This is a genomic window from Streptomyces tagetis, from assembly GCF_018069565.1.
In the GTDB taxonomy this organism is placed as follows: domain Bacteria; phylum Actinomycetota; class Actinomycetes; order Streptomycetales; family Streptomycetaceae; genus Streptomyces; species Streptomyces tagetis.
The window spans coordinates 283,502-398,844 of sequence record NZ_JAGPNL010000006.1; the positions used below are offsets into that span (position 1 = coordinate 283,502).

Below are 115,343 nucleotides of genomic sequence, written 5' to 3' on the forward strand. Positions count from 1 at the left end.
GCCGTCGCAGCAGGACGGAGCGGTGCGCTTCCGGTGGCCCGGTGTCGCACGGTGTGCGTCGCGTCACTGACGGTAGATCTAAATTTAGGGACGCGGCAAGTCGATCGCGTAATCTGACGCCGAATGAGTCGCGGCAACAGATCTGTGAAGAGGGCCAGTCGATGGTGAAGAGGCGCGAACCAACGGCACGCCAGGCGCGCTTGGCAACCGAACTGCGCAGACTTCGTGAGGCTGCGGGGCTCAACTCTCGCCAAGCGGCCATTCTGCTCGGTGTGGCCCCTGCTCAGATCACCCACATCGAGTCCGCGCTCGCGGGTGTGAGCGAGCAGCGAGTTCGCCGCCTCGCCTCCCACTACGCGTGCACCGACGAGGAGTTCATCGACGCCCTCGTGACGATGGCCACCGAGCGGACAAATGGCTGGTGGGAGGAGTACCGCGGTTTCCTGCCCACGTCGTTCCTAGATCTGTCAGAGCTGGAGCACCACGCCAGGTTCCTTCGGCACGTGGCGATCCTGTATGTGCCGGGGCTGCTCCAGACCGAGGACTACTCACGTGCTGTCTTCTCTGCCAGGTTGCCGGAACTGACCTCCGAGGAGCTGGAGTTGCGCATCCAGCACCGAGCGGCGCGGCAGAGGTTCACCACCCCCTACGAAGTGGTGATCCACGAGGCGGCACTCCGGATCAGAGTCAGCGACCGTGCCACATCACGGGCGCAACTCGCGCGGCTTCTGGAGCTCTCCGAGGCGGAACGCGTCACCTTGCGCGTCATCCCCTTCGACCTGGATGGATTCGCCGGAGCCTCCAGCACGATGACTTACGTGGGCGGTCCCTTGCCCAGATTGGACACCGTGGTCCGTGACGCGCTGCACGGCTCGGTCTTCATTGATTCCGAGGCTCAGCTCAACACTTACCGAACGAGCTTTCTTAAGGTGGAGGCCGCGTCACTCGACCCGGGACGGTCGCGTGACTTCATCCACAGCCTGGCGAAGGAGTTCTGAGGCCCATGGACACCTGGCGGAAGTCGTCCTACTCGGGTCCGGGCGACGGCAACGAGTGCGTGGAGGTAGCCGCGTCGACCATGCGGGTCGCCGTCCGCGACAGCAAGGCCCCAGTCCGAGCCACCCTCACCTTCCCGTCGGAGGCGTTCGCCTCCTTCCTCGACGCTCTCAAGGAGCGTTCCCGGCGCTGAGGTCGCGGCCACCCTGTCCCACCCCACCGGTACCGTCGGGCGTATGGGCAAGCAGGTGGGGGAATCCCCGGGGGAGCGGCGGCTCGCCGTGCTCGAAGGGGTGCTGGAGCGGATCACGTACGCCAACGAGGAGAACGGGTACACGGTCGCCCGGGTCGACACCGGCCGGGGCGCCGGCGACCTGCTCACCGTCGTCGGCGCGCTGCTCGGCGCCCAGGTGGGCGAGTCGCTGCGGATGGAGGGCCGCTGGGGGTCGCACCCCCAGTACGGGAAGCAGTTCCACGTCGAGAACTACACGACGCTCCTGCCCGCCACCGTCCAGGGCATCCGGCGCTACCTCGGCTCCGGCCTGGTCAAGGGCATCGGACCGGTCTTCGCCGACCGGATCACCCGGCACTTCGGCCTCGACACCCTGACCGTCATCGAGGAGGAGCCCAAGCGGCTGATCGAGGTCCCCGGCCTCGGCCCCAAGCGGACCAGGAAGATCGCCGACGCCTGGGAGGAGCAGAAGGCGATCAAGGAGGTCATGCTCTTCCTCCAGACCGTCGAGGTCTCCACCTCCATCGCCGTGCGCATCTACAAGAAGTACGGCGACGCCTCGATCTCCGTCGTGAAGAACCAGCCCTACCGGCTCGCCGCCGACGTCTGGGGCATCGGCTTCCTCACCGCCGACCGCATCGCCCAGTCGGTCGGCATCCCGCACGACAGCCCGGAGCGGGTCAAGGCGGGCCTCCAGTACGCCCTGTCGCAGGCCACCGACCAGGGCCACTGCTACCTCCCCGAGGAACGGCTCATCGCCGACGCGGTGAAACTGCTCCAGGTCGACACCGGCCTGGTCATCGAGTGCCTGGCCGACCTGGCCGCCGTACCGGAGGAGGGCCAGGACCCCGGCGTGGTCCGGGAGAAGGTCCCCGGCCCGGACGGCGAGGGCCCGGTCACCGCCGTCTACCTGGTCCCCTTCCACCGCGCCGAACTCTCCCTCTCCGCCCAGGTACTGCGCCTGCTGCGCACCGGGGAGGACCGGATGGCCGGCTTCCGGGACGTGGACTGGACGAAGGCGCTCGGATGGCTGAAGGGGCGTACGGGCACCGACCTCGCGCCGGAGCAGGAGGCGGCCGTACGCCTCGCGCTCACCGAGAAGGTCGCCGTGCTCACCGGCGGCCCCGGCTGCGGCAAGTCCTTCACGGTCCGCTCGGTCGTGGAACTGGCCCGCGCCCGCAAGGCGAAGGTCGTCCTGGCCGCCCCGACCGGACGGGCCGCCAAACGGCTCTCCGAGCTGACCGGCGCGGAGGCGTCCACCGTGCACCGGCTGCTGGAGCTGAAGCCCGGCGGTGACGCCGCCTACGACCGGGACCGGCCGCTCGACGCCGACCTCGTGGTGGTCGACGAGGCGTCCATGCTCGATCTGCTCCTCGCCAACAAGCTGGTCAAGGCCGTGCCGCCCGGCGCGCACCTGCTCTTCGTCGGGGACGTCGACCAGTTGCCCAGCGTCGGCGCGGGGGAGGTGCTGCGGGACCTGCTGGCCGAGGGCGGCCCGGTCCCCGCCGTCCGGCTCACCCGCGTCTTCCGCCAGGCCCAGGAGTCCGGCGTGGTGACCAACGCGCACCGCGTCAACGCGGGCCGGCCCCCGCTCACCGACGGCCTGAAGGACTTCTTCCTCTTCGTCGAGGACGACACGGAGGCGGCCGGCCGGCTCACCGTGGACGTCGCCGCCCGCCGCATCCCGGCCCGCTTCGGCCTGGACCCCCGCCGTGACGTGCAGGTCCTCGCTCCCATGCACCGGGGTCCGGCCGGCGCGGGCACGCTCAACGGGCTCCTCCAGCAGGCCGTCACCCCGGGCCGGCCCGACCTGCCGGAGAAGCGGTTCGGCGGCCGGGTGTTCCGCGTCGGCGACAAGGTCACCCAGATCCGCAACAACTACGAGAAGGGCGAGAACGGCGTCTTCAACGGCACCGTCGGCGTCGTCACCGCGCTCGACCCGGTGGACCAGCGCCTCACCGTCCGCACCGACGAGGACGAGGAGGTCGGCTACGACTTCGACGAACTCGACGAACTGGCCCACGCCTACGCCGTGACCATCCACCGCTCCCAGGGCAGCGAGTACCCGGCGGTCGTCATCCCGGTCACCACCGGCGCCTGGATGATGCTCCAGCGCAACCTGCTCTACACGGCGGTCACCCGGGCGAAGAAGCTGGTCGTCCTCGTCGGCTCCCGCAAGGCGATCGGACAGGCGGTGCGCACGGTGTCGGCCGGACGGCGGTGCACGGCGCTCGACTTCCGGCTCACCGGCGCGGGTGCCTGACCGGTCCGGCTCCGGGGACCCGTCCGGAGGGCCGCTGACGGGCGCCTGCCCCGGCCGCGGGAAAAATGATCGATCAAATGAGTCACGAAGGTCACAGAGCCCTTCCCGAAGTGCCGCGGAGGGGGCAGGATGAGAAAGTTGGCGGCACTCAGTGCCGCCGATAGGCCCGATGGTCGACCCCGAGTGCACTCACATGGGCCAAGTGGGGGATGGTAGAGACAGTCAGGGCACCTCGAAGATGAGGCACTACGTCGGTGAGGGAAGACGTGAGCGACAACTCTGTAGTACTGCGGTACGGCGACGGCGAGTACACCTACCCGGTGATCGACAGCACCGTCGGTGACAAGGGCTTCGACATCGGAAAGCTCCGCGCCCAGACCGGTCTGGTGACGCTGGACAGCGGTTACGGGAACACCGCCGCCTATAAATCCGCGATTACGTACCTGGACGGCGAGGGCGGCATCCTCCGGTACCGCGGCTACCCCATCGAACAGCTCGCGGAGGGCTCCACCTTCCTCGAGGTGGCGTACCTGCTCATCAACGGCGAACTGCCGACCGTCGACGAGCTGAGCGCGTTCAAGCACCGCGTCACGCAGCACACGCTGCTCCACGAGGACGTCAAGAACTTCTACACGGGCTTCCCGCGCGACGCCCACCCGATGGCCATGCTCTCCTCGGTGGTCTCGGCGCTGTCCACGTTCTACCAGGACAGCCACAACCCGTTCGACGAGCGCCAGCGCAACCTCTCCACCATCCGGCTGCTCGCCAAGCTCCCGACGATCGCGGCCTACGCCTACAAGAAGTCGATCGGCCACCCGTTCGTCTACCCGCGCAACGACCTCGGCTACGTCGAGAACTTCCTGCGCATGACCTTCTCGGTCCCCGCCCAGGAGTACGAGCCGGACCCGGTCGTCGTCGCGGCCCTGGACAAGCTCCTCATCCTCCACGCCGACCACGAGCAGAACTGCTCGACCTCCACCGTGCGCCTGGTCGGCTCCTCCCAGGCGAACATGTTCGCCTCGATCTCCGCCGGCATCTCGGCCCTGTGGGGTCCGCTGCACGGCGGTGCCAACCAGTCGGTGCTGGAGATGCTGGAGGGCATCCAGGCCGACGGCGGCGACGTCGACTCCTTCATCCGCAAGGTGAAGAACAAGGAGGACGGCGTCCGTCTGATGGGCTTCGGCCACCGGGTCTACAAGAACTTCGACCCGCGCGCGAAGATCATCAAGGCGGCGGCGCACGATGTGCTCTCCGCCCTGGGCAAGTCCGACGAGCTGCTGGACATCGCCCTGAAGCTGGAGGAGCACGCGCTCTCGGACGACTACTTCACCGAGCGCAAGCTCTACCCGAACGTCGACTTCTACACCGGCCTGATCTACCGGGCCATGGGCTTCCCGACCGAGATGTTCACGGTCCTGTTCGCGCTCGGCCGGCTGCCGGGCTGGATCGCCCAGTGGCACGAGATGATCAAGGAGCCGGGCTCCCGCATCGGCCGCCCGCGTCAGATCTACACGGGCGTCGTCGAGCGCGACTTCGTGCCGGTCGAGCAGCGCTGACCCGGCGCCGCGACGAGGCTTCCAGGGCCCCGTGTCCCGCCCCCGGCGGGACACGGGGCCCTGCCTGTGTCTGTGAACCGGGTTGTCACCGTGAGGAGCCCGGACCTCGGTTGTCACCCGCAACGCGCGGCCCCCGGGTCGTCACCCGTGAAGGCCCGAACCCGGGTTGCCAGCCGTGAAGTGCCCCGGACGCCGGAGCGGGCCTTTCCCCGGGAATGGGAGAAGGCGCCCCGGTGCGTCGGTCCCCCCACGGGCCGACGACCAGGGCGCCTTCCCATGTCCCGGTGCGGATTCCCCCCACGGGATCCGGCCGGGCGTCTGTGAGAACAGCGCCTGAATCGCTGTGTGAGCACAACGAGCGAAACTCGCCGTACTCCTGCTGTGTGCGGTCTGCCGGGACGCGCACCCGGGAGGGCCGCTCAAAGCTTCCCGGTGTACGTGTCCCGGCAACGCATCTCTGGGAAAGTCCCCCAAGACATCCCCAGACGTCAGGTCGCGCCCCCCAAGACGCTCCCTGACATCGCCAACTTAGACCTTCGAGCCCCTTCGATGGTTACGTTCACATCACTGTGATCTGCGTCTCCCGAATCTGTCCGTTACGTGGCCGACGGTCCCGATACGCCGAACGAGACCCGACCGTAAGGAAGATGCGCGAGCCTTGTGAAGAGCTTATGTGAGGTGCGTGCCGGACTCCAGAGGCATTTCCCCTTGAACCTCAGTGAAACGCGCGAAGCCTGAGACTGTTGGTCACGACGAAGACCGAGGAGAAGGCCATCGCCGCCCCGGCGATCATCGGGTTGAGCAGCCCCGCCGCGGCCAGCGGCAGCGCGGCCACGTTGTAGCCGAAGGCCCACACCAGGTTCCCCTTGATGGTGGTGAGGGTCCGCCGGGAGAGCCGGATCGCGTCCGCGGCCACCCGCAGGTCCCCGCGGACCAGCGTCAGGTCGCCCGCCTCGATCGCCGCGTCCGCGCCCGTGCCCATGGCGAGCCCCAGGTCGGCGGTGGCGAGCGCGGCGGCGTCGTTGACCCCGTCGCCGACCATGGCGACCGTACGGCCCTCGGCCATCAGCCGCCGGACCACGTCGACCTTCTCCTCGGGCAGCACCTCCGCGATCACCTCGTCGATGCCCACCGAGTCGGCGACGGACTGTGCGACGCGCCGGTTGTCACCGGTCAGCAGCACCGGCGTGAGCCCGAGCCGGCGCAGCTCGGCCACCGCCTCGGCGCTGGTCTCCTTCACCGCGTCGGCCACCGCGACCACCCCGCGCGCCGTGCCGTCCCAGCCCACCACGACGGCCGTGCGCCCGGCGCCCTCGGCCTCGTCCCGGGCGCGGGCCACCTCCGGCGGCAGCGTGTCGTACAGGCGCCCCACGGCCACCTCGCGGCCCTCGACGCGCCCGCGCACGCCCCGGCCCGGCACGTTCACGAACTCCGTCACCGGCGGCAGCGTGCCGACCCGCTCCTCGGCGCCGGCCGCGACGGCGCGGGCCACCGGGTGCTCCGAGGCGTGCTCGACGGCGCCCGCGAGGCGCAGCAGCTCCCCGGGGTCGGTGCCCTCGGCGGCGACGACCTCCTGGAGGCTCATGCGGCCGGTGGTGACGGTGCCGGTCTTGTCCAGGACGACGGTGTCCACGCGCCGGGTGGACTCCAGGACCTCCGGGCCCTTGATGAGGATGCCGAGCTGGGCGCCGCGCCCGGTGCCGACGAGCAGGGCGGTCGGCGTGGCGAGGCCCAGCGCGCACGGGCAGGCGATGATCAGCACGGCGACGGCGGCGGTGAACGCGGCGACGGTGTCGCCGGAGGCGGCCATCCAGCCGCCGAAGGTGGCGGCGGCGATCACCAGGACGACGGGGACGAAGACCGCGGAGACCCGGTCGGCGAGCCGCTGCACCTCGGCCTTGCCGCTCTGCGCGTCCTCCACCAGCTTCGCCATCCGGGCGAGCTGGGTGTCCGAACCGATCCGGGTGGCCTCCACGACCAGCCGGCCCCCGGCGTTGACGGTGGCGCCCGTGACGAAGTCGCCGACGGCCACGTCGACCGGTACCGACTCCCCGGTCAGCAGGGAGGCGTCCACGGCCGAGGTGCCCTCGACGACGGTGCCGTCGGTGGCGATCTTCTCCCCGGGCCGGACCACGAACCGGTCCCCGACGGCGAGCCGGGCCACCGGCACCCGCACCTCGCGCCCGTCGCGGAGCACGGCCACGTCCTTGGCGCCCAGCTCCATCAGGGCGCGCAGCGCGGCCCCGGCGCGGCGCTTGGAGCGGGCCTCCAGCCAGCGGCCGAGGAGCAGGAAGGCGGTGACGCCGGCGGCGGCCTCCAGGTAGATCGCGGAGGCGCCGTCGGCGCGGGAGACGGTCAGGTCGAAGCCGTGCCGCATGCCCGGCATGCCCGCGTCCCCGAAGAACAGCGCCCACAGGGACCAGCCGAACGCCGCCAGCGTGCCCAGCGAGACCAGCGTGTCCATGGTGGCCGCGCCGTGCCGGGCGTTGGACCAGGCGGCGCGGTGGAAGGGGAGCCCGCCCCAGACCACGACGGGCGCGGCGAGGGTGAGCGAGAGCCACTGCCAGTTGTCGAACTGGAGCGCCGGCACCATCGCGAGCAGCACCACGGGGGTGGCCAGGAGCAGCGAGACGAGGAGCCGCTGCCACAGGCCGGCGAGTTCGGGATCGTCCTCGGCGCCGCCCGGCGGGGTCTCGTCGGCGGCCCGTGCCGGGGGCGCGGGCTCCTCGGCGGTGTAGCCGGTCTTGACGACGGTGGCGATGAGGTCGGCGACGCCGATGGAGGCGGGGTGGGTGATCCGCGCCTTGTGCGTCGCGTAGTTCACCGTGGCGGTGACGCCGTCCATGCGGTTGAGCTTCTTCTCGACGCGGGCCGCGCAGGAGGCGCAGGTCATCCCGCCGATGAGCAGCTCGGCCTCGGCGAGGTCCGGTGCGGTGGCGGTGGGCGTTGCCTCGGTGGTGCTGGTCATGGTCCGGTGACTCCAGGGGGTCCGCCGGACCGGGAGCGGCCGGTTGTCGCGAGCCGGTCGCCCCGGCCCGGCCGGAAGGCTGTGGGCGGGGCTGGGCGGGCGGGTCAGGCGGTGCCGGTCAGCTCGAAGCCGGCCTCGTCCACCGCGGCGCGGACGGCCGCCTCGTCGAGCGGGGCGGCGGAGACGACGGTGACCTCGCCGGCGGGGGCGACTGCCTTCACCGAGACGACGCCGGGGATCTCGGAGATCTCGCCGGAGACGGCGCCCTCGCAGTGGCCGCAGCTCATCCCGCTCACCTTGTAGACGGTGGTGACGGAGCCCTGGGTGTCGGTCGGAGAGGTCATGTCGTTACTCCTGGTCGGGAGGCGTGCAGGGTCGAGTACCCGTGATCCGGTGGGGGACCACGTCTCCCACTGTACCCCTAGGGGGTATGCGGGCGCGTGACCCGGCCCCCCGCTGCGGCGGGCGTCGGCGCAGAATGCGGGGGCAGGGTGAGCCGGGACGGGAGAGGGGGCGCGGGATGCGCGCGGTGGTGTTCGAGAGGTTCGGGGAGCCGGCCGGGGTGCGCGAGGTGCCCGACCCGGCGCCGGCGCCGCACGGCGTGGTCGTCCGCGTCGAGGCGACGGGCCTGTGCCGCAGCGACTGGCACGGCTGGCAGGGGCACGATCCGGACATCGTCCTGCCGCACGTGCCCGGCCACGAACTCGCCGGGGTCGTCGAGGCGGTGGGCGGCCGGGTGACCGGATGGCGGCCCGGGGACCGGGTCACCGTGCCCTTCGTGTGCGCCTGCGGGAGCTGCCCGGCGTGCGCGGCGGGCGACCAGCAGGTGTGCGAGCGGCAGACCCAGCCCGGCTTCACCCACTGGGGCTCCTTCGCCGAGTACGTGGCCCTCGACCACGCCGACGTCAACCTGGTCGCCGTCCCCGAGGGCGTGTCGTACGCGACCGCCGCCTCGCTCGGCTGCCGGTTCGCCACCGCGTTCCGGGCGGTGGTGCACCAGGGCGCGGTCAAGGCGGGGGAGTGGGTGGCGGTGCACGGCTGCGGGGGCGTCGGACTGTCGGCCGTGATGATCGCGGCGGCCTCGGGGGCGCGGGTCGTCGCCGTCGACGTCTCGCCCCGGGCGCTGGAGCTGGCCCGGTCCTTCGGCGCGGCGGAGTGCGTGGAGGCGGGGGCGGTGGCGGACACCGCGGCGGCGGTACGGGACCTCACCGGCGGCGGCGCCCACCTCTCCCTGGACGCCCTCGGCTCCCCCGTCACCTGCGCGGCCTCCGTGAACGGCCTGCGCCGCCGGGGCCGGCACGTCCAGGTGGGCCTGCTGCCCTCGGCGGACGGCACCACGCCGGTCCCGATGGCCCGCGCCGTCGCCCTGGAGCTGGAGCTGCTCGGCAGCCACGGCATGGCCGCCCACGCCTACCCGCCGATGCTGGACCTCGTCCGGGCGGGCCTGCTCCGCCCCGACCTGCTGGTGACCTCCGCCATCACCCTGGAGGAGGCCCCGGACGCCCTCGCCGCGATGGGCTCCGCCCCGGGCGCGGGCGTCACCGTCATCGCGCCGTAGGCCCCGGCCCGGCGCCCCCGCCTCCTCGGCGGGACGACCCCGGGTCAGCCCCGGACCAGCCCCGGACCGCGGCTGGACCGACCCCGGATCAGCCTCGGACCGACCCAGAACCGGCCCAGAGTCAGCCCCGGACCAGCCCCGGACCGACCCCGGACCGGCCCACAGCCAGCCCCGGACCGGCCCCAACCCCCGCGCGCCGGCCGCGCGCCACGCCCGGCCCGGGGCCCCGGGCCGGGCGTGGCGCGCGGCCGTGTCAGTCGCGGCGGGTGCGGTTGCCGGGGCGGGAGGCGACCCAGGCCCGGACCGTGTCCGCGTACCAGTACGGCTTGCCGCCCTCCACGTGGTCGGGCTGCGGCAGCAGCCCGTGCTTGCGGTACGACCGCACGGTGTCCGGCTGCACCCGGATGTGAGCCGCGATGTCCTTGTAGGACCAGAGCCTTCGGTCGGTCACGAGTCGCACCTCCCCGCGCGCGCCGCGGCGGCGACCGGGGACGGCCGCCGGGGGGAGCCGGGCGCAGCGCTGGCGATCACCTAGCCTCGCCGGGCCGGCGGCGCCGTGCCCGAGCCGGTCGGCGGCCGTTCCCGGGTGTGACGGAAAACCTGCGTACACGTGACATGTGTGACAGGAAGGGGGCCTTTGTGACAGGAGTGCCGCAAAGCGGCGGACCGGGTCCCGGGCGTGGTGCGTTGACAGCGGGGCTCCGGGGGTCCGGGGGACGCCGAGGGCGGGCCCGCCGGAGTCATTTCGTCCGTATGTCCGGACAAAGGATTGACAGACCTCATCCGCACGGCTAGAAACCCGACAGGACCCAAGGACGGGCTCGAAGGGGACGCGATGGCGCACGACCGGCCGCCGCCGAGGCGCGGCGCGGTGCCGCCGTCGCCGGCATCCCCGCCGACCCCCGTCCCGGGCTCCCGCGACGGACACCGGCGGCCCCGCCGGACCGCGCCGCGCGGGACGCCCGGCCACCGAACGCCTCCGGCGTGGGAGGCCGCTTCGCCCTGGCAGGAGCGAAGTGCGAGCGCCGACTCCCCGCCCGCCCGGCCGCCCCGCGCCGGAGGTCCCCGGTGGTCCCGGTCCGCCCCGCCGTCCGCCGGGGGCGCGGCACGCCCGGACCCCCACACCTGTCTACGCGCGGGCCCGAACCCCCGACACTGTGTCGGGCGCGCACGGGGCGACGGGGCTGCTGGGATGGACCCACGGCCCCGGCCGCGGCCCGACGGCCGCGGAGCACGGCCCCACGGCACGTCTCGACCCGTCGCCGCCATTCTGCGAAGGAGTTCTCGGTCATGACGAAGATCGTCAACCACTGGATCGGCGGCAAGCCCGTCGAAGGCGCCTCGGGCAACCACGGTCCGGTGACGAACCCGGCCACCGGCGAGGTCACCACCCGGGTCGCCTTCGCCTCCGCCGAGGAGGTGGACGCCGCGGTCGCCGCCGCCCGGGAGGCGTTCACGACCTGGGGCCAGTCCTCGCTGGCGCAGCGCACCTCGATCCTCTTCCGCTTCCGCGCCCTGCTGGACGAGCACCGCGACGAGATCGCCGCGCTGATCACCGCCGAGCACGGCAAGGTGCACTCCGACGCCCTCGGCGAGGTCGCCCGCGGCCTGGAGGTCGTCGACCTGGCCTGCGGCATCGCCGTACAGCTCAAGGGCGAGCTGTCGACGCAGGTCGCCACGCGCGTCGACGTGGCCTCCATCCGGCAGCCGCTCGGCGTGGTCGCCGGCATCACGCCGTTCAACTTCCCGGCGATGGTGCCGATGTGGATGTTCCCGCTCGCCATCGCCTGCGGCAACACCTTCGTGCTCAAGCCGAGTGAGAAGGACCCCTCCGCCGCCAACCGGCTCGCCGAACTGCTCGCCGAGGCCGGACTGCCCGACGGCGTCTTCAACGTCGTCCACGGCGACAAGACCGCCGTCGACCGGCTCCTGGAGCACCCGGACGTCAAGGCGGTCTCCTTCGTCGGCTCCACGCCGATCGCCCGCCACATCCACACCACCGCCTCCGCCCACGGCAAGCGCGTCCAGGCGCTCGGCGGCGCCAAGAACCACATGCTGGTGCTGCCCGACGCCGACCTCGACGCGGCGGCCGACGCGGCCGTCTCCGCGGCCTACGGCTCGGCCGGCGAGCGCTGCATGGCGATCTCCGCCGTCGTCGCGGTCGGCGCCGTCGGCGACGCGCTCGTGGAGAAGATCCGCGAGCGCGCCGAGAAGATCGTCATCGGCCCCGGCGACGACCCCGCCTCCGAGATGGGCCCGCTGATCACCAAGGCCCACCGCGACAAGGTCGCCTCCTACGTCTCCGGCGCCGCCGCCGAGGGCGCCGAGGTCGTCCTGGACGGCACCGGCCACACCGTGCCGGGCCACGAGGACGGCCACTGGATCGGCATCTCCCTGCTGGACCGGGTGCCGACCACCGCGAAGGCGTACCAGGACGAGATCTTCGGCCCGGTGCTGTGCGTGCTGCGCGTGGAGACGTACGAGGAGGGCGTGGCGCTCGTCAACGCCTCGCCGTTCGGCAACGGAACCGCGATCTTCACCCGGGACGGCGGCGCCGCCCGCCGCTACCAGTTGGAGGTCGAGGCCGGCATGGTCGGCGTGAACGTGCCGATCCCCGTCCCGGTCGGCTACCACTCCTTCGGCGGCTGGAAGGACTCGCTCTTCGGCGACCACCACATCTACGGCAACGACGGCACGCACTTCTACACCCGAGGCAAGGTCGTCACCACCCGCTGGCCCGACCCGTCCGAGGCCCCGACCGGCGTCGACCTGGGCTTCCCCCGCAACCACTGACGCCCCCCGGCCCGCCCGGCCGCGCCCCCGTCCCGCCCCGGCGGGCGGGGGCGCCCGCGCCTGAGCCGGCGCCGGACGCACCCCGTACGGTGGGCGCATGGATCTTCGACTGCCCGCCCTGCGGCGGCTGTTCGGCCGGCCCCGGCGCACGGCCGCCGCCGCGGCGGCCGTCGTGGTGCTGGCCGGCGCCGGGACCTGGACGGCGCTCGCCGGCGACGACCCGGTCCCGGTGCACCGCGCCGACCGGACCCTCGCCACGGGCGGCGGAGTCCGCCTGGACACCTCGTACTTCACCACCGCGGGGGCCGGCCGCCGCCCGGCCGTCCTGCTCGCGCACGGCTTCGGCGGCAGCAAGGCCGACGTGCGTGCCCAGGCCGAGCGGCTGGCCCGCGACGGGTACGCGGTGCTCACCTGGTCGGCGCGCGGCTTCGGCGCGTCCACCGGCCGGATCGGGCTGAACGCCCCCGACGGCGAGGTCGCCGACGTCTCCCGGCTCCTCGACTGGCTCGCCGAACAGCCCCAGGTCCGCCTCGACGGACCCGGCGACCCCCGCGTCGGCGTGGCCGGCGCCTCCTACGGCGGCGCCGTCGCGCTGCTCTCCGCGGGCCACGACGAGCGGGTCGACGCGATCGCCCCCGCCGTCACCTACTGGGACCTCGCGGACGCCCTCTTCCCCGACGGCGTCTTCAAGAAGCTGTGGGCCGGCGTCTTCGTCGGCTCCGGCGGCGGCTGCGACCGGTTCGAGCCGGAACTGTGCCGCATGTACGAGCGGGTCGCCGCGTCCGGCGTCCCCGACGCGCCCGCCGTGGACACCCTGAGGGAACGCAGCCCGCGCGCCGTCGCCGCCCGCATCGACGTGCCCACCCTGCTGGTGCAGGGCCAGAGCGACTCCCTCTTCCCGCTCGGCCAGGCCGACGCCGCCGCCCGCGCGATCCGCGCCAACGGCGCCCCCGTCGACGTCGACTGGATCGCCGGCGGACACGACGGCGGCGACCAGGAGACCGACCGCGTCCAGGCCCGCGTCACCGCCTTCTTCGACCGCCACCTCAAGGACGACGCCTCCGCCGTCGCCGGCCCCGGCTTCCGCGTCACCCGCACCCTCGGCGCCGACACCCGCGAACCCCGCCTGCACGGCGTGAGCACCGGCACCTACCCCGGCCTGCACAGCGCCCCGCACCCCCTCGACCTGCGCGGCGGCCCCCAGAAGGTCGACAACCCGCCCGGCGGCTCCCCGCCCGCCGTCTCCGCCCTGCCCGGCCTCGGCGGCCTCGCCCGGCTCTCCTCCCTCGGCGTCGGCACCGCCCTCGACATACCCGGCCAGTTCGCCGCGTTCGACTCCGCCCCGCTCGGCCGGGACCTGCGCATCACCGGCTCGCCGACGGTCACCGTCCGCGTCGAGTCCGCCGCCGACGAGGCCGTCCTCTTCGCCAAGGTGTACGACGTCGCCCCCGGCGGCACCCCGCAGGTACTGCCCGCCCAGCTCGTCACCCCCGTCCGGGTCACCGGCGCCAAGGCCGGCCGCGAGGTGCGGATCACCCTGCCGGCCGTCGACCACGAGGTCGCCGCGGGCCACCGGCTGCGCCTGGTCCTGTCCACCACCGACCTCGGCTACGCCACCCCGGCCGCCCCCGCCACCCACACCGTCTCCCTCGCGGGCCCCCTCGCCGTGCCGGTCGTGCCCTTCGGCGACGATCCCGCCGACGCGCTGCCCGCCTGGGTCTGGTGGGCGCCCCTGGCCGGTGCCGCCGTCGCCGCGGCCCTGCTGCTGACGGCCCGCCGCCGCACCGCCGTCCCCGCGCCCGACCCCGCCCTGGCGGACGTGCCGCTGCGCATCACCGGCCTGTCCAAGCGCTACGCGGGCGCCGCGGACCGGTACGCGGTACGCGACCTGTCCTTCCGGGTGGAACGGGGCCAGGTGCTCGGCCTGCTCGGACCCAACGGCGCCGGCAAGACGACGACCCTGCGCATGCTGATGGGCCTCATCACCCCCGACGAGGGCGAGATCCGCGTCTTCGGCCACGCCATCGCGCCCGGCGCCCCCGTCCTCTCCCGCGTCGGCGCCTTCGTCGAGGGCGCCGGCTTCCTGCCGCACCTGTCCGGCCGGGAGAACCTCGACCTGTACTGGCGGGCCACCGGCCGCCCGCCCGGCGACGCCCACCTCGACGAGGCCCTGGAGATCGCCGGCCTCGGCGACGCGCTCTCCCGCGCGGTCCGCACCTACTCGCAGGGCATGCGCCAGCGCCTGGCCCTCGCCCAGGCCATGCTGGGCCTGCCCGACCTGCTGATCCTGGACGAGCCCGCCAACGGACTCGACCCGCCGCAGATCCGCGCCATGCGCGAGGTGACGATCCGCTACGCGGCGGCCGGCCGCACGGTGATCGTCTCCAGCCACCTCCTCGCCGAGGTCGAGCAGAGCTGCACCCACCTCGTGGTGATGGACCGGGGCCGGCTGGTCCGGTCCGGGCCGACGGGCGAGATCACCGGCTCCGGCGACACCCTGCTCGTCGGCACCGCCACGCCGGCCGGGGAGGCCCTGGCCGGGAAGGTCGCCGCCCTGCCCGGGGTGGCCTCCGCCGTCCGCGCCGACGAGGGCCTGCTCGTACGCCTCGACGAGGACGGGAGCGCGCGGGATCTGATCGCCGCCCTCGTCCGCCTGGACGTGCCGGTCACCTCGGTGGGCCCGCACCGACGGCTCGAAGACGCCTTCCTCACCCTGATCGGAGACCGCGCATGAGCACGCCGGCCGACCGCGCGACCCCCGACCGCACCGGCCCCGACCGCACCGGCCTCGGCCCGGAGCGCGCCGAGCCCGCCGCCGCGCCGCCCGCGTCCGCCCCCGCGCCCCGCCGCGCCGCCGACGGCTACCGTCCCGGCCGCACCCTGCCGCTGCGGGTCGAGCTGATCCGCCAGCTCAAGCGGCGCCGCACGCTCGTCATGGGCGCCGTCCTCGTCGCCCTGCCCTTCGTGCTGCTCCTCGCCTTCCGGCTCGGCGGCGGGCCGCGCGGCAACCCCGACCGGGTCAGCCTCATGGACACGGCCACCGTCTCCGGCGCCAACTTCGCCGCCGTCAACCTCTTCGCCGCCGCCGGATTCCTGCTGGTCGTGCCCGTCGCCCTGTTCTGCGGGGACACCGTGGCCTCCGAGGCGAACTGGTCCTCGCTGCGCTACCTGCTCGCCGCGCCGGTGCCCCGGGCCCGCCTGCTGTGGTCCAAGCTGGTCGTCGCGCTCGGCCTGAGCGCCGCCGCCATCGCCCTGCTCCCGCTGACCGCCCTCGCGGTGGGCACCGCCGCCTACGGCTGGGGCCCGCTGCGGCTGCCCACCGGCGGCGCCCTGGCCGCCGACACGGCCGTCGCCCGCCTCGCCCTCGCCGCGGCCTACGTGTTCGTCTCCCAACTCGTCACCGCAGCACTGGCGTTCTGGCTCTCCACCCGTACGGACGCCCCGCTCGGCGCGGTCGGCGGCGCCGTCGGACTGACCATCATCGGCAACGTCCTCGACGAGGTCACCGCCCTCGGCGACTGGCGCGAACTGCTCCCCGCCCACTGGCAGTACGCCTGGCTCGACGCCCTCGCGCCCCGGCTGGAGACGGCCGGCATGCTCCAGGGCGCCTCGCTCTCCCTGTCCTGCGCCCTGGTGCTGACCGCCCTCGCCTTCCGCGGCTTCGCCCGCAAGGACGTCGTGTCCTGACCCCGCGCGGGCCGCGTGGACCCGGACACGCCGGAGGGGCGGGCCGCCGGTGCGTCCGGCCGCCCGCCCCTCCGCCCTGATCAGCCCTGGCCGCTGGCGGACAGGATCGACACGTCCTCCAGGAGGTGGGCCAGCGCACCGTCGCGCTTGGTCTGCGTCGAGTTCTCGGTGCACTGCTGGTTCAGGTCGTCCGACAGCAGCGGGATGTCCTGGATCGGCACCAGGCCCACCACGCTGACCGGGATGTCGCTCACCGCGATGCAGGGCTTGTTGAAGGAGCCCTGGATGAGCGCCATCTGCGGGCTCATGTTGCCGTACGTCGCGGAGTTGCCGAAGTACTGCGAGGCACCGTTCCCGTTGGCGACGAGCGGCCCGCTGTCGTCGCCGAGCGCCATGGCCTGCGGGGCCGCGGCAGCGGAGGCACCCATGACGGAGGCGGCGATCGCCGCGTAGGCAACAACCTTCTTGATCACTGACTCGGTCCTTTCTGAGGAAACCCCGTCCACCGGAGCGCCCTGGTCAACTCCGCGACTGCAAACGGGTTTCTCCCGTTCACTCGGTCGGCCGACAACGGGAAGTGTGTGCGGATACCCGCGACCGCCCCGTATTCCAGCGGGTTCGCGTCCATTTCACCGTTCCACACGGGGCCAACCGGGTGAACGCCCGCAACCAATCATCCCGCGTCCTGTTGATGAGGCCGTAGGACAGTGCGTCGCTACGAGGAAAGGAACGCGAAGTGCTCAAGAAGGCAATGGTCGCCGCGGCGGCCGCCGCTTCTGTGATCGGTATGACGGCGGTTGCGGCTCCCCAGGCGCTTGCCATCGGAGACGACAACGGTCCGGCCGTGGCCAACGGCAACGGTGCCGTGTCGTCGTTCGGCAACTCGGCCACCAAGGGCGACATGAGCCCCCAGCTCTCCCTGGTCCAGGGTTCGCTGAACAAGCCGTGCCTCGGTGTCGAGGACGTCAACGTCGCCGCCCTCAACCTGATCCCGATCCAGGACGTGGCGCTGCTGTCGGACGACCTCAACCAGCAGTGCTCCGACAACTCCACCCAGGCCAAGCGCGACGGTGCCCTGTCGCACATCCTGGAGGACCTGTCGGTCCTGTCGGCGAACGGCCAGAGCTGAGCCGTATCGCGCTAGACCGGAGTGGTCCGCCGTCACACGCGCGGGCCACCCGGTCGGCACACGGGCGGGGATGCCGCCGGGCGAGGGAACACCACCCTTCCGGCGGTACGTCCGCACCGTGTGGTGAGGCTTTCGGGTGACTTTCCCGGGGTTCCACGTTCTGTTGTTTCTCCAGCCGTCAATTCCTCGTTTGCAGGCTGCTGGTCATGGTGCGAGCCGTCCAAGCTGTGCTCGCGCGGTTTCGGCCGTCAATCAGGCATGACCGCAGAGAAGGGAAAGTTCATGAAGAAGAGCGCTGCTGTCGTCGCGGGCGCCATCATGGCCATGGGCATCGCCGCCCCGGCCTTCGCCGACGCCGGTGCCGAAGGTGCCGCCTTCGGTTCCCCGGGCGTCCTGTCCGGCAACGTCATCCAGGTCCCCGTGCACGTCCCCGTCAACGTGTGCGGCAACAGCATCAACGTGATCGGTCTGCTGAACCCGGCGTTCGGCAACGCGTGCGTGAACCACTGACGTCGTTCGGCACCAGTCGACCGGCTGCGTTACGGCCGGCCTTGTCCAACTCGCTTGGTTCAGGGCCGGCTTTTCCCCTTTTACGAGCCAACCGCTCCAGGCAGGAAGACAACTAGAGTGCGACAGACCCTGAGCAGGGGAATGGTCGCGGCCGCAGCCGCGACGAGCGTCCTGTCCCTGTGTGGCAGCCCCGCCTTCGCCGACGCGCAGGCCGACGGGGCAGCCGTCAACTCGCCGGGCGTGCTGTCCGGCAACACCGTCCAGGTGCCGATCGACGTGCCGGTGAACGTCTGCGGCAACAGCATCGACCTCGTCGGGGTGCTGAACCCGACGTTCGGGAACCAGTGCGCCAACGTCAGCGAGCAGCACCACCGGGCCGACGCCCACGAGGACGGCTCGGGCCACGGCTCCGAGGACCGCGGGCAGGGCTCGGACGAGTCCGGGTACGGCTCGGAGGACCGCGGGCACGGCTCGGACGACTCCGGCTACGGCTCCGGCGAATCCGGGTACGGCGGCGACGAGTCCGGGTACGGCGGCGGTGAGTCCGGGTACGGCGGCGGTGAGTCCGGGTACGGCGGCGGTGAGTCCGGCCATGGCGCGGAGGACCGCGGGCACGGCTCGGACGACTCCGGCTACGGCTCCGGCGAATCCGGCTACGGCGACGAGTCGGGCTATGGCGGCGGTGAGTCCGGGTACGGCTCGGAGGACCGCGGGCACGGCTCCGACGACTCCGGCTACGGCTCCGACGACTCCGGCTACGGCAGTGACGAGTCCGGCTACGGCTCGGACGACCGCGGCTACGGCTCCGACGGAGGCTACGGCTCCGGCGGCGGGTACGGCGGCGGCGCCCACGCGGGCGGCGTCACCGAGGGCTCGCCCGGCGTCGGCTCCGGCAACGCCATCCAGGTGCCGGTCGACGTGCCGGTCAACCTCTGCGGGAACACCGTCGACGTGATCTCCGCCCTCAACCCGGTCTTCGGCAACCGCTGCGAGTCCGGGGGCTACGGCGAGGAGGAGACGCCTCCCACCACGCCGCCCACTCCTCCCACCACGCCGCCGACGAAGCCGCCGACGCCTCCCACGAAGCCGCCGACGCCTCCGACCACCCCGCCGACGACGCCCCCCACGACCCCGCGGACGCCTCCGCCGCTGGCCGAGACCGGCGCCACCGGCACCATGGGGTCGGCCGCAGCCGCTGCCGCCCTCATCGCGGGCGGTGCCATCCTCTACCGCAGGGGCCGCACCGCAGCCCAGCGCTGAGCCAGGGTTCCCCACTCCCCCCACCGCGCCGCCCCCGCCGGACACCGCACCGTCCGCCGGGGGCGTTGTCGTGCCCGGGGCGCCGCCCACCGCCCCGGTGCCGGGTCAGCGGCGGGCCGCCCACTCCTCGTCGCCGCGCCCCGCGCGGCCGGGATCGGGAGCGCCCGCCTGCCGCACCACCCGCGCCGAAGCCGGCCCGTCGGACCGCGCCCCGCCCGTACGGGACGCCGGGCGGCGCAGCAGCCGGCCCGCCGCGTGCCGTCCCCACCGCGTCCACAGGGCCCGCCCCGGGGCCCGGTCGTCCCGGGCGTGCCAGGCCAGCTCGCGTCCCTGGGCCGCCGGACGCAGGGCGCTGAGCGGCGCGTAGTTCTCCACCACGAACCTCCGCCCCGGCAGCGGCTCCCCCACGGGCAGCGGGCGGTGGGTCAGGTCCAGGTGCAGGGCGCGCACCACGTCCAGCCCGGCCGAATCGGCGAAGAGCCGGAACTGTGCGCCGGGCCGCGGGTTGAAGTCGAGCAGGTGGTACGCGCCGGTCGTACCGCAGCGGCGGAAGTCGAGGTCGAACACGCCCCGGTAGCCCAGTTCGCGTACGACCCGCCCGGCGAGCGCCGCCACCGGCGGGTTCGGCTCCCAGCGGCCGACCGCCGTCAGACCGGCGCCGCGCGGCCGGGCCCGCGTCTTGCGCCCCGGACCGCCCGCCCGTACCGCGCCCGTACGGTCGGCGTACCCGTGGACGAACCAGTCCCGGTCCGTCCCCGGCTCCAGGAACGCCTGGAGCAGCAGCCGGCTCCCCGCCTCCCCGGCCCGCAGGAACAGCTCCCGGGCCTCCCGCGCCGAGCGCAGCAGCACCGTGCTGCGCAGCCCGCTGCCCGCCGGCACCAGCCACGGCCGGCTCCACTTCGCCACCACCGGCAGCCCCAGCCGCCACGCGGCGCGGGCCGCCTCCTCGGGGCCGTCCGGCACCACCGTCTCCGGGTGCGGCACACCGAGCGCCGCGCACAGCCCGGCCAGCTCCGCCTTGTCGGCGACCCGCGCCGGCAGCTCCCCGGGCAGGTCGGGCAGGAGGAAGGCGGGGGCCAGCTCGGCCCGCGCCCGGCCCACCGCGACCGCGCACGCGTCGTCCATCGGGATCAGTACCGCCGGCCGGGCGATCCGGGCGGCGATCCGGCGCAGGGCCGCCGTGATCTCGGCCGCCGGGGCACCGGGCGGCGGGGGAGTGTGCAGGGCGGTCACGAAGCGGGAGGCGCCGACGGGGCCGCCCGCGCAGTCGGCGACCAGGTGCACGTCCACCCCGGCCCGGCCGAGCGAGCGCACGGCGCCGAGGGTGCCGTGGTGGAACGGATTCCGGTCGGTCCGCAGCACAACGGCGGGGACGCGGGTGTCGAACAGCGGCACGGCGGGGTTCCTTCACAGTCGGTCCGGATCACCGGAGCGGGCGATCGGCGCACTCGAATGCCGTAACGGCGGTGGCGTGAGGGCCTGTCATGTGACTGGGTGTCACTATGTGTCCCCGGCCGTGCACAGAGGGGGACGCGCGACGGAACAGGGAGTGATTGGTGCAGCAGGGCAGCACAGCGCAGGACGCAGAGCCGAGAGAGGAGCCGGTATGACCTCCCATCAGCCACCGCGCCGAAGCCGCGGGCCCGCCCGCGCGGCGGCGGCGGTCGCCGCGGTGGTGGCGGTGACGGCCGTCCTGGCGAGCGGCCCCCAGGCCGCCGCCGAGGACCCGGCCCTGCCCGCCCCCGCCGCCGCCTCCGCCGTCCCGGCCCCGGCCCCTGCCCCCGGCTCCGCCGCGTCCGCCGTCCCCGCCCCGGCCCCCGCCGCGCCCGCGGCGAAGGGCACGCCCGCCTTCGGCGCGTACCTGGACTACGGGCCGGACGGCGTCGCCCGCATGGCCGAACTCGGCGACTGGCTCGGCGGCGCCGACCTGCGCGTCGGCCACACCTACCTGCCCGGCGACCGGTGGAGCAACATCGAGGGCGCCCCCGGATTCCTGACCTCCTGGGCGCGGTGGCGCACCGACCGCCCCGACCGGATGCTCGTCCTCAACGTGCCGATGATGGAGCGCAACGAGGAGGGCGTCGGCGACGCCGAGGTCCGGGCCCTGCTGCGCCAGGGCGCCGCCGGCCGCTTCGACCACCACTACCGGGCCCTCGCCGAGCGGCTGGTCGCCCTCAAGGTGCCCGACACGGTGCTGGTCCTCGGCTGGGAGATGAACGGCATCACCTACACCCACCGCTGCGGCCCCGACCCCGAGGCGTGGAAGGCGTACTGGAACCGGATCGTCACCACCATGCGGTCGGTGCCCGGCCAGGAGTTCCGCTTCGACTTCGCGCCCAGCCGCGGCCGGGACGCCGTGCCGTGGACCGAGTGCTACCCGGGCGACGACACCGTCGACATCATCGGCATGGACTCCTACGACCAGCCGCGCGGCATGCCCTTCGACGAGCAGGTGAGCGAGCCTTACGGCCTCCAGGCGCACATCGACTTCGCCAAGGCCCACGGCAAGCCGGTCTCGTACCCGGAGTGGGGGCTCTTCCGCAACGGCGACAACCCGGAGTACATGCGGCGGATGCTCGCCTGGATGGACGAGCACCGGCCGCTGTACAACACCGTCACCGACTACTGCCCGCACGGCGTGTGGCAGTGCGGCCAGAACCCCGAGTCCACCGCCGTCTACCGGTCCGTCCTCTCCGGCCGCACCGAGGAGCCGGCCGCCGCCCCCACCATCCCGGCGCCGCCGGCCGGCTGCTCGCCGCTGGGACTGGGCGACTGGGTCGAGTCCTGGCTCGGCGGGAGGCTCTGCCTGCGGCTGGAGTGGTGGTCGCGCGACCGGTAGCGGAACGCGCCGGCGGCCGGAACGATCAGCTCCGGCCGCCACCGCGCTCCCTCCGCTCCCGCCACACGCCCAGCGCCTCCTTGCCGCGCCGGCGGGCGGCGGCGTCCGCGAGGGCCGCCGCCAGCAGCGGGGCGGTGCGCCGGCGGGCCAGCAGCAGCCGCCCGTTGGCCACCGGCAGGGGGCGCCAGTGGTGCTTGTACGGCTCGTTGCCGCGCAGCAGGCTCAGCGTGCCGTGCCCGCCGCCGCCCGCGCGCCCGGCGCACGCCTCCAGCAGCATCACCGCCACGTCCGCCTTCAGCTCGCGCAGCCTCGGGTGGGCGCCGTACAGGTAGCCGCCGGCCAGTCGCGGCGAGCGCAGCGTCAGGTCCACCGCCACCACCTCGTCGTCCAGCCGGAACTCGGTGACCACCGCGTCCCCGGCCCGGACCATCGGCCCCGCCGCCCGCACCAGGTGCTCGCGGAACCGGGGCCGCAGGTGCTCGCCGGTCACCTTCCGCCCCTGCCACTGGAGCCGGTGCAGGTCCAGCAGCCGCCCGAGTGCCGCCTCCGTCTCCTCCGGGAGGACGGCGCGGCCCTTGACGCCGAGCGCGTCCAGTCTGCGCAGCTTGGCGCGGACCCGCTGCCGCGCCTTGGCCGAGGGCAGCCGGGCCACCAGGTCGTCCATCGGGGCGGCGGGCAGCTCCAGGCAGAGGGAGTCCGCCAGGCGGTGCCGGGGCCCGCGCCAGCGGTCGTAGACGGCCTCGGCGGCGGCGCCCGGCCGGACCTCGCGCAGGTCGACCAGGGCGGTGCGGGCCGCCCGCGCCAGCGTGCCGGCGAGCGCGTCCGCCGCCCGGGTGCCGTGCCCGTCGTCCAGCAGTACGTCCCCGTAGTCGCAGATCGCCCCGCCCAGCGGCACCAGCGCCGGCACCGGGCGGGCCACCCGCATCAGCGGGGCCGCGCCCACCAGCGCGGCGCCGTCCCGGACGAGGAGAAGCCGCAGCCGGCCGGGGCGCCCGTACGAACGCCACCAGGAGTGCAGCCAGGCGTGGCTCTGGAACGGGGTCGCGGCGGCGCACCGCCGGTACAGCCGCGTCCACTGCGGGCCCAGTTCGGCGAACCGGCGCTCGTCGGTGACGAGTTCACTCGTGTACGTCACAGCAGTCCGCGCGCGTCGCCGGCGGGGGCGCCGGGGGCGGGGACGGCTCTCTCCGCCGGGGTGCGGCGCGGCCGGACCAGCATCGCCAGAGCGCCGAGCAGCCCGCCCGCGCAGGCGCCGACCAGCCCGGTCACGGGGGCGGACGCCGAGGACGCCTCGGCCGGCCTGGTGGCCCGCGCGAACTCCCGCAGCTCGACGTGGGTGTCGCCCCCGGCGGTCTGGGCGTGCCGGGTGAGGGCCTGGGAGACGGCGTTGGCCATGGCCGCGGCCTTGGCGGGGCGGGGGGAGGTGGCCGTGAGGGAGACCATCGGCGCGTCCGGCGAGGTCTCGGCCCGCACGCCGGAGCGCAGGGTGGCGACCGGCACGCCCGCCGTCTTCTGGGCGCCTTCGAGCACCGCGAGCTGCGTGGCGACCCGCCCGTACGCCTGGGCGAAGCCGAGCGCGGCGGCCGGGTCGGACTTCTCGGTGGGGACGGCGACGACATAGCTCGTCGCCGTGTACTGCGGGGTCCGCAGCAGCCCGTAGCCGCCGCCGAGCAGCCCCCCGGCGACGACGCCGGCCGCCAGCAGCGACCAGGCGGGCAGGGACCGGCGCGGCAGGCGCGGGGCGTCCGCGCGCCGGCGCAGGCGCGGCAGGCGTCCCGGGCCGGGCTCCGGCGCGGGCTCGGCGCGCGGCCCGTCGGTGAGGTGCCGGGCGGCGGGCGCGGACTGGACGGTGGACTCGGTCATGCGGAACCAACTCCCTGGAGGGCCGGGTACGGGGGGCGGGTGAGGGCGGTCGCGTACACGTCCATCAGCCGGGCGGCGCTGCGGGTGACGCAGTAGTGGCGGGCGGCCTCGGGCGCGGTGCGCGGACCGGCCGGGGCGGCGCGGGCCTCGGCGAGGGCGCGGGCGAACCCGGCCGGTCCGCCGCCGACGTGCCGGGCGGCGGGCGCGGCCGACGGGGGGAGGTCCTCGATCGCCGGACAGGAGGCGTAGAGCACCGGCAGTCCCGAGGCCAGCGCCTCCACCGCCGCCAGCCCGAACGCCTCCTCCGGCGACGGCGAGGCCAGGACGTCCATCGCCGAGAGCAGGGCGGGCAGGTCCGGCCCGGCCGAGCCGTCGGGCAGGGCGGGCCGCTCCCCGGCCAGCACGACCCGGCCCCCGGCCCCGGCCCGCCGGGCGGCCTCGCGCAGCGCGGGCTCCTCGGGGCCGCCGCCGACCAGCAGCAGCCGGACGTCGCCGGGCAGCCGCGCCAGCGCCCCGACCAGGACGTCGAACCGCTTGCCCGGGACGAGCCGGCCCAGGCCCCCGACGACGTACGCGTCCTCGGGCAGGCCCAGCAGGCGCCGGGCGCGGAGCCGGGCCGCGGGGTCGAAGCGGAAGCGGTCCAGGTCGACGCCGTTGGGGACGACCTCGATGCGGGGCGCGGGCACGCCCCAGCGGCGCAGCCGGGCGGCGACGGTGGGGGAGACGGCGACGGTGGCGCGGCCCAGCTTCTCCCCGGCCAGGTACAGGGCGCGCACGCCCGCGGTGAGCGGACGGCCCTCCATCTGCGTGTCGCCCAGGGAGTGTTCGGTGGCGACGACCGCCCGCACCCCGGCCAGCCGGGCGGCGAGCCGCCCGTAGAGACAGGCGCGGTACAGGTGGGTGTGGACCAGGTCGTAGCGGCCGGCGCGGATGACCCGGGCCAGCCGGGGCAGCGCGGCCAGGTCCCGGTTGCCGCCCATGCCCAGGTGGGTGACGCGCACCCCGTCGGCGGCGAGACCCTCGGCGACCGGACCCGGGTTGGTGAGCGTGACGACCTCGCTGTCCACCGGCAAGTGGCGCAGCAGCAGCCGCAGTTGCTGCTCCGCGCCGCCCACGCCGAGGCCGGTGATGATGTGCAGGACCCTGGCCGGGGCGGGCTCCGCGCGCATCTCACACCCCCTGCGAGGGGCGGCGGCGCAGCCGGTGCAGCCGGGTCTTCAGCAGCATCCGTACGGCCGTGTCCCGCTGCCCGACGTGCACCCGGGGCAGCGCGTACGGGCCGGTCAGCGGGCCGGGGTCGATCGCGCAGGCGTAGGCGTAGCCGGCCTCGCGCACGGCGTCGGCGGCCCGCCGGTCGACGGCGCCGTACGGGTAGCAGAACCCGGCGGGCGCGGTGCCGGTCAGCTCGGTCAGCAGCAGGCGGCTGCCGGCCGTCTCGGAGGTCAGCGCGGTGGCGCCGGCCGTGGTGAGGTCGGCGTGGGTGAGCCCGTGCGAGCCGATCTCGATGCCCTCGGCGGCGGCCTGCCGGATGCCCTCGCTGGTCAGCAGGCGTTTGCGCGGGCCCAGCGGGTCCCAGGCGTTGTCGCCGCCGAGCCGCCCCGGCAGGACGAACAGGGTCGCCCCGCAGCCCCGGCGGCGCAGCACGGGCAGCGCGTGCTCGACGAAGTCGGCGTACCCGTCGTCGAAGGTCAGCCCGACCAGGCCGCGGTCCTCGCCGCGGGCGCGGGCGGCCAGCAGCGCGGCCACCGACACCCCGCGCAGCCCGCGCCGGCGCAGCCAGCCGAGCTGCGCGTCGAGCCGGTCGGGTGTGACCGTGATGCGGTACGGGTCGTCGCTCGCGTCGCCGACGGAGTGGTACATCGCCACCCACGGGACGGTGCGGGCACGCGGGCGGAGTTCAACGGAATCTGCGGAAACGGCCATGCGGAAGCCTTCGTGTGACGGGACGGAGGAGGGTGCGGAACGCCGCGCGGAGGAGGGGCGGGGCGGAGTGCGCGCAGCGGACGGCGGTGGTGGCGCCCTGGACGCCCAGGGCGAGGCCGAGCAGGGCGAAGACGGCGAGGACGGTGACGGCGCCGGCGGCGACTCCCGCCGCCGGGGAGGCGGCCCGGTCCGCGGCGAACGCGCCCGCCGCCGTCGCCACCGCAGCCGCCGGCACCAGCCTGGCCAGCTCGCCCAGCACCCGGCCCGGACGGACCGGCACGCTGCGCGGGCCCATGCCGGCCAGCAGCAGGGCGGCGGTCAGGGTGATCCCGGCGGCGTTGGCGGCGGCGATGCCGGCCACGCCCCAGGGGCCCACGGCGAGCGCGCCGAGAGCCGCGGTCGCCGCGACGCCGGCCGCCATCGCGGCGAACGGGTACCAACTGCCGCGGCCCGCCGAGAAGTAGGAGCGGGCCAGCGCGCCCACCACGGTCTGGCCGAGCAGCCCGAGCGCGTACACGCGCATCACCCCGGCGGTCGCCGCCGTGTCGGCCGCGCCGAAGGCGCCGCGCTCGAAGAGGGCGGCGATGATCCGGGGCGCGCACGCGACGGCCACCGCCGTGCCCAGCAGGACCAGGCAGGCGGCGAACGCCACGTCCCGCTCGACGCGGTCGCGGGCCCGGACCGTGTCACCGTCGGCCAGCGCCCGCGCCACCACCGGGAAGGTGACCGTGCAGAGCATCAGCGACAGCGTCATCGGGATCTGCGCGACCTTCTGCGCGTAGTTGAGGTGCGAGATGGCCCCGGCGGGGAGCCCGGAGGCGAGGAAGCGCTCGATGAGCACCTGGGACTGGCGGCACAGCGCGAAGAGCAGGACGGTGGCGAAGAGGCCGAGCGCGAGGGGCCGCGCGGGCGGCTTGCCGACGGTCCGGCCGGGGGCGGGGGCGGGGGCGGTCCGGGGTGCGGTGACGGGTGCGGCCGTGCGGTCGGGGGTGGGGCCGGTGGCGGGTCGGCTTGTGTGGCCGGATGTGGGGCCGGTGGCGGGTCCGGGCTCGGGGGCGGTCGTGGGTCCGGTCGTGGGCAGGTCCGCGCGGCCGGTCGTGAGCCGGCTCGCTCGGCCGGTCGTCGCTTCGTCCGGGGGGCCGGCCGTGCGTCCGCCGGTGCCCGCCGTGGCCCGTCCCGCGCCCCGGGGCCGCAGCCGGCCCAGCAGCGACGGCGCCTGGGCCGCCACCATCAGCACCCCGCCCACCGCGACCCCCGCCGCCGCCGAACGCACCCCGAGGCGCCCGCCCAGCACGACCATCGCCGCGATGATGCCGGTGTTGTACGCGACGTAGATCGCCGCCGGTGCCAGGAACCGCCCGTGCGCCCGCAGCGCCGCGCTGCAGTACCCGGCCAGCCCGAAGCTGAGCAGGCAGGTCGCGGTGAGCCGGGTGCACTCCACCGCCAGGGCGTGGTCGGCCAGGCCCGGCGCCAGCGCGCGCACCAGCAGCGGGGCACCGGCGGCGACCAGCGCCCCGGCCGCCGCGAAGGCGAGCGCCAGCCGGGGCAGGGTGGCGGCGACCAGCGCCCGCACCGGGTCCCCGGGCACGCCCCGGGCGCGGCGGGCCAGGGCCACGCTGAACATCGGGACCAGCGCGAAGGCCAGCCCGTCCTCGATGAGCAGCGTCGCCGCGAACTCCGGCACCGTCCACGCCACCAGGAAGGCGTCGGTCGCGCTGCCCGCCCCGAAGAGCCGCGCCAGCGCCTGGTCCCGGGCCAGCCCGAGCACCGACCCGGCGACCGACAGGGCGGCCGTGACCAGCGCGGCCCGCGCGAGGAAACCCCGCGAGGAACGGGCCGGACCGGCCGCCTCGCGGACCGGCGCGGGCGCGGGTGCCGGGGCCGTGGCCGGGGCCGGGGCGGCCGGGGGAGGGGTCACCGTCATGGGGCCGGGGCCTCCCGCGCGCCCCACGCCCACCAGGCGGCGAGCCCGAGGCCGAGGGCGGTCAGCACCGTCGAGGGCCCGCCGATGTCGGCGTAGGAGAAGTCGACGAGCTGCCACATCAGCAGCCCGCAGGCGATCAGGGCGCAGTCCGCCTCCGCCCCGCCCCCCGGACGGCGCCGGCCGGCGGCGAGGCGGCGCAGGCCGAGGACGAGCAGCGCCAGCCAGCTCCCCGCCAGCGCCACCAGCCCGATCAGCCCCTGCTCGGCCAGGACGAGCAGGTACATGTTGTGCGGGGAGAGCAGCGGCTGCCGGTAGTAGCCGGAACCGGCGCCCTCGGTCTCGCTGCCGGAGGACAGGGCGAGCGAGGCGTGGCCGTCCCGGTGCTCCGGAAAGCCCTTCAGGCCGACGCCGGTCAGCGGCTGTTCACGCCACATCCCGGCCGCCGCCGCCCACATCGTGTACCGGTCGGTCACCGAACGGTCGGGGGCTTCGGTGACCCGGGTGATGCTGTCGACGCGCTCCTGGAGCATCGCCGTCCCCACCCCGAACCCGGCCACCAGCACCACGCCCGCCGCGACGGCCGCCGCCCCCACCGCCAGCGCCCGCCGCGCCCCGGACAGCAGCAACTGCGCCGCGCAGGTCAGCGCCGTGGCGATCCACGCCCCGCGGCTGAAGGAGAGCGCGAGCGGCAGCAGCAGTGCCAGCGCGCACCCGGCGGCCACCGCCCGCTGCCGCACGGGCCCGCTGCCGAGCGCCAGACCCACCGCGCAGACCAGCCCCAGGGCGACGACGGTCGCCATCCCCATCACGTCCTGCGGCCCGAAGGTGCCCACCGCGCGCACCTGCTCCCCCTGGTAGGAGGCGCCGGTCCCGGTGGCGTACTGGTGCACCCCGACCGCGCCCTGCCACAGCGCGAGCCCCACCGTCGACCAGGCCAGCAGCCGTACGTCCGAGCGGCCCCGCACCAGCAGCAGCACGGCCGCCGGGACCAGCACGAAGAGCTGGAGGTAGCGGCAGAGGCCGACGAGCCCGGCCTCCGGCGAGGACGCGCCCAGCGCGGCGACGGTCAGGCCCACCACCGGCAGCCCCAGCACCACGGCCGCCGTGCGCGGCAGCGGACGCAGCCGCCCGCGCAGCAGACGGACCGCGCAGAACACCACCAGCACCGCCGAGGCCACGTCGGCCGGGTGCGGGCCGCCCTCCCCGTCCGGGGGGACGGGCAGCGCCAGCAGGACGACGACCGCGACCGCGGCCAGTACGGGCGGCAGCCGGCGCACGCGCGCGGCCGGCCACAGGGCAAGGGCCTGGCTCACCGGGTCAGCTCCCCGTGGGACGCAGCAGCGCGACGGCCGTGCGCAGCAGGATGCACACGTCCTGCCACAGCGACCAGTCGTCGATGTACGCGTTGTCGAAGCGGGCCCGGTCCTCGATCGAGGTGTCGCCGCGCAGCCCCTGCACCTGGGCGAGCCCGGTGATGCCGCCCGGCATCCGGTGACGGGCCGCGTAACCGGGGTGGGCGTCGCTGAACTGGGCCACGAAGTACGGGCGTTCGGGGCGCGGGCCGACCAGGCTCATGTCGCCGCGCAGCACGTTCCACAGTTGCAGCAGCTCGTCCAGGGAGGTGCGGCGCAAAAAGCGGCAGAACCACGGCATCCGCCGCTCGTCCGCCACGCTCCACCGGGTCGCCGCCTCGTGCTCGTCGGCCGGGCGGTGGGTGCGGAACTTCAGCAGCGTGAACGGCTTTCCGTACTGGCCGACGCGCTCCTGCCGGAACACCACGCCCGGCCCGCCGGTCAGCCGCAGCGCCGCCGCGCAGACCAGCAGCAGCGGGCTCAGCAGGAGCAGCAGGGCCCCGGAGACGGTCACGTCCAGCACCCGCTTGCCGGCGCCGCCCGGCGCCCGGGGGCCCGGCGCGGGGGCGCGGCAGGGGAAACCGGCGAGCCGGTCGCCGCCCGGGGCGGGCGCGGGCCCGTCCACCTCCAGCTCCCACACCGCGCACCCCGACTCGGTGAGCACCCGCAGCAGGGGACCGGGCCCGGCCCCCGGGGGCGGGCGCACGGCCAGCACATCGCGCACGCCGTTCTGCACGACCGCCCGCCGTACCTCCTCGCCCGTGGTCAGCACCGGCAGCCCGGCGGCGGCGTCCGCCTCCTCGGCGACCACCCCCACCGGCCGCACCCCGCACCGCGGATGCCGCAGCACGGCGGCGGCCACCCGCTGCGCGGCGGCGGCCGGCCCCACGACCAGGGCGGCCCGCGGCCGGTTCAGCAGCGCCGCGCGCCGCCGCCGGTGCAGGGCGCCCCGCCCGGCGCAGACCGCCGCCGTGTGCAGCAGGAAGCCGCCCAGCAGGGTCGCGGCGGACAGCGCGTGCGGCGGGGAGCACGCCGCCACCAGCGCGGCGAGCGTCAGCCACACCACCGCGATCCGGCCGCTGAGCGCGGGCAGTTCGTCCAGTACGCCGGGGAGCCGGCGGCGCGGCCGGGGGCCCGGCAGCAGCGCGGCGCCGGCCAGCAGCCCGGTCAGCAGCGGCCGGTGCGGGACGCCGCCGAGCATCAGGGAGCCCGCCAGCGCCGCCGCGCCGTCCACGACGAGCAGCGGTACGAGGGAGGAGGGGCGGGGCGCCGGCGGCCGGGCGGGCAACGGGACACCGGTGCCGGCGCGCGGCTCCAGTACCGCGACGGAGCCGAGGTCGCCCGGTTGCCCCGCGGGCGTGGGGACGGTGCTTTCCGCGGTCACGAGGAGACGGCCTCCCTGGAGTCGGTGGACACGGACGGCCGGTGCGCGGCCCCGCCGGACGGGACCCGCTCCGTCGGGGCCGGGCCGTCCAGGACCTCGCGGTACACCGCGGCGACGGACCGCGCGGTGTGCCGTACGTCGTGCGTGGCAAGGACGTGCTCCCGTCCCGCGCGGCCCAGCGCGGCGAGCAGCGGGGCGTCCGCGAGCAGCGCGGTCACCGCGCCGGCCAGCGCGGCCGGGTCCCCCGCGGGCACCAGGCCGTACGGGGCGAGGGCGGCGGGCAGGGACTCGCGGGCGCCGTCCACGTCGGTGACGACCACGGGCCGGCCGCAGGCCAGCGCCTCCAGCGGGGCCAGCGCCATCCCCTCCCAGCGCGAGGGCAGGACGACCAGATCGGCGGCCCGGTACCAGGGGAGGGGGTCGGGGGCGTTCCCGGCGAAGAGCACGGAGGCGGGGGCGGCTTCGGCGAGCCGGGCCCGCTCCGGGCCGTCGCCGACCAGCGCCAGCCGGGCCCCGGGCAGCCGGGCGCTCACCCGCCGCCAGGCGGCCAGCAGCACGTCCTGGCCCTTCTGCCGGCACAGCCGTCCCACGCAGACCACCAGCGGGCCGCCCGGCGCGAGGCGGGCCGGGGCGGGGCCGGCCGGGGGCTCGGCGCCGGTGCCGCCGCCGCGGGCGCCGGTCTCGGGGGCGGGGCGGAAGCGGTCGGTGTCGACGCCGTTGGGCACGACCGACCAGGGGCCGCGGACACCCGCCCGTTCGCCGCGCCGCCGCTCCGCCTCGCTCACGCACACCGTCCGCGCCGTCCAGCGCGCCGCCCACCGCTCCCACTCGCGCGCCAGGGCGGCGGTCCGCCCGTCGACCGCCTCGAACGACCAGGCGTGCGGCTGGAACACGGTCGGGACGCGCCCGCGCAGCGCGAGCCGGCCGGCGAGACCGGCCTTGGCGCTGTGCGCGTGGACGAGGTCGGGCCGGGCCTCCCCGACGATCCGGGTGAGCCGGCGCACCTCCCCGGCGAGCGCGGGGCCCAGGGAGCGGGTCGCCGGCCAGGGGTGCACCCGGGCGCCCAGCGACCGGAGTTCGGCGGCGAGGCGGCCCTCGGGGCAGGCCACCTCGACCCGCAGCCCGCGGCCGGCCTGATCGCGCGTCAGGTCCGTCACGACCCGGGCGACCCCGCCGTCCACCGGCTGGGTGACATGGAGAACTCCCGTACCGCGGGCGGGCGGTGACAGGCGCATACGGATGCCCTTTCGGAACGTGCGGAGCGTCCGTGACCTTCGGAGCTGCTGAGGGGTGGGGGAATCAGACGGGGGTGACGCGTGGTGAGGGGGGTCCGGGGCGCGGCCGGGTGCGCGGAGGCTGTGGGTTCATGTGTGCGACAGCGCCCTCGGCCGGTGGCCCGCGGGGGTGCGGGGCCCCGTCGACTGCTGAGGGACTCTATCCGGTATCCGTATGAAACGGTTGAAAGCAGACAAGTGTGTTGGATTCGTGAACGCCGGGTTCCGGCAGATCACTCCTTTGGCGGCAGAACTCGGGGCGCCGCGGCGCGTTGACACCGTGCCGGGCACCCGCCCGGATGTTTGTGTCAACCCCAAGGAGCACCTCTCCATGTCGCGTATCGCGAAGGGCCTGGCCCTGACCTCCGTCGCCGCCGCCGCGGTGGCGGGCACCGCCGGTGTCGCCGCTGCCGACAGCGGCGCGCAGGCCGCCGCCGCCCACTCCCCGGGCGTCCTGTCCGGCAACGTGCTGCAGGTTCCGGTCCACATCCCGGTCAACGTCTGCGGCAACACCATCGACGTCATCGGCCTGCTGAACCCGGCGTTCGGCAACGTGTGCGTGAACGACTGACGTCGCTCGACGCCGTGCGCCGGCCGTCCGTACCGCGGTTCCCCCGCGAACGGGCGGCCGGTTCGCGTGTGCGCGGGGGCGCGCTCTCCCCCTCCCCGCACCCCTCCGGACGACCGGTCGGCCGGGAATCTCATATGTCTTCCGCACCATGGAGTTGCCGCTTCCCGTGGTGATCGTTGACCACGGTGTCAGCATTCCCCGCGGTGACCTGCGCCGCCGAAGAAAGGATCACGCGATGAAGTCCCTGAAGGCCGCCGCCGTCGTTGCCGGTTCCCTCGTCGCCGCCGGAGCCGCCGCGCCCGCGTTCGCCTACGACACCGCCGACCTCGCGCCCACCAGCCTCAACGGCGCCGTGAACTCGCTCACCAAGGGCCCGATCGACGTGATGCCGCTCAAGCACCAGTCGAACGCGCTCGACACCGAGAACGAGGACTCCGTCCTGCACACGGTGAACGGCGCCACCACCGCGCTCAACGCCGGCGGCGGCCTCCTCGGCGGCCTCCCCCTCGGCGGCTGACCCCGAGAAGGGCGGCCCTCCTGCTCCAAGTGGCCCTGCGCGGAGTGACCGTGGGGCCCCACGTCCGGTTGGTGCACCGGAACACCGAACCGGACGAGGAGCAAGCCATGATCGTCAACGCTGAGGGAGCGCCCGACGGCGCACGGCGGGAATCGGCGGAGCCCGCGAGACCCGGCCCCGGGCGCCGCACCCGGCGACACCTGCTCCGGGGCCTGATCGCCCCGGCCGTCGCCGTCACCCTGGCCCCCCTGGTCGCCGCCTCCCGGCCCCCCGGGGAGGCCGGACCCTCCCGGGCCCCGGACCCCACCCGGCCCCCGCGCCCCGCACCGGCGCCGGGCGGACCGGTCGAGGCCGCCGCCTTCGAGGAGACCTACCGGGGGCGCCGTATCCGCGGCGTCCGGACCACCGACGGCCGGGCCCTCGGCGGCGACGACACCTGGCACGTCACCGTCGACGGCAGGCCGCTGCACCTGATGCGCCGTGCCGACGGCACCTGGATGAGCATGGTCGACCACTACGGGTCGTACCCCACCCCGCTCGAAGCGGCGCGCGGCGCGGTCGACGAACTCGGCCCCCGCGAGCACCTGCTCCCGGCCACGCACGGCGACGGCGGCCACGATCTCAGGAGGGGGCGCCATGGCGTACACCCGTAAGGACGTCACCACACTGACCCGCACTGAGAAGCGGCGCTTCGTCGACGCGCTGCTGGAGGTCAAACGGCGCGGCGAGTACGACGAGTTCGTCCGCACCCACATCGAGTACTACGTCGCCGACGGCGAGAAGGGGCTGCGCGCCGCCCACATGGCGCCGTCCTTCCTGCCCTGGCACCGGCGTTTCCTGCTCGACCTGGAGCAGGCGCTGCGCCGTGTCGACCCCTCGGTGACCGTGCCGTACTGGGACTGGACGAAGGACCGCTCCGCCACCGCCTCCCCCTGGACCGCCGACCTCCTCGGCGGCACCGGGCGCGGCGGCGACCACCGGGTGACCGCCGGGCCGTTCGCCTACGACGGCGGCGCGTGGCCGATCCGGGTCAACGTCACCGACATCGCCTACCTCACCCGGGACCTCGGCCGCAGCGCCGACCCGATCACCCTGCCGACCGCGAGCGACCTGAAGTGGGCGCTGGACGACCCGGTGTACGACACCGCGCCGTGGGACTCGACGGTGAGCAAGGGCTTCCGCAACAAGCTGGAGGGATGGGGCCCGGGGCGCGGCGCCGCCTCGTGGCGCAACCACAACCGGGTGCACCGCTGGGTCGGCGGCGCCATGGTGGGCGGTGCCTCGGTCAACGACCCGGTGTTCTGGCTGGTCCACGCCTTCGTCGACCTCCAGTGGTCGCGGTGGCAGGCCCGGCACCGCGACAGCCGCTACCTGCCCGCCGAGCCGCCCGGCCTCGGCAACGCCCAGCGCGGCCGGGTCGTCGCCCGGCACGAGCGGATGCCCCCGTGGGACGTCACGCCGGACCAGCTCGACGACCACAGCGCGATCTACCGGTACGCCTGAGGCTCGTCGGGCGGCGCGGGCGCGCACGGGAAGAGCCCCGGCCGGGCAGGGCGCGGCCGGGGCTCTTCGTGCGTCCGGGGGCTTCAGCCGCCGTAGCCGCCACCGGCGTGGCCGCCGTGACCGCCACCGTCGTTGACGCAGGTGTTGCCGAAGGCCGGGTTCAGCAGGCCGACCACGTCGATGGTGTTGCCGCACAGGTTGACCGGGATGTTGACCGGGACCTGGACGACGTTGCCCGACAGCACGCCCGGCGAGCCCACGGCCGCGCCCTGGGCGCCCGCGTCCGCCATGGCCAGGCCGGTGCCGCTGAGCACCACGGCGCCGGCACCGAGAGCGACACCGGCAGCCTTCGCGATGCGAGACATCACGTTCTCCTTCTGACTCGGGGGAGCGCGACGGCAGGAACGCGCCGCCGCACTGCCGGTTCAACGCGCCAGGTCGAACACGGTCACGGGGGGAATGTGAGGATCACCCTTTTTGAACGACGGCGATGTGGTACGGCCGGGCCGGCGACCGGTGGGGAGGGTGGGGCCGGTGAGGCCGTCGCGGGGCCGGTGGGGCCGTCGCTGGGCCGTGCGGGCGGGGGGTCAGGACAGCCGGGGGCCAGGGCAGCCGAGGGGTCAGGGCAGACGGGCGGTCACGGCAGGCGTCGTACCGGGGAGCCCGCCAGGTACGCCTGGATCGCCTCGACCGCCTGCCCGTAGTACGTGGCGTAGTTGGACCGCGAGACGTAGCCGAGGTGCGGGGTGGCCAGCAGGCGCGGCGCGGTGCGCATCGGGTGGTCCGCGGGCAGCGGCTCGATGTCGAACACGTCCACCCCGGCCCCGGCGATCCGGCCCTCGCGCACCGCGGCGAGCAGCGCCTCCTGGTCGACGATGGCGGCGCGGGAGGTGTTGACGAGGTAGGCGGTCGGCTTGAGCAGGGCCAGTTCGGCGGGGCCGAGCAGACCGCGGGTGCGGTCCCCGAGCACGAGGTGGACGGAGACGAAGTCGGCGGTGGAGAGCAGCTCCTCCTTGGAGGCGGCGAGGCCGACGCCGATCTCGTCGGCGCGCTCCCGGGTGAGGTTCGCGCTCCAGGCGCTGACGCGCATGCCGAAGGCGAGGCCGACCCGGGCCACCTGGGCGCCGATCCGGCCGAGGCCCAGCAGCCCGAGCCGGCGGCCGTGGAGATCGGCGCCCACCGTCTGCTGCCAGGGCCCGCCGGTACGCAGGGCGGTGCTCTCCTCGACGATGCCGCGGGCCAGCCCGAGCAGCAGCGCCCAGGTCAGTTCGGCGGCGGGGGTGACGGCGGAGTCCGTGCCGCAGACGGTGACGCCGTGCGCCTCGGCGGCGGCGTAGTCGATGACGCCGTTGCGCATGCCGGAGGCGACGATCAGCCGCAGCCGCGGCAGACGGGCGATCAGGGAGCCGGGGAACGCGACGCGTTCGCGCAGGGTGACCACGATGTCGACGTCCGCCAGCGCCTCGGCGAGGGCGTCCTCGTCGTCGAGGTGCCGGTCGTACGAGACGACCTCGACGGCCTCGGCCAGCGGCGACCAGTCGGCGCTCTCCCGGGCCACCCGCTGAAAGTCGTCGAGCACCGCACACCGCAGTCGCACACGGACCACTTCCTTCCGCCTCACGTCCGGCCGGCGCCCGGCGGGACCGCGCCCGCGGCCGGGCACCGGGAGGGGCGCACACTCTATCCCGTGGGCTCCGGCGCACCCCGGCGGTGGTCGGGTGCGCCCGCTAGGCGGCCTGCTGGGAGGCGGCGGCGTCGGGGCGCAGGTCGTCGAGGGTGAGGGGGCGGGCCGGCGGATCGGGCAGGACGAGCCGGCGGGTCGGGCGCGGGCCGGGGGCGACGTGGAGCAGTTCGCCCGGCTCCAGGGGGCGCCAGCCCGGGTGGTCGTCCATGCGCTCGCTCGCCACGACGGCCGAGGGCCGGCCGGCCAGGTCCTCGGAGTGGACCCGCATCCGCCCCTCGCTGCCGCTGTGGTCGAGGTGCCGGTCGCCGTGGAGACCGCCCGCCGGACGGTCGAGGACGTACAGCTCGTGGGTGTCCGGATAGCGCAGCGCCCACAGTTCGCCGGGGGTGACGAGGATCAGGTTGAGGGCGTAGACGGGCAGGTGGGCGGCGATCCAGCGGGCGGCCCGGGTGAGGCCGGCGGTGACGTCGCCGCCGGCCTCGCGGGTCTCCCGGGTGACGAGGGCGAAGAACCGCTCCGAGTCGGTGTCGCCCCGGACCAGCGAGCGGTCGGCGCCGAGGTGGTCGTCGAGCGCGGCCAGGTCCTCGACGACCCCGTTGTGCGCGAAGAGCCGCCCCTCCTGCTCGAAGGGGTGGGTGTTGCGGGCCTCCAGCCCGCCGGTCGAGGCGAACCGTACGTGGGCGAGGAAGGTGGCCGACTCGACCTCCCGGGCGTCCTCGGCGAACGCGCGGTCCCGGAAGGCGGCGATGGGCGCCTTCTCGGTGCGCGGGGTGCCGTCCGCGGCGAAGTAGCCGAGGCCGGTGCCGTCGGGGTCGCGGTGGCTCTGCCGGGCGAGGCTGTCGGGGGCGTCCAGCAGCCAGAAGGTGGCGCGGGTGCGCCGGGGCGCGCTGCCGAGTCCGAACAGACGGCACATCGGTCCCTCCACGGGTCGTCGGGGCGTGCCACCGGGTGTCACCGGACATCACCGGGTGCCACCGGGTGCAGGGGGGCGCGGACCCGGTCGCGGGGCGCCGGTCCGGCGGCGGTCCCCGGGTTCCCCGGGGCGGGGGCGCGAACCGGGGGCGGGGGCTCGGGGGTCTGGGGCCAGGCGGGGGTGGGGCCTGGGGGGTCGGGGGCCAACCGGCGGGCCGGTGGGCGGGGGCCTGGGGGCACCGGCGTACTCGGCGGAGTCGGGGCCGGTGCGGGGCCCGAGGCACGACCGGTGGGGCTGCCTGCCCCGGGATACCGGCCTCCTCAGGGCTGGGGCCCGTCCGGTGGGAAGCCCTGGGCACGACCGGTGGGGCTTCCCCGCGATACCGGCCTCCTCAGGGCCGGGGCCCGTCCGGTGGGGGCGCCTCGCCCAGCGCCAGGAGCTGGAGCCGCAGCGCCAGCCGCATGCGCGGGGAGGTGAGGTCGAGCGAGGCGGTCTCCTCCAGCTTGCGCAGCCGGTAGCGGAGCGTGTTGGCGTGGACGCGCAGGTGCCGGGCGGCGGCCTGCGGATCGCCGTAGTGGTCGATCCAGGCGGCGAGGGTGGTGACGTACGGCGTGCCGTGCTCCTCGTCGTGGGCGCGGAGCGCGGCGAGCGGGCCGCCGAGCCGCCAGGTGTCGTTCCCGACGGCCGCCTGGGCGCGCTCCACCACGACGGCGTCCCAGACCTCCTCCATCAGCACGATCCCCGCGCCGGGCGGGAGGGACAGCCGCCCGGCGCCGACCAGCCGGTGCAGTTCGGCGGCCTCCGCGAGGGAGCGCGGCAGTTCCTCGGGGGAGTGGGCGGGCCGGCCGGCCACGGCGTACAGACCGGCCTCGTGCGACCGGGTCTCGGCGAGCACGTGCCGCAGCCAGTCGACGCCGCCCGCCTCGGCCCGGCCCCCGGCGCCCCGCCGCCCGCCCCGCCCCGCGTCGGCGACCACGCCGCACAGCAGCCCGTCGAGGTCGGCCAGGAGCGGCTGGTGCCAGCCGAAGCGGTGGGCGACCGACTCCCACAGGTCCAGTTGCCGGCGTACGTCGTCCGTGCCGCGCGGCGACGCGCCGAAGGCCACCACCCGCAGGGGCCCCTCGGGCAGCGTGATGGTGCCGCCCGGACCCCCGTCGGGGACGGAGCCCTCGCGCAGGGCGGCCCGCAACTGCCCGGCCGACACCCGCCGCGCGATACCGGCCTCGGCGCGCAGCCGCAGCAGGTGCAGGGCGAGGACGGGGGCGACGGCGCTCAGCTCGCGGATGCGGTCCTCGGGGACCGGCGACTTCACCACGGCCCAGATCGAGCCGAGCCACTCGCCGCCCGCCCGCACCGGGATGATCAGCCGGGGCAGGATGCCGTCCGGGCCGGCCGGGGTCCAGATGGGGTCGCTGGAGCGGGCCAGCCGGCGGAAGACACCGGTGGCCCGGAAGTGGGTCAGCGTCTCGGCGGGGACACGGCGGCCCACGATGGTGGAGACCCGCGCCGGGTCGGTGCTGTCCTGCCGGGCCGAGTAGGCGAGGACCCGGGACTGCGCGTCCTCCACCGTCACGGGCGCGTCGATGATCTCGGCCGCGGCGTCGGCCAGGGCGAACAGGTCGCTGTGGGCGCCGGGGGTGCCGAGCGCGCCGGCGGCGGGCGCGGAGGCCCGGTCGATGACCCCCCGGAGCAGCCAGACGACGTGCGCCCAGGAGGTGTGCGGGCGCAGTTCGACGAGGGCGGGGCCGCCCAGGGCGCGTACGGCGCGGGTGACCTGCGGGTCCCGGGCGACCGGCCCCTTGAGGACGAGACCGGCGGCGGGCGCGGTCCGCTCCAGCAGGGCGAGGGCGCCGGCCCGGTCGGCGACGCCGACCCCGAGGACGAGTTCCCCGGGCTGGCCGGTGGTGTCGCCGGGTTCGGCGAGGGCGACGTCGTGCACGCCGGCGTTGCCCGCCGCGACGACCGTCCGCAGCAGGCCGGCGCCGAGCGCGTCCACCAGGTCGGTCACGGTGATCACGGCCGGCCTCCCGGGGCGCGGCGGGCGGTGCGGGTGCTCATGTGTCCAGGGTCCCTGTACTCATGAGCCCATTGTCTCTCCTGTGCATGGTCGCGTCCCCACCATCATCAGTGCGCTGATTGTCCGTACGGCACAAAGACAACGCCGCCGGGCGGCCTCACCATCGTCGGAGGCATCACCGCCCTGGATGAAGAGGTTCCGCATGGCTGCCCACCCCCACTCGCCCACCTCCGCCCCGAGCCGCGTCGCCATCGTCGGCGCGGGCATGGTCGGCCTCTCCACCGCCTGGTTCCTCCAGGAGCGTGGCGTCGAGGTCACCGTCTACGACCGCGACGGGGTCGCCGCCGGGTCGTCGTGGGGCAACGCCGGCTGGCTCACCCCCGGCCTCGCCACGCCGCTGCCCGAGCCCGCCGTCCTCACCTACGGGGTGCGGGCCGTGCTGAGCCCGTCCTCCCCGGTGTACGTCCCGCCGAGCGCCGACCCGAAGCTGCTGCGCTTCCTCGCCGGGTTCGCCCGCCACAGCACCGCGCTCCAGTGGCTGCGGTCGATGCGCTCGCTGGTCCCCATCAACAGCCTGGCGCTGCCCAGCTTCGACCTCCTCGCCGAGGGCGGCGTCGAGGCCCCCACCCTGGACGCGAAGTCCTTCCTCGCGGCCTACCGCACGCCCACCGAGCGCCGGGTGCTGCTGGAGGAGCTGGAGCAGATCCACGCCGCCGGCCAGTCCATGGAGTTCGACGTCCTCGACGGTGACGAGGCCCGGGGCATCGAGCCGTCCCTGTCCGACGAGATCGGCGCCGCCATCCGGCTGCACGGCCAGCGCTACATCGACCCGGGCGCGTACGTGCACTCCCTGGCCGACGCGGTCCGCGCCCGCGGCGGTGTGATCAAGGAGGGCACGGAGATCACCGACGTACGGGACACCGGCACCGGTGTCGTGGTCGTCACCGCCGGCGCGGGCGGCGAGCGGCACGACGCCGTGGTCGTGGCGACGGGCGCCTGGCTCGGCCGCCTGTCCCGCAAGTTCGGCGTCCGCGCCCTGGTGCAGGCGGGCCGCGGCTACAGCTTCAGCGTCCCGGTCGAGAACGTGCCCTCGGGCCCGGTCTACTTCCCCGCCCAGCGCGTCGCCTGCACGCCCCTCGGGGACCGGCTGCGCGTCGCCGGGATGATGGAGTTCCGCAAGCCGGAGGCGGCCCTGGACCGGCGCCGGGTGCACGCCATCGCCGAGGCCGCCCGCCCGCTGCTGCGCGGCGCCGACCTCGACGCCCGGCAGGACGAGTGGGTCGGCTCCCGCCCGTGCACCACCGACGGCCTGCCGCTGATCGGCGCCACCCGTTCCCCGCGGGTCTACGCGGCCGGCGGTCACGGCATGTGGGGCGTCACCCTCGGCCCCGCCACCGGCAGCCTGCTCGCCGAGACCATCACGACGGGCCGCCGCCCGGCGGAGCTGTCCCCCTTCGACCCGCTGCGCTGACCGCACCCCGCTGCCGAGCCCCCGGTGACCACCCCTTCCGCCCCTGGTCACCGGGGGCTCCGGCGTCGCCGGACCGGGTCCCCGCCGGGGCCGGGGAGGCCGGGGACGGCTGAAAACACCCTGTTCCGCACGCGGCGAAGCCCGCCGCCCGGGAACGGACGAACGCCCCCTGTTCCCGCCACACGGAAAAGCCCCCGCCCGCGCCGAAGCGCTTGGTCTCACGGCGATCCGTATCGGGCCGTATCGGGCCCTAAAGAAAAATGACCAGCGTTTCCGCTGGTCATATGAGTTTTGCGCCCCCGGCAGGACTCGAACCTGCGGCCAAGCGCTTAGAAGGCGCCTGCTCTATCCACTGAGCTACGGGGGCCTGGAAGGGCCGTCGGTGCCGTGGTGCCCTGGTGGGGGCCGGTCCGTGACGACGCCGGGGACAAGGATAGGGCTCCCGGCTCCTTGTCCCTGTTGCTTCGCCTCCGTGGCTCGATGTGGAGGTTCGGTGAAGCGGTCCTGATAATCGCAGGCAGGTACGAATCGTGCACCGCTTTTACCCTCTCGCGCATCGGGTGTTGTCCACTCGTTATGCCTGGACTGTCCTCCTGTACCAGTTGTCCCATACGTCCCTTGAGTCCGGTCGGCGCGCAGGCATGCGCATATGCTTCAGAATTCCCCTAAAATTGGGCATTCTTCCCATGTGGTGACCTTGGACGTACGGCCTCAGTTGATCGACGCACTCTCCGCCCTGCGCGACCGTGTGGCGGCCGCACGCTTCCCGCTGCCCCTGCCGGGCGCGCCACGCGCGCGTGCCAACCGCGACGAACTGCTCGCCCAGCTCGACGACTACCTCGTCCCCCGTCTGAGGGACCCCGAGGCGCCGCTGCTCGTCGTGGTGGGCGGCTCCACCGGCGCCGGAAAGTCCACCCTGGTGAACTCGCTCGTCGGGCGCCGGGTCAGCGAGGCCGGTGTCCTGCGGCCCACGACGCGCACCCCGGTCCTGGTCTGCCATCCGGAGGACCACCACTGGTTCAGCGGCATGCGGGTGCTGCCCGACCTCACGCGCGTGTGGGCGCCCCGGCGGGACACCGACGACGACCTGCTCCTGCCCGGCGAGGACCCCGAACGCGTCCTGCGCGTCGAGACCGCCGACACCCTCCCGCCCGGCCTCGCCCTCCTCGACGCGCCCGACGTCGACTCCCTGGTCGCCGGCAACCGCGTCCTGGCCGCCGAGCTGATCTGCGCCGCCGACATCTGGGTGATGGTCACCACCGCCGCCCGCTACGCCGACGCCGTCCCCTGGCACCTGCTGCGCACCGCCAAGGAGTACGACGCCACCCTCGTCACCGTGCTCGACCGGGTGCCCCACCAGGTGGTGGGCGAGGTGTCCCGGCAGTACGCGGCACTGCTGACCAAGGCCGGGCTCGGCGAGGTGCCCCGCTTCACCGTGCCGGAGCTGCCCGAGTCGGCGTGGGGCGGCGGACTGCTGCCGGCCTCCGCCGTGGCACCGCTGCGCGACTGGCTCGTCCACCGGGCGCACGACCTCGACGCCCGGCACGGCGCCATGGCCCGTACCGCCCACGGCATCCTCGACTCCCTCAAGGCCCGGATGCCCGAACTGGCGGGCGCCGCCGCCGCGCAGTACGCCGCCGCGCTGCGGCTCACCACGGCAGTGGAGGGCGCGTACGACGATGAGCACGCGCGCGTGCGGGGCCGCCTCCAGGCGGGGGCCGTCCTCGCCGGGGACGCGCTCAAGCGGTGGCGGGCCTTCCCCCTCGACTGCGCCCCCGCGGAGCTGCTCGACTCCCTCGTCGAGAGCCTGAGCACGCTCCTGCTGTGCGCCGTCACCACCGCCGACGAGCGCGTGCGCCGGGCCTGGCGCCGCGAACCCGCCGCCCACGCCCCCGAACTGGCCGGCCGCGACCCCGCGCCGGACACCGCCGAACACCGCATCGGCATGGCCGTACGGCGCTGGCGGCGCGAGCTGGAGGAGTACGCCGAGGAGGAGGTGGGCGAGCTGGACCGGAACACGGCACCCGACCCGGAGACCGTCGCCGCCCTCGTCGCCACCGTGCTGCTGGGCGGGCGCCGGGCGCGCAGCGCGGGGGAGCGGCTCGCCGAGCGGATCGGCGCCCACGGGGCGCTGCGCCTGCGCGACCGGGGCGGACGGCTGCTCACCGAGTGCGTGGACCGGGTCGTCCAGGACGAACGCGAACTGCGCCTGGCCCCGCTCGACGCGCTGGAGGTCCACCCCGAGCCGCAGGCAGAGCTGATCGCCGCGCTGTCCGTACTGCAGAAGGAGAGGTGACCGGTGACCGCCGTCACTGACCAGGACCCCACCGACCGCGCGCGAGGCGGCCGGCCCGCCCCGGGGACGCCGGGGGAGGGGACGCCCCCGGCGCCCGCCGGGGGAGCCGGGGGCGGGGAACGGCCCGCGGGCGGCTCCGTGGCCGCCTCCGGGGGCGCCCCCACGGCCGGCTCGGGCGAGGAGCACCGCGGCGCCCGCCGCGAGGACGCCGCCGAGGCGGACGGAGCGGCTCGCGGCGGGACTCACGCCGGGACTCACGCCGGGTCTCGCGGCGAGTCTCGCGGTGGATCTCATGGCGGGTCGCGTGGGACTCACGGCGGGTCGCGCGGCGGGTCCGGCGCCGCCGGGTGGACGTCGGAGCCCGCCGGGGCGGACGAGGGCGAGGCCGAGGAGGAGGACGAGCCGGGGCACTCCCTGGCGCGCGGCGAGGACGGCGCCTGGGACGACGGGCTCATCGCACGCCGCGCCGCCGAGAGCACCGTACGGGGGGAACGATTCCCCGCCGGTGTGGAGCCGTTCCCGACCGGGACGGACCGTTACGCGGCCGGTCAGGACCGCTACGCGGCCGGAGCCGACCGCCACCCCACCGGGACGGGCCGGTCCGCCTCCGCCCCGCCGCTGATGCCCCTGGCGTACGACGGACACCTCCGCTCCCGCCTCGACGCGCTGCGCGAACTGGTCGGCCTCTCCCGCGCCCGGCTCGACGGCGGCACCCTCGCCGAGGCGGGCCGCGTCCTCGACGAGGCGTCCGCTCGGCGCAGGCTCTCCGGACAGCACACCGTCGTCGCCATCGCGGGCGCCACCGGCAGCGGCAAGTCCCAGCTCTTCAACACCCTCGCGGGCGTCACCATCTCCGAGACCGGCGTCCGCCGCCCCACCACCTCCGCGCCCATCGCGTGCAGTTGGAGCGACGGCGCGGCCGGCCTCCTGGACCGGCTCGACATCCCCGGCCGGCTCCGGCGGCGCCCCGTCCCGCACTCCGACACCGACGCGTCCCTGCGCGGGCTCGTCCTCATCGACCTGCCCGACCACGACTCGGCGGCCGTACAGCACCGCGCCCAGGTCGACCGCGTCCTCGGCCTGGTCGACGCCGTCGTCTGGGTCGTCGACCCGGAGAAGTACGCCGACGCCGTCCTGCACGAGCGCTACCTGCGGCCGATGGCGGGCCACGCCGAGGTCACCTTCATCGTCCTCAACCAGGTCGACCGGCTGCCCGGCGACGCCGCCGAACAGGTCCTCGACGACCTGCGGCGCCTGCTCGACGAGGACGGCATCGCGCTCGGCGAGTACGACGAGCCCGGCGCGACCGTCCTCGCCCTGTCCGCGCTCACCGGCGAAGGCGTGGGGGAACTGCGCGAGGCGCTCGGCCGGTTCGTCGCCGAACGGCAGGCCCCGGCCCGCCGGATCGCCGCCGACGTGGACGCCGCCGCCGCGCGCCTGCGGCCCGTGTACGTCACCGGGCGGCGGGCCGGGCTCAGCGAGGAGGCGCGGGACGAGTTCGCGGACCGGCTCGCGGACGCCGTCGGCGCCACCGCGGCCGGAGAGGCCGCCGAACGCGCCTGGCTCCGCAACGCCAACCGCGCCTGCGGCACACCCTGGCTCCGGTTGTGGCGCTGGTCGCGCGACCGGCGCGGACCGGTCGCCGCGCGCTCCGTGCCGCGCGCCCCGGCGGACGAGGAGGCCACCGCGCGCCAGCGCGTCGAGCAGGCGGTGCACACGGTGGCCGAGCGGGCCTCGGCCGGACTGCCCGCGCCCTGGGCGCAGGCGCTGCGCGAGGCGGCCCTGCGCGGCGCCGAGGAACTGCCGCGGGCGCTGGACGAGCTGACCGGGCGTCCCGGTCCGCCGCCGGGACGCCCGCCGCGGCCCGGGTGGTGGCCGGTGGCGGTGCTGGCGCAGGCGTCGATGACCCTGTTGCAGGTGGTGGGCGGCCTGTGGCTGCTCGGCCAGATCCTCGGCGTCCTGGCGCCGAACCTGGGCGTGCCGGTGCTGCTGATGCTGGCCGGCATCGTCGGCGGCCCGCTCATCGAGTGGAGCTGCCGCATGGCGGCCCGCGGCCCGGCCCGGCGCTACGGGCAGGAGGCGGAACGCCGCTTGCGGGAGGCCGCCGCGGGCTGCGGCCGGGCGCGGGTGCTGGACCCGCTGGCGGCGGAGCTGCTGCGGTACCGGGAGGTACGGGAGCAGTACGCGCGGGTCACGGGGGTGGGCGCGGCCATGGGGTGAGGCGGGCGGGCTGCGATCTGGGGGTTGTGGGCGGCGGGCGGCGGGCGGCGTGGGCGGGGGCGGTGTGCCGGGGGCGGTCCCACCCGTCCGGGTGACGGAGTTGTCCACAGACGCCGGGTTGCCCACAGCCCCCGGCGGGCTTCCGGCGACCGGTGCAGTCTGGCTCCACGGCGATCGCACGGGACGCGGTCGCCGCGAGGGGCGGCAGCCCGGTCCGGGCCGCCGCCGTGACCGCAGCCGTGCGGGCCGGGCGCCCGTACGGAGAGGGAGGGACCACCCGCGATGAACGAGACCATGATCTGCGCCGTGGGCAACGTGGCGACGCGGCCGGTGTACCGGGAGCTGGCGAGCGGGGCGTCGGCCCGCTTCCGGCTCGCCGTCACCGCCCGCTACTGGGACCGCGAGAAGAACGGCTGGACGGACGGCCACACCAACTTCTTCACGGTGTGGGCCGGCCGCCAGCTCGCCACCAACGCCGCCGCCTCGCTGTCGGTGGGCGAACCGGTCGTCGTCCAGGGCCGGCTGAAGGTCCGCACCGACGTGCGCGACGGCCAGAACTGGACCTCCGCGGACATCGACGCGGTGGCCATCGGCCACGATCTGGCGCGCGGCACGTCGGCCTTCCGGCGCACCAACCGGGCCGAGGCGGCGGGCCCTTCGCCCCAGCGGCCGGAGCCCGACTGGGAGACACCGGCCCCGGAGGGGGCCGCCGCCCCGGCCTCCGGCGGACCGGAACCGGAGCCCGCCGTGGTGACGTGACACCGGGGGAGGGACGACGGAGCGCGGCGCGCGGGCGCGGGGTCCGGGGTCCGGGCGGGGCGGGGTGGGGTGGCCGAGTCGGGGGCGGCGTCGGGTGGTTTTGTCGATAAGCCCAATTCGCCGACCGCGTCGGCGATAACGATTGCGATTCGGATCACCGTTCGGAAGTGCATCCCGTCAGGCGTGCTCCACCACGTCCTTAGGATGCCGAACATGCCCCGTGGGGCTGCTGATTTCGCTGGTGGGACCGTTCACGCCACACCAACGGGTCCTGCTCGAAGGGGAGTTTGGTGTTTTCTACACGCTCAGTGCTGTCCCTGCCAGGCCGGGGGGCCCGTCTCGCCGCCGCGACCCTGGTGTCCGCGCTCGCCGCCGCCGGCGTGGCGGCCGGCGCGGGCACGGCCACCGCCCAGGACACGGCGGGACGGCACGCGGAGCGGGGCGACGGGGGGGCGACGGCCACCATAGGCGGCCTCAAGACCTACGGCACCGCCGTCATCCACGGGCCCGAGGGCGACCAGGAGGTCGCGGCCGGCCTGTTCGAGATGTCCGTCGAGGGCGGCGGCACGCTCCACACCTACTGCGTCGACATCGAGACCCCCACGCAGAAGGACGCCAAGTACGCGGAGACGCCCTGGAGCGGGACCTCCCTCCACGTCAACAAGGACGCCGGCCGCATCCGCTGGATTCTGCAGAACTCCTACCCCCAGGTGAACGACCTGGCCGCGCTCGCCAAGAAGGCCGGTATCAAGGGCGGTCTCACCGAGCAGGACGCGGCGGCCGGCACCCAGGTCGCCATCTGGCGCTACTCGGACCACGCCGACGTCGAGGCCGTGGAGCCCCGCGCCGAACGGCTCGCCGACTACCTGGAGAAGAACGCCCGCGACCTCGACGAGCCCGCGGCCTCCCTCACCCTGGACCCGCCCGCGGTCTCCGGCCACCCCGGTGAGCGGATCGGCCCGGTGACGGTGCACACCAACGCGGCCGGCGCGACGGTGATCCCGCCCGCGGACGCCGTCGCGAGCGAGGTGCGGGTCGTCGACAAGGACGGCAAGCCCGTCACGTCCGTCCGCGACGGCGCCCAGCTCTACTTCGAGGTGCCGGAGGACGCGGCCGACGGCACGGCGGGACTGACCGTGCAGGCGTCGACCTCCGTGCCGGTCGGCCGGGCCTTCGCCTCCGAGAGCCGCAGCCAGACCCAGATCCTGGCCGGCTCCAGCGAGTCGACCGTCTCCGCGGCGGCCACCGCCCTGTGGGCCGGCACCGGCCCGATACCCGCCCTGTCCGGCACCAAGAACTGCACGGACGGCGGCCTGGACATCACCACCGACAACAAGGGCGACGAGCCCTTCACCTTCGAAGCACTCGGCACCGAGTACGTCGTCCCGGCGGGCGGGTCGAACACGGTGACCGTCCCGCTCCCCGAGGACCGCGCCTACGACCTCACCGTGCGCGGCCCGGCCGGTCTGGAGCAGCGCTTCAACGGCGTCCTGGACTGCGAGACCCGCACCGCCACCGCCGTCACCGGTCCCCAGACCCTCAGCGGACCGGCCCCCGCCGTCCCGGTCGCCGACACCACCCCCGACCCCAACCTCGCCGCCACCGGCAGCTCCGACGCCACGCCCCTGATCGGCGGCACCGCCATCGGCCTGGTCGTCATCGGCGGCGCCGTCCTCATCGCCGCCCGCCGCCGCGAGGAACGCGACCAGAGCTGACCGCGCCTCACCGACCGCCGGGACCGTGAGAAACATGGACAGGACCACACGCGGAGCCCGGCGGCGCGGCCCGTCGGGCGCGGCCCTGGCCACCGCGCTCCTCGCCGCCGTCACCACGGCCGGATGCGGAGGGAGCACGCCCCCCGACCCCACGTCGCCGGCGGCTGCGGTGGAGACCGCGGCGGGAAACGCACGGGAGATCACGTCCCTCCGGTACCGGGTCGGCGCCACCCTGCCCGAGTGGGGACGTGTGACGGCCGAGGCGTCCATGACCACGGAACCCGTGGCGATGAGCATGCGGCTGAGCCCGCTCGCGCAGGGCCGGGGCGCGCCACTGGAGCTCCGGTTCGTCGACGACGTGATGTACGTCGCGGGCGGCGCGCTCGACCCCTCCGTCCTGGGCGGCAGGACATGGGCGGCGGCCGACCCGGCCCGGTGGGGCGGCAGCACCGCGGACAACACGTCGTACGGCATGCTGCCCCGGCAGATCGAGGCGAGCCCCCTCGTGCAGTCCACGTTCCTGACCGGTTCCGAGGACGTGCGCAGGCTCGGGACGGAGACCGTCGAGGGCACCCGGACCACCCATTACCGGGGCACGGTCACCATGGCCGGCCTGATCGCCGCCCGCGACGCCGCTCCGACCGGGGCGATCGGGGAGCGCCGGATCGACAGCCTGGACGCCTTCGTGGGCCTGAGCCTCGATGGCCCCCTCACCATGGACCTCTGGACCGACGCCGACGACCGCCCCCGGCGGTTCCGCCTGCGCGGCGCGACCCGCACGACCCGAGGCGGCACCCCGGACCAGCCCCTGGAACTCGTCCCCGGCGACCCCCTCGACCTGACCATCACCTTCCTCACCCTCGACCACCCCACCACCATCGACCCCCCGCCCCCTCAGGACACCGCCGACATCCCCGCCCCGACGGCCGGCACACCAGCGGCCCGAGACCGACCCTCACCCGCCGCCCACCGACGGTGACGGGAGCGTCACAGGCGAGCGCAGGGAACCCCAGGTCGGAGCCCCCGCCGCGTACTCGTTTCCTCCCAGGGGTGGCGGTGCGGCAAGATGGGGTGTATCTGCCCACTGCCTGATTAAGCTGCCGGACGGTTTCTCTTGGCTGAGTTCATTTACACCATGCGCAAGGCGCGCAAGGCGCACGGCGACAAGGTGATCCTCGATGACGTCACCCAGAATTTCCTGCCCGGTGCGAAGATCGGCGTCGTCGGCCCGAACGGCGCCGGCAAGTCGACCGTACTGAAGATCATGGCGGGCCTGGAGCAGCCGTCGAACGGCGAGGCGTACCTGTCGCCGGGCTACACGAGCGGCATCCTCCTCCAGGAGCCCCCGCTCGACGAGGACAAGACGGTCCTGGAGAACGTCCAGCTCGGCGTCGCCGAGATCAAGGGCAAGCTCGACCGGTTCAACGAGATCGCCGAGCAGATGGCCACCGACTACTCGGACGCGCTGCTGGAGGAGATGGGCAAGCTCCAGGAGGAGCTGGACCACGCCAACGCCTGGGACCTCGAAGCCCAGCTCGAGCAGGCCATGGACGCCCTGGGCTGCCCGCCCGGCGACTGGGACGTCAAGAAGCTCTCCGGTGGCGAGAAGCGCCGTGTCGCGCTCTGCAAGCTGCTGCTGGAGGCCCCCGACCTGCTCCTCCTCGACGAGCCCACCAACCACCTCGACGCCGAGTCGGTGAACTGGCTGGAGCAGCACCTCGCCAAGTACGAGGGCACCGTCGTGGCCGTCACCCACGACCGGTACTTCCTGGACAACGTCGCCGGGTGGATCTGCGAGGTCGACCGCGGCCGGCTGCACGGCTACGAGGGCAACTACTCCAAGTACCTGGAGACCAAGGCCGCCCGCCTCAAGGTCGAGGGCCAGAAGGACGCCAAGCGCGCCAAGCGCCTCAGGGACGAGCTGGAGTGGGTCCGCTCCAACGCCAAGGGCCGCCAGGCCAAGTCCAAGGCGCGACTGGCCCGGTACGAGGAGATGGCCGCCGAGGCCGACAAGATGCGGAAGCTGGACTTCGAGGAGATCCAGATCCCGCCGGGCCCCCGCCTGGGCAACGTCGTCGTCGAGGTGAACAACCTCAGCAAGGCGTTCGGCGAGAAGGTCCTCATCGACGACCTCTCCTTCACCCTGCCGCGCAACGGCATCGTCGGCATCATCGGCCCCAACGGCGCCGGCAAGACCACCCTGTTCAAGATGATCCAGGGCATGGAGGAGCCGGACTCCGGCTCCATCAAGGTCGGCGACACGGTCAAGATCTCCTACGTCGACCAGAGCCGCGAGAACATCGACCCCAAGAAGTCGCTGTGGGCGGTCGTCTCCGACGAACTCGACTACATCAACGTCGGCCAGGTCGAGATGCCCTCGCGCGCCTACGTGTCGGCGTTCGGCTTCAAGGGCCCGGACCAGCAGAAGCCGGCCGGCGTCCTGTCCGGCGGTGAGCGCAACCGGCTCAACCTCGCCCTCACCCTCAAGCAGGGCGGCAACCTGCTGCTCCTCGACGAGCCGACCAACGACCTCGACGTCGAGACCCTCTCCAGCCTGGAGAACGCGCTGCTGGAGTTCCCGGGCTGCGCCGTGGTCGTCTCCCACGACCGGTGGTTCCTGGACCGGATCGCCACCCACATCCTCGCCTACGAGGGCGAGTCCAAGTGGTTCTGGTTCGAGGGCAACTTCGAGTCGTACGAGAAGAACAAGACCGAGCGGCTGGGCCCGGACGCGTCGCGTCCGCACCGCGCCACCTACAAGAAGCTGACACGGGGCTGATCGGTCTTGCGGCACATCTACCGCTGCCCGCTGCGCTGGGCGGACATGGACGCCTACGGCCACGTCAACAACGTGGTCTTCCTCCGCTACCTGGAGGAGGCGCGCATCGACTTCCTGTTCCGCCCGGACAAGGACTTCCAGCAGGGGTCGGTGGTGGCCCGCCACGAGATCGACTACAAGCGGCAGCTCGTCCACCGGCACAGGCCGGTGGACATAGAGCTGTGGGTCACGCGGATAAGGGCCGCCTCCTTCACTCTCTCCTACGAGGTGAAGGACGGTGACGAGGTCTACGTCCGCGCCTCGACGGTGATCGTGCCGTTCGACTTCGCGGCACAGCGGCCCCGCCGTATCACCGCCGAGGAGCGGGAGTTCCTCCAGGAGTACACCGACCCGGCCGAGGACGAGGAGGGGGCCGTCGCGGCATGACGGTCCTCCAGGTGGCCGACGAGGGGGAGGCCGCGGATCTCGCGGCCTTCCTCTCCCGGCTGCTCCACTACGACCGCGGCGCCGCGGTCCGCCTCCAGGCGGCCGGCACCGCGCTCGCCGTCTTCGGCCGCCCGCCCTCCTTCGAGGTGCTGGCGATCCGCACGGCACGGCTCGCCAAGCCGTACGAGAACGGCCTCGACGTCACGCTGGACGTGACCGTCTCCGCCGGTGAACTCCTGGAGACCGTCGACGAACCGGCCGCCACCGCGTCCGTGCCCGGCGCGGTGACCGGACCGCCGTGGGCCGGGGTGCTGCCACCGCGCGGCGGCTGGCGGCCCGAGCCGGGGCTGCCCGGCCCCGACCGGCTGCGCGCCCTCGTCGCCGCCGGGGTCGCCGAGTTCCGCTCCCGCAGCGACGAACTGGCGCCGGAGCTGCGCACCCGGGCCGAGTTGGACCGGACCGGCCGCGAGATCTGGTCCCGGACCGTCGAGGGCACCGTCCTCCCGGTACGGGCCGTGCACGCGGCCCAGTCGCTGGGCTTCATGCGCGCCGGGCCCGGCGAGGAGGCACCGGCCCTCTTCTCCTCGGGGGCGTGGCTGCGGCTGCGTACCGCCTACGGCTCGGTCGCCCTGCGCACGGCCGGAGCGGGCGCCCTCGGCATCAGCGTCCGCTGACGGACCCCCCGCCGGGCCCGAGAGGCGACGGCCGGCGCCGCACCACCACCGCGGCCCCCGTGCCAACAGGCAGTGTCGTCACCCGTGTTCGCCGGTGTCCGGACGGACGGTGATGTGGTCCGGCTCCAGCTCCAGGGCGACACGGTCGCGCATGCCCAGCGCCCGCGCGTACTCGGCGGGCAACTGGAGCCGGCCCGCCCGGTCGAGCATCGCGTACTCCCGCGCCACCAGCGTCTCGTCGCCCGTCGCCGCGTCCACCTCGCTGCGCCGCAGCACGTCCGTGGACGTGCGGCCGTCGCGGATGGCGACCGTGCGGCGGACCGCGCCGGCCACCGCCTGGTCGTGGGTGACGATGACGATCGTGGTGCCCAGGCGCTCGTTGGCGGTGCGGAAGGCGGCGAAGACCTGCTCCGCCGTACGGGAGTCGAGTTCGCCGGTCGGCTCGTCGGCGAGCAGGACCGAGGGGGCGCCCGCGAGGGCCACGGCGATGGCGACCCGCTGCTGCTGCCCGCCGGACAACTCGCGCGGCAGGCGGTCCCGGCAGTCGGCGACCTCCGGCAACTCCAGGAGTTCCAGGACCCGTTCACCGCGGGCGCGGCGGGCGCGGCGGGCGCGGCGGGCGAAGCGGCGCCGGGAGCCGGCCGGCCGCATCGGCAGGGCGACGTTCTGCGCCGCCGTCAGACAGGGCAGCAGGTTCCGCGACGTCTGCTGCCAGACGAAGCCGACCACCTCGCGCCGGTAGGCGAGCCGGTCCCGCGCGGTCATCGTGAGCAGGTCGCGCCCGGCCACCCGGGCCGCGCCGGCGGTCGGCGTGTCCAGCCCGGCGAGGATGTTCATCAGCGTGGACTTGCCGCTGCCCGAGGCGCCCACCAGGGCCATCAGCTCGCCCTCGCGCACCAGCAGGTCGAGGCCCTGGAGCGCCTGCACCTCCACGCCGTCCGCGCTGAAGACGCGGACCAGCCGGTCGCAGGTGATCAGGGCGTCGTGGCCGTAGGCGGGCCGCCTGGTCGTCCTGGGAACGTTCCCAGGACGACCAGGCCGATCGCCGGCACGCCCAGCGCCACGGCGAGGACCAGCAGCAGCACCGGGCCCGCCCCGCGCATCGGGCGCCGGGCGAGTTGCCAGGCCGCGAGCGCCGTGGTGAGCCCCCGCCCGCCGGTGGCCCGGCGTTCGGCGAGCCGGGCCAGTGGCGGCAGCAGCCGCAGCGTCAGCACCGTCCCGGCGAGCAGCGCCAGCGCGAGCGCCGCGACGAGCAGCGGATCGACGCCGAGGCCCCCGGGCGGGCCGCCCCCCTCGGCCAGGGCGCAGGGAGCGGTCCAGCCTGTCCAGGGTCTCGGGCAGGGCGGTGGTCACCCTGGTGGAGCCGCTGAGCGCGGGCCGCCCGCGCAGCCACGCCGTGCCCTCGCCGGCCGCCTCCCGCAGGCCGTCGGTGTCCTCGGCGGTCACCGTCGAGAAGCCGGCGGTCGCCGGCCGGCCGGAGGAGCCGGTGCTGACCCGGCCGCCGCTCAGCACCCGCGGCGCGGCGAGCAGCGGACCGTACGTCGTGAAGCCGCCCGAGCGCACCCCGCGCCCGGCCAGGTCGTCCAGCCGCCAGTAGGGCGCGTCGGCCTCGGCGGGCCGGTAGACGCCGGTGATCTCCACGGGGGTGCGGGGGCCGCCGAGCCGGTCGGTGAGGGTGAGGCGGTCGCCCGGCCGGAGGCGCAGCCGCTCGGCCGCCCCGGCGGGCAGCGCCGCCTCGACGCGGTCGCCGCCCTCCCGGGGCATCCGCCCCTCGGTGATCCGCACCTGCCCGGGGTCCAGCGCCGCGAAGTAGGTCAGGTCGGGGTCGCCGGAGCCGTCGCCCTCGCCGGGCCCTCGCCCTCGCCGGAGCCGTCGCCGGGGGAGTCCTTCCGTACGGAGTCGGGCAGGGCGTACGGGCCCGAGCGGGCCAGCGTGAGGACGGTGACCGGCAGCCCGCCGAAGGTCCTGCGGGCGCCCTCGCGCACCTCCGCGTCGGCCTCCGCCCGCCCCTCGCGCCCCACGTCCGCCTTGACCACCAGGGAGGTGTCGGCGGCGGCGAGCGCGTCCCGCAGGGCGGCGTCGCCGAAGGCGCCGGTGTAGGCGGTCAGGGCGGTGAGCACCGCCGTGGTGAGCAGGACGGTGCCCAGCGCGGCGGCGAGCAGCCGCCGGTGCGCCCGCGCGCGGCGCCACACGTACGCCGCCGGCCCCCCGTACCCCGTCACCCGGCCCCCGGCACTGTTGTCCAGACCTCTGGGCGATGCTGTCAGAGGACCGGCGCCGGAGGGATCGTTCTGGTCATGGGATTTGACCTGATCGTGATCGAATATCGGTCAGGGGTGACCGCATTGCGCACACATGCGGTCCGCGCGCCGACGTGCGATCCGCGCCGACGGCCCCCGGCGACGGCGGAGGTCAGCCCGGGGAGTTGATCATCGTGGCCGCCGCGTAGGTGAGGTACTTCCACAGGGTGGCCTCGTGCTCCTCGGAGAGCCCCAGCTCGTCCAGGGCCGTCCGCATGTGCCGCAGCCACGCGTCGTGGGCCGCCCGGTCGACGGTGAAGGGCACGTGCCGCATCCGCAGCCGGGGATGGCCGCGCTGCTCGCTGTAGGTCCGGGGACCGCCCCAGTACTGCATGAGGAAGAGCACCAGCCGCTCCTCGGCCGGGCCGAGATCCTCCTCCGGGTACATCGGCCGCAGCAGCGGGTCCTTCGCGACCTCCTCGTAGAAACGGTGGACGAGCCGGCGGAAGGTCTCCTCCCCGCCGACCTGCTCGTAGAAGGTCTGCTCCTGAAGCGGCCCGCGCCCAATCTCGTTCACGCCGTCCATGGTCTCAGACGGCGCGGCATAGGACCCAGGTCCTAGGCCCTCCCCCGTCCGGACCGCCCGGCCCGTACCGTGGAGACATGGGCGGGCACGTTCCCGGCTGGGACCGGTACGGAGCCGGGGACCCGGAGGTCCCCGGTGACGGGGACGTGGAGGTCCTCGCCGCCTCGGCGCGCGCCGCGCTGGTCCGCGAGATCGGCCTGACCGGCGTCTTCGCGGCCGACCCGGTCTGGCGGGAGGCGTTCGCCGAGGTCCCGCGCCACCTCTTCGTGCCGTCCTACTCCCTGGGCCCCGGCGGCCGGCGGAGCCGCTCCGGCGGGGACCCCGACCCGGCGGCCCGCGCGCGCTGGGTGCGCGGCGCCTACGAGGACGTCCCGCTCGCCACCCGTGTCCGCGACGGGGAACTCGTCTCCTCCAGCAGCCAGCCCTCGCTGATGGCGATGATGCTGGTGGCGCTGGACGTCCGCGACGGCGACCGGGTCCTGGAGATCGGCGCCGGCACCGGCTACAACGCCGCCCTCATCGCCCACCGGCTCGGCGACGACGACCTCGTCACCACCGTCGACCTGGAACCGGAGATCACCGCGTCGGCCCGCCGGAACCTGGCCGCCGCCGGACACCACCCGCTCGTCGTCACCGGCGACGGCGCCCTCGGGGTGCCCGAGCGCGCCCCCTTCGACCGGATCATCGCCACCTGCGCGCTGCCCTCCGTGCCGCGCGCCTGGCTCGCCCAGTGCCGCCCCGGCGGCCGGATACTCACCCCGCTCGCCACCGGACTGGTCCGGCTCACCGTCCACGACGCCGGGCACGCCGAGGGGCGCTTCCTGCCGACGGCCGCCTACTTCGTGCCGCTGCGCGGCGCGGACCGGTCCGCACCGGAGCGGACGGGGTTCGGCGGGGTGCCGCGCCGGGTCCGCGAGGACGACCTGTTCCGCTTCCTGCTCGCCCTCGGCGGCGGCGGCCTCGACCCGCGGGAGGCGTACGCGCTGTGGCGGCGCGAGGGCGCCCCCGGCCGCGAGCGCTACGGCATCACGGTCCGCGGCGACCGCTCCTGGGCGTGGCTGGACGACCCCGAGGGGCCGTACGCCTGGCCGTTCACCTGAGCGGGCCACCGCGGTCCCGGCCCGCCCCGGTGCGACGGGCCCTAGCCCCGGCGGAGGGTGATCGTCGTCCAGGCGCCCACGTGGACGCGGTCGCCGTCCTGGAGCGGCACCGGCACGAACGGCTGGATCGGCTCCTCGCCGCCGTTGACCGTGGTGCCGTTGGTCGAGTTCTGGTCGACGACCGCCCAGTTGCCGTCCGGCTGGTGGACCAGGACGGCGTGCTGGTGCGAGACGCCCGGGTCTTCCGGCGGCACCGCCAGGTCGATGTCGGGGGTGTCACCGGTGGAGTGTCGGCGCCGGCCGATGGTGATCTGGTTGCCGGAGAGCGTGCGCTGCTGCTCGGGCGCGTACGCGGGCAGGTTGAGGCCCGCGGCCTCGGGGCCGGAGCGGTGCATCATCGCCATGAAGTACTCGCGGTCCGGGCCGATGGTCGCCGTCCAGGTCGCCGGAGGCCGCGGCTGTCCGTAGCCGGGGCCGGGCGGGGTGGGGGCGGCGCCGGGGTGCGGGTAGCCGTAGCCACCGCCCTGGCCGGGAGCGCCGGGAGCGCCGGGAGCGCCCGGACCACCCTGGCCACCGGGACCGCCCCGGCCGTCGGCCGGCGGGGGGATCGTCCAGTCGTCGTCGCCGAAGGACGGGCCGCCGCCGGGCCGGTCGGTCTCCCGGGGGAAGCCGGGCGGGGCGGGCGGGCCGGACTGCCGGTACGCCTGCGGACCGCCGCCGTGTCCGGGGCCGCCGTGTCCGCCCGGAGCGCCGTGGCCCCCCGGTCCGCCGTGACCGGGCGGGCCGGGCGGCGGCGGGGACGGGCGGGACGGGTCGGGGCCGAAGCCGGGCGGGGCCGGCGGGCCCGAGGGGCCGTTCGGCCCGCCGGGACCCGGGTAACCGGGCGGGCCGCCACCGTGTCCGGGGCCGCCCTGGCCGCCCGGAGCGCCGTAGCCGCCGGGACCGCCGTGGCCTCCCGGTCCGCCGTGCCCCCCGGGGCCGCCGTGGCCCGACGGGTCGGCGCCGAAGGGCGGGATCGGTTCGGCGGGCCGGTTCACCTGGGACGGGCGCGAGCCCTGGTAGTCGTAGCCGTCACCGCCGCCGTAGGCGGGGCCGGGCGGCGGCGGGAAGGGCGAGCCCTGGCCGGGCGCCGACGAGCGCGGGGCCGCCGGGGTGTACGAGGTGGCGGTGTTGGTCAGGAAGTTCCACCGGCACTCCTCGCAGAAGGGCGCACCGCCCTCACGGGGCGTGCGGCACTGCGGGCAGAGCTGCGGACCGCCGCCGGGACCGCCCGGCCCGCCGTGCGCACCTGGCCCGCCGTGCGCACCCGGACCTCCGTGACCGCCCGGACCGCCGGGGGCGCCGTGGCCGCTCTGGCCGGCGGGCGGCGGGAAGCCGTAACCGCCGACGGGGGGCGGGGGCGGCGGCGGGGGCGGCACGGCACCGGCCATGCGGTGACCGCAGACCTCGCACCAGTCGTCGGAACCCGACTGGTGTCCGTTCGGGCAGGTCGGCATGTCGGTAGCTTCCCCTTCGTGCGGAGCGTCTCGTGGGTGTACAGCGTCACTTCTTCACGCGGACGGTTCTGGTCGACCGGGTTTCGAGAGTCATCTCGTCGGCCTCCCCGACCGCCGCTTTCAGTCGCACAGTACCTGCCGCCGCGTCGACCACGTCCACCACCTTCGCAAGCAATTTCGCCGTATCCGCGTTTCCCAGGGCTCCGGCGAGCTGAACCGCGCGGCCCAGTTTGGCCGTTGCTCCGTCGATGTCTCCCGTTCTGCGGAGTTCGAGCCCTTGTCGGATGGCCTGTGCCAGTTCGGCCTGCCCGGTGTAGTGGGCGACTTGGGGGTTGATGGCGGTGGAGGCGGCGAGGTCGTCGGTCCACACCGCCCGCACCAGTCCCGGGGTGCCGAGGCCGCGCACGCCGCCGTCGGCCCCGGGGATCACCAGCGAGACGCGGGCCGCGAGCATCTCCCGGCCCAGCCCGGCGGGCGGCACCCGTACGCGGACGTGGTAGTCCCGGGACTCGTCGCCCCAGGAACCGAGCGGATAGTCCCCGGCGCGCGGCCCCGACTCGGTACGGCGGCCGGTCAGTTCCTCGACGCTGGGCGCCACCTGTTTGACGAACCGTACGGTGGCCCCGGCCGGTGTCCACAGGCGCAGCGCGACATCCGCCACCTCCTTGCCCATCGCCGTCTCCATCATCCGCGTGAAGTCGGCGGTGAGTCCGGAGGGATCGGCGACGATGTCGGCGGAGCCGAGCAGCGCGGAGGCGATCGCTGTGACCTCTTTCACCTCCCAGTCGGTGCCGACACCGCGGGCGTCACAGGTGAACCGGCCCGCGCAGGCGTCCAGCGCCGCCGTCAGCTCCGCGGCCGGCTCGTGCTCGTTGCGGCCGTCGGTGAGCAGGACGGCGTGCCGGATGGCGACGTCCGCGGCGGAGAGCAGCCGGTCGGCGAGGCGGAGCCAGGTGCCGATGGCCGTGCCGCCGCCCGCGTCGAGCCGGCGCAGCGCCTGCCGCGCCTCCTCCCGGGTGCCGGCGCCGGCGAGAGCGAGCCGGCCGCCGCCGGGGTAGACCTCCCGGGCGACGTGGGTGCCGGCGACCACCGCGAACCGCACCCCGTCGCGCAGGGCGGCGACGGCGGCGGCCGTCGCGTCGCGGGCGTTGCGCATCTTGGCGGGCGGGTGGTCCATCGAGCCCGAGCAGTCGACCATGAGGACCACCGCGGCGGACGGGCCCTCGCCCGGCGCGTGGTGGCGGAGCGCGGTGAGCGCGCCGCCGAGGGTGCCGCCGCCGGTCGCGGTGACGGTCACGATCGCGTCGACGTCGCTGCCGTCCTCGGGGAGGTACTCGTTCTGGTACACGTCGACCGAGAACCGCGGCACGTTCGGTTTCGAGAAGTTGGCCATGCCGGTTCGCATCCCCCTAGGCGCCCCACGCCGGTGGGGCGCTTGCCGGTACGGACCGCCCCCTGCGGCCCGCGAGGGCCCGCCGCGGGCACGCCCGCGACCGCGGCGGGGCCCGGCCGGGGGCCCGCGCCGCGCGAGACCTCAGGCCGATCCTGCCCGCGCGGGAGGCCCGGGGAACGGCACGACGGCCACTGTTACGTTGTCGTGGCCGCCGCCGTCGAGGGCGTGGCCGACCAGGACGCGGGCGGCGTGCAGCGGCCGGGCGGCGGCGTCCCGGGGGAGCACCCGCGCCATCTCCCCGGGCGATTCGGCGTAGTTCCACAGGCCGTCGGTGCAGACCACCAGGACACCGGGGCGGTCCGGTTTGAACGCGGCGGTGTGCGGCTCCAGTTCGTAGGCGTCCGCGCCGAGCCAGCCGGTGATGGCGTGGGCGCGTTCGTCGGCGTACGCCTCGGCCTCGGTCATCAGGCCCGCGGCGACCATCTGGGCGGCCCACGAGTCGTCCTCGGTGAGCCGGGCCGGGGGTGCGGCGCGGTCGTCGGGCACCCAGTAGACGCGGCTGTCGCCGACCCAGCCGACGACCAGCAGGCCCGCGGCGACCACCGCGGCGACCAGGGTGCAGGCGGGCGCGTTCTGGTGCGGGGCCTGCTCGCGGGCGGTGGCGGGCTCCTCGGCCAGCGCGTTGACGGCGTGCGAGGCGGCCAGGATGGCGTCGTGCAGGGCCTGTTGGGGATGGACGCCGCGGGGCAGGGCGGCCAGCAGCGCGTCGGCGGCGGCCCGCGAGGCGGCCAGGGAGGCGTCGTCCGGGCGGGTCGCGGAGGAGACGCCGTCGCAGACGACGGCCAGGGCGGCCGGGGCGCCGTCGGGCAGCGTGGTGTCGCCGACGCAGAAGGCGTCCTCGTTGCGGTGGTGGCGCAGTCCGCGGTCGCTGACGGCGGCGACGGGGCCGTACTCCTGCTCCATGTGGTCCCGTTCCCGGGGCTGGGCGTGCCCGCAGTTCTCGCAGTAGCCGTCGTGGTCGACGCGGCCGGCGCGGCAGGCCACGCAGACCCGGTCGCCCGCGGCGGGCGGGGCCGCCGGGGCCGGGGCGGGCGCCTGGGGGGCCGCCGGGGCGGGGGTACGGCGCGGGTCGGGTGCCTGGAGAGGGTACTCCTCCGGCTCGCGCGGCCGGTCCAGCCGCACCCCCGACGACTGCCCCGGCGCGGGCGCGGGGGCCCGCGGCGGGGGCGGCGGCGCGGGCGGCGGGGAGCCGCCGGAGTCGGTGCCGGGCAGGTCGGCCGGGGTGTGCGCCGCCGCGGAGCGCTGCGGGTCCTCCGGTTCGCGGGCGGGCGGCCAGGCCACGCCGCCGGCCGGGGCGGGCACCGAGCCGTTCAGGGCGAGGGTCGGGTGGTCCGGGGGCGGGGCCGGCACCGCGGACAGGTCGTAACCGCAGGCGCCGCAGTAGCGGTCGCCCGGCTCCAGGGGCTCCTCACAGCCCGGACACCTGGGCACGGCGGCTTGCCGGGGCATCTGCGACATCGCCTACACCCACGTCCGGGGGCGATAGCGGTTGGCTCGTTCCACCAGGTCGTTCCTCTCCTCGCCGCCGTGTGCCAGCCGTGCCAGCGCGCGGTACGAACGCTCCAGGCCGAAGCGCAGGCCCCGTTCGTCCAGGGTGCTGCCGAGCAGCGTCCGCCCTCCGGGGACGGGAGCGACGGAGCCCCGGCCTCCGGAGAGTACCCAGTCCAGCGCGCAGCCGAGCACCTCGGCCGAGAGCCGCTCGCGCCGCGCAGGGTCCAGACCGTACACGTCCAGCGCCTCGACCTGTCGCGCCGCGGCCGTCAGATCGTCCGGGAAGGCCAGGTCGCCGGCGGGCGCCGTGCGCCGTCGCAGCCGCGCCCGGACGGCGGCGACCCGGGCGGCGGTGTAGTGGATGGACGACTCCGGTACGGACTCCAGCGTGTTGACGGCGCCCGTCCGGTCGCCGCCGGCGAGCAGCACCCGGGCGAGGCCGAAAGCGGCGCTCACATGGCTCGGGTCGGTCGCCCAGACCAGGCGGTAGTACTCGGCGGCGTTGTCGGGCTGGCCCAGCACCTCGGCGCACAGGCCGAGCGCCAGCTTGGGCGCGATCTCGCCGGGGAAGGCGTCGTAGACCGCGTCGAAGGCGAGCGCGGCGCCCTCGTGGTCGCCGGTGACCTGGGCGGCCAGGCCCCGGTGCCAGACCACCCGCCAGTCGTCGGGCCGCTCGTCCTCCGCCTCGCGCAGGATCTCCAGCGCCCCGGGCGCGTCGCCCCGCTCCAGCCGGGCCCGGACCTGACGCAGCCGGGTCTCGGTGGACGGCGTCGGCGCGGCGGCCAGCACGGCCGGCAGCTCGCCGGGGGCGGAGGCCATCAGCCCCGCCAGGAGACCGGCGTTGGGGTCCTGCGGGTCGACGCGGGGCACCGGCAGGGCGAGCGCGGCGGCGGCCACGTCGACGGGCCGCACCAGGGCGGGCACGACGTCACCACCGCCGGGCCCGGCCGCGAAGCCGCCCGCCGCGAAGCCCGCCCCGCCGGAGCCGGAGCTGGAGCCGGAGCCGGTGCCGTCGACGTGGCCCGCGAAGCCACCCGCCCCGTTCCCGCCCGGCGCGCTGCCGTGCGCCCCGGCGCCCGCGCCCCCGCCGCCGTGCGCCCCGGCCCGCGCCCCGCCCTCGCCCGGCAGCGCGCGCCCCCCACCGGCACCGGACGACAGGGCCGCGCGCCGTCGGCGGACCCGGCGCGGCCGGGCGCCCAGCAGGGACACCTCCCCGGCCGGCACCGGGAACAACTCCGTGTCCGTCACCCGGACCTCGGGCCCGAACAGGGTCGACAGCGCCGGCAGGGCCCGCCCGGTCCGCAGCGAGACCACCTCGCGCAGCACGCCCGTCAACTGCTCCGCCATCTCCCGCGCCGAGGCGAACCGGCGGGCCGGGTCCGGGTCGGTGGCCCGCACCAGCAGCCGGTAGAAGGACTCGTAGCGGCGGAAGACGTCGATGGTGTCCGGGTCGGGCAGCGAGTCGGCGTAGACGGTCGTGTACCCCTGGAAGTCGAAGGTCAGCACCGCCAGGGTGCGGGCCACCGTGTACAGGTCGGACGCCACCGAGGGGCCCACCTCGGCGACCTCGGGCGCCTGGTAGCCCACCGTGCCGTAGATGGCCGACTCCTCGTCGTCCGTCCGGCGCACCGCGCCCATGTCGATCAGCTTGAGCTGGTCCTCGGTCTGGATGGCGTTGTCGACCTTGAAGTCGCAGTAGAGCAGGTCGCGCCCGTGCAGGTGGCCGAGGGCCTCCAGCGCCTCGATGCCGTAGGCGCACGCCTGCTCCACCGGCAGCGGATCGCGCCTGCCGCCGGGTGTGCGGCGGGAGTTGGCGATCTCCTTCAGCGACTTGCCGCCCACGTACTCCATGACGATGTAGCCGTCCAGGGAGCCGGTGCGCTGGTCGAGGTGTTCGACGAAGTTGTAGATCCGCACGATGTTGGCGTGCTCGATCTCGGCGAGGAAGCGCCGCTCGGAGATGGCCGCCGCCATCGCGTCCTGGTCCCCGGTGTCCAGCAGCCCCTTGAGGACCACCCAGCGGTCGGAGACCGCCTTGTCGACGGCGAGGTAGATCCAGCCCAGCCCGCCGTGGGCGAGGCACCCCGCCACCTCGTACTGGCCGTGCACCACGTCCCCCGCGCGCAGTTTGGGCACGAAGGAGTACGGGTGGCCGCACTTGGTGCAGAAGCCCTCCGTGCGCCCCGGCTGTTCCCCGCGCGCCCGCCCCACCGGCGCCCCGCACTCGGCGCGCGAGCAGAACCGCTTGCGCTCCGGCACCTGAGGCCGCTCCAGCACCATGGCGCGCGGGTCGGGCCGCGGGACCGCCGGGACCTCGACCAGCCCGGCCCCCAGCCGCCCCCGCCCCGACGAGCCGGCCGCCGAGCCCGAACTGCGCACCGACACCGACCGGCCCGACACCGAGCGGACCAGCCGCCCCGACACCGACCGCCGGGACCTGGAGGACCGCGAGGACGTACGGGCGCCCCGGCCGCTGCCGGACGACGCGCCCGCCCCGCCCGCGCCGCCGGTCGTCCCGGTCGGCAGCGAGCCCACCGACCCGTCCCCGTGCCCCGGCGGCGCCACGACCGGCGCGAGACCGCAGACGCCGCAGTACAGCTCCCCGCCGCCCATGTCCTCGTACATACCGCCGCAGCCGGGGCGCTGGCAGGCGCGCGGCTCCTGGCTCATGGTCCCCTCCCCGCCGCTCACGCGCCCGGCCCCGTCCGGTCCGCCGGCCCGCCCTGGCCCGGCACCCGCGGCGCGGGGCCCAGCAGTTCGGCCGCCGCCCGCTGGTAGCGCAGCACGGCCTGTTCGGCGACGCGCAGATCGCACGGCGCGCTCCACAGCATCCGCCGCGCCCGCTCGTACTTCTCCACCAGCTCGGGGTCCTCGGCGAGCCCGAGCCGGGCCGTCTTCGCCTTGTAGGCGTCCAGCCGCCCGCGCAGCTCGGCGCGGACCGCGAGCGGAGCGGTGACCGCCGTCAACGACTCTCGGGCGCGCAGCAGTTCGTCCTCGGCCTGCTCCTCCAGCGCTTCCAGGAGCGGGGAGAGCCGGTGCCACTGGGCGTGCCGGCGGTACTCGGCGGCGGCCACCAGCCGCTCCTGGAGCGCGGTCGGCGGACCGCTGACCACCGGCACCTCCGTCGCGGCGATCTTCGCCAGCACCTCGCCGCGCGCGGTGCGGGCCTCGGCGAGGGTGCGGTCGGCGCGCGAGAGCACGTCCCGCAGCCGCACGATCCGCTGCTCGGCGTCCTGGCGGACCGCCAGCACCGCGTCGATCTCCCGGCGCACGTCCTCCAGGGCCCGCGCCTCCCGGTCGTAGACGGTGGTGTCGGGCCGGCCGCCGCCCGGGGCCGAACTGCCCTGTGCGGGGCGCCAGTAGGCGAGCGGGTCGGACACCACCCGCTCGCGCAGCACGGTCAGCGTCCGGGTGATCCGCTCCAGGTCGTCGCCGGCCGGGTGCTCGCCCGGCCGGACGCCGACGGAGTGCGCCAGACGGCGGGTGCGGCCCAGCTCGGCGGCGAGCAGGTCGATGCGGGCGGGCAGCGCCGACCAGACCGCGTCGGCGGCGACCACCGTGTCCAGGCAGTCCGCGTAGAGCTGGTTCATGCGGTCCACGAGCGTGTCCAGCGAGTACCGCTCGCCGAGCCGGGCCGGTGCGCCGGGCGCGGGCACGCCGCCGGGCAGGGCGACGGGCTCGCCGCGCAGCAGCTCGGTCAGTTCCGCCAGGTCCCCGCGGCTGGACCAGCGGCGCCGGGCGCGGATCTCCCGGGCGGTGCGCAGCGCGCCGGTGTACGCGTCGAAGCAGGTCCACAGCAGCGTGATGGACGCCTCCGCCGCGGCCCAGCGCTCCCGGGTGACGCCGGTCAGTTCGGCGCCCTCCAGGAGTCTGCGGCCCGCGTGGTCCTGGAGGGCGAGGAGCGAGGTCTCCACGGCCTCGTGCTCCACGCCGAGCCGCGCCAGCGCACGGTCCACCTCGTCCCGGTCCATCACCGGCCCGGTGGGTCCCGTGTCGCCCATCGATCACCTCTCGCTGCCTCGGACTCGGTCGTGCTTGCTTCCCGGTTCCTTCCCCGGGTGACGCGCGTTCAGCCCGTGCGCAGGTACTGCGGGTCCGGCGGCGCGGACTTCGACGCGTCGCGGCCCAGCGTCGGGGCCAGCCACCGGTCGTACGACGCCTGCCAGCCGTCGGCGGTGTCCCCGCGGTACGCCACGAGGACCCGGTTGACCCGGCGTACCAGATCGTCGGCGTCCTTCCTCATCGCCACGCCGTAGAACTCGGTGGTGAAGGCGTCCCCCTTGATGCGGACCGTGGGGTCCTGCGCGGCCTGGCCGGCGGCGAGGGCGCCGTCGGTGACGACCGCGTCCACCTCGCCGAGCTGGAGCCTTACCAGGCAGTCCAGTTGGTTGGGGACGGTGGTGGCGAAGTCGACGCCGGGCGGCAGGGTGCCCCGCTCGCGGTCCCGTTCCAGCGTGGCGTGGGCGGTGGAGCCGGAGGCGGTGCAGACCCGCCGGCCGGCGAGGCTCGCGTCGTAGCCGGTGACGGGGGAGGAGGCGGGGACGAGGACCTGCTGGCCGGTCCTGAAGTACGGCGCGGAGAAGGCGACGTCGGCGAGGCGGGCGCAGGTGATGGTCATGGTGCGGACCACCATGTCGACCCGGCCGTCCTGGATCGCGCGCACCCGCTGGTCGGTGGGGATCGCCTTGAACTGCACGGCGTCCCGGTCGCCGAGGATGTCCTCGGCTATGCGGCGCACCAGGTCGATGTCGAAGCCGACCGGGGCCGCGTCGCCGCCGTTGGGGTCGCGGTAGCCCCAGTGGTAGCTGTTCTGGTCGACGCCGACGACCAGTCTGCGCTTCCCGCCCTCGCGGCTCCTGATCCGCTCGACGGCGGGGCCGTCGTCGCCGGAGGGGGCGAGGGTCTGCTTCTCCGGGTCCCGGCACTCCTGCCCGGCGCGGGCCGGGCTGCCCTGGGCGCCGGGCCGCGCGGTGCCGTCCGGCCCGGCGCCGAGGTCGTCGGCGCCCCGGTGCAGGGCGGGCAGCAGCAGCGCGAAGAGCAGCGCCAGGGCGCAGACCAGGGCCATCGCGCCCACCCCGCCCCAGCCCCTCAGACCGGTCCGCAGCCGTCCCACGCGCATCCTGGCGCTCCTCTCCCCGCCCGTGGCGGATCTCCTTCGCCGGCCCTGCCGCCCCCGCCGGGCCCCGTACCCGCTCACCGGTACTCCGACAGCCGGCGGCCGATGCCGAGGAGGACCCCCGTCGCGCCCAGCGCGGCCAGCACCCCGGCGCCCGCGACCAGTCCGCTCAGCGCCTTCCGGCCGCCGTCCGCCGCCTCGCGGAACTGGCGGGTCTCGTGGGCGAGGGCGGTGGCGAGGGAGGCGTCGACGCCGTCGAAGCACTCGGCGGTGGCGCCCTTGCCGCCGATCACCAGGTCGAGGGCGCGCCGGTAGTCGCCGTTCTCGTCCTGGGCGCGGGCGGCGGCGTGCCTTCGGCGCCACTCGGCCATGTCGCCCTCCGCGGCGGTGACCGGGCGCTTCCCGGCCTCGTCGTCGGCGAGCCGCCGGGCCTCGGCGAGCCCGGTGCCGAGCGCCTTCATGTTCTGCTCGAAGGCGTGGTCGTAGGCGTCGCGCGGCTCTCCGTCCACCGTCGTCGTCTCCGCGCCGCGCGAGACCAGCGTGAGGTTCTCGTTGGCGCGGGCCTTGAGGGAGGCGATACGGGCGTCGTGCAGGACGTTGAGCGAGCGGATGCCGTGGTCGTAGGAGTCGCCGAGGCCGGCGCGGGCCAGGCCCTGCCCGGCGGCCAGCCAGAGCAGCACGGCGGCCGTGGCGGCGGTGGCGGTGACCAGGCCCCGGTTGAGGACCCGGTGGGTGCGCCGGTACTCGCGGTGCTGGGCCCAGCCGAGGGCGCCGAGCGCGAGGAGACCGAGGCCGATCGCCGCCCAGGGGTGGGCGCGCGCGTCGGCGTAGTCGGCGTCCAGCCGCCGGTTCTCCTTCTCGTACAGCTCCTCCGCGGCCGGGAGCATCTCCTTCTGCATCTTCTCGTCGGCGTAGCGCAGGTAGGCGCCGCCCACCGGGTAGCCCTGCCGGTTGTAGGTGCGGGCGCGCTCGACCAGGCCCTTGTACTCGGGCAGGAGGCGGTTGAGCCGGGTGACGGGCTCGGTGGCGGACGGGTCGGAGCCGGAGGCCGCCGCCGCCGCGACCAGCCCCTCGGCGGCGGCCCGCACGCCCTTCTCGTACCCCTCGCGGGCGGCCTCGTTCTCCTCACCGCCGGCGAGGAAGGCGCTGGAGGCGGCCGTGTTGGCGTCGGCGAGGGAGCGGTAGACGGCCGCGGCGCCCGAACTCAGCGGCTGACTGCGCGTCAGCACGTCCTCGGCGGCGGCGGACCGCTCGGCGGTCTGCCAGGCGGTGACCGCGCCGAAGGCGACGACGAGGACGGCGAGCAGGGCGCCGACCAGGCGCAGCCGGCCCGGTTCGGTGACGGCCGCCGCGCGCAGCCGGTCGACGCCCTCGGCGAACGCGGTGCGCCGGGGCGCGGGCGGCGGGGCGGCGGGCCGCGACGGGGCCGGGGACGGGGTGCGCGGGCCGGACTGGGCCGGGACGGAGGGGAGCGCGGACGGGGCGGTGCCCGGTGCCGGCGCCGCGCCGCCCGCCGTCGGTCGAGTCACTGCTGACCTCCCCCAGGGTCATCCGTCGCCCCAAGTATCCCTGTCCGCACCGGATCGCGCACCGTCCCGGCCCGGACCCGGTGCCGTCACTGCGGCCGGGAGCGGCCCCCGCCCGCCCCGCCCACGAACACGCCGGCGGAACCGGGTGCGGTTCCGCCGGCGCGGGCGGGCCGGGCGCGCAGGGTACGGGCGCTACTTCGCGGTGCTCGGCGGGCTCAGCGGCGAGGCGGCGAGGGACTGCGGGGACGTCGCGCTGGCGTACGCCGAGGGCGCCGCGACCGCCGCCGCCGCGTCCGGCCCGGCCTCCTGCGCCGGGACCGTGGCGCCGCCCATGATCGGGATCTCGGCCGCGTCGAAGGCCCGCTTGACGCGCCAGCGCAGCTCGCGTTCGACGGTGAGCGCCTTGCCCGGCATCGTCCTGGCGGCGACGCGGACCACCATGGAGTCCAGCAGCACCGAGTCCAGGCCCAGTACCTCGATGGGGCTCCACAGCATCTCGTTCCAGGGCTCTTCCTTGGCCATCCGCTCGGCGACCGCGTCCAGGGTCTCCTTGACCCGGTCCAGGTCCTCGTCGGCGCGGACGGTCACGTCCACCCCGGCCGTGGACCAGCCCTGGGAGAGGTTGCCGATCCGCTTCACCTCGCCGTTGCGCACGTACCAGATCTCGCCGTGGTCGCCGCGCAGCTTGGTCACCCGCAGCCCGACCTCGATCACCTCGCCGCCGGCCACGCCCGCGTCGATGCTGTCGCCGACGCCGTACTGGTCCTCCAGGATCATGAAGACGCCGGAGAGGAAGTCCGTGACCAGGTTGCGGGCGCCGAAGCCGATCGCCACACCGGCCACACCGGCGGAGGCCAGCAGCGGGGCCAGGTTGATCTGGAAGGTGCCGAGGATCATCAGGGCCGCCGTGCCCAGGATGAGGAAGCTCGCCACCGAGCGCAGGACCGAGCCGATCGCCTGCGAGCGCTGCCGGCGCCGCTCGGCGTTGACCAGCAACCCGCCCAGCGCCGTCCCGTCCACCGCCTGCACGGTGCGGTTCATGCGGTCGATCAGCTTGGTGATGGCCCGCCGGACCACCGCCCGCAGCACCGTGGCGATCACCACGATCAGCAGGACGCGCAGTCCGATGGCGAGCCAGGTGGTCCAGTTCTCCTCGACCCAGCCGGCCGCGTTCGTCGCGTGTTCCTGGGCGTCCTGGAGGGTCGGCACCGCCGGTGCGGTCGGGGCCGGTGCCGGGTCGGTCCGCGAGGCGGCGGCGAACAGGGACACGGGGGTTACCTCCAGGTGCGGCGGCCCGTCCGGCGGCGAGGGGAACGGGCGATCACGGTCCGGGGCTCGGTCCAGGGTCACGGGAATTTCACCGGACGGGCAGAACCACCACACTAACGGGGCACGCCGTGCGGACCGGCGCGAACGCCGTGGAAGAGACGGTCCTCACCCGCCCCGCGGCGGGCCGTGCCGCGCCCCCGCGGGACGGGTGTGGTCGAAAACACTCCCGGCCCGTTACCGGGACATGGTGGCGCTCGGACCAGGCATGAGGGGAAACTGACTACGGATCGTCCCGGCGCGAGCCACGCGTCGCCGGCGTACAAGGAGGCGTCCGTGCCGTATGTCCTGGTTCTCAACGCGTCGTACGAGCCACTGGGCGTCGTACCGCTCCGCCGCGCGCTCGTCCTCGTCCTGGAAAGCAAGGCCGTGTGCCTGGAGGAGTCCGGCGCCTATCTCCACAGCGCCACCGTCACGGTGGCCGCGCCCAGTGTGGTCCGGCTCAAACGCTTCGTCCGCGTCCCCTACCGGGGCCCCGTCCCGCTCACCCGGCGGGCGCTCTTCGCCCGCGACGGCGGGCGGTGCATGTACTGCGGCGCCGCCGCGACCAGCGTCGACCACGTCGTCCCGCGCAGCCGCGGCGGCCGGCACGCCTGGGACAACGTGGTGGCCTCCTGCCGCCGCTGCAACCACGTCAAGGCCGACCGGCACCTGGTCGAACTGGGCTGGCGGCTGCGTCACGCGCCCGCCCCGCCCACCGGTCTGGCCTGGCGGATCATCGGCACCGGGCACCGCGACCCGCGCTGGCTGCCCTACTTGCAGCCCTACGGCGCGGACGACGCCCTGGCCCGGATCGACGGCATCTCCGCCTGACGCGGTCCGGGCCTTCGCACACCCGGGGGCCCGGACCGTGCCGGGCGGGGGCCGTCCGGCACGGTCACTCCGCGACGGCGTACGCCCGCACCGACCACAGCGAGTACCCGTAGGGCGTCGCCCGCTTCTCGCCCTGCACCCGGACGAAGCGCACGTCCCGCGCGTCCATGCGGACCGACTCCTCGCCGCCCCGCCCGTCGCGCACCGAGGCCGCCGTACGCCACCGCCGGCCGTCCGGGGAGACCTGCACCCGGTACTCCGAGGGATGGGCGTCCTGCCAGCTCAGCACGAGCTGCCCCAGCCGCACCGGCCGCTCCAGCTCCACCTGCCACCAGGCGCCGTCGTCCACCGGCGAGGACCAGCGCGTCCCGGGGTCCCCGTCGTTCGCCGCCGACGCCGGGAAGTCCGCCGTCTCGTCCCCCGAGGAACTGGCGGTGCCCGCGCCCGCCAGGTCGGGACCCCCGGTGCGCGGGAACGCCGCGACCGTCAGCGTGCGCTCCACCCCGCCGAACCCGATCCGGATCTCGTACGAGCGGGCCGGCGTGCCCGGCGCGACCGTCACCTCCACCGGGACCTGCACCTCCCGGCCGCGCGGCAGCGTCAGCGGCCCCTTCGGCAGCCGCACCTCCACGCCCTCGGGGGCCTCGGCGGTCAGCGTGCCCCGCACGTCCCGCGCCCGCAGCGAGCCCAGCCGCGCCGTGACCTGCTCGGGGACGCCGATCTGTACCTCCGTGCGGCTCTCGGGCAGCTCCAGTGAGGCGTCCGCCGCGTCCCCGAACCACGGCACCAGATGCCGCACCCCCGAGGCGCCGTCCCCGGTGACCCGCACCGCCCGCACCGTACGGCGCACGGTGATCTCGGTGGCGCCGTCCGGCTCCAGCGCGCCGGCCCGCAGCCAGCCCTCGCCGGGCACCTGCACCTCCACCTCGCCGCGGGTGCCGGGGTCGGCCAGCACCGTCACCGTCGCCAGCGGCCGGGTGCGGGTGAAACGGACCGTACGGCCCTCGCCCGCCTCCGGCTCGGCGGCCGGCTCGTGGCCGAGCCCCGCCCAGGACCGGTACGCCTTCTGCGCCCGCCCGAGGAACGGGTCGAGCACGCCCTCGCCGACCGTCACCCGGGCCGCGCCCAGCTCCCCGCGGAGCCGGCCCAGCTCCCGGTAGGCCGTCCAGGCCGCCGCCGCGTCCCCGGCGCGCTGCGCCGCCAGCAGGTCCAGGGCGACCGCCCCGGACTCGCCGTACCGGGCGAGCTGCCGCGCCCAGGGGGCGACCTCGGCGGAGAGCGCGGCGGGCAGCCTGCCGGGCAGCTCCCGCAGCAGCGTGAACTCCTCGCGCAGCCGCCGCTCCGCCGCCCCCACGTCCCCGCCGGAGGCGGAGTCCGCCCGCCAGAACGCCTCCATCAGGGGCCGCAGGTACGCCGACTCCTCCGTGCCGAGCACCGAGGACGCGTCGTTGCCGGCCAGGGCCGCCAGCGCCTGCCGGCCGCCCGCGTCGCCGCCCGCCAGGTCGCCGATCGCCGCCCGCCAGGACTCCTCGGGGCGGTAGTCGCGCGGGTTCCACGCGTAGTCGGCGGCGGTGAACAGGGGGATGCGGGAGGCCCGCGGCTGCTCCATCGCGTTGGCCAGCAGCGCCGCCGAACCGGTGGCCACGGCCGGCTCCCGGCCCTGGTAAGGGCCGAGGAAGAGCCGGCCCGGCTGGTAGTCGTTGACCGGGTAGTTGTCCAGGGTGACCAGCGGGCGTCCGAACACCCCGCGCGCCTCGGCCAGCTCCCGCCCGGTGATGGTCCGCGGCACCACGCCCACCCCGGTCCAGGCCACCTGCACCACCGGGTCCAGGGCGTCCGCCAGCGCCCGGCGGTAGGACGTCGACCCGTCCTGGTAGTACTCGGTCGGCATCACCGTCAGGTCGGCCGTGTCCGGGTGCCGCTCGGCCAGGTGCCGGGCGACCGCGTTCGCCACCCGGGCCTGCGCCCGCGCCGCCGCGCCGGGGCCGGAGCCGAACTCCCGCGCGTCCTCGTCGCAGTGCCACTCGCTGTAGCTGACGTCCTGGAACTGGAGGTGGAAGGCGCGGAAGCCCAGCGCCCACATCGCGTCCAGCTTGCGGGTCAGCGCCCGCACGTCCGCGTCCGAGGCGAAGCACATCGCCTGCCCCGGCGAGACGGCCCAGGCCGGCGTGACGTGGTTGGCGCGGGCCCGCTCGGCCAGTTCCCGGAACCGGGCGCGCTGCTCCGCCGGGTACGGCTCGCGCCAGCGGGCCTGCCGGTAGAGGTCGTCGCCGGGGGCGTACAGGTACCGGTTCTGCTTGGTGCGGCCCAGGAAGTCCAGTTGGTCCAGCCGCTCCGCGTGCGTCCAGGGCGTGCCGTAGAAGCCCTCCGTCACCCCGCGCACGGCGGTGCCCGGCCAGTCCTCGACCACGACGCCCGCGATGGTCCCGGCGGCCGGGTCGACCAGTTGGCGCAGCGTCTGCACGGCGTGGAACAGCCCGTCCGCGCCGGTCCCGGCCATCGTGACGGTGCCGCCGCCCACGGTGAGCCGGTACCCGCCCAGCGGCAGCGCCTGTGCCTGGGCGCCCGGCGAGACGGCGTGGGTGCCCTCGGTGGTGGCCCGCACCACCAGCGCCCCCGGGGCCGGCCGCTCCCCGGCGGCCGGGGTCGTGACCCGGCGCGCGCCCGCCTCCCGCAGCACCTCCCGCAGCGCCTCCAGGGCGTACGGATCGGCGCCCGGGGCCGCCAGCAGGGCCACCTCCTCGGTGACCGTCACCGCCGCGCCGTTGCCCCGCAGCGACTGGGGGCGCGGCCAGACGGCCGTCTCGGCGCCCGCCGCCCGCTCGGGCCGCGCCGCGGCCCCGCCGGTGTGCGGCTCGGCCGCCACGGCGGGGGCGGTGCCCAGCGCTCCCAGGCTTCCGGCGAGGACGGCGAACGCGAGGGCGGCCGTCCCCTTCCTCCGCCGTGCTTGCACGGCACCTCCCGGTTGTCTCCCACGCCGTCCGCGGCCACGCCGATCGGTGTCGCGGCGCCGGCACCACGTCCGCCGGAACCGTCGCGTCCCGGCGTCGCGTCCGCACCGCGGGCCACTACGCCCGCATCACGTTCGCATCACGTCTGCGTCACGTCTGTGTATGCGGGGCCGAGCCCACCACCCGCGCGGGGACTCTGTCAACGACGGTGGCCGCCGTGACCGGATTGCCCGATCGGGTGACGGCCGGTGTGACGGTTTCGCCCGGGGAAGGGCAGATTCCGCGCCGACGGGGTGTGACCAGGGTCACGATGCCCGTTGTGGGGCGTCTGTCCTCGCGCCGACGGGGTAGGGGCTGCCGTGACAGCCACCAGCGCACCCGACCAGAGGAGGCCCCCGTGGCCGTTTCCGTACCGCTGCTGCCCGCGCCGTCCAAACCCGTGGCGGAGCCGGCCGCCGACCCCGACAGTCCGCACTACCGGGTCTTCAGCGCCACCGGCACGGGCGCCGAGGCCCCCCTCACCGCCGAGCCGCCGCTGCCCGACGCCGAGCCCCTCACCAGCGAGTCGCCGTTCGCCGACGCGATCCCGCTCACCAGCGAGTCCTCGCCCGAGCTGACGACGGTCGTCCCGGAGCAGGGCACCGCCTCCTTCGCCGTCCCGGAGCCCGCGGCGACGCCGTAGCAGCCGGGCGTGGGCCGTCCCGCCGGTTCGGGTTCTTCGGTTCTCATTCCGGTCCTTCGCGGTTCTTTACGATTCTTTACGGTCGTCACAGGTCTTTTACGGTCTTTTTGTGGTCCTTTCCGGATCGCGCTGCCGCGGGTCGCGGGGCCCGGCGCGCGGCTCTGCGGCATGGTCGTCACGCGCGGTACGCCCGTCCGCGGCGCCGCCGCCACCCGCCGGCCCGATCCGGAAGAAGGCCCTCGATGACCACCGCCCGGACCGCCCCCCGCGCCACCGCCGACCCGGCCGAGGACCTGGCCCGGCTCGCCGCGCTGCACGGCGTCGCCACCTCCTGGCGCCCCTCCCCGGACCGGACGGCCGCCGTGTCCCCCGCCGCCGTCGTCCGCGCCCTGGCCGCCCTGGACGTCGACGCGAGCGGCCCCGACGCCGTCCGGGACGCGCTCGCCGCCCGCGAGGCCGAGCTGCGCGCGCGGCTCCTCCCGCCGACCCTCGTCCACTGGTCCGGCGCCCCCGCGCCCGCCGCCCTGGCCGCACTGCCCGAGGGCACCCGGCTCCGCGTCGAGACCGAACAGGGCGAGGTCCACGGCCCCGACGGGCTTCTGTCCGGAGTGGACGGGACCGGCGGTGCGGACGGGCTTCCGTCCGACCTGGACCGGCCCACGGTCTCCGACGGGGTCCCGGGCGTCCACCGGCTCACCGTCACCGACGGGCTCCCGCCCGGCGTCCACCGGCTCACCGCCACCGCCCCCGACGGCCGCACCGCCGGCGCCCACCTCGTCGTCGCCCCCGCCCGGCTGCCCGCCCCCGAGGGCCGCTCCCACGGGCTCCTGGTCCAGCTCTACTCCCTGCTCTCCGGGCGCTCCTGGGGCATGGGCGACCTCGGTGACCTCGCCGCGCTGACCGCCTGGGCCGGGCGGAGCCTGGGCGCCGGGTTCGTGCAGGTCAACCCCTTGCACGCGGGGGTTCCCGGCGCCCCCGGAACCCCCACCGATCCTTCGCCGTACCGGCCCTCCTCCCGCCGCTTCCCCGACCCGGTGCACCTGCGGATCGAGGACGTGCCCGAGTACGCCCAGGTCACCGACCCCGCGCGGCGGCGACGGCTGGCGGAGCTGGGGGAGCGGGCCGGGCGGCTGCGGCGCTCCGTCCTGGCCGGCGACGCCCTCATCGACCGGGACGCGGTGGGCGAGCTGAAGCGCGAGGCGCTGGAGCTGCTGTGCGCCGAGCCCCTCACACCCGCCCGCCGGGCCGCGTACCGCGCCTACCTCGCCGAGCGCGGCGGCGCCCTGGAGGAGCACGCCACCTGGTGCGCCCTCGCCGAGGTGCACGGCCCCGACTGGCACCGCTGGCCCGAGGAGCTGCGCGACGCCCGCTCGGCCGGGACCGCCCGCGCCCGCGCCGCCCTCGCCGGCCGGGTCGAGGTCCACCGCCGCCTGGCCTGGCTCACCGACGGCCAGCTCGCCGACGCCCAGCGCACCGCCCGCGCGGCCGGCATGCCGGTCGGCGTCGTGCACGACCTCGCCGTCGGCGTCCACCCGCACGGGGCCGACACCTGGGCCCGGCGCGAGCACTTCGCCGCCGGCATGTCGGTGGGCGCCCCGCCGGACGCCTTCAACGCCCGAGGCCAGGACTGGGGGCTGCCGCCCTGGCGCCCCGACCGGCTCGCCGCGTCCGGCTACGCGCCCTTCCGCGAGCTGCTGCGCGGCCTGTTCCGGTACGCCGGCGCGCTCCGCGTCGACCACGTGATGGGCCTCTTCCGCCTCTGGTGGGTGCCGGAGGGACGGCCGGCCACCGAGGGCACCTACGTCCACTACGACGCCGAGGCGATGCTCGCCGTCCTGGTGCTGGAGGCGTCCCGGGCCGGTGCCATGGTGATCGGCGAGGACCTGGGCACCGTCGAGCCGGGCGTGCGCGAGGCGCTGCGCGAACGCGGGGTGCTGGGCACCTCCGTACTGTGGTTCGAGCGGGACGGCGCCGCGCCCCTGCCGCCCGAGCGGTGGCGGGCCGACTGCCTGGCCACCGCCACCACCCACGACCTGCCGCCCACCGCGGCCCGCCTCACCGGCGCCGACGTCGCCCTGCGCGACCGCCTCGGCCTGCTCACCCGCCCCCTGTCCGAGGAACGCGCGAGCGCCCGCGCCGAGACCGAGGGGTGGCTGCGCCTGCTCACCTCCCTCGGCCTGCTGCCCCCACCAAAGGCCGGCGCCGACGCCACCGACGGCGCGTCCCGCCGGGAGGAGGCCGAGATCCAGGCAGTCCACCGCTTCCTGCTGCGCACCCCCGCCCGCCTGGTGGGCCTCTGGCTCCCCGACGCGGTCGGCGACCGGCGCCCCCAGAACGTCCCCGGCACCTGGGACCAGTACCCGAACTGGCGGCTGCCCCTGGCCGACGCCACCGGTCGCCCGGTCACCCTGGAGGAGCTGATGGACTCGCCCCGGCTGCGCGCCCTCGCCGGCGTCCTGCGCGCCGGCGCCGCCCGCTGAACACCGCCCCCCGGGGCTTCTACGGCACCCCGGCCGCGCGCCCCGGATCACCGTTCGCTAACTTGGACACCGTGGACAAGAAGAACGCCCTGCGCGCCGGAGCCCTGGCAGCCGGTACGACGCTGATGATGCTGCTCATGTCGTCCCCCGCGCTCGCGCTGACCCGCGACGACGGCGACGACCCCGGCACGGGCCTGACCGTCGTCGAGACGCTGGGTCTGTACGTCCTGCTCCCGCTCGCGCTCTTCGTGGGCATCGCGGGCCTGGTGATGGTCCTGGACCGCTCCAAGCCGGAGCACCGGGTCTTCGCCCGCAAGCCCAAGACCGACGCCAAGGTCTGAGCGCCGAAGGCACCCGAGGGCACCGCACACGCCGAAGACGCGGACGCCCGCCGGGGCGTCCCGCACCGGCCGCCCCGACACCGTGCCGAGGGCGCCGGCCCCGCCGCACGTACGCGCGTTCGCCGTACGTGGGCGGAGCCGGCGCCCTCGCCGTGCTGCCCGCGACACGCCCCGCCCCCCTGCGCCGCACTCCCGTGCCCCGCACCCCCCGCACCCCGGAACCCGCCCCCGGACACGTCCCGGCCCCGGCCGTCCGCGCGGGACGACCGGGGCCGTGACGTGTCCGGGGCGCCTCGGCGCCGCCGGGGGACTACCGCGCCGCCGGGGACCTACCGCGCCGCTGCCGCCGCGTCGGCCGCCTGCGCGTTCAGCGCCCGCTCGACGCCCGCGCGGGACTCCGAGACCAGGCGACGCAGGGCCGCGTTGGGCCCGGCGGAGGCCAGCCAGGCGTCCGTCCGCTCCAGCGTCTCACGGGAGACCTGCACCGCCGGGTAGAGGCCGACCGCGATCTGCTGGGCCATCTCGTGCGACCGGGACTCCCAGACCCCGGCCAGCGCCTCGAAGTACCGCTCCGCGTACGGCGCGAGCAGCTCGCGCTGGTCGGTCTGGACGAAGCCGGCGATGACCGCCTCCTGCACCGCGTTCGGCAGCGTGTCCGACTCCACGACCGAGGCCCAGGCATCCTCCTTCGCCTGCTCGGTCGGACGCGCGGCCCGCGCGGTCGCGGCGTGCCGCTCACCGGCCGCCGTACGGTCCCGGTCGTACTCGCCGGCGATCTCCGCCTCGTCGAACCGGCCCACCGCGGCGAGCCGCTGCACCAGCGCCCAGCGCAGCTCGGTGTCGACCGCGAGGCCCTCGATCGCCTCCGTGCCGTCGAGCAGGCCCTCCAGCAGGTCCAGTTGCTCGGGCGTGCGGGCCGTCGCCGCGAACGCCCGCGCCCAGGCGAGCTGGTGGTCGCCGCCGGCCTCGGCGGCCCGCAGGTGGGCGAGGGTGGCCTCGGTCCAGCGGGTGAGCAGCGCCTCGCGGGTGGTGGGGTCGGCGTACTGGTCGACGGCGAGCTTCACCTGCCGGTGCAGCGACTGCACGACGCCGATGTCCGACTCCTTGCCGATGCCGGAGAGCACCAGCGCCAGGTAGTCGCGGACGGGCAGCTCGGCGTCCCGGGTCATGTCCCAGGCCGACGCCCAGCACAGGGCGCGCGGCAGCGACGCGGCGAAGTCGCCGAGGTGCTCGGTGACGACCGCGAGGGAGTCCGGGTCCAGGCGGACCTTGGCGTACGACAGGTCGTCGTCGTTGAGCAGCAGCACCGCCGGACGCGGCCTGCCGACGAGCTGCGGTACGGCGGTCAGCTCGCCGTCGACGTCCAGTTCCAGGCGCTCGCCGCGCACCAGGCGGCCGTCGGCGTCCAGGTCGTAGGCGCCGATGGCGATGCGGTGCGGGCGCAGGGTCGCCTCGCCCTGGGCACCGGCCGGCAGCGCGGGGGCCTCCTGGCGGACCGCGAAGGAGGTGACGACGCCCTCGGCGTCGGTCTCGATCTCGGGGCGCAGGACGTTGATGCCGGCCGTCTCCAGCCACGCCTTCGACCAGGCGGCCAGGTCCCGGCCGGAGGTCTCCTCCAGGGCGCCCAGCAGGTCCGACAGGCGGGTGTTGCCGTACGCGTGCCGCTTGAAGTACGCCTGCACGCCGCGGAAGAAGGCGTCCTCGCCGACGTAGGCGACGAGCTGCTTGAGGACGCTGGCGCCCTTGGCGTACGTGATGCCGTCGAAGTTGACCAGCACGTCGTCCAGGTCGCGGATGTCGGCCATGATCGGGTGCGTGGAGGGGAGCTGGTCCTGCCGGTAGGCCCAGGTCTTCATGGAGTTGGCGAACGTCGTCCACGAGTGCGGCCACTTCGAGCCGGGCGCGGACGCCTGGCAGGCGGCCTCGGCGTAGGTGGCGAACGACTCGTTCAGCCACAGGTCGTTCCACCACTCCATGGTGACCAGGTCGCCGAACCACATGTGCGCCAGCTCGTGCAGGATGGTGGCGGCGCGCACCTCGTAGGCGGCGTCCGTCACCTTCGAGCGGAAGACGTACTGGTCCCGGATGGTGACCGCGCCCGCGTTCTCCATCGCGCCCGCGTTGAACTCGGGCACGAAGAGCTGGTCGTACTTCTCGAAGGGGTACGGGTAGTCGAACTTCTCCTGGAACCAGTCGAAGCCCTGCCGGGTCACGGCGAAGATCGCCTCGGCGTCGAGGTGTTCGGCGAGCGAGGGCCGGCACCAGATGCCGAGCGGCACCGACTGGCCGTCCTTCTCGTACACGCTGTGCACCGAGTGGTACGGGCCGGCGATCAGCGCCGTGATGTACGTCGAGATGCGCGGCGTCTCCCCGAACTCCCAGACGCCGTCCTTCGGTTCGGGGGCGGGGGAGTTGGAGATCACGCTCCACCCCTCGGGCGCCCGCACGGTGAAGCGGAACGTCGCCTTGAGGTCGGGCTGTTCGAAGTTGGCGAAGACGCGGCGGGCGTCGGGCACCTCGAACTGCGTGTACAGGTACGCCTGGTCGTCGACCGGGTCGACGAAGCGGTGCAGGCCCTCACCGGTGTTGGTGTAGGCGCAGTCGGCGACGACCCGCAGGACGTTGCGGCCCTCCAGCAGCCCCGGCAGCGCGATGCGCGAGTCGCGGAACACCTCGGCGGGGTCCAGGGCGTCCCCGTTGAGCGTCACCTCGTGGACGGCCGGCGCCACCAGGTCCGCGAAGGACTCGGCACCGCCCTCCGCGACGTCGAAGCGCACCGTGGTCACGGAGCGGAAGGTGCCCCCGTCCTGCGCGCCGGTGAGGTCGAGTTCGATCCCGTACGAGTCGACGGTCAGCAGCTTGGCCCGCTGCCGCGCCTCCTCGCGAGTCAGGTTTGTGCCAGGCACGCGGTCATCTCCTCGTGATGATGTGGACCGGCCCATCCTTCCACGCCCCCACAGACCACGCGATGACCATTTCCGGGGCCTACCGTGGGATGCGGCAGGACAGGACGTCCGTCTCGGGAGGGACCGTGGGGGAGAGCACGTGGGTCGGTGGCTCGGCGCCGTACCTGACGCCGGGGGAGAAGGGCCGGCCGGACGCCTGGGCCGCCGAGGCCGCGGCGCGCGGTGGGAAGGGGACGCAGAGCATCGTGCACGCCGGTCCCGTGCCCGCCCCCGCCGAGGTCGCCGGGCTGCTCGGCGTGGCGGCGGGCGAGACGGTCGTGGTGCGGCGGCGGGTGATCCGGCTGGACGGCGTGGCGTGCGAGCTGACCGACACGTACTACCCCGCGCACATCGCCCTGGGCACCCGCCTCGCCGAGCGGCGGAAGATCCCCGGCGGCGCGGTGGCCCTCCTCGCCGAGCTGGGACACGCCGGCGCACGGGTGACCGAGGAGGTGACCGCGCGCATGCCCGAGGAGGAGGAGCGCGAGGCCCTCGGCATGGGCCCGCGGGAGCCGGTCCTCACCCTGAGCCGGGTCACCCGGGACCGCGAGGACCGCCCCGTCCAGGCCGACCTGATGGTCATGCCCGCCCACCGGCAGCGACTGCGCTACGAGACCCGGATCGGCTGACCGGCCGCACCGGCACGCGCGAAGGGGCGGCCCCCCGTTCGGGGCCGCCCCTTCGGGGTGTCCGGGTTACTTCGTGGTGAGTTCCGCGGCGACCAGTTCGGCGATCTGGACCGCGTTCAGGGCCGCGCCCTTGCGGAGGTTGTCGTTGGAGACGAAGAGGGCGAGGCCGTTGTCGACCGTCTCGTCGCGGCGGATGCGGCCGACGAAGGACGGGTCCTGGCCCGCGGCCGTCAGCGGGGTCGGCACCTCGGCCAGGGCCACGCCGGGGGCGCCGGCCAGCAGCTCGCGGGCGCGCTCGACGTCGAGCGGGCGGGCGAAGCGGGCGTTGATCTGGAGGGAGTGGCCGGTGAAGACGGGCACCCGCACACAGGTGCCGGAGACCTTCAGCCCGGGGATGTCGAGGATCTTGCGGGACTCGTGGCGGAGCTTCTGCTCCTCGTCCGTCTCGTTGAGGCCGTCGTCGACGATCGAGCCGGCCATCGGCAGCACGTTGTACGCGATCGGCGCCACGTAGGTGCGCGGCTCGGGGAACTCGGCGGCCGAGCCGTCGTGGGCCAGCTTCGGCGCGTCCTCGCCCGCCTTGCGCACCTGCTCGAACAGCTCGTCGACGCCGGCCACGCCGGAGCCGGACACCGCCTGGTACGTGGAGACGACCAGCGCTTCGAGGCCGGCCTCGGCGTGCAGCGGGCGCAGCACCGGCATCGCGGCCATGGTGGTGCAGTTCGGGTTGGCGATGATGCCCTTGGGGCGGTCGGCGATCGCGTGCGGGTTCACCTCGGCCACCACCAGCGGCACCTCGGGGTCGCGGCGCCAGGCGGAGGAGTTGTCGATCACCACGGGGCCCTGGGCGGCGACCTTCTCGGCCAGCGCCCGGGAGGTCGCGCCGCCCGCGGAGAAGAGCACGATGTCCAGGCCGGAGTAGTCGGCGGTGGCCGCGTTCTCCACGGTCACGCCGTCCAGCTCCCGCCCCGCGGAACGGGCCGAGGCGAACAGGCGCAGCTCCTCGACGGGGCCGAGCGCACCGGTCGCCGCGCGTTCCGTGAGAATCCTGCGCATGACCGTGCCGACCTGACCGGTGGCTCCGACGATTCCGATCCTCACGGTGACTCCCTCTCCGTCTGTTCCCGTGCCCCCGCGCGGGGTACGCGCGGCCGTCTGCGTGGCCGGGGCCTTTCCATCATGCGTCCCACCTGGGCCCGCCTGTCCAATTCTTTGGGCCGGGTGCCCGGATGCCGGGACGCCCGGAACCCGGACGGCGGCCGGGGAGACGGCGCGGAAAACCGCACCGAGCCGGAAAAACCACCCCGATCCGCCCCTCCCGCCGCAAGCCGTGCCGTCCCGGCCCCTGCCCCGGCCCCCCTCGGCCACACCGGGGTGTGATGTACGCCTCGGCGCGCACGGGCCCCGGCCGGGTCACGGCACACCTGTGGGCGCGCGCTCCCGGTATCGCCGTACGTCCCCTGCCCCCGGAGCGCACACCGGCGCACGCCCCCGCACGGCGAAGGGCGGGCGCCCCCTGTGAGGCGCCCGCCCTCCGGACCGTCCGGCTCCGCCGGACTACGGCAGGACCGTCCCGATCCGGACGCTGCCCAGGCCCGCGACGGTGCCGCGGGCGTTCACCAGCTTGACCTGGCCGAAGAACTCCCGGCCGGCCGGCGCGGCGGCCAGCGCCGTCACGCTGCCGGACACCGTGGCCGTGGCCCCGCTGCCGAGCCTGACCCGGGCGGAGTCGTCGACCGTGACCGAGCCGAGCGCGTCGGAGAAGTACACGTCCCGGTAGTCGTACTCCGTGGAGCCCGAGGGCACCGAGTACGCGGCGACCTCGATCGTGTAGGTCCCGGCGGCCGGGCGGGCGATCGAGACCGCCTCCTCCGAGTCGCCGTCGGCGGACTGGGCGACGGCCCGCCCGCTCGCGTCGTACACCGTCAGGTCGAGGTCGGAGGCCGCGTCGGAGACGTTGCCGATGGCCACGTCGAGGGAGGCCGCGCCCGCGGGCACCTGGACCGTGGTGACGGCCTTCCTGCCGTTTTCGATGACCGGGCGGGAGGTGACCGCCGAGCCCAGCGGGCCGCCGGTCAGCGTGGCGTCGAGCGCGGCGTACCGGTTGGTCACCTTCCAGGAGGCGGCGGCCGGGGTGCCGGCGGTGGCCTCGGGCACCGTCACGACCCGCGGGTCGAAGTCGGCGCCGAGGACGGTGGCCTCCAGCGTGTACGGGTTGTCCAGCAGCGGCGAGGTGCGCCGCGCCTCGACCTCGATCTCCCAGACGCCCGGCTGCGGTTCGGCGTAGGAGCGGACGTCGGGCCGGCAGCCGTTGCCGTCGAGGTAGTTGTTGTAGCAGTACGGCGTGGAGGTGCTGTCGGCCGGGACGCCGTAGGGGTGGATGGCGATGAACCGGGTCTGGCTGCCGGTCTTCAGCCCGCCGATGGCCACCTCCAGCGCCTTGGCGCCCTCGGGGACGGTCACGAAGTAGGACCGGGTGCTGTTGCGCTGCACGGAGCCCTTCTCCGTGACGGAGTGCTTCAGCGGCGAGGCGGCCACGACCGTGGTGAGGACCTGGCGGTCGATGCCCTCGGTGCGCGGGTCGTCGATCTCCAGGATCGCGCTCTTGAGTCCGCCGGTCTTCGGCTGGGCCTGGACCTTCACGGTCACCGGCTTGTTCAGCTCCAGCTTGACCACGTCGGAGCCGAGGACGCGGAAGGTGCGGCCCTCGTCGTTCTCGAAGTGCAGCTCGTGCCGGAGCGCCCCCGCGGGGCCGGAGGTGCGGGTGACGGTGATGTCGTAGGTCTTCTTCTGCCCGGCCTTCAGGCCGCCCTCGCGGTCGTAGAGGCCGGTGCCGCGGCCCGGCGTCTTCAGGAACTCGTCGATCGCGGTGTCGACGGGCGCCTCGATCCGGTACTCGTGGGCGGTGGCGCCCTTGCGGATCGACTTCCAGGCGTCCACGACGTTGATGAGGCCCGCGCCCTGCTCGTATGCCTGCGTGCCGTCGATGTGGTCGGCGGTGGAGGTCAGCGCGGTGCGTAGGGTGGCCGGGGTGAGGGCGATGCCCTCGCGCTTGGCGGCGGACAGCAGCAGCGCGGAGGCGCCGGCGGCCTGCGGGGAGGCCATCGAGGTGCCCTGGAGCATGCTGTAGCCGGCCGGGAGGTCGTAGCCGGCCTCGGGGACGGGGCCGCCGGGGAGCCAGGTCTGCGTGGTGTTGATCGCGGCGCCGGGGGCGGTGAGCGTCGGCGTGAACCCGCCGTCCTCGCGCGGTCCGCGTGAGGAGAAGGGCATCATCGCGTACTTCTTCTTCACCTCGGAGCCGTAGTTGACGGCCCAGGTCTCCTTGGAGATGGAGGCGCCGACCGAGATCACCTTGTCGGCGAGGCCCGGGTCGCCGATGGTGTTGGCGCCGGGGCCGGAGTTGCCCGCGGAGATCACGAGCTGGACGCCGTAGGTGTCGATGAGCCGGGTGTACAGCTCGGCACGCGCGTTGTTGCCGTCGTTGAGCGCGGGGAGGCCGCCGATCGACATGTTGACGATGTCGACGCCGCGGTTGACGACGAGGTCGATCATGCCCTCGGTGAGCGCGATGTTGGTGCAGCCGCCGGTCCAGGTGCACGCGCGCGAGGAGACGATCTTCGCGCCGGGGGCGGCGCCGTTCATCTTGCCGCCGAACAGGCCGTTGGCGGCGGTGATGCCGGCCACGTGGGTGCCGTGCTCGGACTCGATGACGCCGATGTTGACGAAGTCGGCCTTGTCGCCGGCGGCGTTGTGGACGACGTCCTTGCGGATCTCCACCACGAACGGCTGGCGCTCGACGACGTCGGTGGAGGGGTCGTCGGTGCCGAAGTAGCCGACCTGGAAGCCGTCCTTGTAGGGCTTCATCGGCGTGTCGTCGCGGAAGTCGTGGTTGTCGTTCAGGTCGACGCGGACGGTGCCGGTTTTCGGGTCGTACAGGACGCCCCAGGAGTCGGTGGTGTCGCCGTCGCGGTTGGCGTCGCCCGCCGCGTCGCCGCCCGTCGTGTACGACTCCAGGAAGGTGCTGATCCGGTACGAGCCGGCCGGGGCCTTCCAGGTCTTGCCCTCGTAGGTGAAGGCGGGTCCGGAGACGGAGGTCAGCATCGGACGCCAGGTCTGGTCGCGGTCGACGACCGGGTCGGTCGCGGTGACCCAGTCGACGATCTTGCGTTCGCCGGTGGTGGTCTTCTGCAGCGCCGGGTGGCCGAGGTCGACGCCGGAGTCGAGGATGCCGATGGTGACGCCGCGGCCGTCCGCCTTCGGGTTCTTCTTCACGAAGTCGACGGCGCCCGTCTCGAAGGACGGGTTGTACGGGTTCTCGGCGGGCGTCTTGCGGTCCGGCGCCTTCACGGAGCCGCCGTTGCCCTTGCCGGACCCCTTGCCGGCGGTGACGCCGGCGTCGGGGCGGGGGTCGTCCAGCGGGATCTCGTCGCGCAGGTCGATGCCGTGCACGGAGGAGAGCTTCGCGGCGGCGGCGATGGCCGCGTCCGCCTTGGCGGTGGGCACCGTGGCACGGACGTAGCCGAGGTCGTCGTAGGTGCGGCCCACGGTGCCGCCGTCGACCGCGTCGAGCTGCCGGGCCACCTGGGCGGTCTGGCCGGGCGCGGTGGCGATCATCATCGTGATCTCCCGCGCGCCGTCGGCCTTCGCCTCGGCGAGCAGGTCGGCGTCGTGCGAACCGAGCTTGTCGTGGGCGGACTTGACGGAGGGTTCGGTGGCGGGCGCGGGGCCGGCCGCCATGGCCAGGGGCAGGGGCCCGGCCACGCCGAGCGCGGCGGCGAGGCCCGCGGCCACGGCCAGACGGGCCGCGCGTCTGCCGCCCGGTATCGGATCGCGCTGCGAGGAGTGGGTCATCGGCATCCCTTGGAGGTGGAGGAACGGGAGCGAGCGGCACCGGTCCGGTCGGACCTGGCCGCGACAGTCCGGAATGCGATCCCGGATGACCGCTCAGCCTTACCCAAGGGGCCCGTGTTTGGGGAGAGTTGGCAACGATGTGATGTGTCCATGGCGTACTTCCGCCATACGTCACGGGGGACGTAACGGACGTGCGCCGACAATCCCCGGTCCCCTGCCGCGCACCGGGCCGCACGCGGTAACGTCCCGGAGTGCGCCGGAGACTGAGGGTGGCGGCCTACGCCGTGTGCGTCCGTGACGGCCTGGTCCTGCTCGCCCGTTCCCCGGGGCCGGGCGGGGTCCGCGAATGGGTGCTGCCGGGCGGCGGCATGGAGCACGGCGAGGACCCCTACGACACCGTCGTGCGCGAACTCGCCGAGGAGACCGGCTACCGGGTCGAACCCACCGCCCTGCTCGGCGTGGACTCGCTGCGCACCGCCCTGCCCGCCCGCCCCGTACGCCGGGCCGTCGACCACCACGGGGTCCGGCTGGTCTACGAGGGGCGCGTCACCGGCGGCACGCTCCGCCCCGAGGTGGGCGGCTCCACCGACCTCGCCGCCTGGCACGACCTCGCCGCCGTGCCGGGGCTGAACCGCGTCCCGCTGGTCGACACCGGGCTGCGGCTGTGGCGGGAGCGGCCGGCCGCGGGACGGGCCGGCGGCGGCCCGGAACACAAGGGCTGAAAGCGGCTCAACCACCCCGCCGGGTCTCAACTCGCCGGCGGATGCGGGGGTCCCTCCCCCCGACGGCGCCCACCGCCCGGTGGGCGCACCAGCGGAGCAGAGGATGGGGACGACCCATGACCACACGCAGACGAGCCGCCCTGGTGACCGCCACCGCCGCCCTGCTGTCGGCCGCGCTGGCCGTACCCGCCGTGGCGGCCCCCCGTCCCGGCACCGGACACGACGCCACCCGCCGCGCCCTGCACGCCACGGTCGCCGACGGAGTGCCCGGCGTGACCGCGACCGCCCGGGACGCCCACGGCACCTGGTCCGCCACCGCGGGCGTCGGCGACCTCTCCACCGGCCGGCCCCGCTCGGCGGACGACCACTACCGGGTGGGCAGCATCGCCAAGACCTTCGTCGCCACCGTCGTCCTCCAACTGGAGGCCGAGGGAAGGCTGTCGCTCGACGACACGGTGGACCGGTGGCTGCCCGGACTGGTGCGGGGCAACGGCCACGACGGCACCAGGATCACCCTGCGCCAACTCCTCAACCACACCAGCGGCATCGCCAACTACACGGCCGACGAGGAGTTCGGCCGCCGGTACTTCACCGCCGACGGCTTCTTCGCCCACCGCTTCGACACCATGCCCCCGCGCCAGGCGGTCGCCATCGCCCTGCGCCACCGGCCCGACTTCGCGCCGGGCACCTCCTGGAACTACTCCAACACCAACTACGTGCTCGCCGGCCTCGTCATCGAGAAGGCGACCGGCCGCCCCTACGGCGAGGAGGTCCGCCGGCGCGTCGTCCAGCCCCTCGGGCTGGGCTCGACCTCCGTCCCCGGCACCCGCGCCGACCTGCCCCGGCCCAGCAGCCGCGCGTACTCGAAGCTGGCCGAGACGACGAGCGGCCCCACCTACGACGTCACCCGGATCAACCCGTCCATCGCCTACGCGGCCGGCGAGATGATCTCCGGCTCGGACGACCTGACCCGCTTCTACACCGCCCTGCTCCGCGGCCGGCTGCTCCCGCCCCGGCAACTGGCCGAGATGACCACGACGGTCCCGATGGACGACCGGACCGAGTACGGGCTGGGGCTGATGAAGACCAGGCTGAGCTGCGGGGTGACCGTCTGGGGCCACGGCGGCGGCATCCACGGCTCCACCTCGGAGGCGGTCACCACCCGCGACGGCCGCCACGCCCTCGCCTTCAACTTCAACGGCGACTGGAGCGGCGACGTCGAGGCGGTGGTCGAGGCCGAGTTCTGCCGCGAGTGACGCGGCGCGGGGGAGGGACGTCACCGGCGCCCGCCGGCCGCCCCCTCCCCCGCACATGCCCTAGCGGGGCAGTACCACCACGTACGCGGCCGGCTCCCGGTCGGCCGCCGCCATCAGCGCCGTACGGACCACCGTCGCCTGCTGTTCCGGCGTCTCCCGCAGCGCCCGCGGCGTGACGCGCACGACCGTGATGCCGAGCCGCTCCAGATGCTCCCGCAGCGGACCCGGCTCCGGCGCCTCGCCGTCCCCGGCCCTTCGGCGGGCCCGGGTGCGCAGCTCCAGCGCCACCGCCTGCTCCGGCCAGTAGGCGTCCAGTCCGCCCAGGTGCGGTCCGCCCGGCAGCCGCAGGTCCACGTTCCACAGCGGGTCCGGCAGCCCGTGCACCCGGACCATCCGGTACAGCCGGTCCTCCGCGAGCGCCCGCCCCTCCGCCACCAGCGAGTCCACCGCGGCCACCACCTGCGGCCGGTCCAGCAGCCGTGCCCGGTTCAGCTCCCGCACCGCCGCCGCCGGATCGCAGTGCCCGCCGCGCACCGCCTCGGCCAGCAGCCGGCGGATCACGGCCCCGTCCGTCTCCCCGGCCACCGCGTCGGCCAGCGCCCGCGCCACCGGCGCCACCGGGACGCCGTCGATCCGTACCGCCGTCGGCAGCGCGGCCGTGCGCACGATCCGGGCGCAGCCCGTGGAACGCAGCCGCCGCAGCCGCGGCACCAGCACGTCGACGGCGGCCAGCGACGGCAGCGGGGGAGCGGAGCGCACCCCGTGCAGGGCCAGCGCCGCCAGGCCCGTGACCACGGCCTCCGCGTACGGTTCGGGCGGCTCCGCGGGGCCGGGCCGGACCGGGGCGCCGCAGGCCGTCGCCGCTCTGGGGGCCCGCGCCCGCGCCGCGTACAAGAGCACCGCGTGCAGTTTCTCCTCGCCGGTCGGCGGACCCGGGCGGAGCAGGACCACACCGGGCAGCAGCCGCTGCCAGGGGCCGCCGGGGCGGCACCGCTCGTCGGCCTCGGCGGCGGTGACACCGTGCGCCCGCAACTGCGCGGCGGAGAGCACCCGGGGCCCGCCGGGGGCCGGATCGGTCAGGGGGTGGGGGGAGAGCGGGAAGTCGTGCGTCATGACCAGGGACTTCCCGTGACCCGTCCAGCTTTTAACCACTGTTACACGTCCGTCGGCAAACCCGGACAAGCCCGTCCTCAAGGACGGGTGTTCGGATGCCGAAGGCGCTGGTCCGTTCGGGTGTGACCAGAGGTTACGGCCTCCTGTGCCCGGATTCGGTAACGATGACGCAGCGCCGAAGTCTTGGCCAGAGATAGGGCCGTCCCGGGTGCAGGACACCCGGGACGGCCCCCGCGCTCCGGCCGGCTCAGCCGGCCGCCGCCGCGTCGCACTCCTGGCCGCGCAGCGCCCGCGCCAGGTCGTCCCGCGCCTCCAGCACCAGCCGGCGCAGCGCCGGGGCGGCCCCCTCGTGCTCCGCGAGCCACGCGTCCGTCGCCTCCAGCGTCCCGGGCGAGTCCCGCAGCGCCGGGAACAGGCCCTGGACCACGACCATCCCGATCTGGATGGACCGCTCGGTCCACACCCGCTCGATCGCCCCGAAGTACCGGTGGGCGTACGGCGCGAGCAGCTCCCGCTGGGAGGGCTGCGCGAAGCCCGCGATGGTCGCCTCCACCAGCGCGTTGGAGAGCGCGTCGGACTCCACCACCTGCGCCCACGCCTGCGCCTTCACCGCCTCGGACGGGCGGGCGGCCAGGCAGCGCACCTGATGGCGCTTGCCGGAGGCCGTGTCGTCGCGGGCCAGTTCGGCGGCGAGGACGCCCTCGTCGGCGGCGCCGTGCGCGGCGAGCGGCTCCAGGAACGCCCAGCGCAGCTCCTGGTCCACCTCCAGGCCCTCGATCTTCTCGGTGCCCTCCAGCAGGCCGCGCAGCAGCGCCAGTTCCGGTTCGCCGGAGGCCACCGCCGCGAGGAACCGGGCCCACGCGAGCTGCGGCTCACCGCCCGGCTCGGCCCGGCGCAGCTCCCGCAGCGCGCCCTCGGCCAGCAGCCGGCCGCCGCTCTCCCGCCAGGCGGGGGCCGCGTAGTGCACCAGCGCCGACCGGGCCCAGGCGTGCAGCATCTGCAGGACGCCGATGTCGGACTCGCGGCCCGCGAAGCGCAGCACCAGCGCGACGAAGTCCCGGGCCGGCAGCAGCGCGTCCCGGGTCATGTTCCACAGGGCGCCCCAGCACAGCGCCCGCGCCAGCGGGTCGGTGAGTGCGCCGAGCCCCTCGCGCAGCGTGGCCAGGGACGTCTCGTCGAAGCGGATCTTGCAGTAGGTGAGGTCGTCGTCGTTGACCAGGACCAGGTCCGGCGCCTCGGCCCCGGCCAGCTCCGCCACCACCGTACGCGGCCCCTCGACGTCCGCCTCGGCCCGCGCGTACCGCTCCAGCGCGCCGCCGGCGGTGCGCCGGTACAGCCCCACCGCCACCCGGTGCGGGCGCAGTTCGGGGTGGGACTCGGCCGCCTCCTGCACCACCGCCAGCTCGTCGACCCGGCCGCCGGCGTCCAGCAGCACCTGCGGCGTCAGCGTGTTGACGCCCGCCGTCTGGAGCCAGGAGCGCGCCCAGGCGGCCATGTCGCGCCCGCTGGTCTCCTCCAGCACCGCCAGCAGGTCGCCGAGGCGGGTGTTGCCGTAGGCGTGCCGCTTGAAGTAGCGGCGGGCACCCTCCAGGAAGGCGTCCTGGCCCGCGTAGGCGACGAGTTGCTTGAGGACGGAGGCGCCCTTGGCGTAGGTGATGCCGTCGAAGTTGAGCTTGGCGTCCTGGAGGTCGCGGATGTCCGCGGTGACCGGGTGCGTCGAGGGCAACTGGTCGGCCCGGTACGCCCAGGACTTGCGGCGGTTGGCGAAGGTGATCCAGCCGTCGGTGAAGCGGGTCGCGCCGACCAGCGAGAAAGCGCCCATGAAGTCGGCGAAGGACTCCTTCAGCCACAGGTCGTCCCACCACTCCATGGTGACCAGGTCGCCGAACCACATGTGCGCCATCTCGTGCAGGATCACGTTGGCGCGGCTCTCGTAGGACGCCTGCGTCACCTTGCCGCGGAAGATGAACTCCTCGCGGAAGGTGACCAGTCCGGGGTTCTCCATCGCGCCGAGGTTGTACTCCGGCACGAACGCCTGGTCGTACTTGCCGAAGGGGTACGGGTAGTCGACGTGGTCGTGGAAGAAGTCCAGGCCCTGCTTGGTGACGAGGAAGACGTCCTCCGCGTCGAAGTGCGGGGCCAGGCCCTTGCGGCACAGGGCGCCGAGCGGGATCTCCAGCGTCGAACCGTCCGCGAGGGTACGGGAGTAGGTGTCCGTCACGTAGTGGTACGGACCGGCGACGACGCAGGTGATGTACGTCGAGATCGGCTTGGTCTCGGCGAACCGCCAGACGCCGTCGCTCCGTTCGCCGGCGCCGTTGCTCCACACCGTCCACTCCTCGGGTGCCCGCACCTCGAAGCGGTAGGGCGCCTTGAGGTCCGGCTGCTCGAAGTTGGCGAAGACCCGGCGCGCGTCGGCGGGCTCGTACTGGGTGTACAGGTACACCTCGCCGTCCTCGGGGTCGACGAAGCGGTGCATGCCCTCGCCGGTGCGCGAGTAGGCGCACTGGGCGTCGACGACCAGCTCGTTGTCGGCGGCCAGGTCCTCCAGGACGATGCGGGTGCCGTCGAAGACCTCGCTCGGGTCGAGGTCGCGGCCGTTGAGGCTGACCGCGGTCACGCCGGGCGCGATCAGGTCCGCGAAGCTCGCGGCGCCGGGCTCGTTGCAGCGGAAGCGGATCGTGGTGACGGAGCGGAAGGTGCGCGGCTCGCCACCGTCGGCCGCGCCGGTCGCCGAGCGCACGTCGAGGGACACCTCGTACCCGTCGACGCGGAGCAGGGCGGCCCGCTCCCGGGCCTCGTCGCGGGACAGATTCTCTCCGGGCACGGGCGGCACTCCCTCGGTGGTGTTCACGATGTGGACGCCACCGATCCTGCCACGCGGTCCCCGTGCCCGGTATGGGGGAATGTCCCGGGCGGGGCGCGCGGCCCCGGGCCGGCCGCGCGCGGAAGCCCGCCGCCGGCCGGGAATGCGCCGGGCGCCGGACGGTGTTGCGCTGGAGAGACGCGCCGAGAGCGCCCGCCATGTCCTTACCGAGGAGAGCCATGTCCGAGACCGACTCCGGCAAGACCCCCGTCGACTTCTGGTTCGACCCGCTGTGCCCCTGGGCCTGGATGACCTCGCGGTGGATGCTGGAGGTGGAGAAGGTCCGCGACGTGCGGGTCCGCTGGCACGTGATGAGCCTCGCCGTGCTCAACGAGGACCGGCTCGACGAGCTGCCCGAGCAGTACCGGGAACTGCTGGAGACCAAGGCGTGGGGCCCGGTCCGGGTCGTCATCGCCGCCCGCGAGGAGCACGGGCCCGAGGTGCTCGGCGACCTCTACACCGCGCTCGGCACCCGCTTCCACAACCAGGGCGAGGAACCCACGCGGGAGACCGTCGCCGCCGCGCTGAAGGACGCCGGACTGCCCGAGTCCCTCCTCGGCCACTGGGACGACACCCCCTACGAGCCGCAGCTCCGCGCCTCCCACCAGGAGGGCATCGACAAGGTCGGCCAGGAGGTCGGCACCCCGGTCATCGCCGTGCCCGGCGCCGACGGCGAGCAGATCGCCTTCTTCGGCCCGGTCGTCACCCCGGCGCCGCGGGGCGAGGAGGCGGCCCGCCTCTGGGACGGCACCCTCGCCGTCGCCTCCGTCCCCGGCTTCTACGAGATCAAGCGCACCCGCACCAAGGGGCCGGACTTCAGCAACCTCTGAGGGCGGCGCGCGAACCTCTGAAGGCACCGCGCGAACCTACGAGGGCACCCCGCCCGCACCCGGAGGGTGCCCCCCCGGCACACGGGAAGCCCCCGCGAGTCACGTCCTCGCGGGGGCTTCCCCTGTGCGCCTGCCGCCGTGAAGGGTGAGAAGACGATCACGAGACAGGACGTCGGGGTCCGGCGCTCAGGGCGCCAGCAGCAGCGTGTTCGTCCGCGACCTGGCGGCCTCGTAGCGCCTGGCCACGTCCTGCCAGTTCACGACCTTCCACATCGCCTCGATGAAGTCGACCTTCTGGTTCTTGTACTGGAGGTAGAAGGCGTGCTCCCAGGCGTCGAAGACGAGGATCGGCGTCGCGCCCTGGCCGACGTTGCCCTGGTGGTCGTAGACCTGCTCCACGATCAGCCGGCCGCTCAGCGGCTCGTGGGCGAGGACGCCCCAGCCGGAGCCCTGCGTGGTCGCCGCCGCCTTGGAGAGCTGCGCCTTGAACCCGGCGAAGGAGCCGAACGACTCGGCGATGGCGTCCGCGAGGTCGCCCACCCCGTCCGCGGCCAGCGGTTCGCCGCCGCCGTCACCGGTCATGTTGTGCCAGTAGATCGAGTGCAGGATGTGCCCGGACAGGTGGAAGGCGAGGTTCTTCTCCAGCCCGTTGATCGCGCCCCACGTCTCCTTGTCCCGCGCCTCGGCGAGCTGCTCCAGCGTGTCGTTGGCGCCCTTGACGTACGCCGCGTGGTGCTTGTCGTGGTGCAGCTCGATGATCTCGGGGCTGATCACGGGGGCGAGCGCCGCGTAGTCGTAGGGCAGTTCAGGAAGTGTGTAGACGGGCATGGGAGATCCCCTCCGGACGCTTATTGCAAAGAGCTTGCAAGTGCACGCTAGCAGCAGAAGAGGGGACGGGCACGGCAGGGCACGCGAAAAGGGCCCTCGTACGGAAACGGTTCCGTACGAGGGCCCCCGGGCCGTGGTCCGCGTCAGGCGCGGGCCCGCCGCCGCTGCCGGAGGTACCCGGCGCCGGCCAGCGCCAGCGTCATGGCACCCGTCGAGTAGAGCTGCACCCGCGTGTCCGGCTCACGCGCCATCAGCCAGAACACCGCGGCCATCCCCGCCAGCGCCACCACCGTCAGCCCCGGGAACAGCCACATGCGCACCACCAGCTTCTCCGGCTCCTCCCGCTCCATCCGGCGCCGCAGCCGCAACTGGGAGGCGGCGATGAAGATCCAGACGACCAGGATGACCGCGCCGATCATGTTGAGCAGCCAGGAGAAGACGTCGTCCGGCCGCCAGTAGCTCAGCAGCACGCAGCCGAAGCCGAAGGCGCTGGAGGCGAGCACCGCCCGCCGCGGCACCCCGCCCGAGACCCGGCCGAGGGCCTTCGGGCCCTGACCGCGCTCCACCAGCGAGTAGGCGATGCGGGAGGCGCCGTAGATGTTGGCGTTCATCGCGCTCAGCAGCGCGACGAAGACGACGACGTTCATGAGCTGGGCCGCGCCCGGGATGCCCAGCGAGTCGAGGGCGGCGACGTAGGGGCCCTTCTCGACCACCGCGGGCGAGTCCCACGGCACCAGGGTGACGATGACCGCCATCGACCCGATGTAGAAGAGGGCGATCCGCCACATCGCCGTGCGCACCGCCATCGCCACGCCCTTGACCGGGTTCTCCGACTCGGCCGCCGCGATGGTCACCGTCTCCAGGCCGCCGTACGCGAAGACCGAGGCGAGCAGGCCGATGACCAGGCCCTCCCCGCCGTGCGGCATCAGCTCGCCCAGGTGCGTGGTGCCCGGCGCGTCGGCCCCCGGCAGCACACCGGCGATGGCGAGGACGCCCAGCAGCAGGAAGAGCGAGATCGCGCCGACCTTGAGCGCGGCGAACCAGAACTCGAACTCGCCGAAGTTGCGCACCGCCGCCAGGTTGGCGCCGCAGAACACCGCCATGAACAGCGCGACCCACGCCCACTCCGGCGTGCCCGGCAGCCAGTCGGACGCGATCTGCGCGGCGCCGATGCCCTCCAGCCCGACCGCCGTGCACAGCAGCACCCAGAAGCCCCACCCCGCGGTGAAGCCGGCCCAGGGACCGAAGGCGCGCTCCGCGTGCGCGGAGAAGGACCCCGACGAGGGGTACGCCGCCGACATCTCGCCCAGCATCCGCATCACCAGCATCACCAGGAGGCCGGAGAGCGTGTAGGCGAGGACGATCGAGGGGCCGGCGGCGGCGATGCCCGCCCCGGAACCGACGAACAGCCCCGCGCCGATCACCCCGCCGAGGGCGATCATCGACAGATGGCGCTGCTTGAGACCGTGCGAGAGCGAGTTCCCGTCCGGGCGGGGCGGTGTCTTCGTGGTGGTGCTGGACATGGGGCGCGGATCGTCCAATGCGTGGGGGGAGGTGACGGGGTGCGGGTGCGTGGGGGACGCGGGGAGCGGGGGTGGGTAAAACGCCCACAGTCTGGGACGCGCCGCTCCCGCGCGACAGGCGCTGCCCACGATACGGACAGCTCCGGTACGCCGGGTGATCGTACGGCTACTCGGCTCCCTGTTCCCGCGCGGGCACGCCGAGTTGGTGGAACCCCACAGTCCCCGCCACCCCCTCCCGGCCGGCGCGCGGGTGACGCCCGCCTCGTCACCTCAGTGACCGGCATCACCCCGGACCACGCATGCCGCGCGTCCTTTGTCGGGAGCCCACCAAGCCCCCGACCCCGCCTTGTCGGGCACTGCTGGTGATCGGCCGCCGCCCGCTGGGATAGCGTCGCCGTGTCCGACATGTCCACACCACCGCGGAGTCCCCATGAGCACCGCTGCCGTCCCCGCCCGCACCGGGCTGGTCCTCGCCGATCTCATCCCCTCCTCCCGGGTCCGGGACGCCGCGCTCGTCGCCGGCGGCGCCGCCCTCACCGGCCTCGCGGCCCAGATCGCGGTGCCCGTGCCGGGCTCCCCGGTACCCGTGACCGGCCAGACCTTCGCGGCGCTCCTCGTCGGCACCTCCCTCGGCGCCGGCCGCGGCCTGCTCTCCCTCGCGCTGTACGCGCTGGTCGGCATGGCCGGCATGCCCTGGTTCGCCGAGGGCGGCTCCGGCGCCCTCGCCCCCTCCCTCGGCTACGTCTTCGGCATGATGCTCGCCGCCGCGGCCGTCGGCGCCCTCGCCCGCCGCGGCGCCGACCGCTCCGCCTGGCGGATGGCCGGCACGATGCTGCTCGGCTCCGCCGTCGTCTACGCCGTCGGCGTCCCCTACCTGGCCCTGTCCACCGGCATGTCCGCCGGTGCCGCCATCGCCGCCGGGCTCACCCCGTTCCTGATCGGCGACGCGCTCAAGGCCGCCCTGGCCATGGGCGTGCTCCCCACCGCCTGGAAGCTGCTCGGCCGCCGCTGACCGGCCGCCCCCGCGCACGAGGTCCGCCGGCACCGCCCGGCGGACCTCTTCGCGTACCGGGACACATCCGGCCGCCGCCCCGGGCGCGACGAGGGGCACCGTCCGCCGTCACCCGCCGCCCGCGCCCCGTGGACCCCGTGTCACACTCGTCGCATGCGCGTGTATCTCGGCTCCGACCATGCGGGCTACGAACTCAAGAACCACCTCGTCGAGTGGCTGAAGGAGGCGGGCCACGAGCCCGTCGACTGCGGACCGCACCTCTACGACGCCCAGGACGACTACCCGCCCTTCTGCCTCCGCGCCGCCGAGAAGACGGCCGCGGACCCCGACTCGCTCGGCATCGTGATCGGCGGCTCCGGCAACGGCGAGCAGATCGCCGCCAACAAGGTCAAGGGCGTCCGCGCCGCGCTCGCCTGGAGCGAGGAGACCGCCGCCCTCGGCCGGCAGCACAACAACGCCAACGTCGTCGCGGTCGGCGCCCGCATGCACAGCCGGGAGGAGGCGACGAAGTTCGTCGAGACCTTCCTCGGCACGCCCTTCTCCGGCGACGAGCGGCACATCCGCCGCATCGACATGCTCTCCGCGTACGAGACCACCGGCGACCTCCCCCCGATCCCCCCGCACCACCCGCAGCGGTAACCCCGACGGCGACCGCCGACGGCACGCGGCCCCGGGGCACACCCGCCCCGGGCAGCCGCGCCCGCCCGGCACCCGCTTTCGCCCCCGCGGCGGCCTCCGCGCGGCGGGTCAGGGAATGCCCCGGGCGGGGAAAGCCCCGGGCGGAGACAGACCGGGCAGAGAAAGGACCACGTCCGTGCCGGAAGGGCACACCATCCACCGGCTGGCCGAGGACTGCGCCGCCGCCTTCGCCGGCACCACCGTGCGCGTCACCAGCCCCCAGGGCAAGTTCAGCGACGGCGCCGCCCTGCTCACCGGCACCGTCCTGCGCACCGCCGACGCCCACGGAAAGCACCTCTTCCTCGGCTTCGGCGGCGACGGCGAACCCGCCGACTGGGTCCACATCCACCTCGGCCTCTTCGGCAAGGTCACCTTCGGCGCCACCACCGGCGACCCGCCGCAGCCCCCGCCGCCCACGGACACCGTCCGGCTGCGCCTGGCCAACGCCACCACCTGGTTCGACCTGCGCGGACCCACCACCTGCGCCCTGGTCACCCCGCCCGAGAAGCAGGCCGTGCACGACCGGCTCGGCCCCGACCCGCTGCGCCCCCACGACGCCGACCCCGACGCCGCCTACGCCCGCGTCTCGCGCAGCCGCACCACCATCGCCGCCCTCCTCATGGACCAGAAGGTCGTCTCCGGCGTCGGCAACGTCTACCGCGCCGAGGTCCTCTTCCGGCACGGCATCGACCCCTACCGGCCCGGCCGCTCCCTCACCCGCGCCGAATGGGACGCCCTCTGGCAGGACCTGACCGAACTCATGCGCGAGGGCGTGCGCCTCAACCGCATCGACACCGTCCGCCCCGAGCACACCCCCGAGGCGATGGGCCGCCCGCCCCGCGTCGACGACCACGGCGGCGAGGTCTACGTCTACCGCCGGGCCGGCCTCCCCTGCCACCTGTGCGGCGACGAGGTCCGCACCGCCGGGCTCGCCGCCCGCAACCTCTTCTGGTGCCCCACCTGCCAGCGCTCCTGACGCCCCGTCAGGAAGGTTGCGTCCGGCCGGAAGCCGTACCCTCGGCCTCCCGTTTTCTCCCCTCGGCCGCCCGCCGGGCCGGTACCGTCTTGGGCCAGGGGGGCCGCGACCACCGGGGCCCGCGACAGAGCGAGGCGACATCCGCCGGCCGGCCGCCGGAGGACCGCCGGTGACGAGCACGGTGAGCCGGGCTCGGACGGGGGACAACCAGGACCTCCCGTACCGAGCGGCCGGTCCGATGGATAGGGTCCCGAACTGATGGCAGCAGGACGACAGCGGCGCGCGGAAGCCGAGACGTTCACGGCCCGGTTGAAGAAGCAGTGGCACCGGGCCCGCGTCGGGCTGCGCAGATCCGCCGTCGACTACTTCCGCGGCGACGGCTCCGACTGGATCGCGCTGGCCGGACTGCTGCTGACGATCCCCGTGATCGCGGCCACCACGATGATGAACTCCGTGTGGTTCTCGCCCGCCGCGCTGGTCCTGCCGATCGTCGCCGGCGGACTGCTGCTGCGCCCGGCCAGCCTGCTCGGCCTCTACGCGGCGGCGGCCACGGCACTGATCGTCGAGTCGGTGCGCCTCGGCCCGTACACCGAGGGCCCCTCCCGGGTCACCCCCGGCGTGGTCCTGGTCGTCGCCGCCTGCGGATTCTTCGGCCTGCTGATCGCCCAGTTCCGCAGCCGCGTCGGCGTGCCCTGGCGGCGCGGCGGCACCATGCTCTTCGACCTGCGCGAACGCATCCGCGTCCAGAGCAAGCTGCCCACCCTGCCCCTGGGCTGGCACCGGGAGATGGCGCTGCGCCCGGCGGGCGGCCAGTCCTTCTCCGGCGACTTCGTCGTCGCCGCCCGCACCGGCGGCGGCCGGACCCTGGAGGTCGTCCTCACCGACGTCTCCGGCAAGGGCATGGACGCCGGCTCCCGCGCGCTGCTGCTCTCCGGCGCCTTCGGCGGACTGCTGGGCAGCCTGCCCCCGCACGCCTTCCTGCCCGCCGCCAACGGCTACCTGCTCCGCCAGGACTGGGACGAGGGCTTCGCCACCTCCATCCACCTCGTCCTCGACCTCGACTCGGGCGACTACGAGCTGTACTCCGCCGGGCACCCGCCGGGCCTCCAGCTCAGCGCGGGCACCGGCCGCTGGGAGGAGAAGTCCGCCGAGGGCCCGCTGCTCGGCGTGTACGACGGTGCCCAGTTCGACCCGGTGAAGGGCTCCCTGCGCCCCGGCGACGTGCTGATGCTCTTCACCGACGGGCTGGTGGAGACCGCCGAACGGGACATCACCGAGGGCATCGACCGGCTCACCGGCGAGGCCGACCGCTATGTCGCCGGAGGCTTCCACGGCGCCGCCTGGCACCTGATCGAGGCGGTGGCCAAGGACGTCAACGACGACCGCGCGCTCCTGCTGATCAGCCGGGAGGGCCCCTCCGCGGGGGCCCAGGCACTCCTGGACGGCTGACCCCGGCGACCGCGGGGCCCGCGGTCGCGGCCCGCCGGGGAAGGGCCCTCCGGAAGACCCCTGGCACACTGGGGCGCGTGCACCCCACCACCCCACCGCTCACCCTGCCCGAGGTCGAGGCGCTGGCCCGCGAGGCCCACGCGGGCCAGAGGGACAAGGCGGGCCGCCCCTACGCCGAGCACCTGCGGGCCGTCGCCGAGGGCGTCCGGCGCCGCGGCGGGGACGCGGACCAGATCGCCGCGGCCTGGCTGCACGACGCCGTCGAGGACGACGCCCTCAGCGAGCGGTGGCTGCGCGAGGCCGCGCTCAGCCGCCGCACCAAGGACATCGTCCTCGCCCTCACCAGAAGCCCCGGGGAGACCCCGCAGGCGTACGCGGCCCGCGTCCTGGCCACACCGGGCGCCGCCCTGGTCAAGGAGGCCGACCTCGCACACAACGCGGACCCGGACCGGCTCGCCCTCCTCGACGCGGCCACCCGCGCCCGGCTGACCGCGAAGTACACGCGGATGCGCGCACTCCTCGGCCTGCCGGAGACGCCGCGCACCGGGGACGAGCGGGACGCCCCGGGCGACGGCTCGTAGACGGCGGGGCGGCCGGCCCCCCCCGTCAACCGGCCACCGGGCCAGGCGGGCACCCGGCCAGGCGGCCAACCGGCCAACGGGCCAGGCGGCCGGCCAACCGGCTAGGCGGAGACCTTCTCCCGGCGCTCCCCGGACGGCTCGCGTTCCGCGTGGTCCCCGCGTTCCCCGCGCTCGCGGGCGAGTTCGGCCGCGTCCCGGCGGAACGCCCACTCCATCCGCGGCTCCATCACGCAGCGCAGCGCCCGCCGCACCGGCGCGGTGCACAGCAGGGTGACCGCCACCGCGGCCAGCACGGTCAGCGCGAGTTCGCCGAGCGGCTGGTGCAGGGCGGGGTGGGAGTACCAGTCGCCGATGTAGCCGGCCTTGATCAGGAAACCGTGCAGCAGGTACCCGTAGAGCGTGCCGGCGCCCAGCGACGTGAACCACGTGTGGCGGCCCGGCACCCAGGCGAAGAAGCAGGCCGTCAGCAGCACCGAGCAGCCGAAGAGGGCGAGGACCATCACCGGCCCGATCCACCAGGGCGCGCCCATGTCCTGCGCGGCCGAGTTGCGGTAGATCCAGCCCGCGTCCATGTTCGGCGACACGAACCAGCCGACCAGCAGGGCCGCCGCGAACACCGGCACCGACAGCACCCGCACCGCGCGGCGCCGCACCATGGTGAAGTGCTCGGGCCGCAGGCACAGGCCCAGCACGAAGCACGGCAGGAACTGCAACAGCCGCTGCATGCCCAGGTCGTAGCCGATCGACGGGGAGACCGACGCCAGCATGGCGACGACCAGCGAGACCGCGAGCGGGTGGCGGATCGTCTTCCACAACGGGGTGGTCAGACGCCACACGAACAGCGCGCACAGGAACCAGGTCAGGTACCAGGGGGACATGAGGCTGATGTCGTGCCCCCCGTCCCCGGCGACGTGGCGCTGGAAGAGGGCGTACGCGGTCTCGAAGACGACGTACGGGACGGCGATCCCGGTCACGAGCCGGCGCAGCCGGTCCGGGCGCATGTCGAAACTGCGCGAGAAATAGCCGGAGATGATGATGAACGCCGGCATGTGGAAGACGTACACGACGGTGTACAGCGTGTCGATGACCCGGCTGTCGTCGTTGAGCGGGTCCCACGCGTGGCCCATGGCCACCAGCACGATCGCCAGGTACTTGGCGTTGTCGAAGAAGGGGTCGCGCCGGGCGCCGGAGGGGGCCGCACGGTCCTGCGACGGCAGCGAGTCGGTCATACGGCCTCCCGCCCTCGGCCGGGCGGGCGGGTCCGGGACCCCGCTGCGTTTGTGGGGGACGAGGCAGCGTTCAACATCTGAGGCACCCTAGCGTTGTCCGAGTGATTCCGTAAAACCATCCACGTCATTCCTGTATTCGGCTTCACGGCTCGGTGCGCGACTACCCGCAATTCCCGGAGAGTTGACCTGCCGGATTACGTGACCGGCCCCACACGGCGGCATGGTGCCGCCCGGCGGCCTGCCCCGCACCGGAGGGGGAGACGCTCCCGGCTTGTCATGATTCATCGCTTCTCAGGCGCACATAAGGACACCCGAAGGCGGCCCGGAACGCGCCGCCGGAGCGCCCGCACTTCTCGGCCACACGCCACCGCCGCGCCCCGCCACGCGAATTCGTATTTCCTGCGGAGAAGGTGTGTGGGCAGCGAAACGACGTGGCCGGAATTCCCCGTGCGAGTGCCCCGTCGAATTCCTGTACGGCACCCCGCGGCCCCGCTCCGCCGGCCCTCACCCGGGCCGCCCCGGCCGGGTTCCGCCGCGGACGTTGTGTCACCTGCCGCATAGTGGGGCCCGGTTGGTGGCACGATGGTTCTGGCGGGGGTGCGCCGGATTGCGCCCCAGGGCCGGGAGTGCGGACCGACCGAGGGTGTGATCAGTTGTGGCCATTTCACTGTCCGTGGTGCTGCTGTTGGCGATCATCCTGGTGGTGCTGCTGCGCGGCGGCTCCCTCAAGGCGGGCCCGGCGATCGTGGCGATCCTCTTCGGCTTCTTCCTCGCCTCCACGGGCATGGCCGACGACATCCAGCGGTTCCTGAACTCGATAGCGGACACGATCAACTCGATCCGCTTCTAGCCGGCGCCGAACGGCTCCGGCCCGGCCCCCACACAGGGGACCGGGCCGGAGACCAGGAGTGGAGCGGGCGACGGGAATCGAACCCGCGTAGCTAGTTTGGAAGACTAGTGCTCTGCCATTGAGCTACGCCCGCACACGACGCGCCGCGGTCACCGCCGCGGCACTGGAGGCATCGTAGCGGGTCGGCCCCGGTGCGCGCACACCCCGTTCCCGGCCGTGCCGCACCGTCACGGACGGAAGAACCCGGAGGCCGCGGCGCGCGGCGGCATGTACCCTACGTGTCGCACCAGACGGGGTGTGGCGCAGCTTGGTAGCGCGTCCGCTTTGGGAGCGGAAGGCCGTGGGTTCAAATCCCGCCACCCCGACCATCCGCCGGCCGTCCCCGGCCGCGGCCCCTCCGGCGGCCGGTCCCCGTGATCGCCTTTGGGGACGTGGAGGCGCTGCCGTTACTATGCAAGCTGCACGCCCGTGTGTCTCAGCGTCTGCAGTCTCCGGGCGGCGTAGCAGCCGGAGCCCCAGGTCCCGGCGATCCGAGAAGTCAGCCACAAGGAGACCGAACCGTGAAGAGCGCCGTGGAGACCCTGAACCCGACCCGGGTTCGGCTCACTGTCGAGGTGCCCTTCGAGGAGCTCAAGGACAGCCTCGACGCGGCGTACAAGAAGATCAACCAGCAGGTCACGGTGAAGGGCTTCCGCAAGGGCAAGATCCCTGCCCGGGTCATCGACCAGCGCTTCGGCCGCGGTGCCGTACTGGAGGAGGCCGTCAACGACGCGCTTCCCAAGTTCTACACCGACGCCGTCAACGAGGCCGAGCTGAACCCGCTGGGCCAGCCCGAGGTCGACATCACCGAGCTGAAGGACGGCGAGACGCTGAACTTCACCGCCGAGGTCGACATCCGCCCGACCATCGAGATCCCGGACTACTCCGGCATCGAGGTCGAGGTCGACGCCGTCGAGGTCACCGACGAGGACCTCGAGAAGTCGGTGGAGCAGCTCCGCGAGCGCTTCGCCACCACCGCGCCGGTCGAGCGCGCCGCCGAGGAGGGCGACGTCGTCACCCTCGACCTGCGGGCCAAGGTCGACGGCGAGGTGCTGGAGGACGGCGTCGCCGACGGCGTCTCGTACACCATCGGCTCCGGCGAGCTGCTCGACGGCATCGACGACGCCGTCAAGGGCCTTGAGGCCGGCGGCGAGGCCACCTTCGCCTCCGAGCTGAAGGGCGGCTCGGCGGCCGGCAAGGAGGCCGAGGTCACCGTCAAGGTCACCCAGGTCGCCAAGCGCGAGCTGCCCGAGCTGGACGACGACTTCGCCCAGCTCGCCTCCGAGTTCGACACGCTGGACGAGCTGAAGGCCGACAGCCGCAAGCGGCTGGCCGACATGAAGCAGTACGACCAGGCCACGCAGGCCCAGGAGCGCGTGCTCGACAAGCTCCTGGAGCTGGTCGAGGTGCCCGTCCCCGAGAAGCTCCTCGAGGACGAGATCAACACCCGCAAGCACAACCTGGAGCACCACCAGCTCGGCCAGATGGGCCTCACCCTCGACAAGTACCTGGAGCTCCAGGGCAAGACCGCCGAGGAGTTCGAGACCGAGACGCGCGAGGCCGCCGTCAAGGGCATCAAGACCCAGTTCGTCCTCGACGAACTGGTCAAGCAGGAGAAGCTCAACGTCAACCAGGAGGAGCTGACCGAGCACCTCATGCGGCGCGCGGCCTCCTCCGGCATGTCCCCCGACCAGTTCGCCCAGGCCGTCGTCGAGCAGGGCCAGGTCCCGCTGCTCGTCGGCGAGGTCGCCCGCGGCAAGGCCCTGGCCGCCGTGGTCGAGAAGGCCACCGTGAAGGACACCAACGGCGAGGTCGTCGACCTGGAGGACGACGAGGAAGCCGACGAGGCCGCCGCGACCGACGAGACGGCCGCGCCCGCCGAGGCCGACGCCGACACGGCCGACGCCGCCTCCGAGGCCCCCGCCGAGGGTGCCCAGGAGAAGGCCGGGGAGAAGACCGAGGGCTGATCCTCGCGCCGCCCCCACGGACGTACGACGGGCCCCGGACAGCCATGCCGGGGCCCGTCTGCCGTACGGCCGTACGGGCGAAACCCCGCAGGGCACGGCCGTGTCCGGCCGCCGGGCCCGGCTGCATGCGCTCACAGCGAACACCGCGGGAACCGGGATGGCACCGCAGGGTCACCGCGTTAGGGTCCATGAGTACGAGGGCAGGGGAGTCCCCGAAAACGGCCAGACGGATGGCCCCCAGCCCCGGCAGAACACGTGAGACGGCCCGGCGCCGTCGTTAAGACGAGCAGGTGGATACGTGACGAATCTGATGCCCTCCGCCGCCGGCGAGCCCTCCATCGGTGGTGGTCTCGGCGACCAGGTCTACAACCGGCTGCTCAACGAGCGGATCATCTTCCTCGGGCAGCCCGTGGACGACGACATCGCCAACAAGATCACCGCGCAGCTACTGCTCCTTGCCTCCGACCCGGACAAGGACATCTTCCTCTACATCAACAGCCCCGGCGGCTCCATCACGGCCGGCATGGCGATCTACGACACCATGCAGTACATCAAGAACGACGTGGTGACGATCGCCATGGGCCTCGCGGCCTCCATGGGGCAGTTCCTGCTCAGCGCGGGCACCCCCGGCAAGCGCTTCGCCCTGCCGAACGCCGAGATCCTGATCCACCAGCCCTCCGCGGGCCTGGCCGGTTCGGCCTCGGACATCAAGATCCACGCCGAGCGTCTGCTGCACACCAAGAAGCGCATGGCGGAGCTGACCTCGCAGCACACCGGTCAGACGGTCGAGCAGGTCACCCGTGACTCCGACCGCGACCGCTGGTTCGACGCCTTCGAGGCCAAGGAGTACGGCCTCATCGACGACGTCATCGCCACGGCCGCCGGCATGCCGGGCGGCGGCGGCACCGGGGCCTGACCCGCGCCCCCGCGGGGTGGCCGGGGCATCTCCCGGGCCCCCGCGGCAGCCGAGCCGGACCCCGCACGGGCACCCGGCACGCCCCGCAGCCAGACCCGAGCCGACCGCCTCAGCCCTTTCCAGGAGACACCGTGAACGACATCCCCGGCAGCGGCCTGTACGACCGTGCGCGTGCCGAGTACATCGGCCCCTCGGCCGAGTCCCGCTACATCATCCCGCGCTTCGTCGAGCGCACCTCGCAGGGCGTGCGCGAGTACGACCCGTACGCGAAGCTGTTCGAGGAGCGCGTGATCTTCCTCGGCGTGCAGATCGACGACGCCTCCGCCAACGACGTCATGGCCCAGCTCCTGTGCCTGGAGTCGATGGACCCCGACCGGGACATCTCGGTCTACATCAACAGCCCCGGCGGTTCCTTCACCGCGCTCACGGCCATCTACGACACGATGCAGTACGTGAAGCCCGACATCCAGACCGTCTGCATGGGCCAGGCGGCCTCCGCCGCCGCCGTCCTGCTGGCCGCCGGCACGCCCGGCAAGCGGATGGCGCTGCCGAACGCCCGCATCCTGATCCACCAGCCCTACAGCGAGACCGGCCGCGGCCAGGTCTCCGACCTGGAGATCGCCGCCAACGAGATCCTCCGCATGCGCGCGCAGTTGGAGGAGATGCTGGCCAAGCACTCGACCACCCCGGTCGAGAAGATCCGCGAGGACATCGAGCGCGACAAGATCCTCACGGCCGAGGACGCGCTGAACTACGGCCTGATCGACCAGATCATCACCACCCGGAAGATGGACAACTCCTCCCTCCGCTAGGCGGGAGGCTGTATCGTCTGCCGCCCCTTGGCATGGTTTGGCTGGGTTCACGTCAAAGCGATCCATGCCAAGGGGGGCCCGGCCGGGGGGCCGGGCAAGGTACCGTCGGACATAAGGCAGCACCAGGAGTCCGCTGGACGTCGACGTCCAGGCGTCTCCCAGGCGAAGGGGAAGCACACCGTGGCACGCATCGGTGACGGCGGCGATCTGCTCAAGTGCTCGTTCTGCGGCAAGAGCCAGAAGCAGGTCAAGAAGCTCATCGCAGGGCCCGGTGTGTACATCTGCGACGAGTGCATCGACCTCTGCAACGAGATCATCGAGGAAGAGCTGGCCGAGACCAGCGAGGTGCGCTGGGAGGAACTTCCCAAGCCCCGTGAGATCTACGAGTTCCTGGAGGGCTACGTGGTCGGCCAGGAGGCCGCCAAGAAAGCCCTCTCCGTCGCGGTGTACAACCACTACAAACGGGTCCAGGCCGGTGAGAACGGCGGGGCCCAAGGCCGCGAGGACGCCATCGAGTTGGCGAAGTCCAACATCCTCCTCCTCGGGCCCACCGGCTCCGGCAAGACCCTGCTGGCCCAGACCCTCGCCCGCATGCTGAACGTCCCCTTCGCGATCGCCGACGCCACGGCGCTCACCGAGGCGGGGTACGTGGGCGAGGACGTCGAGAACATCCTGCTGAAGCTGATCCAGGCCGCCGACTACGACGTCAAGAAGGCCGAGACCGGCATCATCTACATCGACGAGATCGACAAGGTCGCGCGGAAGAGTGAAAACCCCTCCATCACCCGCGATGTCAGCGGCGAGGGCGTCCAGCAGGCCCTGCTGAAGATCCTGGAGGGCACCACGGCCTCGGTGCCCCCGCAGGGCGGACGCAAGCACCCGCACCAGGAGTTCATCCAGATCGACACGACGAACGTCCTGTTCATCGTGGGCGGCGCCTTCGCCGGACTGGAGAAGATCATCGAGGGCCGGGCGGGTGCCAAGGGCATCGGCTTCGGCGCCACGATCCGCTCCAAGCGCGACCTGGAGTCCAAGGACCAGTTCGAGGAGGTCATGCCGGAGGACCTGGTCAAGTTCGGCATGATCCCCGAGTTCATCGGCCGGCTCCCCGTCCTCACCTCGGTCCACAACCTGGACCGCGAGGCCCTGCTGAAGATCCTCGTGGAGCCGCGCAACGCGCTGGTCAAGCAGTACCAGCGCCTCTTCGAACTCGACGGCGTGGAGCTGGACTTCGAGCGCGAGGCCCTCGAAGCCATCGCCGACCAGGCGATCCTGCGCCAGACCGGCGCCCGCGGACTGCGCGCCATCATGGAGGAAGTCCTCCAGGGCGTCATGTACGAGGTGCCCTCCCGCAAGGACGTCGCCCGCGTCGTCATCACCGCCGACGTGGTCCTCTCCAACGTCAACCCCACCCTGATCCCCCGCGATTCGCGGGGCCGGGGACCGGGCGAGCAGAAGACGGCCTGACACCACCCGTCACCCGTCCCGACACGCGTACGGCGAAGGGCCCCGGTCACCCGACCGGGGCCCTTCGCCATGCCGGAGGAGGCGCTCAGTTCTCGACCCGGATCTCTTTGCGGAGCTTGGCGGTGATGTCCACCGCGGTGTCCTTGCCGACGCCGGTGCTCGTGTTGTCGCCCGGCGAGACCATGGCGACCGTGCTGTGGTCGGCCCAGGCGCAGAACCAGTCGGTCGACTCCTTCTTGGTGAGCCCGTTGACGGCCTTCGTCGACTGGCACTTGGCGACCGCGCCGTCGATGCCGACCTCCTCGGGATCGCCGACCAGTTCCAGGCCCTCCATGCCGCCGGAGCCGCCGGAGCCCTTGTCCTTCAGCTCCTTCTGGATGGAGGCGAAGAAGGCGTCCAGGGTGGCCTGCGGGTCGGAGATCTTCCCGTAGCCGCCCATCATGGTGATGCCCTTGGCCTTCAGCAGCTCGGCCTGGTCGGGCAGGGTCGAGGGGTCCTGGGGGTCGAAGCCGCTCAGGTCGGCCGTCGACCACTGGCCCACGATGGTGGTGCCGTCCTCGACACCGCTCTTCCTCATGTCCTTCGCCGTGTCCGCGTCGCCGGACTCGGTCTGCGAGGCCAGGGTGTACTCGCCGAGCACCGTCTTCGGGGTGGTCAGCTTGTGCGCGCCGTCGTCCTTGAGCCCGCCGCCGCCACCGCCCACCACGAGGTAGGCGCCCACGCCGATCGCCGCGACGACCGCCACCGCGCCGATGATCAGGCCCGTCTTCTTCCTGCCGCCGCCGGCCGGGGGCGGCGGCGTGCCGTAGGGCTGCTGACCGTACGGCGGCTGCTGACCGTACGGAGGCTGCTGGCCGTAGGGCGGCTGCTGGCCGTACGGGGGCTGCTGCGGCGGGACCCCGCCCGGCTGCTGGGGATAGCCGTAGCCCGGCTGCGGGGGAGGCGTCTGCTGGGGGTAGCCGTAGCCGGGCTGCGGGGCCTGCGGCGGCGGGCCGTACGGGCCCGGCTGCCCGTAGGGACCGGGCTGCTGGGGCGGGCCGCCGTACGGCCCCGGCTGGTTGTGACTCATCTCTGGGTTCCCCTCCAGACGCTTACATGGTGTTGACATCCTCACCCGGCGAGCCGCCGACCAGGCCACCGGGGGGCCCACCGTTACAAAGGAAACGCGTTTCGGTACTGGGCGGTGACGCCCGTAAACTGAGCCCCGTGACCGAGAACACTCAGCATCCGCAGCCCGCCCCCACGACCGAACTGCCGACCCAGTACACGCCGGCCGAGGTAGAGGGGAAGCTGTACGAGCGCTGGGTAGAGCGGGGTTACTTCACCGCCGACCCGCACAGCGAGAAGCCCCCGTACACCATCGTCATCCCCCCGCCGAACGTCACCGGCTCCCTCCACCTGGGCCACGCCTTCCAGCACACGCTGATGGACGCCCTGACCCGCCGCAAGCGCATGCAGGGCCACGAGGCCCTGTGGCTGCCCGGCATGGACCACGCCGGCATCGCCACCCAGAACCGTGTCGAGCAGCAGCTCGCCGAGGAGGGCAAGTCCCGCCACGACCTGGGCCGCGAGGAGTTCACCCGCCGCGTGTGGCAGTGGAAGGAGGAGTACGGCGGGCGCATCCTCGGCCAGATGCGGCGCCTCGGCGACGGCGTCGACTGGTCCCGCGAGCGCTTCACCATGGACGAGGGGCTCTCCCGCGCCGTCCTCACCATCTTCAAGCGGCTCTACGAGGACGAGCTGATCTACCGCGCCGAACGCATCATCAACTGGTGCCCGCGCTGCCTGACCGCCCTCTCCGACATCGAGGTCGAGCACCAGGAGGACGACGGCGAACTCGTCTCCATCGAGTACGGCGAGGGCGACGAGAAGCTCGTCGTCGCCACCACCCGCGCCGAGACGATGCTCGGCGACACCGCCGTCGCCGTCCACCCCGGCGACGAGCGCTACCGGCACCTCGTCGGCAAGCGGATCAAGCTGCCGCTGACCGACCGCACCATCCCGGTCGTCGCCGACGAGCACGTCGACCCCGAGTTCGGCACCGGCGCCGTCAAGGTGACCCCCGCCCACGACCCGAACGACTTCGCCATCGGCCGCCGCCACGGCCTGGAGTCCATCACCGTCATGGACGAACGCGGCGTCATCACCACGCACGGCCCCTTCGAGGGACTGGACCGCTTCGAGGCCCGCTCCGCGATCGTCGCCGCGCTGCGCTCCCAGGGCCGGATCGTCGCCGAGAAGCGCCCCTACGTCCACAGCGTCGGCCACTGCTCGCGCTGCAAGACCACCGTCGAGCCGCGCCTGTCCCTCCAGTGGTGGGTCAAGGTCGGCCCGCTCGCCAAGGCGGCCGGCGACGCCGTCCGCGACGGCCGGGTGGCGATCCACCCCGAGGACATGGCCAAGCGGTACTTCGACTGGGTCGACAACATGAACGACTGGTGCATCTCGCGCCAGCTCTGGTGGGGCCACCGCATCCCGATCTGGTACGGCCCCGACGGCGAGGTCGTCTGCGTCGGCCCCGACGAGGAACCGCCCACCGGCGAGGGCTGGCACCAGGACACCGACGTCCTCGACACCTGGTTCTCCTCGGGCCTGTGGCCCTTCTCCACCCTGGGCTGGCCCGAGCGCACCCCGGAACTGGAGAAGTTCTACCCGACCGACGTCCTGGTCACCGGCCACGACATCATCTTCTTCTGGGTCGCCCGGATGATGATGTTCGGCCTGTACGCCATGGACGGCGAGGTCCCCTTCAAGACCATCGCCCTGACCGGCCTGGTCCGCGACGAGCGCGGCAAGAAGATGTCGAAGTCCTTCGGCAACGTCGTCGACCCGCTCGACTGGATGGACGCCTACGGCTCCGACGCCGTCCGCTTCACCCTGGCCCGCGGCGCCAACCCGGGCACCGACGTCCCCATCGGCGAGGAGTGGGTCCAGGCATCCCGCAACTTCGCCAACAAGATCTGGAACGCCACCCGGTTCGCCCTGATGAACGGCGCCACCACGAAGGGCCCGCTCCCGGACCCCTCGCTGATGTCCGCCACCGACCGCTGGGTCCTCTCCCGCCTCGGCCGCACCGTCGCCGACGTGGACGCCCTCTACGAGGACTTCCAGTTCGCCAAGTTGTCGGACGCCCTCTACCACTTCGCGTGGGACGAGGTCTTCGACTGGTACGTCGAGCTGTCCAAGACCACCTTCCAGGAGGGCGGCGCCGCCGCCGAGGTCAGCAAGCGCGTCCTCGGCGAGGTCCTCGACGTCACCCTGCGGCTGCTGCACCCCGTGGTCCCCTTCGTCACCGAAGTGCTGTGGACCACGCTGACCGGCGGCGAGTCCGTCGTCGTCGCCGACTGGCCGCGCGACCCCGGCTTCCGCGACGCCGGCGCCGAGCGCGAGATCGAGACCCTCCAGGCCGTCATCACCGAGGTGCGCCGCTTCCGCCACGACCAGGGCCTCCAGCCCGGCCAGCGGGTGCCGGCCCGGCTCACCCTGGAGGGCTCGGCGCTCGCCCCGCACGAGGCGGCCATCCGGCAGTTGCTGCGGCTCCAGCCGGAGGGCGACGCCTTCACCGCGACGGCGACGCTGCCGGTGGCCGGGGTCGAGGTCGCCCTCGACCTCTCCGGCGCCATCGACGTGGCCGCCGAGCGCAAGCGGCTCGCCAAGGACCTGGCCGCCGCCGAGAAGGAGAAGGCCCAGGCCACCGCCAAGCTCGGCAACGAGGCGTTCCTCGGCAAGGCACCCGACCACGTCGTGGACAAGATCCGCGGCCGGCTCGCCAAGGCCGAGGAGGACATCACGCGCCTCGCCGCCCAGTTGGAGCGCCTGCCGCAGGCGTGACCCCGCCGCACGTGACGGCCCCCGGCAGCCCACCCCGGCTCCGGGGGCCCTCGCGTGCCCGCCGCCCCGGGGGAGCCACGGCCGTCCGCCGCACCCGGGTACGTAGACTGGTCCCCGTGAGTGAGCTCCCCCCGCACGACAGCAGCGAGCAGCCCGACCCGCTCGACTCCTTCGACGAGATCGTCGCCTCCGAGACCGGGCGCGACCCCGACCTCGCCGTCATCGAGGCCGGCAGCCGCACCCTGCGCACCCAGGGCGGGCCGCCCGAGGCCGACGTGCCCGGCAGGCCCGAGGACCCCGAGGTGGACGCGGCGCTGCGCGAGGTCGAGGCGGAGCTGGCCACCCGCTGGGGCGAGACCAAGCTGGAGCCGTCCGTCGCCCGGATCACCGCCCTGATGGACGTCCTGGGGGAGCCGCAGCGCTCCTACCCCTCCCTCCACATCACCGGCACCAACGGCAAGACCTCCACCGCCCGCATGATCGAGGCCCTGCTCGGCGCCTTCGACCTGCGCACCGGCCGGTACACCTCGCCGCACGTGCAGTCGGTCACCGAGCGGATCAGCCTCGACGGGGCGCCCGTCTCCGCCGAGCGGTTCATCGACACCTACCGCGACATCGCCCCCTACGTCGAGCTGGTCGACGCCCGCGAGGAGTACCGGCTCTCCTTCTTCGAGGTGCTGACCGGCATGGCCTACGCGGCCTTCGCCGACGCGCCGGTCGACGTCGCCGTCGTCGAGGTCGGCATGGGCGGCTCCTGGGACGCCACCAACGTCATCGACGGGGACGTCGCCGTCGTCACCCCCATCGACCTCGACCACACCGACCGGCTCGGCGAGACCCACGCCGAGATCGCCGCCGAGAAGGCCGGGATCATCAAGCAGGGCGCCACCGTGATCCTCGCCCAGCAGCCGGTGGAGGCCGCCCAGGCCCTGCTGAAGAAGGCCGTCGACGCCGACGCCACCGTGGCCCGCGAGGGCCTGGAGTTCGGCGTCGGGGCCCGCCAGGTCGCCGTCGGCGGCCAGCTCCTCACCCTGCGCGGACTCGGCGGCGAGTACACCGACGTCTTCCTCCCCCTGCACGGCGCCCACCAGGCGCACAACGCGGCCGTCGCGCTCGCCGCCGTCGAGGCGTTCTTCGGCGTCGGCGCCGAGCGCGCCGAACCGCTCAACGTCGACACCGTGCGCCGGGCCTTCGCCGCCGTCGCCTCACCGGGTCGCCTGGAGGTCGTGCGGCGCTCGCCGACCGTGGTGCTGGACGCCGCGCACAACCCGGCGGGCGCCCGCGTCACCGCCGAGGCGGTCGGGGAGGCGTTCCAGTTCAGCCGGCTCATCGGCGTGGTCGGCGCGAGCGGCGACAAGAACGTGCGGGGCCTGCTGGAGGCGTTCGAGCCGGTCTTCGCCGAGATCGTCGTCACCCAGAACTCCACCCACCGCGCCATGGACGCCGACGCGCTGGCCGCGATCGCCGTCGAGGTCTTCGGCGAGGACCGCGTCCAGGTCGAGCCGCGGCTGCCCGACGCCCTGGAGGCCGCGATCACGCTGGCCGAGGAGGAGGGCGAGTTCGCGGGCGGCGGTGTGCTCGTCACCGGCTCCGTCATCACCGTCGGCGAGGCCCGACTGCTCCTGGGGAAGGGCTGACCCGACGTGCGTACGCTCTGCGCTTCGACCCTCATCGGCGAGTTCTTCGTGATCGGCTTCGCCGCCCTGGTCGCCATGAAGGACCCCGGCCTCTCCACGACCACCGTGTGGACGGTCAGCGGCATCGCCATGTTCCTGTGCCTGGCGCTGTGCGGCGTGGTGACCCGGCCGGGCGGCATCGCCCTCGGCTGGGCCCTCCAGGCCGCCCTGGTCGCCTCCGGCTTCGTCGTACCGACGATGTTCTTCATGGGGGCGCTCTTCGGCGCCCTGTGGTGGGCCTCCGTACACTACGGCCGCAAGATCGACGAGGCGAAGGCGCGGTTCGCCGCGCAGGCCGCCCAGGACGAGACCCCTGCGCCTGACGCTGCGTGACGGACGCCGCGACACGCCCGGTAACCTCTCGTCCAGCACCCCTGTGATGTGAAGGAGCCCTCCCGTGACCCAGCGCACCCTCGTCCTGCTCAAGCCCGACGCCGTCCGGCGCGGCCTGACCGGCGAGATCATCAGCCGGATCGAGCGCAAGGCCGGCTGGCGGATCACCGCGCTGGAACTGCGCACCCTGGACACCGACACGCTGGAGCAGCACTACGGCGAGCACCAGGGCAAGCCCTTCTACGAGCCGCTGATGGAGTTCATGGCGTCCGGCCCCGTCGTCGCCATGATCGTCGAGGGCGAGCGCGTCATCGAGGGCGTGCGCGCGCTGGCCGGCCCGACCGACCCGGTCGCGGCGGCCCCGGGCTCCATCCGCGGCGACTTCGGGGTGATCGTCCGCGAGAACCTGATCCACGCCTCCGACTCCGAGGAGTCCGCCGAGCGCGAGGTGAAGATCTTCTTCCCCGGCCGGGCCTGAACCTCCGGATCACCCTTTTTTCTGACGCGCCGTCAGCCCGGCGGGGCCCGGGGAACCGGGGCGGTCGCCGGGAAGCGACCGCCCTGTGGCATATGGGTGCCGATCGGGGGAACGGATTCCACCGTTGGCCCGTCTCCACAAGCGAGGCGGTACGCCATCTGCTGACAATGGCGAAGACCCTCGCGCGGTGTTCGTGAAAGCGCGTCTACCATGGAAGCCTGCACGTCACTGCACCCACCTCGCCGACCTGAAAAGCCCTCAAAGGCTTGTGGGAAGGCCAGCCGAATCCTGATGGGGAACTCAATGTCGTTCATCGGCCGTGACATGGCTGTCGACCTCGGGACCGCCAACACGCTGGTGTACGTCAGGGGTCGCGGGATCGTACTGAACGAGCCGTCCGTCGTCGCGATCAACACCAACACCGGTGGCATCCTCGCGGTCGGCGCCGAAGCGAAGAAGATGATCGGGCGCACCCCGGGCAACATCGTCGCCGTGCGCCCGCTGAAGGACGGCGTGATCGCCGACTTCGAGATCACCGAGCGGATGCTCCGCTACTTCATCCTGAAGATCCACAAGCGGCGTTATCTGGCTCGTCCGCGGGTCGTCGTCTGTGTGCCCTCGGGCATCACCGGCGTCGAGCGCCGCGCCGTCATCGAGGCGTCGTCCCAGGCCGGCGCCCGCCAGGTGCACATCATCGAGGAGCCCATGGCCGCGGCCATCGGCTCCGGCCTGCCGGTCCACGAGGCCACGGGCAACATGGTGGTCGACATCGGCGGCGGCACCACGGAGGTCGCGGTCATCTCCCTCGGCGGCATCGTCACCGCCCAGTCCATCCGCGTCGCGGGTGACGAACTGGACAACGCGATCATCCAGTATGTGAAGAAGGAGTACAGCCTTCTGCTGGGCGAGCGCACGGCCGAACAGATCAAGCTCACGATCGGCTCGGCGTACGACCTCGACTCCGACGAGCACACCGAAATCCGCGGCCGGGACCTCGTCTCCGGTCTGCCCAAGACCGTCGTCATCTCGGCCGCCGAGGTCCGCAAGGCGATCGAGGAACCCGTCAACGCCATCGTCGACGCCGTCAAGACGACCCTGGACAAGTGCCCGCCGGAGCTGTCCGGCGACATCATGGACCGGGGCATCGTCCTGACCGGCGGCGGAGCGCTGCTGCGCGGACTGGACGAGCGGCTGCGCCGGGAGACCGGCATGCCGATCCACATCGCGGAGGACCCGCTCGACAGCGTCGCGCTCGGTTCCGGGAAGTGCGTCGAGGAGTTCGAGGCGCTCCAGCAGGTACTGGACGCCCAGCCCCGCCGGTGACGTCACACGTCGGTTCCGCCGTACGAGACGATCTCCTCTCGTACGGCGGATCGTTGATATAGAGACATGAGAACGCCCTCCAGTCCCGGGCCGGATGTTCCCGGGCGGCGCGAGGAGAACACCTTGACGCGCCGAACGGGTTTCCCCGGACACCCGGAGCGTCCGACTCCCCGAGCACCCCGCTTCCCGAAGTCCCGCCGCTTCCCGAAGCACCCGTACTTCTCTTGGTACCCGTAGTTCCCGAAGAGCCCCCGAAGAGCCCGAAGTTCCCGAAGTGCCCGTGGTTCCGGCACTTCCTGAAGCACCCGTAGTTCCCGAAGTACCCGCACCTCCCGAAGTACCCGTAGATCCGAAGTTTTCCGACTCCGACGAGGAAGGCACGGCCGCCGCACGTGAGGGACACGAAAGAGAGCCGGCTGCTCCTGGTGCTGCTGATCGCGGTCGCGTTCGCGCTGATCACGGTGGACATCCGCGGCGGGGAGGACTCACCCGTCGACGGCGCCCGGCAAGCCGCGGCCACCGTCTTCGGCCCGATCGAGAACGGCGTGTCGGCCGCCGTCGACCCGGTCGGCAACGCCGTCGCCGCGATCCGCGCGTCCGGCGACCGCCACGACCGGCTCGCCACCCTGGAGACCGAGAACGCCGCCCTGAAGGCCAGACTCGGCAGCGACGAACGCGGACGCAGCCGCCTGAGGCAGTTCGACAAGATGCTCGGCCTCGCCGGCGCCGGCCAGTACGGCATCAAGGGCGCCCAGGTCATCGCCATAGGAGCCGCCCAGGGCTTCTCCTGGACCATCACCATCGACGCCGGCGCCAACGACGGCATCCAGCGCGACATGACCGTCCTCAACGGCGACGGCCTCGTCGGCCGCGTCACCACCGTCGGCCCCCACACCGCCACCGTGCTCCTCGCCAACGACCCCGACTTCACCGTCGGCACCCGCATGGAGTCCGGCGACGAACTCGGCTTCGCCTCCGGCCAGGGCGACCGCCCCCTGCGCGTCGAACTCCTCAACGGCAAGGCCGACGTCAAGAAGGGCGACCGCCTCGTCACCTTCGGCTCCCAGGCCGACAAGCCCTTCGTGCCCGGCGTCCCCGTCGGCGTCGTCAGCCGCGTCGACCCCTCCGGCGGCGACCTGACCCGCACCCTCTACGTCACGCCCTTCGTCGGCTTCACCAAGCTCGACGTCATCGGCGTCGTCGTCCAGGCCCCCGGGAAGGACCCGCGGGACACCGTGCTCCCCGACAGAACGGAGCCCAAGCCCACGCCGACCGTCACGGTCACCGTGACCCCGTCCGCCCCGGCACCCGACGGGCCGCCGCAGCCCGAGCAGTAGGAGCACTCACCCCATGCGCGTCAACCGGTTCCTGCTCTCCTCCTCCCTGGTCGTCGTCGCCCTGGTGGTGCAGGTCAGCGTCCTCGCCCGGCTCCAGCTCCCCGGCGCCGTCCCCGACCTGCTCCTGCTCACCGTGGTCGGCCTCGCCCTCGTCTACGGCCACGTCGGCGGCGCCCTCATCGGCTTCGGCGCCGGCCTCCTCGCCGACCTCGCCCCGCCCGCCGACCACGCCGCCGGCCGCTACGCCCTCGTGCTCTGCCTCATCGGCTACCTCGCCGGACTCGCCCGCCCGGAGAACGGCCGGCTGCGCTCCGCCGTCGGCCCCATGGCCGTCGTGGTCGCCGCCGCCGTCGGCACCACCCTGCTCTACGCGGGCGTCGGCGCCCTCGTCGGCGACACCGCCGCCCGCGACGTCGGCCTGCCCGGACTCCTGTTCACCGCCGCCCTGTACGACCTGCTCCTCGCGCCCTTCGCCGTCCCCGCCGTGATGGCCCTCGCCCGCCGCGCCGAGAACGACCCGCTGGCCGACTCCGGGACCACCGCCCAGAAGGCCGACATCGCCTCCGGCTGGCTCTCCGGCGGCACCGGACTGCGCATCGGCGGCCAGCGCAACCCCCTGCGCGTCAAGGCCGCCCGCTCCCGCGGCGCCCGCGCCGGACGCATCAAGGGGGTCAAGCGGCTGTGACACCGGGGGCAGCACACACGCACACACGTCGCGCGGGGGAGCCGGCAGCAGTGACCCACATCCACCCGTCGCCCACCACCACCCACCACGGAATGGGCCCGGACCATGACTAACATCCCGGAGACCGGCCGGAACACGCGCGTCCAGACCCGGCTCGTCGTCATCCAGATCCTCGTCCTCTCCCTGCTCGGCACCCTCGGCGGACGCCTGTGGTTCCTCCAGATCCGCCAGGGCGACGAATACGCCAAGAAGGCGTCCGGCAACCACGTCCAGCAGGTCGTCCAGCCCGCCGTGCGCGGCTCCATCCTGGACACCCGCGGCGTCCCCCTCGCCGACAACGAGACCCGTCTCGTCGTCTCCGCCTCCCGTACCGAGCTGCTGAAGATGAAGGACGACGGCGAAGCCGTCCTCACCAAGCTCGCCGACGTCCTCGGCATGAAGGCGCAGGACGTCCGGGAGAAGGTCCGGCTGTGCGACGCCAAGACGCCGCAGCCCTGCTGGAACGGCTCCCCCTACCAGCCGATCCCCATCACCGACGAGGCCACCCCCAAGCAGGCCCTCCAGATCCGCGAACGCGCCGAGGACTTCCCCGGCATCACCGCAGAACCCGAGGCCGTCCGCCGCTACACCGCCCCCGGCAAGGCCAACACCGCCCAGGTCCTCGGCTACCTCTCCCCGGTCACCGACGACGAGATCCAGAAGGCGCAGGACACCGACTCGCCCTTCCTCCGCTCGGACCAGGTCGGCCGCTCCGGACTGGAACGCCAGTACGACAAGGCGCTGCGCGGCAAGGCCGGCGTCACCCGCTACGAGGTCGACAACCTCGGCCGCGTCATCGGCCAGGCCGAGTCCGACCCCGCCGAACCCGGCTCCAACCTCGTCACCAGCATCGACGCCCGCGTCCAGCGCGTCGCCGAGTACGAGCTGAACGAGGCCATGAAGGCCGCCCGCAACGAGTTCGACCGCAACACCAACACGACCTACAAGGCCGACGCCGGCGCCGTCGTCGTCATGGAGGCCAAGACCGGCCGCGTCGTCGCCATGGCCTCCAACCCCAGCTACGACCCCAACGCCTGGGTCGGCGGCATCTCCGCCAAGGACTACAAGAAGCTCACCGGCAAGAACTCCAACTACCCGCTCCTCAACCGGGCCATCCAGGGCCAGGCCGCCCCCGGCTCCATCTTCAAGGTGGTCTCCTCCGCCGCCGCCGTCGAGGCCGGCTACGACTTCGACGGCCGCTACGACTGCTCCGGCTCCTACGACGTCGGCGGCCAGATCTTCAAGAACTTCGAGTCCGCCAACGACGGCATGATCAGCATCGGCCGCGCCCTGGAACTCTCCTGCGACACCGTCTACTACCGCCTCGCGCACGAGGAGTGGAAGCGGGACGGCGGCATGAAGCCGAAGAAGCCCCACGACTACTTCTACAAGGCCGCCCACGACTTCGGCCTCGGCAAGGAGACCGGCATCGACCTCCCCAA

General features: G+C 74.4%; 91 protein-coding genes and 3 tRNA genes (1 of these 94 cut by a window edge). 54 read left to right on the forward strand and 40 right to left on the reverse strand.

The window, feature by feature from the left end; all coding sequences use genetic code 11:
• Window positions 1-161: 161 nt before the first annotated feature.
• The 4 genes from J5Y05_RS22125 to J5Y05_RS22140 all read left to right on the forward strand — a co-directional run bounded on the left by J5Y05_RS22125 (window position 162) and on the right by J5Y05_RS22140 (window position 5,047).
• On the forward strand, window positions 162-998 hold the full coding sequence (locus tag J5Y05_RS22125) for a helix-turn-helix domain-containing protein (RefSeq protein WP_210874781.1): 837 nt from the start codon (window positions 162-164) through the stop codon (window positions 996-998).
• 5 nt (window positions 999-1,003) lie between these two features.
• Entirely contained in the window at window positions 1,004-1,189 is a 186-nt protein-coding gene (locus J5Y05_RS22130) for a DUF397 domain-containing protein (protein ID WP_210874782.1), read from the forward strand.
• 43 nt (window positions 1,190-1,232) lie between these two features.
• Window positions 1,233-3,491 (forward strand): SF1B family DNA helicase RecD2, encoded by a 2,259-nt coding sequence (recD2, locus tag J5Y05_RS22135; RefSeq protein WP_210874783.1) that lies wholly within the window; start codon window positions 1,233-1,235, stop codon window positions 3,489-3,491.
• 266 nt (window positions 3,492-3,757) lie between these two features.
• Entirely contained in the window at window positions 3,758-5,047 is a 1,290-nt protein-coding gene (locus J5Y05_RS22140; RefSeq protein WP_210874784.1) for a citrate synthase, read from the forward strand.
• A gap of 715 nt (window positions 5,048-5,762) precedes the next feature.
• Here the strand turns inward: J5Y05_RS22140 and J5Y05_RS22145 are convergent.
• Together J5Y05_RS22145 and J5Y05_RS22150 are read right to left on the reverse strand one after the other, a co-directional pair.
• A complete protein-coding gene (locus J5Y05_RS22145; protein ID WP_210874785.1) occupies window positions 5,763-8,015 on the reverse strand; it encodes a heavy metal translocating P-type ATPase in 2,253 nt (750 codons plus the stop codon).
• Between the two features lie 104 nt (window positions 8,016-8,119).
• Window positions 8,120-8,359: a heavy-metal-associated domain-containing protein gene (locus tag J5Y05_RS22150; RefSeq protein WP_210874786.1), complete on the reverse strand. Its 240-nt coding sequence runs from the start codon at window positions 8,357-8,359 to the stop codon at window positions 8,120-8,122.
• Between the two features lie 176 nt (window positions 8,360-8,535).
• Between J5Y05_RS22150 and J5Y05_RS22155 the strand changes: the two genes are divergently transcribed.
• Window positions 8,536-9,573 carry a zinc-dependent alcohol dehydrogenase family protein gene (locus J5Y05_RS22155; RefSeq protein WP_210874787.1) on the forward strand — a complete coding sequence of 346 codons (1,038 nt, stop codon included), beginning with the start codon at window positions 8,536-8,538 and terminating at the stop codon, window positions 9,571-9,573.
• Between the two features lie 253 nt (window positions 9,574-9,826).
• Here the strand turns inward: J5Y05_RS22155 and J5Y05_RS22160 are convergent, their stop codons facing one another.
• Window positions 9,827-10,024 (reverse strand): helix-turn-helix transcriptional regulator, encoded by a 198-nt coding sequence (locus J5Y05_RS22160; RefSeq protein WP_210874788.1) that lies wholly within the window; start codon window positions 10,022-10,024, stop codon window positions 9,827-9,829.
• Window positions 10,025-10,863: 839 nt separating this feature from the next.
• Here J5Y05_RS22160 and mmsA point away from each other — a divergent pair.
• The 3 genes from mmsA (at window position 10,864) to J5Y05_RS22175 (ending at window position 16,053) form a co-directional block, all read left to right on the forward strand.
• The gene (gene mmsA / locus J5Y05_RS22165) at window positions 10,864-12,366 is read left to right on the forward strand and encodes a CoA-acylating methylmalonate-semialdehyde dehydrogenase (protein WP_210874789.1); all 1,503 of its coding nucleotides are present in this window, start codon (window positions 10,864-10,866) and stop codon (window positions 12,364-12,366) included.
• 97 nt (window positions 12,367-12,463) lie between these two features.
• Window positions 12,464-15,100, forward strand: a complete 2,637-nt coding sequence (locus J5Y05_RS22170) for a CocE/NonD family hydrolase (protein WP_210874790.1) — start codon at window positions 12,464-12,466, stop codon at window positions 15,098-15,100.
• Window positions 15,097-16,053, forward strand: coding sequence for an ABC transporter permease (locus tag J5Y05_RS22175; protein WP_210874791.1), 957 nt, complete (start codon window positions 15,097-15,099; stop codon window positions 16,051-16,053). Before J5Y05_RS22170 ends, J5Y05_RS22175 begins: the two co-directional genes overlap by 4 nt.
• An 80-nt stretch (window positions 16,054-16,133) precedes the next feature.
• Here the strand turns inward: J5Y05_RS22175 and rdlB are convergent, their stop codons facing one another.
• The gene (gene rdlB / locus J5Y05_RS22180) at window positions 16,134-16,526 is read right to left on the reverse strand and encodes a rodlin RdlB (protein ID WP_030418200.1); all 393 of its coding nucleotides are present in this window, start codon (window positions 16,524-16,526) and stop codon (window positions 16,134-16,136) included.
• Between the two features lie 263 nt (window positions 16,527-16,789).
• Here rdlB and rdlA point away from each other — a divergent pair, with 263 nt between their 5' ends.
• From rdlA to J5Y05_RS22195, 3 genes are all read left to right on the forward strand, one after another.
• Window positions 16,790-17,182 (forward strand): rodlin RdlA, encoded by a 393-nt coding sequence (rdlA, locus tag J5Y05_RS22185; RefSeq protein WP_210874792.1) that lies wholly within the window; start codon window positions 16,790-16,792, stop codon window positions 17,180-17,182.
• A 282-nt stretch (window positions 17,183-17,464) separates the two neighbouring features.
• A complete protein-coding gene (chpD, locus tag J5Y05_RS22190; protein WP_281730793.1) occupies window positions 17,465-17,692 on the forward strand; it encodes a chaplin ChpD in 228 nt (75 codons plus the stop codon).
• Window positions 17,693-17,833: 141 nt separating this feature from the next.
• Complete coding sequence (locus J5Y05_RS22195) at window positions 17,834-18,952, forward strand: chaplin (RefSeq protein ID WP_210874794.1); 1,119 nt, start codon at window positions 17,834-17,836, stop codon at window positions 18,950-18,952.
• A gap of 105 nt (window positions 18,953-19,057) precedes the next feature.
• On the opposite strand, the gene J5Y05_RS22200 is transcribed toward J5Y05_RS22195, so the two are convergent.
• On the reverse strand, window positions 19,058-20,347 hold the full coding sequence (locus J5Y05_RS22200; RefSeq protein WP_210874795.1) for a carboxylate--amine ligase: 1,290 nt from the start codon (window positions 20,345-20,347) through the stop codon (window positions 19,058-19,060).
• Between the two features lie 211 nt (window positions 20,348-20,558).
• Here J5Y05_RS22200 and J5Y05_RS22205 point away from each other — a divergent pair, with 211 nt between their 5' ends.
• Entirely contained in the window at window positions 20,559-21,791 is a 1,233-nt protein-coding gene (locus tag J5Y05_RS22205) for a glycoside hydrolase family 26 protein (RefSeq protein WP_210874796.1), read from the forward strand.
• 25 nt (window positions 21,792-21,816) lie between these two features.
• Here the strand turns inward: J5Y05_RS22205 and J5Y05_RS22210 are convergent, their stop codons facing one another.
• From J5Y05_RS22210 to J5Y05_RS22245, 8 genes are read right to left on the reverse strand one after another with little or no spacing between them, the layout of a single operon-like run.
• Window positions 21,817-22,926 carry a GNAT family N-acetyltransferase gene (locus tag J5Y05_RS22210; RefSeq protein WP_210874797.1) on the reverse strand — a complete coding sequence of 370 codons (1,110 nt, stop codon included), beginning with the start codon at window positions 22,924-22,926 and terminating at the stop codon, window positions 21,817-21,819.
• Window positions 22,923-23,654, reverse strand: a complete 732-nt coding sequence (locus J5Y05_RS22215; protein ID WP_247615087.1) for a YveK family protein — start codon at window positions 23,652-23,654, stop codon at window positions 22,923-22,925. The genes J5Y05_RS22210 and J5Y05_RS22215 overlap by 4 nt, the downstream gene beginning before the upstream one ends.
• Window positions 23,651-24,823, reverse strand: a complete 1,173-nt coding sequence (locus J5Y05_RS22220; protein WP_210874798.1) for a glycosyltransferase — start codon at window positions 24,821-24,823, stop codon at window positions 23,651-23,653. Before J5Y05_RS22220 ends, J5Y05_RS22215 begins: the two co-directional genes overlap by 4 nt.
• A gap of 1 nt (window position 24,824) precedes the next feature.
• Window positions 24,825-25,514, reverse strand: a complete 690-nt coding sequence (locus J5Y05_RS22225; protein ID WP_210874886.1) for a polysaccharide deacetylase family protein — start codon at window positions 25,512-25,514, stop codon at window positions 24,825-24,827.
• 37 nt (window positions 25,515-25,551) lie between these two features.
• Window positions 25,552-27,501 (reverse strand): lipid II flippase MurJ, encoded by a 1,950-nt coding sequence (locus tag J5Y05_RS22230; protein ID WP_210874799.1) that lies wholly within the window; start codon window positions 27,499-27,501, stop codon window positions 25,552-25,554.
• Window positions 27,498-28,814 (reverse strand): O-antigen ligase family protein, encoded by a 1,317-nt coding sequence (locus tag J5Y05_RS22235; RefSeq protein ID WP_210874800.1) that lies wholly within the window; start codon window positions 28,812-28,814, stop codon window positions 27,498-27,500. The genes J5Y05_RS22230 and J5Y05_RS22235 overlap by 4 nt, the downstream gene beginning before the upstream one ends.
• 4 nt (window positions 28,815-28,818) lie before the next feature.
• Entirely contained in the window at window positions 28,819-30,237 is a 1,419-nt protein-coding gene (locus J5Y05_RS22240) for an exopolysaccharide biosynthesis polyprenyl glycosylphosphotransferase (protein WP_210874801.1), read from the reverse strand.
• The gene (locus J5Y05_RS22245) at window positions 30,234-31,472 is read right to left on the reverse strand and encodes a glycosyltransferase (RefSeq protein WP_210874802.1); all 1,239 of its coding nucleotides are present in this window, start codon (window positions 31,470-31,472) and stop codon (window positions 30,234-30,236) included. The genes J5Y05_RS22240 and J5Y05_RS22245 overlap by 4 nt, the downstream gene beginning before the upstream one ends.
• Window positions 31,473-31,842: 370 nt before the next feature.
• On the opposite strand from J5Y05_RS22245, the gene chpG reads away from it, so the two are divergent.
• From chpG to J5Y05_RS22265, 4 genes are all read left to right on the forward strand, one after another.
• A complete protein-coding gene (chpG, locus tag J5Y05_RS22250; protein WP_210874803.1) occupies window positions 31,843-32,082 on the forward strand; it encodes a chaplin ChpG in 240 nt (79 codons plus the stop codon).
• A gap of 235 nt (window positions 32,083-32,317) precedes the next feature.
• Complete coding sequence (locus J5Y05_RS22255) at window positions 32,318-32,599, forward strand: hypothetical protein (RefSeq protein WP_210874804.1); 282 nt, start codon at window positions 32,318-32,320, stop codon at window positions 32,597-32,599.
• A gap of 107 nt (window positions 32,600-32,706) precedes the next feature.
• Complete coding sequence (locus J5Y05_RS22260; RefSeq protein ID WP_210874805.1) at window positions 32,707-33,252, forward strand: tyrosinase family oxidase copper chaperone; 546 nt, start codon at window positions 32,707-32,709, stop codon at window positions 33,250-33,252.
• Window positions 33,236-34,102: a tyrosinase family protein gene (locus J5Y05_RS22265; protein ID WP_210874806.1), complete on the forward strand. Its 867-nt coding sequence runs from the start codon at window positions 33,236-33,238 to the stop codon at window positions 34,100-34,102. Before J5Y05_RS22260 ends, J5Y05_RS22265 begins: the two co-directional genes overlap by 17 nt.
• Window positions 34,103-34,185: 83 nt before the next feature.
• On the opposite strand, the gene J5Y05_RS22270 is transcribed toward J5Y05_RS22265, so the two are convergent.
• The 4 genes from J5Y05_RS22270 to J5Y05_RS32485 all read right to left on the reverse strand — a co-directional run bounded on the left by J5Y05_RS22270 (window position 34,186) and on the right by J5Y05_RS32485 (window position 38,716).
• Window positions 34,186-34,467 carry a chaplin gene (locus J5Y05_RS22270; protein ID WP_210874807.1) on the reverse strand — a complete coding sequence of 94 codons (282 nt, stop codon included), beginning with the start codon at window positions 34,465-34,467 and terminating at the stop codon, window positions 34,186-34,188.
• 272 nt (window positions 34,468-34,739) lie between these two features.
• Window positions 34,740-35,699, reverse strand: a complete 960-nt coding sequence (locus J5Y05_RS22275) for a D-2-hydroxyacid dehydrogenase family protein (RefSeq protein WP_210874808.1) — start codon at window positions 35,697-35,699, stop codon at window positions 34,740-34,742.
• A gap of 130 nt (window positions 35,700-35,829) precedes the next feature.
• On the reverse strand, window positions 35,830-36,699 hold the full coding sequence (locus J5Y05_RS22280) for a class II glutamine amidotransferase (protein WP_210874809.1): 870 nt from the start codon (window positions 36,697-36,699) through the stop codon (window positions 35,830-35,832).
• Window positions 36,700-37,090: 391 nt separating this feature from the next.
• Window positions 37,091-38,716: a PucR family transcriptional regulator gene (locus J5Y05_RS32485; RefSeq protein ID WP_210874810.1), complete on the reverse strand. Its 1,626-nt coding sequence runs from the start codon at window positions 38,714-38,716 to the stop codon at window positions 37,091-37,093.
• A 202-nt stretch (window positions 38,717-38,918) separates the two neighbouring features.
• Here J5Y05_RS32485 and J5Y05_RS22290 point away from each other — a divergent pair, with 202 nt between their 5' ends.
• The gene (locus J5Y05_RS22290; RefSeq protein ID WP_210874811.1) at window positions 38,919-40,187 is read left to right on the forward strand and encodes an NAD(P)/FAD-dependent oxidoreductase; all 1,269 of its coding nucleotides are present in this window, start codon (window positions 38,919-38,921) and stop codon (window positions 40,185-40,187) included.
• Between the two features lie 294 nt (window positions 40,188-40,481).
• Here J5Y05_RS22290 and J5Y05_RS22295 read toward each other — a convergent pair.
• Window positions 40,482-40,554, reverse strand: a tRNA-Arg gene (locus J5Y05_RS22295).
• 321 nt (window positions 40,555-40,875) lie between these two features.
• Between J5Y05_RS22295 and J5Y05_RS22300 the strand changes: the two genes are divergently transcribed.
• The 8 genes from J5Y05_RS22300 (at window position 40,876) to J5Y05_RS22335 (ending at window position 51,056) form a co-directional block, all read left to right on the forward strand.
• Window positions 40,876-42,483 (forward strand): dynamin family protein, encoded by a 1,608-nt coding sequence (locus J5Y05_RS22300; protein ID WP_210874812.1) that lies wholly within the window; start codon window positions 40,876-40,878, stop codon window positions 42,481-42,483.
• A gap of 507 nt (window positions 42,484-42,990) precedes the next feature.
• On the forward strand, window positions 42,991-44,703 hold the full coding sequence (locus J5Y05_RS22305; RefSeq protein WP_307854036.1) for a GTPase: 1,713 nt from the start codon (window positions 42,991-42,993) through the stop codon (window positions 44,701-44,703).
• Between the two features lie 282 nt (window positions 44,704-44,985).
• Window positions 44,986-45,462 (forward strand): single-stranded DNA-binding protein, encoded by a 477-nt coding sequence (locus J5Y05_RS22310; protein ID WP_210874814.1) that lies wholly within the window; start codon window positions 44,986-44,988, stop codon window positions 45,460-45,462.
• 317 nt (window positions 45,463-45,779) lie between these two features.
• Entirely contained in the window at window positions 45,780-47,177 is a 1,398-nt protein-coding gene (locus tag J5Y05_RS22315) for a Cys-Gln thioester bond-forming surface protein (protein WP_247615152.1), read from the forward strand.
• Between the two features lie 34 nt (window positions 47,178-47,211).
• Window positions 47,212-48,156 (forward strand): SCO4651 family lipoprotein, encoded by a 945-nt coding sequence (locus tag J5Y05_RS22320; protein ID WP_210874816.1) that lies wholly within the window; start codon window positions 47,212-47,214, stop codon window positions 48,154-48,156.
• A 135-nt stretch (window positions 48,157-48,291) separates the two neighbouring features.
• Window positions 48,292-49,956 carry an energy-dependent translational throttle protein EttA gene (gene ettA / locus J5Y05_RS22325; protein WP_210874817.1) on the forward strand — a complete coding sequence of 555 codons (1,665 nt, stop codon included), beginning with the start codon at window positions 48,292-48,294 and terminating at the stop codon, window positions 49,954-49,956.
• A gap of 6 nt (window positions 49,957-49,962) precedes the next feature.
• Window positions 49,963-50,382, forward strand: coding sequence for an acyl-CoA thioesterase (locus tag J5Y05_RS22330; RefSeq protein WP_210874818.1), 420 nt, complete (start codon window positions 49,963-49,965; stop codon window positions 50,380-50,382).
• Complete coding sequence (locus J5Y05_RS22335; protein WP_210874819.1) at window positions 50,379-51,056, forward strand: DUF8010 domain-containing protein; 678 nt, start codon at window positions 50,379-50,381, stop codon at window positions 51,054-51,056. Before J5Y05_RS22330 ends, J5Y05_RS22335 begins: the two co-directional genes overlap by 4 nt.
• Window positions 51,057-51,134: 78 nt before the next feature.
• Here J5Y05_RS22335 and J5Y05_RS22340 read toward each other — a convergent pair whose 3' ends face one another.
• A complete protein-coding gene (locus tag J5Y05_RS22340) occupies window positions 51,135-52,181 on the reverse strand; it encodes an ATP-binding cassette domain-containing protein (protein ID WP_372450514.1) in 1,047 nt (348 codons plus the stop codon).
• A gap of 220 nt (window positions 52,182-52,401) precedes the next feature.
• Between J5Y05_RS22340 and J5Y05_RS32655 the strand changes: the two genes are divergently transcribed.
• Entirely contained in the window at window positions 52,402-52,653 is a 252-nt protein-coding gene (locus tag J5Y05_RS32655; RefSeq protein WP_210874891.1) for a hypothetical protein, read from the forward strand.
• Window positions 52,654-52,870: 217 nt separating this feature from the next.
• Here J5Y05_RS32655 and J5Y05_RS32660 read toward each other — a convergent pair whose 3' ends face one another.
• The gene (locus J5Y05_RS32660) at window positions 52,871-53,278 is read right to left on the reverse strand and encodes a hypothetical protein (RefSeq protein WP_210874820.1); all 408 of its coding nucleotides are present in this window, start codon (window positions 53,276-53,278) and stop codon (window positions 52,871-52,873) included.
• Window positions 53,279-53,468: 190 nt separating this feature from the next.
• Complete coding sequence (locus J5Y05_RS22360) at window positions 53,469-53,882, reverse strand: globin (RefSeq protein WP_210874821.1); 414 nt, start codon at window positions 53,880-53,882, stop codon at window positions 53,469-53,471.
• A gap of 77 nt (window positions 53,883-53,959) precedes the next feature.
• On the opposite strand from J5Y05_RS22360, the gene J5Y05_RS22365 reads away from it, so the two are divergent.
• Window positions 53,960-54,982, forward strand: a complete 1,023-nt coding sequence (locus J5Y05_RS22365) for a methyltransferase domain-containing protein (protein ID WP_210874822.1) — start codon at window positions 53,960-53,962, stop codon at window positions 54,980-54,982.
• Window positions 54,983-55,023: 41 nt separating this feature from the next.
• Here J5Y05_RS22365 and J5Y05_RS22370 read toward each other — a convergent pair whose 3' ends face one another.
• The 8 genes from J5Y05_RS22370 to J5Y05_RS22405 form a co-directional block, all read right to left on the reverse strand.
• Entirely contained in the window at window positions 55,024-56,478 is a 1,455-nt protein-coding gene (locus J5Y05_RS22370; RefSeq protein ID WP_210874823.1) for an FHA domain-containing protein, read from the reverse strand.
• A 46-nt stretch (window positions 56,479-56,524) separates the two neighbouring features.
• Entirely contained in the window at window positions 56,525-57,871 is a 1,347-nt protein-coding gene (locus tag J5Y05_RS22375; RefSeq protein WP_210874824.1) for a vWA domain-containing protein, read from the reverse strand.
• A 141-nt stretch (window positions 57,872-58,012) separates the two neighbouring features.
• A complete protein-coding gene (locus J5Y05_RS22380; protein ID WP_210874825.1) occupies window positions 58,013-59,389 on the reverse strand; it encodes a PP2C family protein-serine/threonine phosphatase in 1,377 nt (458 codons plus the stop codon).
• 3 nt (window positions 59,390-59,392) lie between these two features.
• Window positions 59,393-62,092, reverse strand: coding sequence for a serine/threonine-protein kinase (locus tag J5Y05_RS22385; RefSeq protein WP_210874826.1), 2,700 nt, complete (start codon window positions 62,090-62,092; stop codon window positions 59,393-59,395).
• Between the two features lie 17 nt (window positions 62,093-62,109).
• Window positions 62,110-63,423, reverse strand: a complete 1,314-nt coding sequence (locus tag J5Y05_RS22390) for a coiled-coil domain-containing protein (protein ID WP_210874827.1) — start codon at window positions 63,421-63,423, stop codon at window positions 62,110-62,112.
• A 68-nt stretch (window positions 63,424-63,491) separates the two neighbouring features.
• Entirely contained in the window at window positions 63,492-64,541 is a 1,050-nt protein-coding gene (locus J5Y05_RS22395) for a glutamate ABC transporter substrate-binding protein (protein ID WP_210874828.1), read from the reverse strand.
• 74 nt (window positions 64,542-64,615) lie between these two features.
• Window positions 64,616-66,067 carry a GlnX family signal transduction membrane protein gene (locus J5Y05_RS22400; protein ID WP_210874829.1) on the reverse strand — a complete coding sequence of 484 codons (1,452 nt, stop codon included), beginning with the start codon at window positions 66,065-66,067 and terminating at the stop codon, window positions 64,616-64,618.
• 192 nt (window positions 66,068-66,259) lie between these two features.
• Window positions 66,260-67,336, reverse strand: coding sequence for a mechanosensitive ion channel family protein (locus J5Y05_RS22405; RefSeq protein ID WP_307854038.1), 1,077 nt, complete (start codon window positions 67,334-67,336; stop codon window positions 66,260-66,262).
• A gap of 333 nt (window positions 67,337-67,669) precedes the next feature.
• On the opposite strand from J5Y05_RS22405, the gene J5Y05_RS22410 reads away from it, so the two are divergent.
• Window positions 67,670-68,206 carry an HNH endonuclease gene (locus J5Y05_RS22410; RefSeq protein ID WP_210874831.1) on the forward strand — a complete coding sequence of 179 codons (537 nt, stop codon included), beginning with the start codon at window positions 67,670-67,672 and terminating at the stop codon, window positions 68,204-68,206.
• A 64-nt stretch (window positions 68,207-68,270) separates the two neighbouring features.
• Here J5Y05_RS22410 and J5Y05_RS22415 read toward each other — a convergent pair whose 3' ends face one another.
• A complete protein-coding gene (locus J5Y05_RS22415) occupies window positions 68,271-71,159 on the reverse strand; it encodes a glycoside hydrolase family 84 protein (RefSeq protein WP_210874832.1) in 2,889 nt (962 codons plus the stop codon).
• A gap of 395 nt (window positions 71,160-71,554) precedes the next feature.
• On the opposite strand from J5Y05_RS22415, the gene J5Y05_RS22420 reads away from it, so the two are divergent.
• From J5Y05_RS22420 to J5Y05_RS22430, 3 genes are all read left to right on the forward strand, one after another.
• Window positions 71,555-71,839 carry a hypothetical protein gene (locus tag J5Y05_RS22420; RefSeq protein ID WP_210874833.1) on the forward strand — a complete coding sequence of 95 codons (285 nt, stop codon included), beginning with the start codon at window positions 71,555-71,557 and terminating at the stop codon, window positions 71,837-71,839.
• Between the two features lie 242 nt (window positions 71,840-72,081).
• Entirely contained in the window at window positions 72,082-74,319 is a 2,238-nt protein-coding gene (malQ, locus tag J5Y05_RS22425; RefSeq protein ID WP_210874834.1) for a 4-alpha-glucanotransferase, read from the forward strand.
• Window positions 74,320-74,390: 71 nt separating this feature from the next.
• On the forward strand, window positions 74,391-74,660 hold the full coding sequence (locus J5Y05_RS22430; protein WP_210874835.1) for a hypothetical protein: 270 nt from the start codon (window positions 74,391-74,393) through the stop codon (window positions 74,658-74,660).
• Window positions 74,661-74,989: 329 nt separating this feature from the next.
• Here J5Y05_RS22430 and pepN (J5Y05_RS22435) read toward each other — a convergent pair whose 3' ends face one another.
• Window positions 74,990-77,566: an aminopeptidase N gene (pepN, locus tag J5Y05_RS22435; protein WP_210874836.1), complete on the reverse strand. Its 2,577-nt coding sequence runs from the start codon at window positions 77,564-77,566 to the stop codon at window positions 74,990-74,992.
• Window positions 77,567-77,691: 125 nt separating this feature from the next.
• Between pepN (J5Y05_RS22435) and J5Y05_RS22440 the strand changes: the two genes are divergently transcribed.
• Window positions 77,692-78,234, forward strand: a complete 543-nt coding sequence (locus tag J5Y05_RS22440; protein WP_210874837.1) for a UTRA domain-containing protein — start codon at window positions 77,692-77,694, stop codon at window positions 78,232-78,234.
• Between the two features lie 66 nt (window positions 78,235-78,300).
• On the opposite strand, the gene J5Y05_RS22445 is transcribed toward J5Y05_RS22440, so the two are convergent.
• Window positions 78,301-79,335 carry an aspartate-semialdehyde dehydrogenase gene (locus J5Y05_RS22445; RefSeq protein ID WP_210874838.1) on the reverse strand — a complete coding sequence of 345 codons (1,035 nt, stop codon included), beginning with the start codon at window positions 79,333-79,335 and terminating at the stop codon, window positions 78,301-78,303.
• 456 nt (window positions 79,336-79,791) lie between these two features.
• On the reverse strand, window positions 79,792-83,085 hold the full coding sequence (locus J5Y05_RS22450; RefSeq protein ID WP_210874839.1) for a S8 family serine peptidase: 3,294 nt from the start codon (window positions 83,083-83,085) through the stop codon (window positions 79,792-79,794).
• Between the two features lie 251 nt (window positions 83,086-83,336).
• Here J5Y05_RS22450 and J5Y05_RS22455 point away from each other — a divergent pair, with 251 nt between their 5' ends.
• Both J5Y05_RS22455 and J5Y05_RS22460 read left to right on the forward strand, forming a co-directional pair.
• On the forward strand, window positions 83,337-83,807 hold the full coding sequence (locus tag J5Y05_RS22455) for an NUDIX hydrolase (RefSeq protein ID WP_307854039.1): 471 nt from the start codon (window positions 83,337-83,339) through the stop codon (window positions 83,805-83,807).
• 116 nt (window positions 83,808-83,923) lie between these two features.
• On the forward strand, window positions 83,924-85,063 hold the full coding sequence (locus tag J5Y05_RS22460; protein WP_210874840.1) for a serine hydrolase domain-containing protein: 1,140 nt from the start codon (window positions 83,924-83,926) through the stop codon (window positions 85,061-85,063).
• A 60-nt stretch (window positions 85,064-85,123) separates the two neighbouring features.
• Here J5Y05_RS22460 and J5Y05_RS22465 read toward each other — a convergent pair whose 3' ends face one another.
• A complete protein-coding gene (locus tag J5Y05_RS22465) occupies window positions 85,124-86,176 on the reverse strand; it encodes a hypothetical protein (RefSeq protein ID WP_210874841.1) in 1,053 nt (350 codons plus the stop codon).
• A 247-nt stretch (window positions 86,177-86,423) separates the two neighbouring features.
• Window positions 86,424-89,003: an aminopeptidase N gene (gene pepN, locus J5Y05_RS22470; RefSeq protein ID WP_210874842.1), complete on the reverse strand. Its 2,580-nt coding sequence runs from the start codon at window positions 89,001-89,003 to the stop codon at window positions 86,424-86,426.
• Window positions 89,004-89,221: 218 nt separating this feature from the next.
• Here pepN (J5Y05_RS22470) and J5Y05_RS22475 point away from each other — a divergent pair, with 218 nt between their 5' ends.
• On the forward strand, window positions 89,222-89,872 hold the full coding sequence (locus J5Y05_RS22475; RefSeq protein WP_210874843.1) for a mycothiol-dependent nitroreductase Rv2466c family protein: 651 nt from the start codon (window positions 89,222-89,224) through the stop codon (window positions 89,870-89,872).
• 186 nt (window positions 89,873-90,058) lie between these two features.
• Here the strand turns inward: J5Y05_RS22475 and J5Y05_RS22480 are convergent, their stop codons facing one another.
• Both J5Y05_RS22480 and J5Y05_RS22485 read right to left on the reverse strand, forming a co-directional pair.
• A complete protein-coding gene (locus J5Y05_RS22480; protein WP_210874844.1) occupies window positions 90,059-90,700 on the reverse strand; it encodes a superoxide dismutase in 642 nt (213 codons plus the stop codon).
• Between the two features lie 143 nt (window positions 90,701-90,843).
• The gene (locus J5Y05_RS22485) at window positions 90,844-92,223 is read right to left on the reverse strand and encodes an amino acid permease (protein ID WP_210874845.1); all 1,380 of its coding nucleotides are present in this window, start codon (window positions 92,221-92,223) and stop codon (window positions 90,844-90,846) included.
• A 430-nt stretch (window positions 92,224-92,653) separates the two neighbouring features.
• On the opposite strand from J5Y05_RS22485, the gene J5Y05_RS22490 reads away from it, so the two are divergent.
• The 5 genes from J5Y05_RS22490 (at window position 92,654) to J5Y05_RS22510 (ending at window position 96,919) form a co-directional block, all read left to right on the forward strand.
• On the forward strand, window positions 92,654-93,235 hold the full coding sequence (locus J5Y05_RS22490) for a biotin transporter BioY (RefSeq protein ID WP_210874846.1): 582 nt from the start codon (window positions 92,654-92,656) through the stop codon (window positions 93,233-93,235).
• 153 nt (window positions 93,236-93,388) lie between these two features.
• Window positions 93,389-93,874, forward strand: a complete 486-nt coding sequence (locus tag J5Y05_RS22495; protein WP_210874847.1) for a ribose-5-phosphate isomerase — start codon at window positions 93,389-93,391, stop codon at window positions 93,872-93,874.
• Between the two features lie 175 nt (window positions 93,875-94,049).
• A complete protein-coding gene (locus tag J5Y05_RS22500) occupies window positions 94,050-94,889 on the forward strand; it encodes an Fpg/Nei family DNA glycosylase (RefSeq protein WP_210874848.1) in 840 nt (279 codons plus the stop codon).
• 258 nt (window positions 94,890-95,147) lie between these two features.
• Window positions 95,148-96,338: a PP2C family protein-serine/threonine phosphatase gene (locus tag J5Y05_RS22505; RefSeq protein ID WP_210874849.1), complete on the forward strand. Its 1,191-nt coding sequence runs from the start codon at window positions 95,148-95,150 to the stop codon at window positions 96,336-96,338.
• 77 nt (window positions 96,339-96,415) lie between these two features.
• Window positions 96,416-96,919, forward strand: a complete 504-nt coding sequence (locus tag J5Y05_RS22510; RefSeq protein WP_210874850.1) for an HD domain-containing protein — start codon at window positions 96,416-96,418, stop codon at window positions 96,917-96,919.
• Window positions 96,920-97,020: 101 nt separating this feature from the next.
• Here the strand turns inward: J5Y05_RS22510 and J5Y05_RS22515 are convergent, their stop codons facing one another.
• Window positions 97,021-98,148 (reverse strand): acyltransferase family protein, encoded by a 1,128-nt coding sequence (locus tag J5Y05_RS22515; protein WP_210874851.1) that lies wholly within the window; start codon window positions 98,146-98,148, stop codon window positions 97,021-97,023.
• 655 nt (window positions 98,149-98,803) lie between these two features.
• On the opposite strand from J5Y05_RS22515, the gene J5Y05_RS22520 reads away from it, so the two are divergent.
• A complete protein-coding gene (locus J5Y05_RS22520; protein WP_030418264.1) occupies window positions 98,804-98,998 on the forward strand; it encodes a hypothetical protein in 195 nt (64 codons plus the stop codon).
• 59 nt (window positions 98,999-99,057) lie between these two features.
• Here the strand turns inward: J5Y05_RS22520 and J5Y05_RS22525 are convergent.
• Window positions 99,058-99,131, reverse strand: a tRNA-Gly gene (locus tag J5Y05_RS22525).
• Between the two features lie 158 nt (window positions 99,132-99,289).
• Between J5Y05_RS22525 and J5Y05_RS22530 the strand changes: the two genes are divergently transcribed.
• From J5Y05_RS22530 to clpX, 5 genes are all read left to right on the forward strand, one after another.
• A tRNA-Pro gene (locus J5Y05_RS22530) sits at window positions 99,290-99,366 on the forward strand.
• Window positions 99,367-99,558: 192 nt separating this feature from the next.
• Entirely contained in the window at window positions 99,559-101,004 is a 1,446-nt protein-coding gene (gene tig / locus J5Y05_RS22535; RefSeq protein ID WP_210874852.1) for a trigger factor, read from the forward strand.
• 310 nt (window positions 101,005-101,314) lie between these two features.
• Window positions 101,315-101,920, forward strand: a complete 606-nt coding sequence (locus J5Y05_RS22540) for an ATP-dependent Clp protease proteolytic subunit (RefSeq protein WP_210874888.1) — start codon at window positions 101,315-101,317, stop codon at window positions 101,918-101,920.
• A gap of 131 nt (window positions 101,921-102,051) precedes the next feature.
• Window positions 102,052-102,732, forward strand: a complete 681-nt coding sequence (locus J5Y05_RS22545; RefSeq protein WP_307854040.1) for an ATP-dependent Clp protease proteolytic subunit — start codon at window positions 102,052-102,054, stop codon at window positions 102,730-102,732.
• A 180-nt stretch (window positions 102,733-102,912) separates the two neighbouring features.
• Entirely contained in the window at window positions 102,913-104,199 is a 1,287-nt protein-coding gene (gene clpX, locus J5Y05_RS22550) for an ATP-dependent Clp protease ATP-binding subunit ClpX (protein WP_210874853.1), read from the forward strand.
• An 85-nt stretch (window positions 104,200-104,284) separates the two neighbouring features.
• Here the strand turns inward: clpX and J5Y05_RS22555 are convergent, their stop codons facing one another.
• Window positions 104,285-105,268, reverse strand: a complete 984-nt coding sequence (locus J5Y05_RS22555; RefSeq protein WP_210874854.1) for a hypothetical protein — start codon at window positions 105,266-105,268, stop codon at window positions 104,285-104,287.
• 137 nt (window positions 105,269-105,405) lie between these two features.
• On the opposite strand from J5Y05_RS22555, the gene J5Y05_RS22560 reads away from it, so the two are divergent.
• The 8 genes from J5Y05_RS22560 to mrdA form a co-directional block, all read left to right on the forward strand.
• Window positions 105,406-108,030, forward strand: coding sequence for a valine--tRNA ligase (locus J5Y05_RS22560; protein WP_210874855.1), 2,625 nt, complete (start codon window positions 105,406-105,408; stop codon window positions 108,028-108,030).
• A 116-nt stretch (window positions 108,031-108,146) separates the two neighbouring features.
• Window positions 108,147-109,667 (forward strand): bifunctional tetrahydrofolate synthase/dihydrofolate synthase, encoded by a 1,521-nt coding sequence (gene folC / locus J5Y05_RS22565; RefSeq protein WP_210874856.1) that lies wholly within the window; start codon window positions 108,147-108,149, stop codon window positions 109,665-109,667.
• A gap of 6 nt (window positions 109,668-109,673) precedes the next feature.
• The gene (locus tag J5Y05_RS22570; RefSeq protein ID WP_210874857.1) at window positions 109,674-110,039 is read left to right on the forward strand and encodes a DUF4233 domain-containing protein; all 366 of its coding nucleotides are present in this window, start codon (window positions 109,674-109,676) and stop codon (window positions 110,037-110,039) included.
• A gap of 64 nt (window positions 110,040-110,103) precedes the next feature.
• Window positions 110,104-110,517 carry a nucleoside-diphosphate kinase gene (gene ndk / locus J5Y05_RS22575; protein ID WP_210874858.1) on the forward strand — a complete coding sequence of 138 codons (414 nt, stop codon included), beginning with the start codon at window positions 110,104-110,106 and terminating at the stop codon, window positions 110,515-110,517.
• Window positions 110,518-110,820: 303 nt separating this feature from the next.
• Complete coding sequence (locus tag J5Y05_RS22580; RefSeq protein WP_210874859.1) at window positions 110,821-111,840, forward strand: rod shape-determining protein; 1,020 nt, start codon at window positions 110,821-110,823, stop codon at window positions 111,838-111,840.
• A 392-nt stretch (window positions 111,841-112,232) separates the two neighbouring features.
• A complete protein-coding gene (mreC, locus tag J5Y05_RS22585) occupies window positions 112,233-113,177 on the forward strand; it encodes a rod shape-determining protein MreC (RefSeq protein ID WP_210874860.1) in 945 nt (314 codons plus the stop codon).
• Between the two features lie 13 nt (window positions 113,178-113,190).
• The gene (mreD, locus tag J5Y05_RS22590) at window positions 113,191-113,862 is read left to right on the forward strand and encodes a rod shape-determining protein MreD (RefSeq protein WP_210874861.1); all 672 of its coding nucleotides are present in this window, start codon (window positions 113,191-113,193) and stop codon (window positions 113,860-113,862) included.
• 105 nt (window positions 113,863-113,967) lie between these two features.
• Window positions 113,968-115,343: the 5' portion of a penicillin-binding protein 2 gene (mrdA, locus tag J5Y05_RS22595; RefSeq protein WP_210874862.1), read on the forward strand. The gene runs 898 nt beyond the window's last position; 1,376 of the gene's 2,274 nt are visible here — the first part of the coding sequence; the start codon lies at window positions 113,968-113,970; its stop codon lies off the right edge, out of view.

Excerpts from the sequence above, each read along its gene's own strand:
- J5Y05_RS22485 (WP_210874845.1), bottom strand. The coding sequence starts at position 92,223 with ATGTCCAGCACCACCACGAAGACACCGCCCCGCCCGGACGGGAACTCG.
- J5Y05_RS22505 (WP_210874849.1), top strand. The coding sequence starts at position 95,148 with ATGGCAGCAGGACGACAGCGGCGCGCGGAAGCCGAGACGTTCACGGCC.
- J5Y05_RS22555 (WP_210874854.1), bottom strand. The coding sequence starts at position 105,268 with ATGAGTCACAACCAGCCGGGGCCGTACGGCGGCCCGCCCCAGCAGCCC.
- J5Y05_RS22475 (WP_210874843.1), top strand. The coding sequence starts at position 89,222 with ATGTCCGAGACCGACTCCGGCAAGACCCCCGTCGACTTCTGGTTCGAC.
- J5Y05_RS22215 (WP_247615087.1), bottom strand. The coding sequence starts at position 23,654 with ATGACCGAGTCCACCGTCCAGTCCGCGCCCGCCGCCCGGCACCTCACC.
- J5Y05_RS22225 (WP_210874886.1), bottom strand. The coding sequence starts at position 25,514 with ATGTACCACTCCGTCGGCGACGCGAGCGACGACCCGTACCGCATCACG.
- J5Y05_RS22480 (WP_210874844.1), bottom strand. The coding sequence starts at position 90,700 with ATGCCCGTCTACACACTTCCTGAACTGCCCTACGACTACGCGGCGCTC.
- J5Y05_RS22310 (WP_210874814.1), top strand. The coding sequence starts at position 44,986 with ATGAACGAGACCATGATCTGCGCCGTGGGCAACGTGGCGACGCGGCCG.
- J5Y05_RS22205 (WP_210874796.1), top strand. The coding sequence starts at position 20,559 with ATGACCTCCCATCAGCCACCGCGCCGAAGCCGCGGGCCCGCCCGCGCG.
- J5Y05_RS22245 (WP_210874802.1), bottom strand. The coding sequence starts at position 31,472 with ATGCGCCTGTCACCGCCCGCCCGCGGTACGGGAGTTCTCCATGTCACC.
- J5Y05_RS22385 (WP_210874826.1), bottom strand. The coding sequence starts at position 62,092 with ATGAGCCAGGAGCCGCGCGCCTGCCAGCGCCCCGGCTGCGGCGGTATG.
- J5Y05_RS22335 (WP_210874819.1), top strand. The coding sequence starts at position 50,379 with ATGACGGTCCTCCAGGTGGCCGACGAGGGGGAGGCCGCGGATCTCGCG.
- J5Y05_RS22265 (WP_210874806.1), top strand. The coding sequence starts at position 33,236 with ATGGCGTACACCCGTAAGGACGTCACCACACTGACCCGCACTGAGAAG.
- J5Y05_RS22320 (WP_210874816.1), top strand. The coding sequence starts at position 47,212 with ATGGACAGGACCACACGCGGAGCCCGGCGGCGCGGCCCGTCGGGCGCG.
- J5Y05_RS22150 (WP_210874786.1), bottom strand. The coding sequence starts at position 8,359 with ATGACCTCTCCGACCGACACCCAGGGCTCCGTCACCACCGTCTACAAG.
- chpG (WP_210874803.1), top strand. The coding sequence starts at position 31,843 with ATGTCGCGTATCGCGAAGGGCCTGGCCCTGACCTCCGTCGCCGCCGCC.
- mreD (WP_210874861.1), top strand. The coding sequence starts at position 113,191 with ATGCGCGTCAACCGGTTCCTGCTCTCCTCCTCCCTGGTCGTCGTCGCC.
- J5Y05_RS22280 (WP_210874809.1), bottom strand. The coding sequence starts at position 36,699 with ATGTGCCGTCTGTTCGGACTCGGCAGCGCGCCCCGGCGCACCCGCGCC.
- J5Y05_RS22465 (WP_210874841.1), bottom strand. The coding sequence starts at position 86,176 with ATGACGCACGACTTCCCGCTCTCCCCCCACCCCCTGACCGATCCGGCC.
- mmsA (WP_210874789.1), top strand. The coding sequence starts at position 10,864 with ATGACGAAGATCGTCAACCACTGGATCGGCGGCAAGCCCGTCGAAGGC.
- J5Y05_RS22360 (WP_210874821.1), bottom strand. The coding sequence starts at position 53,882 with ATGGACGGCGTGAACGAGATTGGGCGCGGGCCGCTTCAGGAGCAGACC.
- J5Y05_RS22230 (WP_210874799.1), bottom strand. The coding sequence starts at position 27,501 with ATGACGGTGACCCCTCCCCCGGCCGCCCCGGCCCCGGCCACGGCCCCG.
- J5Y05_RS22460 (WP_210874840.1), top strand. The coding sequence starts at position 83,924 with ATGACCACACGCAGACGAGCCGCCCTGGTGACCGCCACCGCCGCCCTG.
- chpD (WP_281730793.1), top strand. The coding sequence starts at position 17,465 with ATGAAGAAGAGCGCTGCTGTCGTCGCGGGCGCCATCATGGCCATGGGC.
- J5Y05_RS22375 (WP_210874824.1), bottom strand. The coding sequence starts at position 57,871 with ATGGCCAACTTCTCGAAACCGAACGTGCCGCGGTTCTCGGTCGACGTG.
- malQ (WP_210874834.1), top strand. The coding sequence starts at position 72,082 with ATGACCACCGCCCGGACCGCCCCCCGCGCCACCGCCGACCCGGCCGAG.
- J5Y05_RS22155 (WP_210874787.1), top strand. The coding sequence starts at position 8,536 with ATGCGCGCGGTGGTGTTCGAGAGGTTCGGGGAGCCGGCCGGGGTGCGC.
- J5Y05_RS22130 (WP_210874782.1), top strand. The coding sequence starts at position 1,004 with ATGGACACCTGGCGGAAGTCGTCCTACTCGGGTCCGGGCGACGGCAAC.
- J5Y05_RS22220 (WP_210874798.1), bottom strand. The coding sequence starts at position 24,823 with ATGCGCGCGGAGCCCGCCCCGGCCAGGGTCCTGCACATCATCACCGGC.
- J5Y05_RS22290 (WP_210874811.1), top strand. The coding sequence starts at position 38,919 with ATGGCTGCCCACCCCCACTCGCCCACCTCCGCCCCGAGCCGCGTCGCC.
- J5Y05_RS22125 (WP_210874781.1), top strand. The coding sequence starts at position 162 with ATGGTGAAGAGGCGCGAACCAACGGCACGCCAGGCGCGCTTGGCAACC.
- J5Y05_RS22490 (WP_210874846.1), top strand. The coding sequence starts at position 92,654 with ATGAGCACCGCTGCCGTCCCCGCCCGCACCGGGCTGGTCCTCGCCGAT.
- J5Y05_RS22450 (WP_210874839.1), bottom strand. The coding sequence starts at position 83,085 with ATGACCCACTCCTCGCAGCGCGATCCGATACCGGGCGGCAGACGCGCG.
- J5Y05_RS22170 (WP_210874790.1), top strand. The coding sequence starts at position 12,464 with ATGGATCTTCGACTGCCCGCCCTGCGGCGGCTGTTCGGCCGGCCCCGG.
- J5Y05_RS22255 (WP_210874804.1), top strand. The coding sequence starts at position 32,318 with ATGAAGTCCCTGAAGGCCGCCGCCGTCGTTGCCGGTTCCCTCGTCGCC.
- J5Y05_RS22395 (WP_210874828.1), bottom strand. The coding sequence starts at position 64,541 with ATGCGCGTGGGACGGCTGCGGACCGGTCTGAGGGGCTGGGGCGGGGTG.
- J5Y05_RS22270 (WP_210874807.1), bottom strand. The coding sequence starts at position 34,467 with ATGTCTCGCATCGCGAAGGCTGCCGGTGTCGCTCTCGGTGCCGGCGCC.
- J5Y05_RS22145 (WP_210874785.1), bottom strand. The coding sequence starts at position 8,015 with ATGACCAGCACCACCGAGGCAACGCCCACCGCCACCGCACCGGACCTC.
- J5Y05_RS22540 (WP_210874888.1), top strand. The coding sequence starts at position 101,315 with ATGCCCTCCGCCGCCGGCGAGCCCTCCATCGGTGGTGGTCTCGGCGAC.
- J5Y05_RS22380 (WP_210874825.1), bottom strand. The coding sequence starts at position 59,389 with ATGTCGCAGATGCCCCGGCAAGCCGCCGTGCCCAGGTGTCCGGGCTGT.
- J5Y05_RS22195 (WP_210874794.1), top strand. The coding sequence starts at position 17,834 with ATGGTCGCGGCCGCAGCCGCGACGAGCGTCCTGTCCCTGTGTGGCAGC.
- J5Y05_RS22390 (WP_210874827.1), bottom strand. The coding sequence starts at position 63,423 with ATGGGCGACACGGGACCCACCGGGCCGGTGATGGACCGGGACGAGGTG.
- J5Y05_RS22365 (WP_210874822.1), top strand. The coding sequence starts at position 53,960 with ATGGGCGGGCACGTTCCCGGCTGGGACCGGTACGGAGCCGGGGACCCG.
- J5Y05_RS22515 (WP_210874851.1), bottom strand. The coding sequence starts at position 98,148 with ATGACCGACTCGCTGCCGTCGCAGGACCGTGCGGCCCCCTCCGGCGCC.
- J5Y05_RS22370 (WP_210874823.1), bottom strand. The coding sequence starts at position 56,478 with ATGCCGACCTGCCCGAACGGACACCAGTCGGGTTCCGACGACTGGTGC.
- J5Y05_RS22580 (WP_210874859.1), top strand. The coding sequence starts at position 110,821 with ATGTCGTTCATCGGCCGTGACATGGCTGTCGACCTCGGGACCGCCAAC.
- recD2 (WP_210874783.1), top strand. The coding sequence starts at position 1,233 with ATGGGCAAGCAGGTGGGGGAATCCCCGGGGGAGCGGCGGCTCGCCGTG.
- J5Y05_RS22175 (WP_210874791.1), top strand. The coding sequence starts at position 15,097 with ATGAGCACGCCGGCCGACCGCGCGACCCCCGACCGCACCGGCCCCGAC.
- J5Y05_RS22495 (WP_210874847.1), top strand. The coding sequence starts at position 93,389 with ATGCGCGTGTATCTCGGCTCCGACCATGCGGGCTACGAACTCAAGAAC.
- J5Y05_RS22260 (WP_210874805.1), top strand. The coding sequence starts at position 32,707 with ATGATCGTCAACGCTGAGGGAGCGCCCGACGGCGCACGGCGGGAATCG.